This window comes from Mesorhizobium sp. M5C.F.Ca.ET.164.01.1.1 (assembly GCF_004792125.1).
Lineage (GTDB): Bacteria > Pseudomonadota > Alphaproteobacteria > Rhizobiales > Rhizobiaceae > Mesorhizobium > Mesorhizobium wenxiniae.
On the sequence record NZ_SRTG01000001.1, the window covers coordinates 3301395 to 3386847 of the forward strand.

General features: G+C 62.0%; 89 protein-coding genes, 1 other RNA gene and 5 pseudogenes (1 of these 95 running past the window's edge). 64 read left to right on the forward strand and 31 right to left on the reverse strand.

Annotation, left to right across the window (positions count from 1 at the left end):
• Together EN807_RS16260 and EN807_RS16265 are read left to right on the forward strand one after the other, a co-directional pair.
• Positions 1 to 183, forward strand: the final stretch of a protein-coding gene (locus EN807_RS16260; RefSeq protein ID WP_135935670.1) for a DapH/DapD/GlmU-related protein. 459 nt of this gene lie to the left of the window's left edge; only the last 183 of its 642 coding nucleotides appear in the window; the start codon falls outside the window, past its left edge; the stop codon is at positions 181 to 183.
• 83 nt (positions 184 to 266) lie between these two features.
• Complete coding sequence (locus EN807_RS16265; RefSeq protein ID WP_189522429.1) at positions 267 to 680, forward strand: low affinity iron permease family protein; 414 nt, start codon at positions 267 to 269, stop codon at positions 678 to 680.
• Between the two features lie 3 nt (positions 681 to 683).
• Here EN807_RS16265 and EN807_RS16270 read toward each other — a convergent pair whose 3' ends face one another.
• Positions 684 to 1550: an SDR family NAD(P)-dependent oxidoreductase gene (locus EN807_RS16270; RefSeq protein WP_135935671.1), complete on the reverse strand. Its 867-nt coding sequence runs from the start codon at positions 1548 to 1550 to the stop codon at positions 684 to 686.
• A 134-nt stretch (positions 1551 to 1684) separates the two neighbouring features.
• Here EN807_RS16270 and EN807_RS16275 point away from each other — a divergent pair, with 134 nt between their 5' ends.
• Positions 1685 to 1966: a hypothetical protein gene (locus EN807_RS16275; protein WP_095494736.1), complete on the forward strand. Its 282-nt coding sequence runs from the start codon at positions 1685 to 1687 to the stop codon at positions 1964 to 1966.
• A 6-nt stretch (positions 1967 to 1972) separates the two neighbouring features.
• On the opposite strand, the gene EN807_RS16280 is transcribed toward EN807_RS16275, so the two are convergent.
• From EN807_RS16280 to EN807_RS16290, 3 genes are read right to left on the reverse strand one after another with little or no spacing between them, the layout of a single operon-like run.
• A complete protein-coding gene (locus EN807_RS16280; RefSeq protein WP_127316637.1) occupies positions 1973 to 2548 on the reverse strand; it encodes a TMEM175 family protein in 576 nt (191 codons plus the stop codon).
• Between the two features lie 28 nt (positions 2549 to 2576).
• The gene (locus tag EN807_RS16285) at positions 2577 to 2876 is read right to left on the reverse strand and encodes a hypothetical protein (RefSeq protein ID WP_246684121.1); all 300 of its coding nucleotides are present in this window, start codon (positions 2874 to 2876) and stop codon (positions 2577 to 2579) included.
• Positions 2876 to 3901, reverse strand: coding sequence for a LacI family DNA-binding transcriptional regulator (locus EN807_RS16290; protein ID WP_135935672.1), 1026 nt, complete (start codon positions 3899 to 3901; stop codon positions 2876 to 2878). The genes EN807_RS16285 and EN807_RS16290 overlap by 1 nt, the downstream gene beginning before the upstream one ends.
• Before the next feature lie 188 nt (positions 3902 to 4089).
• Here EN807_RS16290 and EN807_RS16295 point away from each other — a divergent pair, with 188 nt between their 5' ends.
• The 5 genes from EN807_RS16295 to EN807_RS16315 all read left to right on the forward strand — a co-directional run bounded on the left by EN807_RS16295 (position 4090) and on the right by EN807_RS16315 (position 9077).
• Positions 4090 to 5118 (forward strand): Gfo/Idh/MocA family oxidoreductase, encoded by a 1029-nt coding sequence (locus EN807_RS16295; RefSeq protein WP_135935673.1) that lies wholly within the window; start codon positions 4090 to 4092, stop codon positions 5116 to 5118.
• On the forward strand, positions 5118 to 6026 hold the full coding sequence (locus EN807_RS16300; RefSeq protein ID WP_135935674.1) for a sugar phosphate isomerase/epimerase: 909 nt from the start codon (positions 5118 to 5120) through the stop codon (positions 6024 to 6026). The genes EN807_RS16295 and EN807_RS16300 overlap by 1 nt, the downstream gene beginning before the upstream one ends.
• A gap of 103 nt (positions 6027 to 6129) precedes the next feature.
• Positions 6130 to 7143: a substrate-binding domain-containing protein gene (locus EN807_RS16305; RefSeq protein WP_127316641.1), complete on the forward strand. Its 1014-nt coding sequence runs from the start codon at positions 6130 to 6132 to the stop codon at positions 7141 to 7143.
• An 87-nt stretch (positions 7144 to 7230) separates the two neighbouring features.
• Positions 7231 to 8028 carry an ATP-binding cassette domain-containing protein gene (locus EN807_RS16310; RefSeq protein WP_127316642.1) on the forward strand — a complete coding sequence of 266 codons (798 nt, stop codon included), beginning with the start codon at positions 7231 to 7233 and terminating at the stop codon, positions 8026 to 8028.
• A complete protein-coding gene (locus tag EN807_RS16315; protein WP_135935675.1) occupies positions 8025 to 9077 on the forward strand; it encodes an ABC transporter permease in 1053 nt (350 codons plus the stop codon). Before EN807_RS16310 ends, EN807_RS16315 begins: the two co-directional genes overlap by 4 nt.
• A 15-nt stretch (positions 9078 to 9092) precedes the next feature.
• Here EN807_RS16315 and EN807_RS16320 read toward each other — a convergent pair whose 3' ends face one another.
• A complete protein-coding gene (locus tag EN807_RS16320; protein WP_135935676.1) occupies positions 9093 to 11894 on the reverse strand; it encodes a UvrD-helicase domain-containing protein in 2802 nt (933 codons plus the stop codon).
• 336 nt (positions 11895 to 12230) lie between these two features.
• Between EN807_RS16320 and EN807_RS16325 the strand changes: the two genes are divergently transcribed.
• Positions 12231 to 13136 carry a dienelactone hydrolase family protein gene (locus EN807_RS16325; protein ID WP_135935677.1) on the forward strand — a complete coding sequence of 302 codons (906 nt, stop codon included), beginning with the start codon at positions 12231 to 12233 and terminating at the stop codon, positions 13134 to 13136.
• Here EN807_RS16325 and EN807_RS16330 read toward each other — a convergent pair whose 3' ends face one another.
• The gene (locus EN807_RS16330; protein ID WP_135935678.1) at positions 13137 to 14042 is read right to left on the reverse strand and encodes a DMT family transporter; all 906 of its coding nucleotides are present in this window, start codon (positions 14040 to 14042) and stop codon (positions 13137 to 13139) included. It lies immediately after the preceding gene.
• A 41-nt stretch (positions 14043 to 14083) separates the two neighbouring features.
• Between EN807_RS16330 and EN807_RS16335 the strand changes: the two genes are divergently transcribed.
• Complete coding sequence (locus EN807_RS16335; protein WP_246684122.1) at positions 14084 to 14611, forward strand: Lrp/AsnC family transcriptional regulator; 528 nt, start codon at positions 14084 to 14086, stop codon at positions 14609 to 14611.
• A gap of 287 nt (positions 14612 to 14898) precedes the next feature.
• Here EN807_RS16335 and EN807_RS16345 read toward each other — a convergent pair whose 3' ends face one another.
• Positions 14899 to 15096 carry a hypothetical protein gene (locus tag EN807_RS16345; RefSeq protein WP_135935679.1) on the reverse strand — a complete coding sequence of 66 codons (198 nt, stop codon included), beginning with the start codon at positions 15094 to 15096 and terminating at the stop codon, positions 14899 to 14901.
• Between the two features lie 117 nt (positions 15097 to 15213).
• Entirely contained in the window at positions 15214 to 15720 is a 507-nt protein-coding gene (locus EN807_RS16350; protein ID WP_135935680.1) for a thioesterase family protein, read from the reverse strand.
• A gap of 104 nt (positions 15721 to 15824) precedes the next feature.
• On the opposite strand from EN807_RS16350, the gene EN807_RS16355 reads away from it, so the two are divergent.
• Positions 15825 to 17237 (forward strand): FAD-linked oxidase C-terminal domain-containing protein, encoded by a 1413-nt coding sequence (locus tag EN807_RS16355; RefSeq protein WP_135935681.1) that lies wholly within the window; start codon positions 15825 to 15827, stop codon positions 17235 to 17237.
• 94 nt (positions 17238 to 17331) lie between these two features.
• Complete coding sequence (locus EN807_RS16360; protein ID WP_135935682.1) at positions 17332 to 21390, forward strand: AsmA-like C-terminal region-containing protein; 4059 nt, start codon at positions 17332 to 17334, stop codon at positions 21388 to 21390.
• Between the two features lie 6 nt (positions 21391 to 21396).
• Here the strand turns inward: EN807_RS16360 and EN807_RS16365 are convergent, their stop codons facing one another.
• The 4 genes from EN807_RS16365 to EN807_RS16380 all read right to left on the reverse strand — a co-directional run bounded on the left by EN807_RS16365 (position 21397) and on the right by EN807_RS16380 (position 23247).
• Entirely contained in the window at positions 21397 to 21624 is a 228-nt protein-coding gene (locus EN807_RS16365; RefSeq protein ID WP_135935683.1) for a ribbon-helix-helix domain-containing protein, read from the reverse strand.
• Between the two features lie 20 nt (positions 21625 to 21644).
• A complete protein-coding gene (locus EN807_RS16370) occupies positions 21645 to 21890 on the reverse strand; it encodes a DUF4169 family protein (RefSeq protein WP_065010281.1) in 246 nt (81 codons plus the stop codon).
• A gap of 18 nt (positions 21891 to 21908) precedes the next feature.
• Positions 21909 to 22439 (reverse strand): SspB family protein, encoded by a 531-nt coding sequence (locus tag EN807_RS16375; RefSeq protein WP_127316653.1) that lies wholly within the window; start codon positions 22437 to 22439, stop codon positions 21909 to 21911.
• Between the two features lie 118 nt (positions 22440 to 22557).
• Positions 22558 to 23247 (reverse strand): TetR/AcrR family transcriptional regulator, encoded by a 690-nt coding sequence (locus EN807_RS16380; RefSeq protein WP_065010280.1) that lies wholly within the window; start codon positions 23245 to 23247, stop codon positions 22558 to 22560.
• Between the two features lie 165 nt (positions 23248 to 23412).
• Here EN807_RS16380 and EN807_RS16385 point away from each other — a divergent pair, with 165 nt between their 5' ends.
• Positions 23413 to 24618 carry a multidrug effflux MFS transporter gene (locus EN807_RS16385; RefSeq protein ID WP_135935684.1) on the forward strand — a complete coding sequence of 402 codons (1206 nt, stop codon included), beginning with the start codon at positions 23413 to 23415 and terminating at the stop codon, positions 24616 to 24618.
• Positions 24619 to 24831: 213 nt separating this feature from the next.
• Here EN807_RS16385 and EN807_RS36590 read toward each other — a convergent pair whose 3' ends face one another.
• The gene (locus EN807_RS36590; protein ID WP_246684123.1) at positions 24832 to 24969 is read right to left on the reverse strand and encodes a hypothetical protein; all 138 of its coding nucleotides are present in this window, start codon (positions 24967 to 24969) and stop codon (positions 24832 to 24834) included.
• A 296-nt stretch (positions 24970 to 25265) separates the two neighbouring features.
• On the opposite strand from EN807_RS36590, the gene EN807_RS16395 reads away from it, so the two are divergent.
• From EN807_RS16395 to EN807_RS16460, 14 genes are all read left to right on the forward strand, one after another.
• Positions 25266 to 25445 (forward strand): hypothetical protein, encoded by a 180-nt coding sequence (locus EN807_RS16395; protein ID WP_135935685.1) that lies wholly within the window; start codon positions 25266 to 25268, stop codon positions 25443 to 25445.
• Positions 25445 to 26293 carry a helix-turn-helix domain-containing protein gene (locus tag EN807_RS16400; protein WP_246684159.1) on the forward strand — a complete coding sequence of 283 codons (849 nt, stop codon included), beginning with the start codon at positions 25445 to 25447 and terminating at the stop codon, positions 26291 to 26293. Before EN807_RS16395 ends, EN807_RS16400 begins: the two co-directional genes overlap by 1 nt.
• Positions 26274 to 26606 (forward strand): DUF6074 family protein, encoded by a 333-nt coding sequence (locus EN807_RS16405; protein ID WP_135935687.1) that lies wholly within the window; start codon positions 26274 to 26276, stop codon positions 26604 to 26606. The genes EN807_RS16400 and EN807_RS16405 overlap by 20 nt, the downstream gene beginning before the upstream one ends.
• A 176-nt stretch (positions 26607 to 26782) precedes the next feature.
• Complete coding sequence (locus EN807_RS35260) at positions 26783 to 27052, forward strand: hypothetical protein (RefSeq protein ID WP_145972438.1); 270 nt, start codon at positions 26783 to 26785, stop codon at positions 27050 to 27052.
• Positions 27049 to 27267, forward strand: coding sequence for a hypothetical protein (locus tag EN807_RS16415; protein ID WP_135935689.1), 219 nt, complete (start codon positions 27049 to 27051; stop codon positions 27265 to 27267). The genes EN807_RS35260 and EN807_RS16415 overlap by 4 nt, the downstream gene beginning before the upstream one ends.
• 169 nt (positions 27268 to 27436) lie before the next feature.
• Entirely contained in the window at positions 27437 to 27751 is a 315-nt protein-coding gene (locus tag EN807_RS16420) for a hypothetical protein (protein WP_135935690.1), read from the forward strand.
• A 58-nt stretch (positions 27752 to 27809) separates the two neighbouring features.
• A complete protein-coding gene (locus EN807_RS16425) occupies positions 27810 to 28475 on the forward strand; it encodes a hypothetical protein (protein WP_135935691.1) in 666 nt (221 codons plus the stop codon).
• Entirely contained in the window at positions 28475 to 29110 is a 636-nt protein-coding gene (locus EN807_RS16430; protein ID WP_135935692.1) for an HK97 family phage prohead protease, read from the forward strand. The genes EN807_RS16425 and EN807_RS16430 overlap by 1 nt, the downstream gene beginning before the upstream one ends.
• Positions 29111 to 29247: 137 nt before the next feature.
• Entirely contained in the window at positions 29248 to 29586 is a 339-nt protein-coding gene (locus EN807_RS16435) for a hypothetical protein (protein WP_135935693.1), read from the forward strand.
• Complete coding sequence (locus EN807_RS16440) at positions 29586 to 32528, forward strand: phage tail length tape measure family protein (protein WP_189522430.1); 2943 nt, start codon at positions 29586 to 29588, stop codon at positions 32526 to 32528. Before EN807_RS16435 ends, EN807_RS16440 begins: the two co-directional genes overlap by 1 nt.
• Before the next feature lie 4 nt (positions 32529 to 32532).
• Positions 32533 to 32796: a hypothetical protein gene (locus tag EN807_RS16445; protein ID WP_145972440.1), complete on the forward strand. Its 264-nt coding sequence runs from the start codon at positions 32533 to 32535 to the stop codon at positions 32794 to 32796.
• Positions 32797 to 32830: 34 nt separating this feature from the next.
• Positions 32831 to 33163: a hypothetical protein gene (locus EN807_RS16450; protein WP_135935696.1), complete on the forward strand. Its 333-nt coding sequence runs from the start codon at positions 32831 to 32833 to the stop codon at positions 33161 to 33163.
• Positions 33160 to 33762: a hypothetical protein gene (locus tag EN807_RS16455; protein ID WP_135935697.1), complete on the forward strand. Its 603-nt coding sequence runs from the start codon at positions 33160 to 33162 to the stop codon at positions 33760 to 33762. Before EN807_RS16450 ends, EN807_RS16455 begins: the two co-directional genes overlap by 4 nt.
• Positions 33759 to 34292, forward strand: coding sequence for a hypothetical protein (locus EN807_RS16460; RefSeq protein ID WP_135935698.1), 534 nt, complete (start codon positions 33759 to 33761; stop codon positions 34290 to 34292). The genes EN807_RS16455 and EN807_RS16460 overlap by 4 nt, the downstream gene beginning before the upstream one ends.
• 88 nt (positions 34293 to 34380) lie before the next feature.
• On the opposite strand, the gene EN807_RS16465 is transcribed toward EN807_RS16460, so the two are convergent.
• The 7 genes from EN807_RS16465 to EN807_RS16495 all read right to left on the reverse strand — a co-directional run bounded on the left by EN807_RS16465 (position 34381) and on the right by EN807_RS16495 (position 40043).
• Entirely contained in the window at positions 34381 to 34971 is a 591-nt protein-coding gene (locus EN807_RS16465) for a hypothetical protein (protein ID WP_135935699.1), read from the reverse strand.
• A 183-nt stretch (positions 34972 to 35154) separates the two neighbouring features.
• Entirely contained in the window at positions 35155 to 36432 is a 1278-nt protein-coding gene (locus EN807_RS16470) for a hypothetical protein (RefSeq protein WP_135935700.1), read from the reverse strand.
• 643 nt (positions 36433 to 37075) lie between these two features.
• Positions 37076 to 37900, reverse strand: a complete 825-nt coding sequence (locus EN807_RS16475) for a hypothetical protein (RefSeq protein WP_246684124.1) — start codon at positions 37898 to 37900, stop codon at positions 37076 to 37078.
• A gap of 18 nt (positions 37901 to 37918) precedes the next feature.
• Entirely contained in the window at positions 37919 to 38122 is a 204-nt protein-coding gene (locus tag EN807_RS16480) for a hypothetical protein (protein ID WP_135935702.1), read from the reverse strand.
• A gap of 81 nt (positions 38123 to 38203) precedes the next feature.
• Positions 38204 to 38413 carry a DUF1508 domain-containing protein gene (locus tag EN807_RS16485; protein WP_135935703.1) on the reverse strand — a complete coding sequence of 70 codons (210 nt, stop codon included), beginning with the start codon at positions 38411 to 38413 and terminating at the stop codon, positions 38204 to 38206.
• Positions 38413 to 38610 carry a hypothetical protein gene (locus EN807_RS16490; RefSeq protein WP_135935704.1) on the reverse strand — a complete coding sequence of 66 codons (198 nt, stop codon included), beginning with the start codon at positions 38608 to 38610 and terminating at the stop codon, positions 38413 to 38415. Before EN807_RS16490 ends, EN807_RS16485 begins: the two co-directional genes overlap by 1 nt.
• Before the next feature lie 605 nt (positions 38611 to 39215).
• Positions 39216 to 40043, reverse strand: a complete 828-nt coding sequence (locus EN807_RS16495) for a hypothetical protein (protein ID WP_135935705.1) — start codon at positions 40041 to 40043, stop codon at positions 39216 to 39218.
• 656 nt (positions 40044 to 40699) lie between these two features.
• Between EN807_RS16495 and EN807_RS16505 the strand changes: the two genes are divergently transcribed.
• The 4 genes from EN807_RS16505 to EN807_RS16520 all read left to right on the forward strand — a co-directional run bounded on the left by EN807_RS16505 (position 40700) and on the right by EN807_RS16520 (position 42685).
• A complete protein-coding gene (locus EN807_RS16505) occupies positions 40700 to 40984 on the forward strand; it encodes a hypothetical protein (protein WP_135935706.1) in 285 nt (94 codons plus the stop codon).
• 172 nt (positions 40985 to 41156) lie between these two features.
• The gene (locus tag EN807_RS16510) at positions 41157 to 41351 is read left to right on the forward strand and encodes a hypothetical protein (RefSeq protein WP_135935707.1); all 195 of its coding nucleotides are present in this window, start codon (positions 41157 to 41159) and stop codon (positions 41349 to 41351) included.
• Between the two features lie 10 nt (positions 41352 to 41361).
• The gene (locus tag EN807_RS16515) at positions 41362 to 41619 is read left to right on the forward strand and encodes a transcriptional regulator (protein WP_135935708.1); all 258 of its coding nucleotides are present in this window, start codon (positions 41362 to 41364) and stop codon (positions 41617 to 41619) included.
• Between the two features lie 28 nt (positions 41620 to 41647).
• Positions 41648 to 42685, forward strand: coding sequence for an integrase (locus tag EN807_RS16520; protein ID WP_246684125.1), 1038 nt, complete (start codon positions 41648 to 41650; stop codon positions 42683 to 42685).
• 33 nt (positions 42686 to 42718) lie between these two features.
• Here EN807_RS16520 and ssrA read toward each other — a convergent pair.
• Positions 42719 to 43075: a transfer-messenger RNA gene (gene ssrA, locus EN807_RS16525) on the reverse strand.
• A 169-nt stretch (positions 43076 to 43244) separates the two neighbouring features.
• Here ssrA and EN807_RS16530 point away from each other — a divergent pair.
• The 6 genes from EN807_RS16530 (at position 43245) to EN807_RS16555 (ending at position 47853) form a co-directional block, all read left to right on the forward strand.
• Complete coding sequence (locus EN807_RS16530; RefSeq protein WP_123151924.1) at positions 43245 to 43556, forward strand: DUF2853 family protein; 312 nt, start codon at positions 43245 to 43247, stop codon at positions 43554 to 43556.
• Positions 43557 to 43721: 165 nt separating this feature from the next.
• Positions 43722 to 44516, forward strand: coding sequence for a thymidylate synthase (locus EN807_RS16535; RefSeq protein WP_127316901.1), 795 nt, complete (start codon positions 43722 to 43724; stop codon positions 44514 to 44516).
• Positions 44517 to 44799: 283 nt separating this feature from the next.
• A complete protein-coding gene (gene modA, locus EN807_RS16540) occupies positions 44800 to 45594 on the forward strand; it encodes a molybdate ABC transporter substrate-binding protein (RefSeq protein WP_135935903.1) in 795 nt (264 codons plus the stop codon).
• Positions 45595 to 45608: 14 nt separating this feature from the next.
• A complete protein-coding gene (gene modB, locus EN807_RS16545) occupies positions 45609 to 46313 on the forward strand; it encodes a molybdate ABC transporter permease subunit (RefSeq protein ID WP_065010276.1) in 705 nt (234 codons plus the stop codon).
• The gene (gene modC / locus EN807_RS16550) at positions 46310 to 47422 is read left to right on the forward strand and encodes a molybdenum ABC transporter ATP-binding protein (protein ID WP_135935710.1); all 1113 of its coding nucleotides are present in this window, start codon (positions 46310 to 46312) and stop codon (positions 47420 to 47422) included. The genes modB and modC overlap by 4 nt, the downstream gene beginning before the upstream one ends.
• 89 nt (positions 47423 to 47511) lie before the next feature.
• Complete coding sequence (locus tag EN807_RS16555) at positions 47512 to 47853, forward strand: winged helix-turn-helix domain-containing protein (RefSeq protein WP_029351372.1); 342 nt, start codon at positions 47512 to 47514, stop codon at positions 47851 to 47853.
• 27 nt (positions 47854 to 47880) lie between these two features.
• Here the strand turns inward: EN807_RS16555 and cobF are convergent, their stop codons facing one another.
• Positions 47881 to 48654 carry a precorrin-6A synthase (deacetylating) gene (gene cobF, locus EN807_RS16560; protein WP_135935711.1) on the reverse strand — a complete coding sequence of 258 codons (774 nt, stop codon included), beginning with the start codon at positions 48652 to 48654 and terminating at the stop codon, positions 47881 to 47883.
• A 128-nt stretch (positions 48655 to 48782) separates the two neighbouring features.
• Here cobF and EN807_RS16565 point away from each other — a divergent pair, with 128 nt between their 5' ends.
• From EN807_RS16565 to EN807_RS16590, 6 genes are all read left to right on the forward strand, one after another.
• Positions 48783 to 49796, forward strand: coding sequence for a DUF4424 domain-containing protein (locus EN807_RS16565; protein ID WP_135935712.1), 1014 nt, complete (start codon positions 48783 to 48785; stop codon positions 49794 to 49796).
• Positions 49796 to 50314 (forward strand): dihydrofolate reductase, encoded by a 519-nt coding sequence (locus EN807_RS16570; protein ID WP_135935713.1) that lies wholly within the window; start codon positions 49796 to 49798, stop codon positions 50312 to 50314. Before EN807_RS16565 ends, EN807_RS16570 begins: the two co-directional genes overlap by 1 nt.
• A 142-nt stretch (positions 50315 to 50456) precedes the next feature.
• Positions 50457 to 51560 (forward strand): FtsH protease activity modulator HflK, encoded by a 1104-nt coding sequence (hflK, locus tag EN807_RS16575; RefSeq protein ID WP_135935714.1) that lies wholly within the window; start codon positions 50457 to 50459, stop codon positions 51558 to 51560.
• Complete coding sequence (locus EN807_RS16580; RefSeq protein ID WP_135935715.1) at positions 51560 to 52504, forward strand: protease modulator HflC; 945 nt, start codon at positions 51560 to 51562, stop codon at positions 52502 to 52504. The genes hflK and EN807_RS16580 overlap by 1 nt, the downstream gene beginning before the upstream one ends.
• 6 nt (positions 52505 to 52510) lie before the next feature.
• Positions 52511 to 52699, forward strand: coding sequence for a DUF2065 domain-containing protein (locus EN807_RS16585; protein WP_135935716.1), 189 nt, complete (start codon positions 52511 to 52513; stop codon positions 52697 to 52699).
• A gap of 142 nt (positions 52700 to 52841) precedes the next feature.
• On the forward strand, positions 52842 to 54356 hold the full coding sequence (locus tag EN807_RS16590; RefSeq protein ID WP_135935717.1) for a DegQ family serine endoprotease: 1515 nt from the start codon (positions 52842 to 52844) through the stop codon (positions 54354 to 54356).
• A 32-nt stretch (positions 54357 to 54388) separates the two neighbouring features.
• On the opposite strand, the gene EN807_RS16595 is transcribed toward EN807_RS16590, so the two are convergent.
• Both EN807_RS16595 and serB read right to left on the reverse strand, forming a co-directional pair.
• Positions 54389 to 54961 carry a GNAT family N-acetyltransferase gene (locus EN807_RS16595; RefSeq protein ID WP_135935718.1) on the reverse strand — a complete coding sequence of 191 codons (573 nt, stop codon included), beginning with the start codon at positions 54959 to 54961 and terminating at the stop codon, positions 54389 to 54391.
• On the reverse strand, positions 54958 to 55845 hold the full coding sequence (gene serB / locus EN807_RS16600; protein WP_135935719.1) for a phosphoserine phosphatase SerB: 888 nt from the start codon (positions 55843 to 55845) through the stop codon (positions 54958 to 54960). Before serB ends, EN807_RS16595 begins: the two co-directional genes overlap by 4 nt.
• On the opposite strand from serB, the gene miaA reads away from it, so the two are divergent.
• Positions 55835 to 56803, forward strand: a complete 969-nt coding sequence (gene miaA / locus EN807_RS16605) for a tRNA (adenosine(37)-N6)-dimethylallyltransferase MiaA (RefSeq protein ID WP_135935904.1) — start codon at positions 55835 to 55837, stop codon at positions 56801 to 56803. The two genes, serB and miaA, sit on opposite strands and share 11 nt — an antisense overlap.
• A 104-nt stretch (positions 56804 to 56907) precedes the next feature.
• Positions 56908 to 57699 (forward strand): GGDEF domain-containing protein, encoded by a 792-nt coding sequence (locus tag EN807_RS16610; protein WP_065010266.1) that lies wholly within the window; start codon positions 56908 to 56910, stop codon positions 57697 to 57699.
• A gap of 219 nt (positions 57700 to 57918) precedes the next feature.
• Here EN807_RS16610 and EN807_RS16615 read toward each other — a convergent pair whose 3' ends face one another.
• Positions 57919 to 59748, reverse strand: coding sequence for an ATP-binding protein (locus EN807_RS16615; RefSeq protein ID WP_135935720.1), 1830 nt, complete (start codon positions 59746 to 59748; stop codon positions 57919 to 57921).
• 153 nt (positions 59749 to 59901) lie between these two features.
• On the opposite strand from EN807_RS16615, the gene EN807_RS16620 reads away from it, so the two are divergent.
• Positions 59902 to 60468: an XRE family transcriptional regulator gene (locus EN807_RS16620; RefSeq protein WP_135935721.1), complete on the forward strand. Its 567-nt coding sequence runs from the start codon at positions 59902 to 59904 to the stop codon at positions 60466 to 60468.
• Between the two features lie 80 nt (positions 60469 to 60548).
• Positions 60549 to 61076: a GNAT family N-acetyltransferase gene (locus tag EN807_RS16625; protein WP_135935722.1), complete on the forward strand. Its 528-nt coding sequence runs from the start codon at positions 60549 to 60551 to the stop codon at positions 61074 to 61076.
• Positions 61077 to 61089: 13 nt separating this feature from the next.
• On the opposite strand, the pseudogene EN807_RS16630 reads toward EN807_RS16625, so the two are convergent.
• Positions 61090 to 62837: pseudogene (locus EN807_RS16630) on the reverse strand (NAD(P)/FAD-dependent oxidoreductase).
• A 452-nt stretch (positions 62838 to 63289) separates the two neighbouring features.
• On the opposite strand from EN807_RS16630, the gene EN807_RS16635 reads away from it, so the two are divergent.
• The 10 genes and pseudogenes from EN807_RS16635 (at position 63290) to EN807_RS16680 (ending at position 75173) form a co-directional block, all read left to right on the forward strand.
• The gene (locus EN807_RS16635) at positions 63290 to 64450 is read left to right on the forward strand and encodes a PcfJ domain-containing protein (RefSeq protein WP_135935723.1); all 1161 of its coding nucleotides are present in this window, start codon (positions 63290 to 63292) and stop codon (positions 64448 to 64450) included.
• Between the two features lie 299 nt (positions 64451 to 64749).
• Entirely contained in the window at positions 64750 to 66531 is a 1782-nt protein-coding gene (locus EN807_RS16640) for an acetolactate synthase 3 large subunit (protein WP_135935724.1), read from the forward strand.
• Between the two features lie 82 nt (positions 66532 to 66613).
• Positions 66614 to 67186, forward strand: a complete 573-nt coding sequence (gene ilvN, locus EN807_RS16645; RefSeq protein WP_029351349.1) for an acetolactate synthase small subunit — start codon at positions 66614 to 66616, stop codon at positions 67184 to 67186.
• A 151-nt stretch (positions 67187 to 67337) separates the two neighbouring features.
• Positions 67338 to 67934 carry a LysE family translocator gene (locus tag EN807_RS16650; RefSeq protein WP_135935725.1) on the forward strand — a complete coding sequence of 199 codons (597 nt, stop codon included), beginning with the start codon at positions 67338 to 67340 and terminating at the stop codon, positions 67932 to 67934.
• 168 nt (positions 67935 to 68102) lie between these two features.
• A pseudogene (locus tag EN807_RS16655) lies at positions 68103 to 69333 on the forward strand (efflux RND transporter periplasmic adaptor subunit).
• Positions 69330 to 72197 (forward strand): annotated as a pseudogene (locus EN807_RS16660) (efflux RND transporter permease subunit). The pseudogenes EN807_RS16655 and EN807_RS16660 overlap by 4 nt, the downstream one beginning before the upstream one ends.
• A gap of 70 nt (positions 72198 to 72267) precedes the next feature.
• Entirely contained in the window at positions 72268 to 72873 is a 606-nt protein-coding gene (nthA, locus tag EN807_RS16665) for a nitrile hydratase subunit alpha (RefSeq protein ID WP_135935726.1), read from the forward strand.
• Positions 72870 to 73528: pseudogene (gene nthB / locus EN807_RS16670) on the forward strand (nitrile hydratase subunit beta). The gene nthA and the pseudogene nthB overlap by 4 nt, the downstream one beginning before the upstream one ends.
• A complete protein-coding gene (locus tag EN807_RS16675) occupies positions 73515 to 73898 on the forward strand; it encodes a nitrile hydratase accessory protein (RefSeq protein ID WP_189522432.1) in 384 nt (127 codons plus the stop codon). Before nthB ends, EN807_RS16675 begins: the two are co-directional and overlap by 14 nt.
• Positions 73899 to 74045: 147 nt before the next feature.
• Positions 74046 to 75173, forward strand: coding sequence for an ATP-dependent RecD-like DNA helicase (locus tag EN807_RS16680; RefSeq protein ID WP_135935906.1), 1128 nt, complete (start codon positions 74046 to 74048; stop codon positions 75171 to 75173).
• 19 nt (positions 75174 to 75192) lie between these two features.
• Here the strand turns inward: EN807_RS16680 and EN807_RS16685 are convergent, their stop codons facing one another.
• Positions 75193 to 75615 carry an STAS/SEC14 domain-containing protein gene (locus EN807_RS16685; protein ID WP_127316877.1) on the reverse strand — a complete coding sequence of 141 codons (423 nt, stop codon included), beginning with the start codon at positions 75613 to 75615 and terminating at the stop codon, positions 75193 to 75195.
• 112 nt (positions 75616 to 75727) lie between these two features.
• On the opposite strand from EN807_RS16685, the gene EN807_RS16690 reads away from it, so the two are divergent.
• Entirely contained in the window at positions 75728 to 76468 is a 741-nt protein-coding gene (locus tag EN807_RS16690) for a pyridoxine 5'-phosphate synthase (RefSeq protein ID WP_135935727.1), read from the forward strand.
• A gap of 103 nt (positions 76469 to 76571) precedes the next feature.
• Entirely contained in the window at positions 76572 to 78485 is a 1914-nt protein-coding gene (locus EN807_RS16695) for a potassium transporter Kup (protein WP_127316875.1), read from the forward strand.
• Positions 78486 to 78637: 152 nt separating this feature from the next.
• Here EN807_RS16695 and EN807_RS16705 read toward each other — a convergent pair whose 3' ends face one another.
• Positions 78638 to 79528 carry an SDR family oxidoreductase gene (locus EN807_RS16705; RefSeq protein WP_135935729.1) on the reverse strand — a complete coding sequence of 297 codons (891 nt, stop codon included), beginning with the start codon at positions 79526 to 79528 and terminating at the stop codon, positions 78638 to 78640.
• Positions 79529 to 79664: 136 nt separating this feature from the next.
• Between EN807_RS16705 and EN807_RS16710 the strand changes: the two genes are divergently transcribed.
• Both EN807_RS16710 and EN807_RS16715 read left to right on the forward strand, forming a co-directional pair.
• Complete coding sequence (locus tag EN807_RS16710; protein WP_135935730.1) at positions 79665 to 80075, forward strand: helix-turn-helix domain-containing protein; 411 nt, start codon at positions 79665 to 79667, stop codon at positions 80073 to 80075.
• 95 nt (positions 80076 to 80170) lie between these two features.
• Entirely contained in the window at positions 80171 to 81409 is a 1239-nt protein-coding gene (locus EN807_RS16715) for an NAD(P)/FAD-dependent oxidoreductase (RefSeq protein WP_135935907.1), read from the forward strand.
• Here the strand turns inward: EN807_RS16715 and EN807_RS16720 are convergent.
• The gene (locus EN807_RS16720; RefSeq protein WP_135935731.1) at positions 81372 to 82133 is read right to left on the reverse strand and encodes a glutathione S-transferase family protein; all 762 of its coding nucleotides are present in this window, start codon (positions 82131 to 82133) and stop codon (positions 81372 to 81374) included. The genes EN807_RS16715 and EN807_RS16720 overlap by 38 nt on opposite strands.
• Before the next feature lie 100 nt (positions 82134 to 82233).
• On the opposite strand from EN807_RS16720, the gene EN807_RS16725 reads away from it, so the two are divergent.
• Positions 82234 to 82692 carry a MarR family winged helix-turn-helix transcriptional regulator gene (locus EN807_RS16725; protein ID WP_135935732.1) on the forward strand — a complete coding sequence of 153 codons (459 nt, stop codon included), beginning with the start codon at positions 82234 to 82236 and terminating at the stop codon, positions 82690 to 82692.
• A gap of 36 nt (positions 82693 to 82728) precedes the next feature.
• Here the strand turns inward: EN807_RS16725 and EN807_RS16730 are convergent, their stop codons facing one another.
• Positions 82729 to 83157, reverse strand: a complete 429-nt coding sequence (locus EN807_RS16730) for a DUF1772 domain-containing protein (RefSeq protein WP_135935733.1) — start codon at positions 83155 to 83157, stop codon at positions 82729 to 82731.
• Positions 83158 to 83335: 178 nt separating this feature from the next.
• On the opposite strand from EN807_RS16730, the gene EN807_RS16735 reads away from it, so the two are divergent.
• Complete coding sequence (locus tag EN807_RS16735; protein ID WP_189522433.1) at positions 83336 to 83989, forward strand: TetR/AcrR family transcriptional regulator; 654 nt, start codon at positions 83336 to 83338, stop codon at positions 83987 to 83989.
• A gap of 137 nt (positions 83990 to 84126) precedes the next feature.
• A complete protein-coding gene (gene ilvC / locus EN807_RS16740; protein ID WP_065012330.1) occupies positions 84127 to 85146 on the forward strand; it encodes a ketol-acid reductoisomerase in 1020 nt (339 codons plus the stop codon).
• Between the two features lie 184 nt (positions 85147 to 85330).
• Here the strand turns inward: ilvC and EN807_RS36600 are convergent.
• A pseudogene (locus tag EN807_RS36600) lies at positions 85331 to 85453 on the reverse strand (PilZ domain-containing protein); the annotation flags it as partial.

The window sequence follows — 85453 nt, forward strand, 5'->3', positions numbered from 1 at the left end:
GCGATTGTCGCCGGCGTTCCGGCCAGGCAATTGCGCCAACGCTTCGCGGCGGACGTCGCCGCGCGGATCGAAAGCCTCGCCTGGTGGGACTGGCCGCCCGAGAGACTGGCCAAGGCAGTCCCCGACATGCAGACGCTATCCATCGAGGCCTTCCTCGACGTCTGGGATAACGAAATACCCTGATCTTGCGGGCGCGTGCACGGTTATGTCCGTGAAATCCCTCCGTGCAAGGGAACCCGGAGCGGTTGCTGGTTGTTTCTCCTGCCATGATCGAGAAGCTTTTCACCAGGATCGCCAACTACGTTGCCCATCTCGCCGGTCTGCCGTCGACATTCGCCGTCTGTTTTCTGATCATCGTTGCCTGGGCGATAAGCGGGCCGTTGTTCGGCTTTTCGGATACGTGGCAACTCGTCATCAATACCGGCACGACGATCGTCACCTTCCTGATGGTGTTTCTCATCCAGAACACCCAGAACCGCGATGGCACGGCGATTCAGACGAAACTCGACGAGTTGATCCGGGTCGGCAAAGCTCAAAATACTTTTATCGGCATCGAGCACCTGACAGAATCCGAGGTCGAGGAGATCCGCAAAAAATGTGAACAGGCGGCGAAACGGCATGATACGGCGGTCAAGAAAGCCACTGCGCAAAAGCGCGGCTCGAAGACACATGCGGCGTGAGCGTCAGCTTTCCATAAACGCCGCGAAAGCCTCCTTGTAATCCGGATGCCAGCGCGACAGAGCAGGGCGGTTCTCGATGATGTCGCCGATCGCCCAGGCCATGCGCTTTTCGTCCATAGGCCGTGTCGCCTCGTTGTCGGGGCACAGGATGTAGAAGTCGCCACGCACCAGCGAGGCCAGCATGAAGTTGATCACCTGCTCGCCGGTCCAGGCGCCGGCGGGCTTTTCGGTCGCGCCCTCGGTCAGGCCGGTGAAAGTGAACCCCGGAATGAGCAGATGCGCCGAGACCTTTGCGCCGGGCTCGTTGCGCAGCGCATGTGCCAGGCCTTCAGTGAAGGTCTTCACGCCTGATTTGGAGACGTTGTAGGCAAGATTGCCGGGCGGCGTGGTGATGCCTTGCTTGGAGCCGGTGTTGACGATCAGGCCCGGCCTGCCGGTCGCCAGCATGCGCGGCACGAAGGCCTCGACGCCATGAACTATGCCCCAGAAATTGATGTCCAGCAGCCGCTTCCAGGCGTCGCGATTTTCCCAGGGCTTGCCCGGATTGTTGCCGACGCCGGCATTGTTCATCAACAGCGACACGCCGCCGAAGGCACCGAACGCCTTTTCGGCCAGCCGGTCGAGTTCGTCGGCCCTCGAGACGTCGGTGGCAACCGCGAGTACCGCGCTGTCGCCGACAATCGTTGCGACGGCGCGGGCAGCCTCATCGAGCCGCGCGCCGCCGATATCGGCCAGCACGATTTTCAGGCCCATCGCCGCCAGCCGCTTGGCCGCGGCAAGGCCGATGCCGCTGGCGCCGCCGGTGATGACGGCAACGTTGCGGGAGGCAAGGGCAGGCAAAGCGCTCTGGATTTCGGCGTCGGTGGTCATGGCTATAGCGTCCTCGTTCAAGTTGCGCCGAACTTAACGCGCCGAGGGGCTCGCGCAAGCCCGCTTTGGCGTCCTTGGGTTGACCACGTCGGCAGGCGCTGCGCATGCTGTCCGCGTAAGAAGGAGATTACCGATTGACCGACTGGATCGAGATCCTGAAAGAACAAACCGCCACCGGCGACCAGATGAGCCGCGAGGTGCCGCAAATGCTTGCCAATCCCGACATCAGCGAAGCGCAAGTGAAGACGCTGTTTTCGGCGCTCGAAAAGCAAGCGGAATTTGTCGAGAAGCTGCGCATGGCGCTGGAGAAATTCGGTCATGATTTCTCGGTGATCAAGGCGGCCGAGCGGCTTGAGGAGCGCTATGCCGACCTTGCGGCCTCGGTGGCCGAGAAGCTGAAAGCAATGCGGGAATAGGCAGACCTATTTTTCGACCAGCCTCTCGAACCGCCTGTCCGGTACGAACCAGATCATGGCAACCAGCACATAGAACGCGACGCTGATCCATTGATTGACGAAGGCGAGCGGAATGGCGGCGATGTAGAGGACCACCGAGATCTTTTCCTTGCGGTCGGTGCCCACCGCTCTGGCGAAGGTAGTGTCGTTGCCATGCAGCCGGTGCAGCATGACGACTAGAATGAAGTAGGCGGTCGCGCAAAGCGCCAGGACAACACCGTAAACGGCGACAGGCACCGGCGCGAAATGGTTTTCACCCATGAATGCGGTGGTGACTGGCATCAGCGACAGCCAGAACAGCAGATGCAAATTCGCCCACAGCACGCGGCCATCCACCCGCTGCACGGTGTGGAACATGTGGTGCAAATTGTTCCAGTAGATGCCGACATAAATGAAGGACAGCACGTAGCTGAAAAACGTGGGCCATAGAGGTGCCAGCACGGAAAAATCCGCGCCATGCGGCACCTTCAACTCGAGCACCATGATGGTGATGATGATGGCGATAACGCCATCGGTAAATGCCTCGACTCGTCCCTTGCCCATGGATTTCCTCCACTGCGCCTGGCTCATCCTAGGCGATCGAAGTGGCTGGAGGGAAGGCCTGGGCGCTGTCGTTCAGCCGTTCGGCGTTTCGGGCGAAAGATGCGCGCGCTGGTGCGGCACGCCAAGACCGGTACTCCGGCGGCTCGCCGGCAGCCGGCCTGTCCTCCATCATGTGCATAGTGCGCCAGCGGCCGAAGCGGTAATAGGTCGCTGCCAGCGCGAGCGACGTGATCGAGCCGACCGGAAAGCTCCACCACAGCGCCTCCTCGCCGATCAACAAGAAGAGGGGCCGATCAACAACGAGAGGGAAGGTGAGTGCGGCCATCATCAATCGCTGTCGCGTGCGATCAGCTCCAGCGGCCAGACCTCACGGATGATCCGCGTACCCTCTGGCCCGGCGAACGCCGGGATCGACGCCAGCAGCATTTCGGCCAGCCGTCGCCCCATCGGCTCCAGGGGAGGGCGGAAGGCGGTCAGCGCCGGTGAAAAATAGCGACACAGCGGCGTGTCGACGATGACGATCACCGCAATGTCGTGACCCGGCTTGATGCCCATCTCGGCCAGCGCCTTGCAGCCGCCGAGCGCCATCGCGTCATTGTTGAAGATGATGGCGGTCGGCGGGTTTTTGGAGCGCATCACCCCAGGCGTCACCTCGTAGCCGCCGGCCTCGTTGATGAAGCCTTCCGCGATCAGCCTGGGGTCAACCTCGATGCCGTGCCGCCGCAGGGCCTTGCGATAGCCGGCCAGGAATAGATGGCCGAAATTGAGGTTGAGAGACGGGCGGATCGCGGCGATGCGGCGGTGGCCGCGCGCCACCAGGCGGTCGACCGCCTCGGTCCCGGCCTTCTCGAAATCGAGGTCGAGCGACGGATAGGATTTGTCGCCGGACCGGCTGCGGCCGAGCGTTGCGAACGGGAAGCCGACCCTGGTCAGGTAATCGATGCGCTCGTCCTCGCGACGCGTCCACGCCAGCATCACCGCATCGGCTCGGCGCGTCTCGACCACCCGGCGCAGGCGCTCCTGCTGGTAGTCGCCCGGCGCGCCCATCACCACGATCAAGTCGAGCCCGCTTTCGGCGAGTTTCGCCTGCAGCCCGGTCAGGAACGGAATGAAGAACGGCTCGCCATATTGCTGGTCGCCCGGGTGCGGCTGCAGCATGAAGGCGATCGAGTGGGTGGCGCCGCGCCGCAGGCTGCGGCCGGACTGGTTCGGCGAATAGTTCAGCTTTGCCGCCGCATCGAGCACGCGCTGGCGCGTATCGGCATTGACGTCGACGCGGCCGTTGAGCGCGCGCGACACGGTGCCGATCGAAATGTTCAGGTGACGCGCAAGATCGTGGATGCTGGACGCCAAAGGACGGTTCTCCCCTTTCTTGGCTATCACCGGCCGCTCTTCAGGCCAAGGTGATTTTCGCGAGCGGCCAATTGACATTCTACGCCTTCGGGTGTGTTCTCGTAAACGTTTACGGAAAAACGTTAACGGTCATGCCGTGAATGCCGTGACGATCGGTCTGGAGGGGCCGAACGGAGGAGGAGCGCTGGATGATGAATGTCGTCCTGGTCGGTTGCGGAGCGATGAGCAAGCAATGGCTCGATGCGGCGAGCCAGATCGACGGGTTGGCTATTGTCGGCCTAGTCGACCTCGACGCCGACAGGGCGAAAGCGAGGGCGCGCGAATATGAGCTTGCCGGCGCCATTGTCGGAACCAATCTTGACGCTGTGCTCGACCAGACCAAGCCCGACGCAGTGTTCGACGTCGTGGTTCCGGCGGCCCGGCGCGAGGTTGCGCTCTCCGCGTTTGCCCATCATTGCCATCTTCTGACCGAAAAGCCGCTCGCCGACAGCCCGGACAACGCGCGCGCCATCGTTGCGGCCGCCCGCCGCGCCGGACGTGTTCATGCCGTCGTGCAGAACCGCCGCTATGTCGCCAATGTCAGGCGTATAAGGCGCTTTCTCGAATCCGGCGCCATCGGCGTGCCGACCAGCATCCACGCCGACTTCTTCGTCGCGCCGCATTTCGGCGGTTTTCGCGAGGAGATGGCCCACGTCTTGCTGCTCGACATGGCGATCCACACCTTCGACGCCGCCCGCTACATGGTCGGCGGCGAGCCGGCCAGCGTCTATTGCCAGGAATGGGAGCCGGCCAATTCCTGGTACCGGCAGGGATCGTCGGCCACCGCAATCTTCGAGTTCGGCGGCGGCAAGCTGTTCACCTATGCCGGCTCCTGGTGCGCCGGCGGGTTCCGCACCAGCTGGGAGAGCACATGGCGCATCGTCGCCGAGCGCGGCAGCCTGGTCTGGGACGGCGATGACGGGCTGAAGGCAGAAGTCGTGCGGCCGGTCCGTGAAGGCCTGTTCGATCGCACCGAGCCGCTCGCCGTGCCGCCGCTCGATCCCAATGACCGCGTCGGCGGCCATCTCGGCATCATCCAGGATTTCGTGCGCGCCGTCGAAACCGGCACCGAGCCGGAGACGCACGGCGCCGACAACATCAAAAGCCTGGCCATGGTCTTCGGCGCGATCGAGAGCGCTGAAACCGGCCGCCGGGTCGCGATCGCACAGGAAAGATGATGACGCCAAACCCGCTTCTTGACATCAGGATCGGCACCATGGTGCGGGCCAATCTCGACGACCCGGCCGCCTATATCAAGGCGATCCTGCCGTTGGGCTTCGAGAGCATCCAGCCCTTCTTCTGGCAGACGCTGGGCGGCAAGGATCTTCCACGGCTGGCCGGCCAGATCCGCGAGGCGATCGGCGACGCCGACGTCGTCGTCTCTTCGCTCGGCGTCTTCGGCAATCCGCTGGAAAGCGGCGATGTCGATCGCGGCGTTCTTCACGCATGGGAAACGGCCATCGACCATGCGCATCTGTTCGGTACCTCGATGGTCAGCGGCTTCACCGGCCGCATCCGCGGCAAGCCGCTGCCCGACAGCCTGCCGCGCTTCCGCGAGGTCTGGGGACCACTGGCCCGGCGCGCCGCTGACAAAGGCGTGCGCATCGCCTTCGAAAATTGCGCGATGGACGGCAATTGGGCCAGCGGCGACTGGAACATCGCCCACAATCCGGACGCCTGGGAGCTGATGTTCAACGAATTGCCCGACGAAAATCTCGGCTTGGAATGGGAGCCCTGCCACCAGCTCGTCTATCTGATCGATCCAATCCCGCAGATCCGCAAATGGGCGCCGCGCATCTTCCATGTCCACGGCAAGGACGCGACGGTGCGTTGGGACGTGATCCGCGAGCATGGCGTGTTCGGCCGGCTGCCATTCGTGCAGATGCGCACGCCGGGCTTCGGCGACAGCGACTGGACGAGAGTGATCGGCGAATTGCGGCTGGCCGGCTACAAGGGCGCCATCGACATCGAAGGCTGGCACGACCCGGTCTATCGCGGCGACCTCGAGATTACAGGGCAGGTGCGGGCGCTGGATTACCTCAAGCAATGCCGGGGAGGTGCCAGCTACCTGCCAAATCCGGCCTGAGGATCCAGCTGGCGGGAGGGCCGGCCAGCGAAGATTGCGGCGAAAAGCCGAAGCATTCGTCGAAACCCCTCGGCTTGCGAGGGAACAAAGGGAGGATAAGTGCATGAGCATCGCTAAGAGAACGACAGTTCTGCGCTCGACCGTCGTGGCGGCGGCCACGGCGCTCGCCGCTGCAATCTCCACCTTGCCCGCGCAGGCGCTCGACGCCCAATGGTGCAAGGATGTCCGTATCCGCTTCTTTGTCGGCGGCGCCGAGGGCGACGCCTTCGGCACCATCGTCTACAATGGCGCCAAGCAGGCGGCCGCCGATCTCGGACCCAAGGTCGACTACATCTTCTCCCAGTGGGACGTCGAGAAGATGGTGCAGCAATTGCGCGAAGCCGTCGCCGTGAAGCCCAACGGCATCGCCATGATGGGTCATCCGGGCGACGCCTCGATCATGCCGCTGGCCGAACAGGCGCACAAGGACGGCATCAAGACGATGTACCAGAACGTGCCGGTGCCGAAAGTGGTGGAAGCGTTCGGCGGCGGCTATGTCGGCGCCCAGCAGGAACAGCAGGGCCGTGCGCTCGGCGCCGAGGCGCTCAAGCTGGCCGGGCTCAAGGCCGGCGACAAGGCGATCATGATCGGCCCGTTCGAGAACGAGGCCCGCGGCGCGCGCGAGCGCGGTACGGTGGCCGCACTGAAGGAGGCCGGCGTCGAGGTCATCCAGCTGTCGTCGCCGCCGAGCGGTGAGTGGGCATCCGACCCCAATCTGGCGATACCGGTGATCACCGCCGCACTGCTCAACAACCCTGATGTCAAGGCGGTCGGCTATCCCGGTGGACAGATGCTCGGCAATGTCGCCACCTACATGCAGGCGGCGGGACGCAAGCCCGGCGACATCTTCAATTTCGGCTTCGACACCAGCCCGCAGATCGTCGAGGGCTTCAAGGGCGGCTGGGTGCAACTGACGGCCGACCAGCAGCCGTTCCTGCAGGGCTATCTGCCAATCCTCAGCCTCTGCCAGCAGGTGGTGCTGGGCCTGGCGCCGATGAATGTCGACACCGGGGCCGGCTTCGTCACGCCGCAGAATTACGAAATCGTCGCCGAACTCGCCAAGCAGGCGCTGCGCTGACCTCCCAAGCCGCCGCCGGCCGGGATCGAGTCCGGCCGGCGGGACCGCCGGCGAAAGGCCGGCAAGCGTCAATCAAGCGAGGATCCGATGGCCGAACGCATCATCGAACTGCGCGACATCAGCAAGTCCTACGGTCAGGTCTATGCGCTGGGCGGGGTCAATCTCAGCGTCGACCGCGGCGAGGTGGTCGGCCTGATCGGCGACAATGGCGCCGGCAAGTCGACGCTGATCAAGATCTTGTCCGGCGTGGTCAAGCCGACCAGCGGCGAAATCCTGGTCCGTGGCAAGCCGGTGACCGGATGGAGTGCCGCGCGCTCGCGCGACGCCGGCATCGAGACCGTGTTCCAGGACCGGGCGCTGGCCGTCCAGCAGACCATCGTGCGCAATATCTTCATGGGCCGCGAACTCACCGGCTTTATGGGCTGGCTGAAGGTCGGCAAGGAGATCGAGGAGGCAAGCCGGCTGATGCGCGAGATCGGCTTCACCTCGAAAGTGTTCACGCCGCAGTCGATCGTCGGCCAGCTCTCGGGCGGCGAACGCCAGGGCGTGGCGATCGCGCGGGCCATCTACAAGAAAGCGGAGCTGATCGTTCTCGACGAGCCGACGACGGCGCTGTCGCTGACCGAGACCGCCAAGGTTTTCCATTTCGTGCGCCAGGTGCGGGCAAGCGGACGCTCGATCCTGTTCATCGGCCACAACATCCACCACGTCTTCGACATCGCCGATCGCTTCGTGGTGCTCGACCGCGGCAAAGTCGCGCTTACCGCCGATCGCAGCGAGGTCAAGTCGGCCGAAGACCTGATCAACTTCATGGAAGACGTGGCGCATCCGGGCGGTTTGCCGGGACTGCACGACGCCGGCGACGCGGAGCAGAGAGCACGATGAGCAAGACAATGGAGCCCGATCTGCACGAGCCGTCCGCCGGCATGCCCCGCCCGGGCAATTCTCGGAAAGAGTGGAGACACCCGTCCGACAATTGGCTGCGCGGGTTCATCCTCGACAACCGCGCCGCGCTCGGCACGCTTGCCGTGTTCATCGTCATGATGGCGGTGTTCATGATCGCCAACCCGGCCGTCTTCACCACCTGGTATCTCTACAGTTCCGTGCTCACCACGCTGCCGGTGGCGCTGTTCGTGGTGGTGCCGCTGGTCTTCGTCGTCACCTGCGGCGAGATCGACCTGTCGTTTCCGGCGACGATGGGCTTTGCTTCTTGGGTGTTCGCGCTGGTCGTGCAGGCCGGCTACGATCCGTTCCTCGGCATTGCCGCCGCTATCGCCACGGGCACGCTGCTCGGCTTCCTCGTCGGATCGCTGGTGGTCTATGGCGGGCTGTCGTCGCTGATTGCCACGCTCGGCATGAATTTCCTGCTGCGCGGCCTGATCCAGATCATCAACGAGGGCAAATCGACGGCGCTGACCAGCCTCGCCGACAGCTGGGCCTACAAGATCTTCTCCAGCCAGATCTACGGCATCCCGGTGCAGATCTTCTGGGCCATCGCCTTCGTCGTGCTGTCGGCGCTGCTTTATAACCGCCATCGCTTCGGCGCGCAGGTGAGGGTGGTCGGCGACAATCCCGACAGCGCCCAGCAGATGGGCATCGACGTCAAGCGGGTGCGGGTGAAAGTGTTCGTCTTCGTCGGCATCGGCGCTGCGATCGCCGGCACGTTTTCGGTGATGATCAATTTCACCTGGTGGCCGACGGCCGGCGACGGCTATCTGCTGCCGGTACTGGCATCGGTGTTCGTCGGCGGCACGCCAACCTGGGGCGGCATCGGCACGGTGGTCGGCGGTGCGATCGGTGCGGTCACGGTGTCGTTCATCCAGACCGGTGTCGTCGCGGCCGGCCTGAGCGGCTTCTATGTGCAGTTCTTCAACGGGCTGATCATCATCCTGTCGCTGCTCGGCCACAAATGGAACCAGGCGCGATATCGGTGAGGGCAGGGCGGACGTTCACACCCCGGTGACAAACCCGTCCAGCACGCGTTTCTGGCCGGCCTTGTCGAAATCGATGGTCAGCTTGTTGCCGTCGATCGCCGCAATGTTGCCGTTGCCGAATTTCTGATGGAAGACGCGGTCGCCGACATTGAAGGCCGAGGGTGTGTCGGCGACGGATTTGGCGACCAGTTCGCCATCGATGGTGCGGCCTTTGATTGAGGTGCGGCCGGCGCCATAGCCGGAGTCGGTCTCTCCATAGCCGATGCGCTCGACCTGGTGGCCGGAGCGTGTGCCCCAATTGCGGTCCGTCGCCTCGGTGCGATTGGCTTGAACGCGCTGCCAGCCGGGCGTCGCATAGCTGTTGGAGAAGCTACCCGATTTTTCCTCGCCGACATTGTCGAAGCGCGAGGCGCCATAAGGATTCTGCCTTCCTGCTCCTTGGCCGCCCCGTCCGGAGGCGAACGAGCCGCCGCCGTAGGCATTGCCGTAACCGCCGTAGCTGTTGCCGCTCTCGGCGACTTCGACATGGGCTTCCGGCAGTTCGTCGAGGAAGCGCGACGGGATAGTCGATTGCCACAGGCCGTGGATGCGGCGGTTGGAGACGAACCACAAATGCAGGTTCCTCTTGGCGCGGGTCAGGCCGACATAGGCCAGCCGCCGTTCTTCTTCCAACCCCGAGCGGCCACCCTCGTCGAGCGCGCGCTGGTGCGGGAACAGGCCTTCCTCCCAGCCAGGGAGAAAAACGGTCTCGAATTCGAGGCCCTTGGCTGAATGCAGCGTCATGATGTTGACGGCATCGAGCTCGGCGTTCTGCTCGGCGTCCATGACGAGTGCGACATGTTCGAGGAAGGAGCGCAGCGATTCGTACTCCTCCATGGAGCGGATCAATTCTTTGAGGTTTTCCAGCCGGCCGGGGGCTTCCACCGAGCGGTCGTTCTTCCACATGTCGGTGTAGCCGCTCTCCTCCAGGATGGTCTCGGCAAGCTCGGTGTGCGGCGTGGTCTCCAGTGCCTTCTGCCAGCGCTCGAAATTGGCGGCGACCTCGCGCAACGCTGCGCGCGGCTTAGGCTTCAACTCGTCGCTCTCGGCGAGTTTTTCCGCAGCCTCCAGCATCGGGATGCGCAGCGCCCTGGCGGTGTCGTGGATCTGGCGTATGGTGGCTTCGCCCAACCCGCGCTTCGGCACGTTGACGATGCGCTCGAAGGCGAGGTCGTCGGCGCCCTGGGCGACGACGCGGAAAAAGGCCAGCGCATCGCGGATTTCGAGGCGCTCGTAGAAGCGCGGGCCGCCGATGACGCGGTAGTTGAGACCGAGCGTGACGAACCGGTCCTCGAACTCGCGCATCTGGAAGGACGCGCGGACAAGAATGGCCATGTCGTTGAGATTGTGCTTCTGCCGCTGGTAGGCTTCGATGGTTTCGCCAACGGCACGGGCCTCCTCCTCGGAATCCCAGGCGGCATGGACATGCACTTTCTCGTCGTCCTCTGCGACTTTTTCGGTGAACAGCGTCTTGCCGAAGCGGCCTTCATTGTGGGCGATGAGATGGGAGGCGGTGCCGAGGATGTGCGCGGTGGAGCGGTAGTTGCGCTCCAGCCGGATGATCGTGGCGCCGGGGAAATCCTTGTCGAAGCGCAGGATGTTGTCCACCTCGGCGCCGCGCCAGCCATAGATCGACTGGTCGTCGTCGCCGACGCAGCAGATGTTGACTTTGTTTTCGCTCACGGGCTGTTCCGCGCCTGCCGGCGCGAGCCCTCCGCGGGGGCCTCGCAACGGCTCGGACGCCCGGTCGGGCTTGCGGCCCGCGGCCGGCATATCCCAGTCATAAGCGGTGTTTAGCTTGGCCTCGCTACTTTCGTCCGAAGGATCATCCTTTGGCGCTGCAGGTTTGTAGCTGCCAGCCTCTGTTCTATCAGGAACTCCAGATCGGCCGGGGTTTGGGACAAGGCCGCCCGGAGAGCCACGTCTTGGTGGTTGCGACCCGCCCGGCCGCTGCGCCAGCAGCCGCAGCCACATGTATTGGGCGGTGTTGGTGTCCTGATACTCGTCGACGAGGATGTATTTGAAGCGCTTGTGGTACTCCTTCAGCACGTCCGGATTGTCGCGGAAGATGCGGATCGGATGGCACAGGAGATCGCCGAAGTCGCAGGCGTTCAGCGTCTTCAGCCGCTCCTGATAGGCCTTGTAGAGCTCGCGGCCCTTGCCGTTGGCGAAGGCGCGGGCGTCGCCCTCGGCAATGTCGGCGGGGCCAAGACCTTTGTTCTTCCAGCCGTCGATCATCTGGGCGAACTGCTTGGCCGGCCAGCGCTTGTCGTCCAGCCCCTCGGCCTGGATGAGCTGCTTGATCAGGCGCACGACGTCGTCGGTGTCGAGAATGGTGAAGTCGGATTTGAGCCCGGCAAGTTCGGCGTGTCTGCGAAGCAGCTTTACTCCGATCGAGTGGAAGGTGCCGAGCCACGGCATGCCCTCTATCTGATGGCCGACCAGCAGGCCAATCCGCTGTTTCATTTCGCGCGCCGCCTTGTTGGTAAAGGTGACGGCGAGGATCTGCCAAGGCTCGGCCCTCTTGGTCTCAAGGATGTGAGCGATGCGGGTGGTCAAGACGCGCGTCTTGCCGGTGCCGGCGCCGGCCAGCACCAGAACCGGGCCTTCGGTGGTTTCCACCGCCAGCCGCTGCTCGGGGTTGAGCCCGTTCAGATAGTCGGGCGCGTTGGTGTGGCCGCTGCGGGCAGCCATGGCGCGCGCGGCAATGCCGGACGGGGCCGTGGGCCGCGCGTTCGGTTCGTCAAAAAAAGGCATGTCTTCCGAAAAGCCGGACATTGCCCCCGAATGTAGTGATTCGGCAGCGAAAGGCCAGAAGTGTCTCCGTTTTGTTCTCGATCCAGGTGGGGGAGTTGCAAATCCCGATGGCACGCCAGCCATAGCGCCGGCCTGCTCGACAGGCACGGCGGGTCGGAGGATGCAGGACGCAGGTGCGCGGTTGCCCATGGGCGCGCCGCGGAGCGCACCGGTCGGAAAGAGTATCATCCTGGACCAGCCGCCGGTCTGGCGGACCTGCGCTTGCGTCAGCAGCGCCTCACTGATCCGTGACTGGACCGTGCGGGCTTCTACCCTATCTTGCGCGGCGGACATGTTCCCGAAGCCGAGGAGAGCGCCATGACAAAGCCGAGCCCTGCCGGCCCAGCCGTCACGAGACCCGCCATTACCCAGGCGATGATTGACGCCTATGACGAATACACGCATCTGACGCTCGACCGGCGGCGCTTCATGGAAAAGTTGACCAGGCTTGCCGGATCAGGTGCGGCGGCGGCCGCAATTGCGCCGCTGCTGGCGGCGAATTCGGCACGGGCGGCGATCGTTGCCGAGGATGATTCCCGCGTGACGGGCGAGGACATCAGCTATCCCGGCAGCGGCGGCGAGATGAAGGGCTATCTGGTCAAGCCGGCCGGCCAGTCCGGCAAGCTCGGGACTGTCATCGTCGTGCATGAGAACAGGGGGCTCAATCCGCATATACGCGACGTGGCGCGGCGCGTGGCGCTGCAAGGCTTCGTGGCGCTGGCCCCGGACTTCCTGTCGCCGCTCGGTGGTACGCCAGCCGACGAAGACAAGGCGCGTGACCAGTTCTCCAAGCTCGATCCGGCGCAGACCGTCGCCAATGCGGTCGCAACAGTCGCTTTCCTCAAAGAACACGCGGATGGCGACGGCAAGGTCGGCGCGGTCGGCTTCTGCTGGGGCGGCGGCACGGTGAACACGCTGGCGGCCAACACGCCGGATCTGGCTGCCGCTGTCGCCTATTACGGCATGCAGCCGAAGGCCGAGGATGTGCCGAAGATCAGGGCGGCGCTGCTGCTGCATTATGCCGGGCTCGACACCCGCATCAATGCCGGTATCGACGCCTTCAAGAAGGAACTCGATGCCGCCAAGGTCGAGTACACGGTCTATGTCTATGAAGGCGCCAATCATGCCTTCAGCAATGACACGTCCGCGGCCCGCTACGACAAGAACGCGGCGGACCTCGCCTGGGGCCGGACGATCGCCTTTCTGAGGGAGAAGCTTGCCTGATCAGGCATCTGCCGGTTTGTGAAAAGCGACCCCGGCCACCACCAGCGCAATGCCGATGCAATCGATAGGGCTGGGTATCTGGCGGAGCACAATGACGCCGATCAGCGTGGCGGTGACCGGCAGCAACGACAGCATCAGCGCGAAGCTCGAGCGCGGCAGCCGCGACATGGCAAGCTGGTCGCAGATATAGGGGATGACCGACGAGCAGATGCCGACGCCGATGGCGGCGATGAGCAGTGGCGGCGCCGAGAAAGCCGGCAGCGCATCGGTGAAGCCGATCGGCAGCACGATGAGGAAGGCGACCGCCATGGCGGCACCCAGGCCGGCGATGCCGTCGCCAGCGCCGGCGGCGGCGACGCGATGGCCAAGCACGATGTAGCCAACGAACAGCGCGCCGTTGAGGAAGGCCCAGAACAGGCCGATCGGGTCGCTTGACCATTTGACGTCGATCAGCAGCAAGGTGCCGATGACGGCGACGGCAAGGGCTGCGACATTGCGCGGGCTTCTGACGCCGACAAGCGCGACGCCGATGGTGCCGACGAATTCGATCGCCGCGACCAGCGAGATCGGCAAGCGTTGCAGCGCCAGGTAGAAGGAGCAATTCATTATGCCCAGGCAGGCACCAAAGGCGAGAAGCAGCAGTCTTGTCGGGCGGTCGGCGCGGGCGAAGACCGTCCATGGCCGGGTCAGCGGCGTAAAGACCAGGGCGGCCGTGACGATGCGCAGCCAGGCCATGCCGAGCACGCCGACATGCGGGAAAAGCAGCACGGCGAAAGCCGGCCCGAGATAGTGGAACACGGCGCTGACCCCGAACCAGACATGCGGCGGCAGCGAGGTTGCCAGGCTTATAAAGGCTCGGCCGGTGAGGGCAGGGCGTGCGACGGAGACTTGCGCTGGATCATCCATGTGATCATTATCGCAGGCGATCTTTCCAGTTTATATGGATAATGCTCGGCCAACGAGATCGCGGGTTATCCAAAACCAAGGAGTTTTTCCTGAAACGCCTTCGAAACGAAAATGCCGATCTGGATGCGGCCGATCTGAAAATCCTTCGCCTGCTGGAAAAGGATGCGCGCACCAGCACCGCCGAACTGGCGCGTTCCGTCGGCCTATCGGCGCCGAGCGTGGCCGAGCGCATCCGGCGGCTGCAGGAGAGCGGCGTCATCGAGGCCTATACGGTGCGGATCAACCCGGCCGCGCTCGGCATGAAGCTGTCGGCATGGCTGCGGATCAGGCCGGTGCCCGGGCAACTGGCTGTGGTCGCCGAGATCATCCGCGATCTGCCGGAAATCGCGCAATGCGACCGGGTGACCGGCGAGGACTGTTTCGTCGCGCTGGCGCATGTCGGCTCGGTGGCCGAGCTCGAACGGGTGATCGACCGGATCATTCCGTTTGCGATGACCAACACCGCGATCATCCAGTCGTCACCAGTGGTGGCGCGCTCACCGCTGGGGGCAGTGAAGCACCAGCCCTGATGTTCGAGGTGAAGTGGTCGCTCGTCAGCGCATCATCAGCTTAACTAGCAACGTCGCGCCGCCCCTCATCGCCCTGCCGGGCACTTCTCCCCGTATAGTGACGGGGAGAAGGACGCCTTTGCGGCGGATTTCGTTAATCTCCAGCGTTGCAGAGCAAGCGCCAAGGCTGCGGCAAGCTCCCTTCTCCCGTCCTATACGGGGAGAAGGTGGCGGCAGCCGGATGAGGGGCGGCGCAAACGCCCCAGAAAAATGCAACCGAACGACGAGCCTATTTCTTCCCGCACCGATCAGGCGTGGCCGCGTTTCAAGCGCGCTTGCTTCAGGATGGCGCGCCAGCGGATCATGGCGAAAGGGATCGGCTCGTTGTTGTTGGCGATGTGAAAGATCTCGTTGTTGAGGTTCTTCAGCGAGCGCCAGAAATCATAGTCGGTGATGCGTGGGTCGGCCGCCAGCCTTTCCGCCTCGACCTTGATGTCGGTTTTCATGCACGTTCCCCGAACCGCCGCCCCCCCGTATCAACCCGATGCGGAGGGTTTTCCAACGCCGCGCTGAGTCGTTCAACGCCTCAATTCGACTTTGTTCACGTTAAAACCTTGGTAAGGTTAACGGCCGTCGGACTGCGGTTCAAGCGTCTTGCGACGAATACCGATCGAACGGCCGGCGCGCTCAGGCATCGGCAGCGCCGCATGGGCGGCGCGCATGGTTTCTACCTTGGCCAGGACATCGGCCGGGAAGGGCGCCACTTTCGGCCCGGACATGTCGACATGGAGCGACAGCGACTCGGACGTGGCGGCGAGCCAGCCGTCCACATGGCGGATTTCCTGGTAGGCCCTGAGCCGCTTGTCGTCATGGTCGAGGAGCTGGAAGGAGACATTGACCTTGTGGTCGAGATGCAACTCCCTGATATAGCAGACATGGACTTCCGCCGTGTAGATGGTCAGCCGCCGCTGCTTCACGTAGTCCAGCCCCATCCCCATCATTTCGAACGCTTCGTCGGAGCAGCGGTCGAACAGCACGTTGTAGTAAGCCATGTTGAGATGGCCGTTGTAGTCGATCCAGCCCTTCTCGATGTCCATGACGCGAGAGACGAAAGGGGCTGGGATCGGCATAGAGAACTTCCTTTTCATAGTCGCTGGACAGGACGCAGTTGATGAGACTACGCATCCATAAATACATAACAAGGATGGACGCTGGTCCATTCGCGGAGGAATCGATGGCTCTGAGCGACCTCAATCCGGTCGAGCGCAACGAAGAAGGGATAGCCGCTGTGCTCGGCATCCTCAAGCAGCGGCTCGGCGAGAGATTCCAGACCGGCGAGGCGATCCGCGCCCAGCACGCGCATACCACCACTTACATTCCGACCCAGGCGCCGGATGGCGTGGCGTTTCCGGAGACGACGGCGGAGGTGCAGGAGATCGTGTCGGCCTGCGCCGCGCACCGCGTACCGGTGATCGCCTTCGGCGTCGGCTCATCGCTGGAAGGCCACACCAACGCGCCGGGCGGCGGCATCTCTGTCGATACGTCGCGGATGAACCGCATCCTCGCGGTCAACCCGCAGGATCTCGACTGCACGGTCGAGCCCGGCGTGACGCGCGAGGATCTCAACCGGCACTTGCGCGACACCGGCCTGTTCTTTCCGATCGATCCGGGCGCCAATGCATCGCTCGGCGGCATGGCGGCGACGCGGGCGTCGGGCACCAATGCGGTGCGCTACGGCACGATGCGCGAGAATGTGTTGTCGCTGACGGCAGTGATGGCCGACGGCGAGACGGTGACGACCGGCAAGCGTGCAAAAAAGAGCTCTGCCGGCTACGATCTGACGCGGCTGCTGATCGGCTCGGAAGGTACGCTTGGCATCATCACCCAGCTGACCCTGAAGCTGCAGGGCATTCCGCAGGCGATTTCCGGCGGCGTCTGCCCGTTTCCCAGCGTCGAGGCGGCCTGCAATGCGGTGATTGCGACAATCCAGATGGGCATTCCGGTGGCGCGCATCGAACTGGTCAATGCGCTGCAGATGCGGGCGATGAAGGGCTATTCGAAACTCGACTACCCGGAAAGCCCATGCCTGTTCGTCGAATTCCACGGCAGTGATGCCGGCGTTGCCGAGCAGGCCGAGACTTTCGGCATGATCGCCGAAGAATATGGCGGCGGACCATTCCTGTGGACCAGCGTCGCCGAGGAACGGACGAAGCTGTGGAAGGCCAGGCACGACGCCTATTGGTCGTCGCTGACGCTGCGGCCCGGCGCCAAGGGGCTGTCGACCGACGTCTGCGTGCCGATCTCGCGCTTTGCCGAATGCGTCACGCAAACCGAGGCCGATATCGCCGAGATGGGGTTGATCGCGCCGATCGTCGGCCATGCCGGCGACGGCAATTTCCATGTGCTGGTGCTGATGGACGTGGACGATCCGAAGGAAATCGCCGCAACGGAAGAGTTCGTCGCGCGGCTGAATATGCGGGCGATCGGCATGGACGGAACCTGCACCGGCGAGCACGGCATCGGACAAGGCAAGGTCGGCTTCCTGCGCCATGAACTCGGCCACAGCGTCGACATCATGCGCACGATCAAGCAGGCGCTCGATCCGCTGAATATTATGAACCCTGGGAAGATACTGCCCGCCGACTAGAGCTTTTTGCTCTTGGGGCGATCGATTTGCCTCTTTATCGACACGCGGATGCGGATAGAGTGCGGCTGATTTTTCAATCAACTGCTCGGAGCTCATGCTCGCACGCCTGTTCGTGATCTTCGGTGGCTTTTTCGTGCTGGTGCTGTGTGCGGCGCTGGTGGTGCCGTATTTTATCGACTGGACGGGCTACCGTGCCGATTTCGAGCGCGAGGCAAGCGCCATTCTGGGCCGCAAGGTAACCGTTCAGGGCGATGCGACGGCGAAATTGCTGCCGTTTCCGTCGGTGACCTTCTCGAACGTCACTGTTGCCGGCGGCCCCGGCGGCCAGCCGGCAATGACCGTCGAGACCTTTTCGATGGATGCGGAACTGGCGCCCTTCCTGAGCGGGGAAGTTCTGATCTTCGACATGCGGCTGGTGCGGCCGAAGGCGACGATCGACATTGCCGCCGACGGCACGGTCGACTGGGCGATACGCCCGTCGTCGCCCTTCGATCCCAGCCAGATCTCGATCGAGAAGCTGACGGTGACAGACGGAGAGATCGCGCTGCGCCATGCCGCCGGCGGGCGCAGCCATCTCCTTTCCGAGATCAATTCGACGATCTCTGCCAAATCGCTGGCCGGACCTTGGCGGATGGATGGTTCGCTGCGGCTCGACGGTCTGCGCAGCATGGTCGTCGCCTCCACCAGCAAGGCCGGTAGCGACGGGCAGATGCGGCTCAGGCTCAAGGCCGATCCGGACGCCTATCCGCTGGTCATCGAAGCCGACGGCAATGCCGGCATCGTCAACGGCGCCGCAATCTATTCGGGCCAGTTCAAGGTCGCAAGTTCCGACAAGAATGGTGCCGACAAGAATTCGGCGCAGCTTCAAGGCACCGACGGTGAGATGATGGAGGCCAGCGCAGGCAAGCCGGAGCCGGGGTTCAGGCTGAACGGCAAGTTTTCGCTCGACCACCAGAAACTTGGGGTCGACGAATTCCGCTTCGAGACCGGGCCGCTCGACAATCCATACACGGCCGAAGGCAAGGCTGCCGTCGAGCTTGGGCCGAACCCAAGCTTTTCGATCGAGGCCGATGGCGCTCAGGTACAGTTCGATGAAGCCGTCGGCGCCGCGGCCGGCGCCGGACTGACGCTGTCGGCGCGTGTCGCGGCGCTGGAGCAGACTCTGCTCGAGCTGCCCAAGCCGACCATACCGGGCACAGTCGAGGTGAAGCTGCCGGCGGTGGTGGCCGGCGACACGACGGTTCGCGACGTACGCCTTTCCGCTGAGCCGGCCGATGCTGGCTGGTCAGTGAAGTCGCTGGCCGCGACACTGCCCGGCCGTGCCAGGCTGGAAGCAAATGGCATGCTCAGCGTCGAGGATCATTTCGGCTTCACCGGTTCGCTGCTTCTGGCGGTGGCGCAGCCTTCCGGCTTTGCCGCCTGGCTTTCGAGGGATGTCGACGAAGCGATCCGCCGGCTGCCGGCCGCCGGCTTCAAGGCCAAGGTCGACCTGACCGGAAAGCGCCAGGCCTTCAGCGACCTCGAACTCGTTCTTGGCAAGGCGAAATTTTCCGGTCGCATCGATTCCAGCCAGCCCGACGACGCCAGGCCGTCGGTGCTGATGCGGCTCGAAGGTGGCGAACTCGATGTCGACGGCCTCGCCGCCTTCGCCTCGATCTTCATCAGCGACAAGGGGGCCAACCGTTTTTCCGACCGCGACCTCGATTTCCAGATCAAGGCCGGACCGGTCAGTGCCGGCGGGCTGACCGCCGATACGGTCGATACGGCGCTCAGGCTGCGCCACGGGCTGCTCGAAATCGACCGGCTCTCGGTTGGCGGGCTTGCCGGCGCCTCGATCAGCGCCACCGGCCGGATCAAGGATTTCCCGGTGAGCCCGACCGGCAAGCTCGATGCCTCCGTAGTCGCCGTCGACCTCAAGCCGTTGGTCGATGTCGCGGCGCAGCACTATCCTGATAATGCCGTGCTGAAGGGGTTGGCGGGGCGTGCGGCGGCCTATCCCGAGCTGTTCCAGGATGCGCGCGTCGATCTGGTGACGAGTGCCGCCGCCAACGGCGATGGCACGACAGGCCTGGCAGTCAGCGCGCAAGGCAGGGCCGGCGGTTCGGCGTTTTCGGCGTCGCTGTCCGGCAAAGGGATGGCCGACCGGCTTCTCGAGGCGCCGGTGTCGCTAACCTTCAACGCCAGGAACACCGACGCCACCGCACTTCTGGCGCTTTACGGCCTGCCGGCGCTGCCACTCGGCATGCTTGGCGAGGCGACTACCGATGTCTCGGCAAAAGGCACGCTTGGCGGCGGCATGGCGACGAGCTTCAACCTCATCGGCAACGACTTCAAGGCCGGTTTCGACGGGACGATCGCGGGCACGCCACAAGGCCCCACCGCCAAGGGCAAGGTCAGTCTGGAAGCCGCCGACATCGAGCCGTGGCTGATGACGACAGGCGTCGGCTTGCCGGGCATGGGGACAGGCATGTCGACGTGGCTTGCGGCCGACGCCGATTTCGGCAACGGCCTTCTGGTGCTATCCGGCCTCAGCGGCGCCATCAACGAGGCGGCAGTTTCCGGTGACGTCAATTTCGACGTCAAGGACGGGCTGCCGCATCTTGCCGGCGCGCTGGTGCTCGATGAGCTGGATCTCGACCCGATGGCGGTGGCACTGTTTGGCGACCAGGCCTTTCTGGGCGCGGGCAGGGCTTGGCCGACCGCCCCGTTCAGCCAGAAGTCCAGCCTGCCGTTCACCGCCGAGCTCGACTTGACCACGGCGTCGCTGGTCGCCGGCCCGCTGGCCACGGCCTATGACGCGGCGCTTTCGCTAAAGCTCGACCAGGAAGGCATCCGCGTTTCGGACCTCAAGGCAAAGTTCGCCGGCGGTGCGCTTTCCGGACTGTTCGAGTTGAAGAACACTGACGGCACCGGGCTTTTCTCCGGGCAGATGAAACTTGCCGGCGCCGATCTGGTCACGGTGCTGCCACAGGCCGGCATCAGCGGAAGCGGCGATTTCTCGGCGGCGCTCTCGACCAGCGGCAAATCGGTCGATGCGATGGTTGCGGCGCTGTCCGGTTCCGGCACGGCGGCGCTAAAGGGCTTGACCATTGCCGGCGTCAATCCCGAGGCCTTTGGCGCCTTCATCGCCAAGGCCGACGCGATCGGGCGCGATATCGATGCGGCAAAGACTGCCCGCTTCGCGCCGCAGATCGCCGCGGACGGCAGTTTTCCGGCTGGGGATATCGACATCGCCTTCACAATCGCCGGTGGCACGCTGAGGGCACCGCCGGTCAATCTTGAAAATCCGGCGGCGAAGCTGTCCGCCGACATCACGGCGGACCTGAACGCCAGCACGGTCGCCGCCAGCGGTTCGATCACTTATCGGCCCGGCGACGAAGCGCTGGTCGGCTCCGATCCGACTGTGAATTTCAGCGTCGACGGGCCGTTCGGCGCCGCGAAGCGGCAATTCGACAGTGAGCCGCTGGCGCAGTTCCTGACCCAGCGCGCGCTGGAAAAGGAACAGCAGCGGGTCGAGGCCATGCAGGCGGCACTGCTTGAAAAACAGCGGCTGCGGCGCGAGGTGCGTTACTACGCGGCCCTGCAAGCCGAGCGTGAGAGGGCAGCCGAAGAATTGCGCAAGCAGCAGGAGGCGGCGCGGCTGCAAGCCGAGGCAGATGCCAGGGCAAAGGCTGAAGCCGAGGCAAAGGCTCGAGCCGAAGCGGAGGCGAAGGCCAGGGCCGAGGCGCAGGCGCGGGCTGAAGCCGAGGCCAGAGCCAAGGCGGATGCACAGGCGAAGGCTGAAGCGGAGGCCAGAGCCAAGGCGGATGCACAGGCGAAGGCTGAAGCGGAGGTCAAAGCCAAGGCGGATGCTGAGGCCAAGGCCAAGGCGGATGCCGAAACGAGAGCCAGGGCGGCGCAACAAGCGGCGGACGAGGTGGCGAAGGCCGAAGAGCAGCGACGCCGGAAGGCGGAAGAGGCGATGCGGATCGCTGCGGAACTAAAGGCAAAGCTCGACGCAGAGCGCAGGGCCGCCGCTGAGCAGGCGCAGAAAATCGAGCGCGCGCCTCAGCCGCCGGCCAATGACAACCCGCCGCCAGCAGAATCCGCGCCAAAACCCCAGCTCGAACCTTCGTCGATCGACAACCTGCTGAAGTCGCTGGGCGGCGGATAGCTCCACCTAGACTGGTTTCATCTTTCGCTTCGCCCAATCCAAGACGTAGAGCCTGAGCGCCGAGGACAGGTTGGCATCGCGTGGCCGGGCCTCGTCGATTTCGGAGACGAGGGCGGCGAGCGTCAGTTTGCGCGCGGCCGCGATGGCGACGAGGTCGTCGAAAAACGGCTTTTCGAGCGAATAGCTGGTGCGATGGCCGCGAATGGTCACCGAGCGTTTCTCGACCGGGCTCACCGGACGTGACTCATTTCACTTCAAGCATCGGATTTATCCGAAAACCGCGGCGCACTTTTCGGTCCGATACCCGGGGAATCCGGATCGCCCGAGGCTTCGCGGCGATGGCCGGCGACAAACTTTTCTGCCTTGTCGGCGATCAGACGGTCACGCTCCCGGTCGGCCTTGGAACGGCCGTGCAGCGTCCGGTTCTGTTCGGCCAGGCGCCCCTTCTCGGCTCGTGCCTTCTGCTTGCGGGCCTGGCGGAGATTGACGATGTCGGCCATGTCGCGCGGCCCGTCGGATCACTTCTTGCGGAAGGCGTCGAGCGACACCACTTCGGCGCCTTTTGCGGCGTCGGCCGCGGCAGGCTTCTTTTCAGCCTCTGCGGTCTTCTTCTTCTCAGGCTTTTTCTCGGCAACGACGGCCAGCGGTTCGGAAGCGGGCTGGCCGCCCAGTTCCTCTTCTGCCGAGGTCTCCGTCTTCACGTCGAACTCGAGCTCGAAATTGACGGACGGGTCGTAAAAGCCGCGCACGGCCGAGAACGGGATTTCCAGCTTTTCCGGCACGTCGGAGAAAGACAGCCCGACTTCGAAGCCGGTGTCGGTCACCTTCAGGTCCCAATACTGGAACTGGATGACGATGGTCATCTGTTCGGGATAGCGCTCGCGCAAGCGGGAAGATACGCGCACGCCCGGGGCGCCGGTCAGGAAAGTGATGAAGAAATGATGGTTGCCGGGAAGGCCGGTGCGCGCGACCTCGGCCAGGACCTTGCGCATGACGCCGCGCAATGCCTCCTGGGCCAGAATGTCGTAGCGGATGTGGTCGTCGGCCATGTGGCTGTCGGGTTCCGTTGAATCGTCCGCATAGCTGTAATCAAGCTTGAGCGCGGCGTAAACCGGATATAGACGCCGGCAGCGCAGATGCGAGAGGGCATGCCTCAGAATTGATCGCTCAGGCGCCAGCGAGCGCGCTGTGCTTTTGCGCGTCGGCCGCCGGCTGCCGCTTGCCGAAGGCGCGCAGGAAGGTGCGCACGCCATGTGTCGCCGATTGCAGCACCTCGTCATCGGTCGGCGTGCCGCCAAGCATGAAGGTGGTCTGCAATTCGGCATTGGCCAGGGCGAGGAACTGGCGCGCCGCGACATCGGGGTCCTCGATGTCGAGGAACCCGGCATGGGCGAGGCGGGCGAAACGGGCGGCGATCGCCGGCCATGTCCTGCCCGGCCCCTGTTCGCGCCATTCGGCAAAGAGCTCGGGATAGCGCTCGCCCTCGGTCTGGATCAGCTTGCGCAGGAATTTTCCGTCGCGGTTGCAGATACAGTTGCGGTTCATGCGCACAGCAAAAGCGATCAGATCGGCCTCGAGATCCTTCGGCTGGTCCGGAAAGGTGGAAATGGTGGCGAAGATGCCGGCATTGCAGCGCTCGGTGAGGTCGCGGACGATGGCGACGAAGAGTTTCTCCTTGTCGCCATGGTGGTTGTAGATCGTCTGGCGCGAAACGCCGGCCTCGGCGGCAATCATGTCGATATTGGCGCCGGCGAAGCTTTCGCGGCAGAACACCTCGCCGGCGGCGTCCATGATGGAGGCGCGCTTGGCCTCATGGCCGCGTGGCGGGATGCTGTCAGGAGAAACGTCGTGCTTCATGAAAAACTATATAGAGGTGATTGACGGATTAGACAAGAGTGTCTAAATTTATGGACTTAGCTAAAAGGAATTTCCCTCCGCAGGAAGTCGGAATTTCACGGCATGGAACGTCCTAGGATTATGCGCCGGTCGGCGGCCAATCAGATTTGAAAGAAGCCTGCTATCATGAGTCCCCGATTCCTCCGCATCGCGTTCGTGCTCGGCCTGTTGACCGCCATTGGTCCGTTTGCCATCGACATGTATCTTCCGGCGCTGCCTTCGATCGGCGCGGATCTGCAGGCCAGCACCGCTGCCGTGCAGATGAGTTTGCTGATCTTCTTCCTGTCCATGGGGTTTGGCCAGATCGTCGTCGGACCGATCTCCGACATGGTCGGACGCAAGCTGCCGCTCTATGGCGGCCTCGCACTGTTCATGGTCGGCGGCATCGGCTCGGCGCTCGCTCCCTCGATCGAATGGCTGATTGCCTTCCGTTTCCTGCAAGGGCTCGGCGCCAGCGCAGGCATGGCGGTGCCGCGCGCCATCGTGCGTGACCTGCACACCGGCACCGACGCTGCCAAGCTGATGTCGCTCTTGATGCTGGTGTTTTCGGTGTCGCCGATCCTGGCGCCGCTGACCGGTAGCGTCATCATCGAGAATTTCGGTTGGCGTGCCGTGTTCTGGACGGTAACGGGTGGGGCGGTGCTTGCCACCATCCTGCTGGCGACCTCGCTCAAGGAGACGCGGCCGGTCGAGGCGCGTGCAGGCAGTTCGTTCGGCACCGCGCTCACGGCCTATCGCTTCCTGATGGGCGACCGCAACTTCCTTGGCCTGGCGTCAATCGGCGGCTTCGGGATCGCGAGCTTCTTCGTCTATCTGTCGAGCTCGTCCTTCATCCTGATCGACCATTACGGGCTGTCGCCGTCGGTCTACAGCGTGTTCTTCTCGATCAACGCGGTCGCCTTCATCGGCATGTCGCAGTTGACGGGGGTGCTGTCCGAACGGTTCGGGCTAAGGCCCGTGGTGCGGGTCGCGGTGGTTGGCTATGCGACGACGATGGTGGTGCTGTTCGCGGTGATGGCGTCCGGCGTCGACCGGCTCGACGTGATGGCGGTGCTGCTGTTCGTCGGCTACGGATTCCTCGGCCTGGTGATCCCGACGACTTCGGTGCTGGCAATGGAGGAGCATGGCGCAATCGCCGGCACGGCCTCGGCGCTGATGGGCACGCTGCACTTCGCGATCGGTGCGGTCGCCATGGGCATCGCCGGCGTGTTCTTCGACGGCACGCCGCTGCCGATGGTGGCCGGCATCACGCTTTGCGCGGTGATCTCGTTCGTGATGGCCAAGGTGACGCTCGGCCGTGGGCGGGAGGTTATCGAAGCGCCTGCGGAGTAGATGCTTTCCAGCGAGAGCATGAAAAGGCCGGGTCAGTCCCGGCCTTTTTCACGTCTGGGCTCAAGCTGCAAGCCTGCCTTGGCGAAGATAAATCGCAGTCGCGCCTCGACCGGCGTCAAGGGCAACAGGACCAGTTCATAGCCCAATTCCGTGTAGATGCTGGCCAGCGCGCGATCGGTGCGTTCGGCCTCGTCGAGGGTCTGCTTTCACTCGCTATCCTGCCCGAAAAATCGCCGGCCATGGCGGTGCGGTGAAGACAAGACTGGCGTAGCGGAAGCGTTCGGCGGCATTCCTGACGTGGTCGGGCACCGGCAGGCCAGTGAGGCGTAGATAACCAAGAGTGTCCGGCACGCCGCGATCGAAGAAGACGGGCCGTTCTGTTCGAGGGCGGCTCGATAGGAGCGCAGCTCCCAGGACAGCAAGACAGCGTCGCGATGGGGCATAGCGCAAGAAGCGCGGCCAGCAAGCCTGCTGCCGTCATCGTGTCGAAGGGGGAGAAGTGGCATCGAAGGGGAGAAGTGGAGGTTTCCACTGAAAGCGCAAATTGTGTCGGCGATTCAAGGGGATGCGTTTTCCAGTGAAAACCCGGAAAGCCATGAACAGGCACGGAACAAAACAGCAAGCTGTAAAACCTCTTGGGGCGTCAAATGACCGCTCCACTTCTTCCATCTGACCACGCTAGCGCCGTCGCCTGGCTGCGTGAAAACTGGACGACCGCTGAACGGCCGCTGATCCCGGCGATCCGCCGGCGCTTTGACGTCGGCCCGATCGAGGCTGTCCAAATCCTGCGCGAGGCGAGCCCGCATCGCAAGGAGCGCTCGCCGTGATGATCTCCCAACGAAAACGCCGGGCCTCGATGTCAGTCGAGAATGCGGCGGATCAGGAAGTGAATGCGCAGAATGCTTCTCCGGTGAAAACTGAGAAAGCAAGTAAGGCCCGGCTAGACTGGATCGATGCCATCGCACTCGACAAGCGGGTGTCCGCTCACGCGTTTCGCCTCGCGCATGTGTTGCAGTCCCGCTTCTACAACGAGAAAACCGGCTACGCCTGGCCGGCCCAGAAGACCCTCGCCAAGCTACTTGACACGAATGAGCGGCAGGCCCGCTACTGGATCTCCGAGCTCGCGAAAGCCGGGCTCCTCGACGTGAAACGTGGTGGCAATGGTCAGTCAAACCGGTATCGGCTGACCGGCAGTCCGACTGCCGGTCAGGGTACAGAGCAGACCGGCAGTGAGAATCAATCAGACCGGCAGTCCGACTACAGCCAGACCGGCAGTCCGACTGCCGCCGACTCTCGCTTAGACCTCGCTGATGAACCCGGGGGCGGCGCCAAGCCGTCCCCCGGCAGTGCTCTACGTTCAAGGGTAAGTAAGCGCTCTACGATGAAAGTTGGCGCCGAGGGGGACGCTCGACCTCCGGTCGCGTCCCCTCACAATCCAGGCAAGACGACAGCGCAGAAACGGCCATGCTGGAAAGGACAAGAAGTAGATATCGAAAAGCTCGGAGCATGCGTCATCGTAGGCATATACCCCGACGAACGGCGCGTCTGCGTGAAGGTGCAGCGGACCGGGCACCTGGTGAGAATCGGTGTTCGTCCAGACGTTCAATTCGTCGCAAGCCCGGATGATTTCGACGAGGTAGCGCAGGAGGATCGCGATGAAGAAACGCCATTCTGACCACTCGCAGCTCGACTTCTTCGCAGCCCTCGATCGTCCGGTCTATGGCGAAATAGTCATCTTTCCGACCAACAGGATGGTCGGCTTGATGCGAGCTATCGCGGATGAATTGCTGCGGATCCCAGAGTGGTCCGATCGCAATATGCGCTATCGCCAGATGGCCAAAGAGCTCAAGTCCCGTCTCGAAGCGTTTGGTCTGCCTCCAGAAGATATCCGGCAGCAGATGGCTGCCCTCCGCGTGGGTGTTGGTTGCCAGGCGCGGAAGCAAATCATCCTCTCGATCCTCCACGACCAACAGGACGGTGCCGCATGAAATCGTATGTCCCAATTTCGAACGGTCGGTTCGCCATCACCCTGCACGATCATTGGCTGCAGGTCATTCGCGCGGATAAGCCCGACATTCGGGAGAGACTGTGCTCAGCCCTTCGAGGCTCAGGTAACGGCGACCTACTGAGACGCGAGTTGGTCATTGCCCGCGTCGACCGTGTCATGCCCAACACCTACGCAGGAGCCTACCTTAAACCCCAAGGAGAAGTGACCTTCAAGTCCGCGTCGCGACTGGACATCGTGGCGTCAGGTCAATCCGCTTCGGCAGTCGAGGCCCTACGGCAGAGATTGATCGCTATCGGCGACGCCGCCGCTAAGAGAATATCCGATATCGAGGGCGATGCGCTTGCCGCAGCGCAGCCGGCGATCGACAGGGTCGAAGCAGCCGCGATGGACAAGCTGATGCGGTCGCTCGCACAGGTGGCGGTATGATCGAGCTGCTCGCAGCCATCTTCCGCCGATGGCGCATGGTCGTCGATATCCGTTTCGTCGAGCGCGACGAAATCGACCCCGAGCAGCTACTGCCGTTACCGGGTCGCCGCCTGCTCGGCAGCATTGCCGACCAGCCAGCCGCCTGGGATACGATCGACATCGACCGGCTCGAGGCTGAGATCGAGCGCGCGGCCCGGGAGATCGACGTCGATTGAAGCCGGGGGGATTCGATCTCTACAGCTGCATGGGGCGTCAACCGCGCCGGGCTCACGTTCACAAAATTTTTTCACCACCAGGAGATTTTCAGGAAAATCGCGAAATGACCGAAAAAATTAGCTCAGAAAACGCGGGTTTGCCCGCCTGACCATGCGCCGGCGCAGCCTGTTGCCTCCCAAAATCGTGCCGACCATCCTGGAGATGATTGCCACCCTCGACGACGCTGCAGAACGAACCGGCGATCGCTGTTACGTACGGGCCCGTAACGCCTTGGCAGCTTCGGCGCCAGGCCGCCCGAAGCTGGACGACCGACTATCGATCCAGGAGGCGAAATGGCTTCTCGAAACCGGCCAGGTCAGCAATCTAAACCAGGCACTTTTGATGGTCGCGAAGACCGAGAACAGCCACAGAAGCACCCGTTCCATCGCTGAACGCCTTCGCCGGAAAATCAAGGCTGAGACAAAGAATTCGTCCACGAAATAGTTTTAGTGGACGATCCCGCCCTTCATGCTCCGGCGAATCATAGCGCGGAACATGAAATATGAACATTTTTACCAAAGCGGCCAGGCCGGAAGTCGCAGCGGAAAAGTCTTCCAGCGCTCACGCGGATCATTATCCTCGCCTTGAAGACTATTCGCCCCAATACGCCGAGCTGGTTAGCAAGCGCGCCATGTTATTGGCGGAGGGCCTGGAGCTGTTCCGACGTTCGATGGCAGTGGCAGAAGAGCTCCGCGGCACGCGGGAGAAAAGCTGGCAGCCTAATGTTACCGAAAAGGCCATCCGCGTAGCGGACCTGCTTGGCGAGCCGAGACCTGAGCCACCGCGCGACGTGGCGGCAATGACTACTTTGGAGGATATCGAGTCCCGGCAGCGTGATATCGATGAAGCAGTCGCTGAGCTCGATCGTCGAATCGCCGACGAACGAATGAAGGCTTCTGCCGCGATAAGAGAAAAAATAGCTCCGCAGTATCGCGGCCTGGTCACGGACATTTGCGATCGTCTGATCGAGCTGCATCATGCCGTGGCAAGATATGAGCAATTCACAGACAACCTGAACGCGCGCGGGATCGCGTGGTCGGGTCTTTTGGCGATGCCTTGCAGGTTCGCTGGGGCGCAGGATCGCTCCAGTGAGGTTGCGCGCTACCTTCGGGAGGCCGCCGACTACAAATTCATCAAATCCTCGAAGATCCCGGGGGCCATCCGGTGATGACATACGAGAAGGCATCAGCCCGCGGCCAGATGGAATACGGCGGTGGTGGCTATATCGAGCCGCCGGCCGCGCGGCCGACGCCAAGCGTGAAAACGGGGAGTGTGTCCGAAGGCGATGAGATTTTCGGAATCGGCTGCCGCTACGGCGTTATCCACCGGAGCATCAAAGGCCGAACTGAGTGTTTCGTCCAAGGGTGCTTTGCGAGGACACTGGCTAGTCAGCAGGCTGTCAGATTGTTGCTCGATCACGATGAAAGCAAGCTGATCGCTACCAGCGCCGACGACCTTGTTATCGAGAGCGATGATCGCGAACTACGGATTCGGTGTCCCGTCCGGGACACCTCGGCCGGTAGGATGATCAAATCTGCTGTCAAACACGACGGACGCGTCGAAATGTCAGTGGGGTATCACATCGTTGAGAGCTTCGAACGCGATGTCGAAGGCAAAACGATTACGTTCATCACCGACGCTATGCTGTTGGAAATTTCCGCCGTCATCGTCGGAGCCGTTCCTGGTACATCCGCCTCAATCCGCTCCTCTTCCGATGACCCGCTCATCAAATCGCTCAATCTGCTGGGAGACGCGATGGCCGAAAAAAATCGTGCTCTTCGGCTGCTCCTGGACTCGCTATGAGATCCGATCGTCCTCACCTCGCATCGATCGGTTGGCCCGGCCGAATCCCCTCCTGTTCAGCCGGGCCCGTTTCATCAGATGCGCGCACGCTTCCGCGCACCACCGCGTGCGCCAAACTGGCGCGCGCTCACAAGCAAATGGCGCCGGAGGATATCGCCGAGCATGCGCTCGCCCTGGCGACGGTGGTCGAGAGCATGGACGAAACCATCCGCCAGCAAAATGCCATTATCTCCTCAACAGCAGTGTCGTTCTCCAACGCCGTTCACGCCTTCAGACAGGCGCAAGACGCAATCCGCACCGTCAACACCTTGAATGAACGCCGCCGCTTTAAGGACGCGCGAGAGTTGGTCACGCACGCGGCCGGGCTCGATCTTGTAGAGGTGCCGCTGGTCATGCCGCCGAAGTTCATCTCGGCCGAGGAAGCCTGGCCAGAGGTATTCTCCCCGACACCCATTCTGTCGAATGGAGGTCAATGATGACCGTATCGCTCAGCTCGCTGCGTGTCGCGCCGGAAGCCGACGGCAACAAGTTCGTGCCGGAAATGGCCCGAATGCGAGATGCCGCCAGCCAGATGGGCAAAGCGGTATCCGGCGCCGGCCTCGCTGTGGCGGAAACAAACACAAAGATCAGTCAGACCGGCGATCCGATCGCGCGGCTCAGTCGCCAATATATCGATGGCTACGGCGCCACCGTGCGCCTCGAGAACGGGATCCGAACGCTCAATAGAAGCCTGGAGGCCGGCAGGATCACTGCTGAGCAGGCATCGACGATCTACTCGGGCATGGTGACGAAACTTGGCATGGTGGCCGGTGGAACCGATATCGCCCGGCAGGGCTATGGTCGCATGAGTGGGATCATCGACGAGGTGAACGCCCGGCTCAGGTCTCAGTCGCTTGCCGCCGATCAGGCTGCAAACTCCATGAAGCATCTCGATGCGGTCAATGACAATCTGAGCGCCGGTGCCGTCAGATTCAGGCGGCAGAATCTGATGTTCCAGGCACAGGATATTGGCGTCTCGCTGGCCGGCGGCATGAACCCGCTTATGGTGCTGGCCCAGCAAGGCAGTCAAATTTCAGGCACGTATGCCGGCGCCGGCGGGGTCAATGCGCTGTTAAAGGATGCCGGTGGTCTAGCCGCTGGCTTGGCCACCAAACTTTGGCCGGTGGCCTTGGCGGCCGCTGCTGGCGGAGCGGCGATCCGTGACATGCAGCTCGACCTGGAAAAGGCGACGGGCAAGAGCATCACTTTCGGGGAGACATTCTCCGGTGTCGCCCAGGTCATTGGAGACGATCTCAGGTCCGGGTTGAAACCTTTGATCGATGGGGTCTCGCCCTGGTTCGATTCTGCATGGGACAAGGTATCCGCCGGCACCCTGCTGGCCGGTGACACCATCATCAACAGTTTCCATGCCGCCTACGAGGACATCAAATATCTGTGGCAGCAGTTCCCGAACATGATGGGTTCGCTGGTCACGCAAGGCCTCAACACCATGATCGGCGGCATTCAGACGATGCTGCAGGCCGGTGCCGGCTATATCGACGCCTTCATCGACAAGGTGAACGCGGCGCTCGCAAAGGCCGATGCTCTGATGCCAGGCAGCGGCTATCGTCTCGGCAAGGTCGGGACGATCGACTTCGGGCCGCCACTGCCAGATGTCTACGGCGACAAGCTGCAGGACGCGACTGCCGAGCGCAACCGCCGGGTCGGCGAGATCATGCGCAGCAGCCCGCTCGAGGACTATTACCGCAGCGTTCGGGATCGCGTCAGCGACAACGTGGGCGGTGTCGATCTCCCGAGCGGCGGATCTGGCAGTCCTATTCCGGTCCCGCAGTTCCGTGGCGTCGATGATATCCCGGGCGACCAGGAGTTCTTGCAGGACTTCGCGAAGTCGTCGGCAAGCCGGATACGCCAGCTCGAGCAGGAGCGAACGGCGCTCGGGCTTTCCGGTGCCGCGTTGGCGGCCTATCGGTTCCAGCAAGAGGCGGTCAATGCCGCCCTTGCCAAGAACATCGAACTGAACCCGGACCAGCTGACGGCCATCAAAAAGCAGGCGGATGCCTATGGCGCCACGGTCGCGGCCAACCAGAACTATTCTGACGCCAAGGACCTGGCGACAGGATTCCTGGGTGACTTCAAGAGCGAGCTCATCAACAGCGGCGGCGATGTAGGAAAGGCGCTTGGCACCTCGATCCTCAATGCGCTGACGGCGTCGATGGATAAGCAATGGGAAGTCATCTTCGACAAGCTCGGGGCGGCTTTCGCGAGCTGGATTTCCGGCAGCCGCGCTGGCGGGGCGTCGACGTTCGGCGCGGCTGCGCTCGCTTCCGCAGGTAGCGTTGCTTTCGGAGCGAACGACAACTCGGTGATGCGGACCCCGCTGCCGGGCGGCGGGTATGGAGGCGATCTAGCGTCGAATATTAGGTCGCTCGCCGGGAATATCGGTGCCGAGCCTCGCGATCTTGCGGCGTTGATGTCGTTCGAAAGCGGCTTCCGACCGCAGGTCATGGGGGGTGCTGGAGGAAAGTATCGCGGCCTGATCCAGATGGGACCGTGGGAGCAGGCGCACTATGGCTTGAACGACAATACGTCGCTCGGCGATCAGTTCGGCATGATCGAGCAGTTCTTCAAGGATCGCGGTTTCAAACCGGGAATGAGCGGTCTCGATCTTTATTCAACCGTGAACGCCGGTAGCCCCGGCCGCTATGGCGCATCCGATGCGGCCAATGGCGGCACGTGGGGTACGGTCGCCGACAAGTGGAACTTTCAGATGGGTTCGCACTTCGAAAAGGCCGATCAGCTGCTGGGCGTCGACAAGTTCAACGCAGCCCTCGGCAAGGCAACGAACAGTCTCGGGGGCTTCGACAGCACCGTCACCAATTCGATCAAGGCGATCACCAGCAGTATCGGTGGTACCGGTTCTCCTTTCGGCTCGGCTGGGATGTGGTCGGCGCTTGCCAGCCCCGGCTTCAACCCGGCTCCGGGCGGGTTTGCGGAGATGCTTGGCCTTGGCGGTGCGCCGACGGCATCATCAGGCGGCGGAGGCGGCTTCCTCTCCATGCTGTTTGGCTTCCTGCCGAAGCTATTCGGCTTCGCCAATGGCACGGAGAACGCTCCCGCTGGCTGGGCATGGGTCGGCGAGCGCGGCCCGGAACTGCGCAAGCTGCGATCGGGCGACGTCATCCGCAGCAATGCGACGTCGATGCAGATGGTCAACGAGAATGGCCGCAGCAGCAGCTCTCGCCAATCCGGCCCTCAGAAGCTCGAGTTTAACGTCAACATCGACGGGGCAAATGGGGATGCGCATGTCCGCATGTTGGCAAAGCAGGCCTTCAATGAAAGCATCGCCGAGTATCACCAAGCGCAGGTGAGTGGCGGCTTTGGCGAAATGCAGCGCCGCTACGCATCACAGAAAGGGTAAGCCGGTGGCAAGAGAAACAGAAGGCCAGGTGACCACAGTCGTTTTTGCTGAATGCTTAAGTCGGATCGTCGGCATCATTTCGGCCGCGCTCGATGACAAGGGCATTATCTATCGTCCCCAATTCGCTGAGCGCTTGATGGAGGCTGCTGAGGGGACGTCGGATGATATCTCGCGCGGGCTTCTTGTCGGTCTTGCCGAAGGTATAGCTCCTCCCAGCCGGCCCAAGCTCACGGTGGTGAAGGAGGATGATCCGAATGGGCAGCGATAAGTGGATTTCCCGCTACAAAGAAAAGGATAGCCAGATGACTACCGGCAGACCGCCCTTCCGCTTGCAGACACCGCTCGAGGAAGCCCTCTCGGAGGCCATGCATCCGAAGGCACCGCCGGCGAGCTCTGGCTTGCTCGACGCGCCATGGATGGAGGAGATGCGCCGGCAGTGCGACGTCGATCCAGAGTATCGCAAGAAGATCGAGGCGTTGCGTGACCAGCACCAGGCCGATCCGATCTTCACGCCGATCTTCACGGCTATCCTGGGCGTCGGCCAGTTCACGCTATTCGGCACGCCGTTCGCGTATGCTGCTGTGGCTTCGGCGATCGCTACCACCGCCTTCATCGCCGGTGTCCAAATCAGATGACAGCCATCAATGTCCTGAAGCTCGCCGATTCCGTCCATGTCCTGTCAGATGGGCGCGCCGGAGATGGCTTTGCGCACAGCTTGGTGCCGAAGGCGATGCCGATTCCGCACCTCAACGCTGTCGTGGCAACACGCGGCCCAGCGCGCCTGCTAGGGCTGATGACGTTGATGCTCTGCACCAAGTCGATCGCCTTCGACGATCTTCGGGGCGAGCTCGGACAGTTGAAGTGGATATGCGAGCAACAGTCAGAGCCCTGGCAGATCGAGACGCTGGCCGCCGGCTTCGATGTCGTCGTCGCTGGCATCGGATCGAAAGGGCCGGCAGCTTACTTGATTTCGAACCATGGGCTGCACGGGCTCAAACCGTGGCACGTTTTCGATATCCCTTACTGCCTCGCAACGCCGGTCGTCGATCAAGGACTACTTGAAGCGGTGTGCTGGGCAGATGATCCGCTGGCCGAATTTCCGCGTCTGGTCGATGCGCAGCGTGCCGAGCCATCGGTCGGCGGGTTCGCGCAGCTCACCTCGATCACTGCGGAGGGAATATCAACCAAGCTCGTCCGCGACTATCGCGATGCCGTGCAGGTCGTCCTTCGTTGAGTGGCAAGCATCCCTGCGACGTCCACCTGGTTGCCGGCCAATGCGGCATCCGGATCCTGAAGCCGGAGCTGCACGGCGCCAACGCCGGGCGAGGGAAGGTCTGTTTCTGCCCGAAGACGCTGAAGCGCATCGGGCAAGCCTATGGCGCCGATCACTTGCGCCTGGTGTTGCGCTTGATCGTCGAGAGCAAGGGAAACGCGGCCGAGCTGCAGATGGACACCATCACGGCCGTTTCGGCCGTCGTGCTCTCGGGCCTGGTCGGGATCCACGCCGGCCTGTTCGACGACATCGACCTCGGCCAGGTGAGAACCTGGGCCCAGTTCGTGAAACCGGGCTGCACAACGGCCGAGGCGATGGCGACGGCGTTGCTGTGGCTGTTGGCGAGCCCGGAGAGGGTCGTGCCGAAGTTGTCGGCCGAGGAAGCCGCGGCGGAGCAGAAGCGCGCCGAGATCGCGCGGAAGGGCCGCGAGAACGCCCGAAGACGCCGAATGGCCCGATATGTCGGCGACGATCGCGGAAAGGCGGCGTAAGGGCCTACGCCTCGGCCGCCGCGGAGATCGCGGTCCCCAGAAAGCGTTTCGAAAAGCAGAACCGGAAACGTCAGAAGGCCTAGGTGGGTTAGCGACGGCGCCTCTTCGACTTCGCGTCCCTGCGTTCCATCTGTCTCCGCACCTGCCTGGACGCCGGTTCTTTCGAAGCCGGTTCGACTCGCGGAGTCGGAATGGGCGCCGAGCCCGGCAGCATCGGTTGCTCTTCATCCTCGAGGATCTCGACTGCTTGATCGACTAGCCTGTTGACATCAACTTTGGCATCCAGGCTGAACTGACAGTTCTGCAGAGCGGTGAAGATTATCCAAAGGACGATCATGAGACCGCCCTTCGCGGCAACGTTCTTGATCGCCTTGCCGAGACCCGGCTTGATCTCTTCTGCTTGAGTGATCAGCTCTTGTTCGGTGATCTCCTCTTCCTGGGCCTTTCGCAACATTGATGCGAAGCGTTTCAGGATTGCTGGCGTGATATCGGGACCGCTCAGCATTCTGAGAATGTCGCCGGAGGCGTCGAAGACGCCCTCGATGGTTCTGGCCTCGCCGTGACACCGCGGGCACGTTTCCGTCGGGTGCCCAGAAATTTTTAAGCGTTTAGGGGATATCTGGATCGCAGACCGGAAGATATTCCCGCAGTGTGGGCAGTACGCCGGAATGTCGGCCATAGATTTCCTCCCTCAATGAAACGGAATCCTCGAAAACCGGGACGACCTGCCAGTGCCGTCAAGCAATTTCGACGGTCACTGGGACAGCCTCACGCGCATATTTTTTCTGTCGCCTATTAAAGGAACGCATGCTCCGAGCAGCATCGCGCAAGAGTGGCGCAGCGCAAAGTTTGGCCCGGCCTCTTAGCCTGCGTCGTCCTTCTGCAGCTTTTTGAGATCGCGGCCTGAGTATGCGATTTCAGCGCCAGGAAGCTTCAGATTAAGGCCAGAGGCGCGGCCAAGTATAGCCGAGGCCAGATAGTCGGCCGGGTGCATGTCGGCGGCTTCATCCTTTTCGCTGCGCGAGAATAAATTTCGTGAAATGTTCTCAAGCAGTTGGTCCGGCATTGGCTTATCCTGGACCTCCTTCCACTCGAGTGCCGTCTCCACGACCCAGCTTGCGCGGTCTATGTCGAGCTCAAATTGCTTAAGGTGAAACTCGGCGTCTGCGTAGCGTTCAAACCAGCGGTTCATCCACCTCAGGTACCATGTGAGCAGCCCAAGCAAGGCGACTGTCAGAAGGGCAGGTTTGATAGCCATCGCGATCATTGCGGTTGTGTTCCCAGCCGCTATTACAGGCGCGAGGTCGGCAGAATAGTAGAATATCAGGAGGATAACGAGAGCCGAGGCCAAGACGACACCGATGTGAATCGGTTTTCGACTTCCCTTCGTCTCCGGGGTTAGTTCAAATTTCTTGGCCCGATCGGCGAGCCTGGCCTTCAGGCCCTTGTGAAGATCCCGCCGTGCGAACGTGTTTGAGCGATCATCGAGGTCCTTCTTGAAGGTATCTAGGTCCGCCTGACGCTGCTCCAGCACCTGGCGTGCTTCCTCGATCTTCCGCTCCTCATCCGCTCGCTTCGAATCGAACTCGACCGCGAGTTTCTGACGGCGAGCGTCGAACTCTTCTTCGAGGCGGAGGCGAACAGCAGCGGCTTGTTCGCCTACGTTTGCGATTGTCGCTTGCATCTGCTCGATCATCTTCTGATGTGACTTCATCAAAAGCGTGAACGATTTTGAGTTGTGAAACAGCCCCGCGCTTTGGTCAGCCCTTGCCAGAAAAGTTTCGCTGATCAGCTGGTTGAGGGCTGCGACCTTGTCCGAAGCCAAGGCTTCGTTCGCGTTCCCGTTGCTTGTGATACTTAGAACGTCGAATGTGAAGTCAGCGTCCTGAGAAAAACTCCGGCTGATGCTGAGATTGAAGTGGGATGCTCCGAAAGAAGCGTTGTGGATGGTGTAGTTCTCGGATCGGGCGAGCGCGGCAGCATCTGTTGTTTCGTTCGAGACCTGAAACTGTTCCCCGCGTGCGGCGCCCGTCACGGTAACGGAAAAATTGGGCGTGCCTGCGATCTTCGCTCCGGAATGCAGAAATTCGAACAGATCACGGTCGCGAAGGCGCGGGACCTGCAACTTATATTCGGCCATCTTCCCCCCTTGGCCGATGACAGGCCAGATCATTCCCCATCAGGCGCGAGTCGGCCGAATCCGGTCAAGCGGTTTCTGAGTGACGTTGTGGACAAACTCGCCGCACAGTGCGGACAAGAAACCTCGGGAAGAAACTTCAGACACACATCAGCCCGGGGTGCCTAACTCCCCGCCAGGGGCCGCTCGTCATCATCATGGTCGGGGCGTCGGCATTTTTCGGTGCTGTGGGACTCGTCCTTTGGCCTTTTCGCCGCCGTGCTCGTCCTGGTCTACTTCTTCGGAATGACGGTCCAGGGGTTCCTGAAATCCGCAAGGGGTGGGGGGCATCAAATGTCTGGGGCCTTCCGGGGGCGGAACCGCCTGGGGCTCAGTCGCAGATTTTTTTCTCAGCCCACCGCTGAAACGCAAATTCCTCGCCTATCAAAGGAAGAGGTGAGGGCTCTCGTTGAAATCGACGGGAGCCAGGGCGCGCCAACGCCCGAGCCGCGAGCGCGAACTCGCATGACCAAGGAAGGAGGCGATCGCTTAGGCGATCGCCTTCAGGCCCTTTTCTGTCGCCTATTAAAGAACGCGTGCGGGGGCGAGAGATGCGACGGCGGATCAAGGCGGCTGGCGACCTTTCTTCGGTGGCGTAGGGCCTCCTTTAGGCCGGTTTGTCAGCGAACTCCTGGAATTCAATTTTGGCCGTGATTTCATTCATCGCGTAGTGCACGAATTGCTTTCCGAGTTCGGTCAACTCGTAAGGCTCTACTTCGTCGAATGCCGATTTGGCCGTTCGCGGCGCATGACTTGGCTTGGATCGTTTTGCGACCGGTTTTCTGATGAAGTTGCCAGCGTAGTCTGTTTGCCGCTCCTGGCGGATCACGCCTCCGGTACTCAGATCTCTGACGAGCATCTTGTAAAGGTCAGCTTCGGCCGAATCCTCTCGTACATCCGCCTTATCCAGATTGTCCCATATCCCGCCGCGTGAGACGCCCGGGTTGCGGTAGATTTCACCGATTACCTCGAAATGGAAATCGCTATAGAGGTTGATCCAGTCGATGAAAAGGCGGATCACGTCATCCGACGTTGTCTTTGCCGCGGCCGCATTGGCAAGGATGTTGCGGATACGCTGGCGCTTGTATTCCGTGTCGATCGACGACCAGTTGCGGAAAGCCTTTTTCATCAGCGACTGGTACTCGGGCGACTCAATCCGCTCTTTGATCTTCTCATCTTGCATATCGATGCGGGCAATGATCTCCGCGATGGTCTTGCCCTTCTCACGCAGTTCGTCTTCAAGCATCTGAAGCCACTGTCGCAGGACGTTAGTGACTTCTTCCTGCTCCTTTTCAGACCAATAGCCGGCGCCGGCCGATATCAGGCCGCCAACAAATGGGATTGCGCCGGCGAGCGCGTTGATGGCCGCGCGAGCGGCCATCTTTTTGCCGTCCGGCTCAAGCTCATCTTTATCAATTTTGTCGCTTTCCATCCCCATCCCACCTACGATCTAGACGACCTTAAACCCGCTTCCAGACGGCCCCTCATATTTTTTCAGCGCCGAGTAGGCGAAGGTGTCCCGCTGTGCTTTCCCGCTTGGATCGGTCCACTCACATAGTGCGTCGCCCAGTTGACCATCCCCGATGTAGATCATCTTGATTTTTCCAGTCTTGTGCTGGACCTCGTCACCTTCTTTGAATTCATGCTCAGCCATAGCCTTCTCCTTTAGATTTGCTGCTCAAGGGGTATGTCGCCGGCGGCCAATATCGGGACCGCCGGCGACGTCAAGAATCCTTCAGACCGCGTTGACCAGGTGCAGGGGATACCAGACCTGTTGGTGGCCAGATGTGGAGACCAAGGCAATGCCATGAAGGCAATCAGCTTTGCGAATGTATGCCTCGCTAGACACTGCGATCGCCTTGCCATTCACGGCATGGTAGGTCCAACGCCATTGCCCGGCGGCATCTTTCTCGACCCAGTACGAAGGGAAGGTGCGATCAGCCATCAGGTCGCTCCCTTCATAACCCCGGCAGAATCACGACTGCCGACGTGTTTCCGTTCCTTCAGCACCTCGTTGACGCGTCCAGGGTTCACCCCAAAGCGCGCGGCGATCTGATGTTGGAACCAGCCTGACGCCCGAAGTCTCCAGACCTCGATGGCATCGGTGAAGGTGAGCGATTTTCGCATTTTCGGTTTAGTCATTGGTTCATCCTGTTCACATTGGGTGATCTCAGGCTTGACCGATGGCGTTGACCCGGACATTGTTGTCCGGCTTTCAGGAGCCTCGTCCCGCGCCTTCGATCGATTGAGCGGGATGCGATTTTGGGGTGCCGTCGCGTGGGGAGGCTAATCCGTGCGGCGGCCCTTCAAATCACTTATCAACCCCACTACTGTTACCATGAGGTTGTCCCGTGCAAGACTCCACGCGGCAGCCGTTCACGGCTATTTGTTCTCGTTTCGATCTACTTTCGACACAACACCCAATGATTTCATCGGCTTAGGCTGCCTGTGAATTACGGGGATGAGCGCTGATTTTCGGGGATAGCCGTTATTTGCTCCGCAAAAACAGGCGGTTAAGGCACCAAATCGACCGAATCGGGCCCGCAACTTTTTGATTCGTTTGCGTGCCCGCCTTTCGTCGACGCGGAGCGCGAAAGCCGGCTCCTTGAGCGTTACGCCTTCCCAAGGCCGGCCTTGCGCAAACGCACGCCGGCGCCGCCGCCATTCTCTGGGATGAACTCGACGCCGGCGGAATTGAGGCGGCCGGCGATAGCCAGGCCGTGGTGTAAAGATCGAGGGGGCGGGGACTAAGGCTGACTGCCGTTCACGTCACCGGCCGCCGCCGCGATAGCTTTCCTCAGGTCCTCGGCGGCTTTCCTCTTCTCCCTGACCTGGAGATCCTCCTCTAGGATTGCGATAATCGCCGCGCGAACGACAGGAAAATGCTTCCTGCAGGTCTCCTCGTCCAATTCATGAACGCCTTTGCTCAGGATGCCGTAGGCCGCCTTGTTCTCGACCAAGGCTGACGGCAGCACCGACTTAAGCGCGTCGATCTTTTCATCCATCCGCATCGTCGCAAATTTATCAATGGGGGCGGCGAGCTCCTCATGATGGCGAATTATCAGGCGTTCGAATATTCGCCTGAGATAGACAAAGGATCCGGCTCCAACGCCATGGCTAAACAGCCCGCCCGCTCGATGAAGATCAGAGAAATAGGATGGCTCTAGCACGGGCCTAAAGCGTTGGATATCAGACGAAGCGATGTCTTCCAACGACGGGAACTGCCCGACCTTAGTGATTGACTGGCTGGTCCACTTGAAGAAATAGCTATAAACGTGCGTCTGTTCTCTCTGGCACTTCAAAAGCGCCGTAAACGAACCGCTCAATATTCCATTGCTAGTTGCGTACAGATAACTATTATGGTGGTTGCCCTGCCTAAAGGTTTTAAAGGTGCTTCCCTTCCGGCACCAAATGCAATAACAGTCGAATTGAAAATTGTCGTCTCTAAAGGTATCAATGTATTCTTCCTGTTTGTCCTTTTCGAAGGCTATGCTGCCATATAAACTTCCAACAGTGCAAATTTTGATTGCCGCTTCGACACTTGGATCGGTCAACTTCACAGTCAAAAATTCCACTCCCATTCCAGCAGATCAGCGGGTTGCCGCCCAAAAAAAAGCGTCGGCCTTCGTCGGCCTTCCTGCATCCCCAAATTGCAAAACTGAGCATCGCCGATAATGGCAACCCAGGCAAGCAAGCCGGCTCCTCGGAGCGAGTGCCGAGATCAGCCCTTCCGCAACCTCACGCCGGCGCCGCCATCGACGAGCTCGCCGTCTCCAAGAAAGACGACGCCGGCGTCTTCAAGGGCCGTGCGGATTGCAGCTAGATTATTCTGAACGGGTACTGAGCGCCCGGCCTCAAAATTCCGCACGGTCGACAAACCGACTCTCGCCTCAGAAGCCAAACCCTCTTGCGAAATGGCCACGAGTCCGCGGGCTGCTCTGCATTGTGCGGGGGTCACTTGTTTACTCCTATAGCTGATTTGGTTAGGTATAACGAAAATCGTTTGACATATCCAGCGGTAACGATTAACGTCATCAATAACGTTTTTCGTTGCCTGAAAGGAAATGACAATGCCGCGTACAAGCGTTCCGGCAGCTGGAAAAGCTGTGCCCGCACGAACCCCGGTCCGAAACCGCACCGTTGAAGGTATCAACGTTCGTTGGCGTGCCTGCCTCCGCTGGACCGAGTTCATTTTCCTCTTTCCCAACGCTCGTTTCGAGGAAGCCCGCACATGACGATCTCAAGACGCACCCTCATCGCTGCAATAGCGGCGCTGCCGGCCAGCGCGGGCCCAGGACACGCGAGCGCCGCCCCGGAGGCGCCGGACACCGCGCCACCACGCTCGGCGCTTCCTGACGGGCTCTCCGCGGCCGAGATTTCGCGACATCACCTCGAGGCCTTCAAGGCGGCAGCACAGGCAGCTGATCCGACCATTACAGGTTGGTCGCGCGTCGTCCCTGAGTACGACAGCGATTATGCCTTCATGATCATCGCTCAGCGTTCCCGCCGCCGATAGGCACGGGGCCCCTGTAATAAATCGTGATTGTAGCGGCTAAGTGAATCACTGGTGAGAACAAATTTCGATCTGCAACACCATCGCCTCATCGCACTACTGACACCGTCGCCTTGCATTGTTCCAAAGGTTGTTATTCAACGTTTGCATATCTTTGATTCACAAGGGTGTGTACATGCGTCTTGAACCCTACCGAAAGGTCACTACCGACAGGCGAAAGACATTCGCCCGGCTGATCGTTGAAATGCCAATTTCCGACCTCGAAGAATTCGATCAGTGGGCCGGCAGCAAGGGCTATGCGTCGCGCGCAGACGCCGTACGGCAAGTCCTCGCCAAATCCATGAGCGAGGAGGCCGCCTCGTCGGCGTGAGATCCACAAGATGAAGCGCGCTTCCGCGTTTGGCGATCGCCCACCTTCCTATGTCTCCAAGGCCACGCTGGCTGCTGAGCTCGACATCAGCGAATCCACGGTCGACGATTATGTGCGCCGCGGGATCCTTCCCAGGCCGATCCATCTCGGCGGTTCCGTGAGGTGGCGCTGGGCACAGGTTCAAGCATCGCTTGAACCTCTCAATGGTGCCGGGCAACCTAACGACCCCTTCATGGCGGGTTTGAAGAATGTCTCGCCGGCCGCGTAAGGCAGCATCGGTCTCACTGCCGAGGGGCGTGCATCGCGTCATCTCCCGCGGGCGTGAATATTTCTACTATCAGTCCGGCCGCGGCACTGACCACGTCGGCGAGCGCATCAAGCTACCGAGCGATCCGCACTCCCCAGAGTTCTGGGTTGCAGTTCGCCAGGCCCAAGGGCTCGTCGGTCCTGTCGCGACTGGCAGCATCGGCGCGTTAATCGATGCCTATGAGGCGGCATGGCCCGGCCTTCCGAGGAAGCTCGCGGACAGTACAAGGGAAAAGTACAGGCAGTCGCTCAAGGCAGTGCGCGAAGCATGGGGGGAGCTCCAGGCGGACAGTCTTCGCCCTTCGCACGTGCAGGCGCTTGTAGAGACCATCGGCGCCGGCAAGCCCGGATCAGCGAACAATGTTTTGGACGCGCTGCGCGCCATGTGCAGATGGGCCTGTGGCCCGCGCGAACTGTTGAGCCGAGATCCTACACAAGGCGTCGCTCACTTCGAAGGCGGGGAAGGGCACAAGCCTTGGACGCCGGAACAGCTCGAGTGGGCCGACAGGAACCTAACCGGCATGTTGCGCCGTGCGTATGTGCTCGGTCGCTATACCGGGCAGCGTATCAGCGATCTCGTCCGGCTCGGATGGACCGATGTCGACGAAGGCGGTTTCAGCCTACGCCAGAAGAAGACCGGCGCTCGGCCGTGGTGCCCAATCTTTCCGGAGCTGGAAACGGAAATGGCGGCGTGGGAGAAGCGGCCCGGTCCATTCCTTTTGCAGGAAAGCGGGAAGCCATTCACGACGAACGGCCTGTGGAAACAGCTTGACGCCGTGAGGGAAGACCACTCGGAGCTTGCCGGCGCCGTCTGGCACGGGCTGCGCGCCAACGCAGTCATACGGCTGCGGCAGGCGGGCTACACCTCCATGCAGATCAGCGACGCAGTAGGGATGAGCGTTCCGATGGTTGAACGGTATTCGCGCTACGCCGATCGAAAAGCAGGCGGACAGGCGATATTGCTGAGCCTTAAAGAACGGAAACAGGACAAAGCTGTAAAATGCTGGAAAACTGGAAAGCAGAAATGATGGAAAATCAAGTGCTTATCCGGCCGGAAAAGAAGTGGAGGTTTCTGTTGCCAGGTACCTCCGAACCCCGCCTAGAAGTGCGAACCACTAGGGCTTGAATTGAAGCTATCGCACCGCTTACGCGGCGAGACGTGCTTCCGCATAGTTGTCGTTGGCAACTATAAGTTTAGCCCGATAACGGTGGTACAATGCCGGGCAAAAGTACGATCTTTACACCTTCGTCGATCCTATTTCGCCCCCAGCAAAAGCCGCTCTTCGCAGAGCGGTTTTTGGTGGAGGCGCCGGGTACCGCCCCCGGGTCCGAACGGCTTATTTCATCGCCTGTTTATCGCCATAGTCGGTCGAGCCGACGAAACAGATATAGGGACCGATCGTGGAAAATGAAAGGCCTCAATTGATGCTTTGTCGAGGTGTCAAACAGCATCGCGAAGGCTTGACTTGTCAACGGTCTCAACCGAAGCTTGCGGCGGTGAGGAGTTACCGCCTTAGCGCACATTTTGCGGCAGCACGCCACGACCCTCATCGACCGGATCCCGTGGCGCCGACGAGGGGAATTTTGATGGCCGATTATCTCGCAGACGTGAAGAAGTACGACGCCGCGGCAGATGCCGACGCGGTCGCCAAGATCGTGAAGCATCTGGGCATTGCGCTCAGGAATCGGGATTCCTCGCTGGTGTCCTGCACAGACCCCAAGGAGCTCGATCGCGTCAAAACCAACTGGGTTGCCAAAAAGCTCGGCATCGCCGACGGCAGCAAGGCGGACGCGGCCATCGAAAAGACCTGCAAGGCGATGGAGGCCGACAACACCAAGAGCCGCGTGACCTTCTATTACCTGGTCGCCAAGGATCTGGGTAAGCTCGCCAGCCTCTGAACAATCATCCTGCATCGGCGGATGCTGGCGCGATTTCCGCGCCAGCCCAGAGCATGGCCGCGAGTGTCTTGTCTGAAGATCCTGCGCTTTGATATGTTCGGCCGGCAGCCAGTCGGTTATGATGGCCGGTAACCCGAATCGAGCCCCCGAATCGAGCCGAAGCCGATGCGCCAGTACCTCGACCTCTTGAAGCACGTGCTGGAAAACGGCGCCGATCGCGGCGACCGCACCGGCACCGGAACGCGCTCGGTGTTCGGTTATCAGATGCGCTTCGACCTTGCGCGCGGCTTTCCGGTCACCACCACCAAGAAGCTTCACCTGAAGTCGATCGTGCATGAACTTCTGTGGTTTCTGGCCGGCGACACCAACATCAAGTACCTCAACGACCACGGCGTCTCGATCTGGGACGAATGGGCCGACGAGAATGGCAACCTCGGCCCGGTCTATGGCAAGCAATGGCGCTCCTGGCCGGACGGCCATGGTGGCACCATCGATCAGATTGCCAATCTCCTGAAGGAGATACGCAAGAATCCTAATTCCCGAAGGCTGATCGTTTCGGCGTGGAACCCGGCCGAAGTGGAAGCCATGGCGCTGCCACCCTGTCATTGCCTGTTCCAGTTCTATGTCTCTGAGGGCAGGCTTTCCTGCCAGCTTTACCAGCGTTCCGCCGATATCTTTCTCGGCGTGCCGTTCAACATCGCTTCCTATGCGATGCTCACCTTAATGGTGGCGCAGGTGACGGGGCTGAAACCCGGCGATTTCGTCCATACGCTGGGCGATGCGCATCTTTATGCGAACCATTTCGAGCAAGCGCGCGAACAGTTGCGGCGCACGCCCAAGGCGCTGCCGACGCTGTGGATCAATCCGGAGGTGAAGGACCTCTTTGCTTTCCGCTTCGAGGATTTCCGGCTGGAAAATTACCTCGCCGATGCGACGATCAAGGCGCCCATCGCGGTGTGAGCCGCAAACGTCGGGCTTCTACTTTACCCTGTCTCGAATTGCTCGGAGGCGGTGCTGGGTCGTCCGCCGCGAGTACCGTATCCGATGCCAGCCTGCAACGTTGCGCTATATGCACCGCTATTTATCGTGAGCGGTGGCGGCAACACGCAATGCCATTGGTGGGGCCTTTGTCTGGGCCATTGTTCGGGCTGAGTCTGGCAAAAGCCCTTCCCTTGTTATATTCACATGGATATATCGATGCAGGCTCCGCCAATCGGATTTTCAAGCCCAGGAGAGTTTCATGCTGGTGCGCAAGGGTTTCGGATTGAAGGCGGCCGCCATTGGCGGTCTGACAGCGATGTTGATCGCCGCGATACCGGTTGCCCACGCCGATGACAGACTGATCGTCTTCGCCGCGGCAAGCATGAAGAACGCGCTGGATGCCGTGAACACCGCCTGCGAGCCCGATGTCGGCGAGGCGGCGGTCATTTCCTATGCGGCAAGCTCCGCATTGGCCAAGCAGATCGAGGGCGGCGCGCCAGCCGATGTCTTCATCTCAGCCGACCTCGACTGGATGAAATATCTGTCCGACAAAAAGCTGACCAAGCCGGATACCGAAGTGAAGTTGCTCGGCAACCAGATCGTGCTGGTGGCGCCGAAGGATTCGTCGGTCGAAACCAGGATCGAAAAGGGTTTTGATCTTGCCGGGCTGATCGGCGACGGCAGGCTTGCCATGGGCGATTTCAAAGCGGTGCCGGCCGGCAAATATGGCAAGGCCGCACTTGAATCGCTCGGCGTCTGGTCCTCGATCGAAGGCAAGGTGGCACAGGCCGAGAATGTGCGCGCAGCGCTCAAGCTGGTCTCATCAGGCGAAGCAGCACTCGGCATCGTCTATGCCACCGACGCGCACGCCGAGCCCGGCGTCAAGGTGATTGGCACCTTCCCGGAGGATTCGCATCCGCCGATCGTCTACCCGGTTGCCCAGATGGCGGATTCGACCGACAAGGATGCGCCGGCATTTTTGGAATGCCTGCAATCCGCCAAGACAGGCGAGATCTTCAAGGCGCAAGGTTTTACGGTCCTTACGCCGAGCAACTGAGGCACGCCAAAAAGATGAACTGGCTGCTGGACCTCACTCCCGACGAATGGAATGCGGTCCGGCTGTCGATCAAGGTGGCGACAGTGGCGATGATCGCCAGCCTGCCGCCCGGCATATTGATCGCACTTGTGCTCGCCCGTGGACAATTCTGGGGCAAGACGCTGCTCAACGGGCTGGTGCATCTGCCGTTGATCCTGCCGCCGGTGGTTGTCGGCTATCTGCTGCTGCTCTCCTTCGGCAGGCGCGGCCCGGCCGGGGCGTTTCTGGCCGAGCATTTCGGCATCGTTTTTTCTTTTCGCTGGACTGGTGCCGCACTGGCCTGCGCCGTCATGGGCTTTCCCCTGATGGTGAGGGCGATCCGGCTGTCGATCGAGGCGGTCGACCGCAGAATCGAGGCGGCGGCCGGAACGCTTGGCGCCAATCCGCTGTGGGTGTTCGGGACGATCACGCTGCCGCTGATCCTGCCCGGCCTGATTACCGGCGCGATCTTGTCTTTCGCCAAGGCGATGGGCGAATTCGGCGCAACGATCACCTTCGTTTCCAATATCCCAAACGAGACGCAGACACTGCCGTCGGCGATCTACACGTTCACGCAGGTGCCGGGCGGCGATGCCGGCGCGCTCAGGCTGACCCTGATCTCGATCGTCATCTCGATGGCAGCACTTGTCGCGTCGGAGGTTCTGGCGCGGCGCGTCGGCAAGCGGATGGATATCGAATGACGGTCGTGATCGATATCACCCATCGGCTTGGCGATTTGGGGCTCGACGTCCGCTTCGGGAGCGCCGGGCGGCTGACCGCGCTGTTCGGGCCCTCGGGCTCCGGTAAGACGACGCTGATCAACATGATTGCCGGATTGATTCGGCCCGAGAAGGGGCGGATCGAGGCCGACGGCCGCGTGCTGGTCGATACGGATGCGGGCCTGTTCGTGCCGAAGCACAAGCGCCGCATCGGCATGGTGTTCCAGGATGCGCGGCTGTTTCCGCATATGAGCGTGGCCAGCAATCTGCGTTACGGCCGCTGGTTCGCGCCGGCGGCGGAACGCTATGCGGACATGTATGCCGTTGTCGACCTGCTCGGCATCGGTCCTTTGCTCGACCGGCGGCCGGCGAAGCTTTCCGGCGGCGAGAAACAGCGCGTGGCAATCGGCCGGGCGCTGCTCGCTAGTCCAAGGTTGTTGCTGATGGACGAGCCGCTGGCTTCGCTCGACGACGCCCGCAAGGCAGAAATCCTGCCTTACATCGAGCGGCTGCGCGACGAGACGAAAATCCCGATCGTCTATGTCAGCCATTCGATCTCGGAAGTGGCGCGGCTGGCAAGCGACGTCGTTGTGCTGGCGCAAGGCAAAGTCGCCGCTTGCGGCCCGACCGGTGCGATCATGCAGCGGCTCGACCTGTTGCCGGCAGAAGAGCGCGGCGAGGGCGGCGCGGTGCTGGATACTGCGGTGCTGCGCCACGACGAAGTCTTTGGCATGACCGTGCTTGGCTCGGCGGCGGGCGACATCCGCGTGCCGCTTCTGGCAGTGCCGGTCGGTGCGCCGGTGCGCATCCGCATCCGTGCCCGCGATGTGATGATCGCCATCGAACAGCCGACGGGTCTCAGCGCGCTCAACATCCTGCCGGGCACGATCGTGGCGATAGAGCCTGGCGAGGGGCCGACGGTCGAGATCGGCATAGACTGCAATGGCGCAACCGTCCTTGCCCGGATCACCGAGCAATCGCGACAGACGCTGAAACTTCGGCTCGGTCGAAAAGCCTACGCGGTGGTCAAGACGGTAAGCTTCGACCGGGCGAATACGAGCGTCGGCCTGCCTGTCGAGGCGGATGGATGACCGACGGATGATTGTCGCTATATCATTTTGAAATAGCGATATCGCAGGAGAGCTTCTAGGATGGATGTGGCGCGACTGCGGAGGAGCAAATGCCGTCGCTGAGCTTGCGGATAAACCTTGATCCAGAAGGGCGCATCGGGCCGGGCAAGATCGAGCTTCTCGAGCAGATCGCCGCCTTCGGATCGATCTCGGCGGCGGCGCGCGGCATGGAAATGTCCTACAAACACGCTTGGGATCTCGTCGAGGACATGAACCGGGTGTTCGGCAAACCGCTGGTCGCGGCGCAGACCGGAGGGAAAAAGGGCGGCGGCGCCCAGTTGACTCCGGTGGGGCTTGCGGTGGTCAGCCGCTTTCGCGCCATCGAACGGGCTGCGGCTTCCGCGGCGGCGGCGCATATGGAAGCATTACAGGCGGAGATCGATGCCGGGTGAGGTCGGTGGAACCTGTACCGGCCGAGCCTATTCCTCCGGCTCGCCGGGCTTGCGCAGCAGATAAGTGTCCATGATCCAGCCTTTTTTCCGGCGGGCCTCGTCGCGGGTCTTCACGATCTCGTCGCCGACGTCGCCAAGGCGGCCGGAAATGAGGATCTCGTCGGGCGTGCCGAGATAGGCGCCCCAGTGGATGACGAGGTCCTTGTCGTCCAGCGTGTTGAAGGCGCATTTGCCGTCCAGCATGATGACGGTGCTGCCGGCATTGTCGGGCATACCTTCCTCGGTAAGCCGGCGGCCGGTGGTGATCTGAATCGCATCGCCGACGCGGTTCAGCGCCATCTTGTGGCTGGCGGCGAGCGCCTGGACAGCAGTGATGCCGGGGATCACCTCGAGCTCGAACCCGACATTGCCTCTCATGCGCACACGCTCCAGTATGCGCAGCGCGCTGTCGTAGAGCGAGGGATCGCCCCAGATCAGGAAGGCGCCGCAGCCATCTTGCGAAAGCTCGTCGCGGATCAGGCTTTCATAGATCGCGGTGATCGCCTCGTGCCAGTCATCGACGGTCGAGCGATAGGAGGGTGCTGGCTCGGCCCGCACCGGCACGTCGAATTCGACGCGACGTGAGTTTGGATTGGTGACGAATCGGTCGCAGATCTGGCGGCGCAGTTCTGCGAGGTCGCTCTTCTTCTCGCCCTTGTCGGGAATGAACAGTACGTCGGCGCGGTTCAAGCCGCCGATGGCCTGCACGGTCATGTGGTCGGGATTGCCGGCGCCGATGCCGATGACGAGAAGCTTGCGCATGGGCGAACTCCTGCCCGATCGGAACGTCGGTGTCCAGAGAGCCATGGCATGTGCGCAAGCGCGGAAGGGCTTTGAAACTCCACATTGAACGGCTAGAGTCATACCGGCATCTCGCCAAGGGAGCTTCCATGTTCCGTTATGTTCTGACCGCAGCGCTGGCGCTCTCGGCCACGCCCGCATTCGCCAATGATTCGATTGCCGAATTGGGAACGGGCGGCCTGATCCTGTCGCGTAGCGACGCGGTCGCCATGGAGAGTGAGGACCTCTACATCTCGCCGGAAAAGGTGACGGTCGATTATGTCTTCCGCAACAACACCGATAAGGATGTCGACGCGATCGTCGCTTTTCCAATGCCCGACATTGAAGGCGATCCCAACGAGATGCCGGCGATCCCCGACGGCCAGAGCGACAATTTCCTCGGCTTCGAGGTGACGATCGACGGTGTTCCCGCTGAACCGCAGCTCGAGCAGAAGGCATTTGCGCTCGGCATCGACATCAGCGCCGATCTTAAGGCGCAAAACGTGCCACTCTACCCGTTCGGCGATGCGGCCAGGGCGGCATTGGCAAAGCTGCCGCAGGCGGTTGCCGACGACTGGGTCGACCGCGGCCTCATCATCGAAGACACTGCAGACGACGGTTCAGGCATGAAGACCGTCTATGTGCCGTTCTGGCAATTGCGCTCGACCTACTGGTGGCGCTCGACCTTCCCAGCCAACAAGGCGGTCCACGTTGCCCACCGCTACAAGCCGAGCGTCGGCGGCACGTCCTCGGTCAGCTTCTTCTATGACGGCCAATTCCAGGGCCAATACGGCGCCTACAAGACCCGCTACTGCATGGACGGCACGTTCGAGAACGCGATCCGCAAGGCAGCGAAGGGCAATCCCGACGGCACTCCGAAATACTTCGAGAACCGCATCGCCTATATCCTGACCACGGGCGGTAACTGGGCGACGGGCGCCATCGGCAAGTTCAAGCTGACCGTCGACAAGGGCGATCCAAAGAACCTGGTCTCGTTCTGTGGCGAAAACGTCAGGAAAGTCGGACCGACCCGTTTCGAGATGACGGCAGAAAATTTCTACCCTGAGCACGATATCGACATATTGCTGCTGGCGCCTTCGGGCGATGGCGGGAGCGGCGGCTGATGGACGTCGCGATCTATGTCGCCATCGCTGAAAACGGCGTGATCGGGCGCGATGGTGGTTTGCCGTGGCGGCTTTCCAGCGATCTCAAGCGGTTCAAGATCGACACGATGGGCAAACCTATCATCATGGGTCGCAAGACCTATGAAGGCATCGGCCGGCCTCTGCCGGGCAGGCTCAACATCGTGGTGACCCGCGACAAGGCCTGGCGCGCCAAGGGCGTCGAAATCGTGCATTCTCTCGACGAGGCGATCAGTCTGGCGGAGGTGCGCGGGCGCTGCATGGCCGGCGCAGACGAAATCTGCGTCATCGGCGGCGGCGAGATCTACGCCCAGGCGCTGCCGCTGGCCGATCGCTTGCATGTCACCCATATCCTTGCCGCGGTCGACGGCGACGCGCATTTCCCGCCGATCGACCCGGATTTGTGGCGCATTGTTCGCTCGCAGGACGTGCCGGCCGGTGAAAAGGACAGTCATGCGACACGCTATTCGGTTTACGAGCGACGCCGCGACGTGCATTGAGAGACGATATAGGGTCGCGACGGTCCAAAACGGAGGGTGACAACGACCGATCGCGTTGAAAGCGTGCCGTCGCATCCCTATAGAAGAACGACACGGGATTTTGCGTCGTCAGGCCGGCGCGTGAGGGAGCGAAAGGACATTCATGCCCTGGAATGACAAAAGCGGCGGAGGCGGCGGCCCATGGGGCGGCGGCAACAATCCAGGACCCTGGGGGCAGGGGCCAAAGGGGCCGAGTGGTCCGCAGGGCTCGCCTCCCGATCTCGAAGATATCATCCGGCGCGGCCAGGATAGGTTGCGGCGTGCTTTGCCGGGTGGCGGCGGCGCCAGCCCAGCCGTATTCGGGCTGATCGCGGCAGCGCTTGTGGTGCTGTGGGCATTCAAGGCGGTCTATACCGTGCAGCCCGACGAGGTTGCGGTCGAACTCAGATTCGGCGTGCCAAAGGCGGAGTTCTCGCAGCCAGGCCTGCATTTCCATTGGTGGCCCATCGAGACGGTCGAGACGGCCAACATCGCCGAACAACTCGTCAACATTGGCGGCGGCACGGCCACCGGCAACGGTTCAGGCCTGATGCTTTCTGGCGATCAGAACATCGTCAACGTCCAGTTCTCTGTGGCCTATCAGGTCTCCGATCCGAGGGCCTATCTGTTCGACGTGTCCGATCCCGACGGCATGCTGCGGCAGGTCGCCGAAAGCGCCATGCGCGAAGCGGTCGGCCGGCGGCCGGCGCAGGACATCTTCCGCGACGATCGCGAGGGCATTGCGGCGTCCGTGCGCGAAATCATCCAGACGACGCTTGACGGCTATAGGGCCGGCCTGAACGTCAACGCGATCTCGATCGAGGATGCTGCGCCGCCGCGCGAAGTGGCCGACGCCTTCGACGAGGTGCAGCGCGCCGAACAGGACGAGGACAAGTTCGTCGAGCAGGCCAACCAGTATTCCAACCAGAAGCTCGGCCAGGCACGCGGCGAGGCCGCACAGATCCGCGAGGAGGCGGCCGGCTACAAGAACCGGGTCGTGCAGGAGGCCGAAGGCGAGGCGCAGCGCTTCATCTCGGTCTATGACGAATACGCCAAGGCACCGGATGTGACACGCCAGCGGCTTTATCTGGAAACGATGGAGAGGGTTCTGAAGGATTCCAGCAAGGTCATTATCGAGCAAGGCAACGGACAAGGGGTCGTTCCCTATCTGCCGCTGCCGGCATTGCAGCAGAAGGCGCCGGCGCCGGTCCTCGGAGGAACCCAGTGATGGCCAACCGTCTTCCCATCATCGCCGTCATCGCCGCGGTTATCCTGTTCCTGCTCTATTCGTCGGTCTTCGTGGTCAATGCGCGACAGCAGGCGCTGGTGCTCAGGTTCGGCGAAATCGTAGACGTCAAGAGCCAGCCGGGCATCTATTTCAAGGCGCCGTTCGCCTTCTTCGATGCCGACAGCGTGCAGTTGATCGAAAACAGGGTGCTGCGCTTCGACCTCGACAACATCCGCGTTCAGGTTTCAGGCGGCAAGTTCTATGAGGTCGACGCCTTCATCGCCTATCGGATCTCGGATCCGCGCGTGTTCCGCTCCGCGGTGTCCGGCCAGATCGAACTGGCCGAGGCACGGTTGAGGACGCGTCTCGACGCCGCCTTGCGCCGTGTTTACGGTTTGCGCGACTTCGAGGCGGCGCTCTCGGAAGAGCGAGCCGTGATGATGCGTGAAGTGCGCGATCAGTTGAGGCCGGACGCCACGTCGCTCGGCCTTCAGATCGAGGATGTCCGTATTCGCCGAACCGATTTGACGGCGGAAGTCTCGCAACAGACATACGACCGTATGAAGGCTGAGCGTTTGGCCGAAGCCGAGCGGCTGAGGGCGCGCGGCAACGAGGCGGCGCAGCGCATCAGGGCGCGCGCCGACCGCGAAGTGGTGGAGATCGTCGCCGAGGCACGGAGAGAGTCTGAAATCCTGCGCGGTGAAGGCGAAGCTCAACGCAGCGCCACCTTCGCGAATGCCTACCAGCGCGATCCAGCCTTCTTCGACTTTTACCGGTCGATGAATGCCTACGGCACGGCGCTCGACAATACCGGGACGACGATGGTGCTGTCGCCGAGTTCGGACTTCTTCCGTTTCTTCCGCAATCCCGCCGGCGCGGACACGCCGGCGGCGCCGCCCGCAGCACCTGCTGCACCGGCAGCGCAGCCAGGCACCGGCCAGTAACAGCCGGTGCAGGATTTTCTGGCGGCAATAGGCTTGGTTCTCGTCGTAGAGGGCCTAGTCTATGGCGGCTTTCCCGGCCTCGCCAAGAAACTTGCCGGCGAGGTTCTGTCGATGCCGGAGAATGCGCTGCGGATCGCCGGGCTGGTTGCCATCGCCGTTGGCGTCGGCCTCGTCTGGCTGGTGCGAGGTGGATGACGGTTTATGATTTCGGGATTACGGAGGATTTATCCTCGGCCGATAGCCATAGCCGCAAACGTGCCGTATTTCTTGCCAACATGGTTCGACGCAGCGTTTTCGGCGAGCGCATTTCTTTTCAGAGACACCGGGAGACTTCTCGATGAGATTCAACAGGTTTTTGCGCGCGGCGAGGCGGACGTTGACCGTGGGTACTGCAGCACTTCTTATCGGCGCCGTTACGATCCCGTCGCTGGTGACGCCTGCGGCCGCCGCCGACGGCCCGGCTTCGGTCGCCGATCTCGCGCAGGGCCTGCTCGGCGCCGTGGTCAACATATCGACCTCGCAGAGGGTGAAGGGCACGGAAGGCCCGGGCGCGGTGCCGATGCCGCAGCTCCCGGAGGGCTCGCCCTTCCAGGATTTCTTCGACGATTTCTTCAAGAACCGTCCCGGCGAACAGGGCAACCCCTCGCAAAAGGTGCAGTCGCTGGGCTCCGGCTTCGTGGTCGACGCCGAGCAGGGTATCGTGGTGACGAATAACCACGTGATCGCCGATGCCGACGACATCGAGGTGAATTTTTCCGACGGCGTGACGTTGAAGGCGACGCTGGTCGGCACCGACACCAAGACCGACGTGGCGGTGCTGAAGGTCGATCCGAAAGGGCACAAACTGACGGCGGTGAAATTCGGCGATTCCAGCAAGATGCGTGTCGGTGACTGGGTGATGGCGATCGGCAATCCGTTCGGCCTCGGCGGCACCGTGACGGTTGGCATCGTCTCGGCCCGCAACCGCGACATCAATTCCGGTCCCTATGACGACTTCATCCAGACCGATGCTGCGATCAACCGAGGCAACTCCGGCGGACCGCTGTTCAACAGCGACGGCGAGGTGATCGGCATCAACACGGCGATCATCTCGCCGTCCGGCGGCTCGATCGGCATCGGCTTTTCCATTCCCTCGCAGCTTGCGTTGGGCGTCGTCGACCAACTCCGCCAGTTCGGCGAGACGCGGCGCGGCTGGCTCGGCGTGCGCATCCAGCCGGTGACGGACGACATTGCCGAAAGCCTCGGCATGGCCACCGCTAAGGGCGCGCTGGTCGCCGGCGTCATCAAGGGCGGGCCTGTCGACAACGGCACCATCCTGGCGGGCGACGTCATCATCAAGTTCGACGGCAGGGACGTCAATGAAATGCGCGACTTGCCGCGCGTCGTCGCGGAGAGCACGGTCGGCAAGGCTGTCGATGTGGTCATCGTGCGCAAGGGCGTCGAGCAGACCGTGAAGGTGACGCTCGGCCGGCTCGAAGATGGCGAAAAGCTTGCCAGCGGCGAGAACGGCACCGCCGATAAGGATAATGGCGACGAGGCGCCCGCCGTTTCGACGGCTTCCGTGCTCGGCATGACCGTTGGCGAGCTCAACGATGAGACGCGGACGAAATTCGGCATCGCCGCCGAAGTCTCCGGCGTCGTGATCACCGAAGTCACCAAGGATTCGGCCGCTGCCGAACGCGGCATCCAGGCCGGCGAAGTGATCACCGAGATCGCTCAGGAATCGGTCGCCACGCCCAAGGATGTCATGGACCGGATTGCCGCGTTGAAGGAGCAGGGACGCAAGAACGCGCTGCTGATGCTGGCGTCGAAGACCGGCGAATTGCGGTTTGTGACGATCCGTATGGATTGAGTCCGGTAAAGGCTACAGAGGAAAAAAGGCGGCTAGCAACCCGCCTTTTTTCTTGCTTGCCAATCCTTGGCTGTCAGTCTGTAGAACACATGCCGCTTGAGCATGGCATGGCTGTCCGGAATGCCGGGGTGGTCGAAATCGCTGGCCGGGTCGGCGATCATGCCCAGGCGCTTCATGACGGCTGTGGAACGGCTGTTATCCCTAACGGCGAAGGACACGATTTCGTCGAGGCCAAGCGTTTCGAAGCCATAGGCGAGCCACGCTTCGGCTGCCTCGGTGACATAGCCATGGCCCCAGAATTCGGGCGCCAGCCGCCAGCCCATCTCGACTGTGCCGGCAGGCAGGAAGGGCAAATGATCGGTGTCGAGGAGGCCGACGAAGCCGATGCATTGGCGCGTTTCAACTATCTCGGCGGCAGCGAAACCGTAGCCATCCTCGGCGATCCAGGCGCGGAACTCGTCCATTTTGGCGTCCGCGGCAGCGCGGTCGCGGCGAAATGGAAAGAATTCCATGACGCGTTCGTCGGAATTGATGCGGTAGAAGAGCTCACGGTCGCGATCCTCCCAGTTGCGCAGGATCAGGCGCTCGGTGCGGATCGGCGTCACCCCACAAATTCCTCCAGCCGGTAGCCCTGCAGATAGAGCAGCGCGGTCAGGTCGCCGTGGTCAATGCGGAATTTTGCCTCCGCCGCCACGACCTGCTTGGCATGAAGTGCCACACCGGTGCCGGCTAGGCGGATCATGTCGAGGTCGTTGGCGCCATCGCCGACAGCAATGGCGTCGGCGGTCGTCAGCCCGAGTCGCGCCGAAATCTCGAGCAGCGCATCGGCCTTGGCGGCACGCCCCAGGATTGGCTCGGCCACCAGCCCGGTGAAGTGGCCGTCCTGCTCGATCAGGCGGTTGGCGCGGTTCTCCTGAAAGCCGAGCATGGCGGCGATGCGTGAGGTGAAGACGTTGAAGCCACCCGAGACGAGTGCAGTCCATGCGCCATTGGCCCGCATGGTCTGGACAAGTGCGCGGCCGCCGGAGGCCAGCGTCAAGCGGTTGGCGATGACGCGGTCGACCACGGCAGCGTCGAGGCCTTTCAGCAGCGCCACCCGCTCGCGCAAGGCCGGCTCGAAAGCGATCTCGCCATTCATCGATCGCGCCGTGATGGCGGCGACGTAATCCTTGACGCCGATCTCGTCGGCAAGCTCGTCGATGCACTCCTGGTCGATAACGGTCGAATCCATATCGGCGATGAGGATTTTCTTCCGCCTACCCTCGGCCTGCTGGACGATCACGTCGACCGGTTCGGGTGCGAGCACGGCGCGCAGGCTGGCGGTCGTTTCAACGGCTTCGGCCGCCTCGGGCAAAGCAAATTCACAGGCGATGCCTTCGGCCAGCCAGCGAACAGTGCTTGCGCCGGCCGCCCTTGACACCATATTCGCAAGCGCCGGCGACAATCCGCGGCCGGCGGGATGGGACACAAGCGTGGCGATCAGCGGCATCGAAAATTCCGGCGGGCAGGCGGGCGGGGGCCGCGTTAAGAACGCGATCCTGATAGCCGGGCCGACCGCCAGCGGCAAGTCCGCCCTTGTGCTAGACATCGCTGAGCATAACGGCGGCGTCATCGTCAACACCGATTCCATGCAAGTCTATTCGGTGCTCGACGTGCTGACTGCGCGGCCGACTGCTGCCGAACTCGTTCGCGTCCCGCATTTCCTCTACGGACATGTCCATCCCTCCACCGCATATTCCACCGGCGCCTGGCTGCGCGATGTGATGAAGCTCATCGACAACGGTGCGTTCTTGGAACGGCCGGTGATTTTCGTCGGTGGCACCGGCCTTTATTTCCGGGCGCTTGCGGAAGGCATTTCGGAAATGCCCGACATTCCACAGTCGATCCGTGATCGCTGGCGCTACGAACTCCAGGAGCAGGGCGCAGCCAAGCTGCACCGCATCCTGCTACGCGAGGATTCCGCAACCGGCATGATGCTGAAGCCGACCGACGGCCAGCGCATCGTCCGGGCGCTGGAGGTGCTCGACGCATCGGGCCGTTCCATCCTGGAATGGCAGGCGGCGCGCGGCCGTCCACTGATCGACAGGGCCAGCACGCGTTTCTTTGTGATCGAACCGGACCGAGCGGAACTGGTGGAGCGGATCGAGGCGCGGTTCGACCGCATGCTGGAGAAGGGCGCTCTCGACGAGGTCAGGCGGCTGACCGACCTTGGCCTCGATCCCGACTTGCCGGCGATGAAAGCGATCGGCGTTCGCGAACTCCAGGCCGCAATGGCCGGCGAGTTGAGTTTTCCCGAAGCGATCGAGCGCGCGAAGATCGCGACGCGACAATATGCCAAGCGCCAGACGACCTGGTTCAGGCATCAGTTGGGTCCGGAATGGATGAGATTGCGCCCTGGTGATCGTGTGGAATCCACGATCTCGGATCCCCTTTCCAGTGCAACCTGAAAAGTTGATTTTGAGGGGATACTTCCCGTCGAAGTTGTCCTAATTAACCCTCCGTAAGCCCGTCCATGCCATAACGTCTTTGGGAATTTTGCAACGGGGAGCAGATGCGTTTTCACAAGGCGGAATCAGCCTTTTTCGTGTTTATCTTCGTGATCCTGGCCGCCGGCCTGGTGACGCTTCACGCCTATGGGCTTCTGCAGGCCTTCGCCGAAGACGTTCATACACCCGCAAGGGTCGACAAGATCATCTATCTCAACAAGCTGTTGTTTGGGACCGGCGTTCTTTTGGCGACTGCCCTGTTCTTCGGCATTTTCTTTATCTACCCGCTGATCCGCAAGCAGGCGACAGAAGAAGGCAAGCTGCGCGCCATGACGGTTTCGCTCAGCGCCCGTTCGGAAACGCTGGAGCATGCAGCGCTGACCGACAGCCTGACCGGTATGCAGAACCGGCGCTATTTCGACGATGCACTGAAGGAATATCTCGAGGAATTCCGTCGCATCGAGAAGCCGGTCGGGCTGATGATCCTTGATCTCGACCATTTCAAGCAGGTCAACGACACCCACGGCCATGATGTTGGCGACGAGGTGTTGCGGGCGGTCGCCAATTGTCTCAAGGACATGACACGCTATCACGATGTGGTGGCGCGCCTCGGTGGCGAGGAGTTCGCAGTGGTCACGCCCAACATGGACGCCGAACTTCTGTCCAAATTCGCCGAGCGCATCCGCAAGGCGATTGCCAACATGTCTATACTGTCCGGCAATGTCCGCCTGAAGATCACCACGAGCGTCGGCCTTGCCGTCTGGGACCGTAAGGAAACCGCCGAAGAGTTCTATCGCCGCGCCGACCGCCAGCTGTATGAGGCCAAGAGGCAAGGCCGAAACCGCGTCTGCGCCTAAGATCCCGTCACTAGATTCGTGAGGCTGGCCGCCTGATGCCGTTTTCTGCGCTTCCGGTGCTCGTGGACTGAATGTCCACTCCGCTCCGGTTCTCGAAAACGGCACCATCCGGCTCAGCCTGACGAATTTCCTGACGGGATCTACCCAAGCAGTGAAAGCTTGCCCGGTATCTCAAGCGCGCAGGGCGCTGGATCTATGGAGACTTTAACGGTCGCCGGCTCAATCGTTCTGCGGGCGCAGGCCGAAGGTTGCGGGTTTCAGGCCATAACGCATGTCGAAATCGTCGTCGGGCTGGGCGCGCGGGACAGCCGGCTTGCGGTAGTCGCGATCGCCGGCCTGTCGGCCGGAATCCACGACTTCGGCGAAGGCCATCGCCTGCTGTGGTTTTGGCACGTTGCGCAGCCTTTCGACGATCGCCACGAGGTCGACATCATTGCCCATTTCGGACGGCAAGGCTTCCTCGCGCTTGGCCGTGCCTGGAATCAGGTCATCGGACATTTTCTCGAACTTCAGCCGCATGGTCGTCGCCACGCCCTCGCCGAAGGCGATGGCTTCGCGCTGGCCCATCGAAGACAGGAATGCCAGCGTCGAGGCTGAGGAATCGGCGATCGCCGAGCGGATGATCGCCTGGTCCTGCTCGTTGGCGAGCCGCATGGCGAAAAAGGTCGAGCACTGCGACAGGATGGTGGGATCGAGCTCGCCCGGGCGCTGGGTGACGATACCAAGATAACAGCCATATTTGCGGCCTTCCTTGGCGATGCGCGACAGTGCGTGTCGGGTCGGCGCAAAACCAAGGCGCGGATCGGCCGGCATATAGCGGTGTGCTTCCTCGCACAGCAAAAGCAGCCGCAGCCGGCCTTCGCTCCACAGTGCAAGGTCGAAGGCCAGGCGCGCCAGCACCGAACAGACGGAATTGACCACTTCCGACGGCATGCCGGCCATCTCGAAGCAGGTCACCGGGCGCCCGTGATGCGGCACGCGGAAAATATTGCCGATCGTCTCGTGGATGGTATCTTCGATCAGCCGCGAATTGAACATGAAGCGGTAGCGCGGATCCGAGGCTGCCGATTCGATGCGCGTCTTCAGCGATTTGAGGGTGGGGCGGTCGTTCTTGCTTTCCAGCAGTCCCATGCGCTCGTCGATCTGCTTGATAAGATCGGCAACGCGATAGGGCACCGGGGTGTCCGCGGTCAGTGCATCAGTGCCACGCCTGAGATAGGTGCCGGAATTCGGGTTGCGATACAGGTTCTTGGCTGCGGGAATGAGATCGCGCAAAGCATCGACCTCTTCCGGCACGGTCTCGCGCCCGCGAAACAGCACTTCGGCAAATTCCTCGAGCTTGAACATCCAGAAGGGCAGGTCCAGCGTCGTCGAATCGACCCTGACGCAGTGCTCGGGCAAGGAGGCGGCAAACTCGTTGTGCGGATCGAGGATGAGAACGCGCAGGTCGGGTCGAGCGGCGATCGATTTGCGCAAAAGCAGCGAGACGGCGGTGGATTTGCCGACGCCTGTGGTGCCGACAATGGCGAAATGGCGCGCCAGCGTGTCGTCAATGGCGATGTTGGCGTCGATCGCCTCATCCTGTGACAGCGTTCCGATGGTAATCGAAGGACGTCCGGCGAGATCATAGACCGCCTGCAAGTCGCGGCTGCGGATGCGGTGGGCGATGGCGCCGATATGCGGATAGGTGGTGATACCGCGGTCGAAAATCGGTTTGGTGCCGGGCTCGGCGCCGTCGCGCACCTCGCCGATGAGCTCGATACTGACCTCGATTGGGTTCTGGCCCGCGTTGCTCCAGGCGCGATCCGACTTGCCGATCTCGTAGACCAGGCCGACGGTTCGCGTCGCGCCAAGGTTGATGGAGATCATCTTGCCGACGCTCCAATGGCCGGTAACCGTGCCTTCGACATCGGCGGCATAGGCGCTGATGGTGGCGCGCGCGCCGTCGCACTGGACGACATTGCCCAGAATGCGCTTGTCGTTCTGCTCCGCCTTGCGGCGCTCCTGCAATGCCGGCTCTCCGACGGAGGCTTCGCGGTCGACGAACATGGACAGGCTGTTTCCCATTTCCCCAGGCGATCGACCTTACATCGACGGGGTTAAGGCGGGGTGAGGTCGGATGGTGTAAGAGCAATTAAGCCATTCGTGAAAATTGAATTCGATCGGCCTTGCTCTACGTCAAAATTTCGATATACCAGATTTATGACTAATATAGCGAACGACATCTCGGCGACCATCGGCAGGCGAATACGCTCCGAAAGAACCTTGAGGGACTGGTCGCTGGCGGAGCTCGCGGACCGGTCCGACGTGTCGAAAGCCATGCTCAGCACGATAGAGCGCGGCAAGACGAGCCCGACCGCAGCACTTCTTGTACGGGTCGCCGCGGCCTTCGGCATGACGCTTTCCACCCTCATCGCGCGGGCCGAGCTGCAAGGCGGCGGGCTGCTTCGCGAAAGCGATCAACCGCTTTGGCGGGATCCCGCAACAGGCTATGTCAGGCGGCATCTTTCGCCGATCTCGGATATGCCGCTCGAGCTGATCCGGGTTCAATTGCCGGCGGGAGCCAAGGTGAGCTTTCCGGCAGCGTCCTATGCCTTCATCAGACAACAGATATGGCTGATGTCCGGACGGCTGGAATTCACCGAGGGCGACATCGTCCACAGTCTCGAACCGGGTGACTGCCTGGCGCTTGGCGCGCCGTCGGATTGCAGCTTCCACGCTCCGGGACCGGACGCCGCCGAGTATCTGGTCGCGCTGGCCAGAGGCTGATGACAGGGCCGCATCTTATGGCCCGACCGACGCTCGCGCATTCACAGCGATTTTCATCTCGCTCCAGGGATCTTGCACGCATGAGTTCCATCGAAATCAAAGCGCTGACACAAACTGCGGAAACGCATGCAATGCTGGTCGATATGCTGATCGAGACGGTAGCGGCCGGTGGATCGGTCAGTTTCATGCATCCGCTGGCGCCGGAGGCCGCAGGCGCCTTCTGGAGGAAGTCGCTTATTGCGACTGCAAGAGGCGAAAGAGCTGTGCTCGGTGCCTGGGACGGCGAGGCTCTGGTCGGCACCGTTACCTTGCTGCTCGACTTTCCCCCCAACCAGCCGCACCGGGCCGAGATCGCCAAGCTGATGACCCGCGTCGACCATCGCGGCAAAGGCGTGGCTACTCGCCTGATGTCGGCGGCCGAAAGCCTCGCAGTCGAAAAAGGCCGCACGCTGCTGGTCCTGGATACGGCGACAGAGGAGGGCGCTTCCGGTCTCTATGAGAGGTTGGGCTTCACGCTTGCCGGTGAGATACCGGACTTTGCATTGAAGCCGCATGGCGGACTGACCGGTACGCTTATCTACTGGAAGCGCATCGGCCAGTCCCGGTGACAGCCCCGAATTTCTATCCCGTGTGGTGGACCTCCTGCAGCCCGTAGACAGGCGTTGCGATGCCCTCGAGCCGTGCTTTCAACTGCAGCGACAGGAACTGCGAATAGTGGCGTGACTGGTGCAGATTGCCGCCGTGGAACCAGAGCGCTTCCTGTTGTGTCGGCTTCCACATGTTGCGCTGTTCGCCCTCCCAGGGGCCCGGGTCCTTGGTGGTGTTCGAGCCGAGACCCCAGCACTTCCCGACTTTGTCGGCGACTTCTTTCGAGATCAGCTCCGCCGCCCAGCCGTTCATCGAACCGTAGCCGGTGGCGTAGACGACGACATCGGCCGACAGCTCGGTGCCGTCGCTGAGCAGGACCGAATGTTCCTTGATCTCGGTCACGTCGACGCCGCTCTTCAGCTTGATGGCGCCGTCGATGATCAGCTGGGAGGCGCCGATGTCGATGTAGTAGCCGGAACCGCGCCTGAGATATTTCATGAACAGGCCCGAACCGTCGTCGCCCCAGTCGAGCATGAAGCCGGCCCTTTCCAGGCCCTCATAGAAGGCGGCATCGCGCTTCTTCATCTTTTCGTAGAGCGGGATCTGGAACTCGTGCAGGATCTTGTAGGGCAGGGAGGCGAAGATGAGATCGGCCCTGGCCGTGGTCATGCCGTTTTGCACGGCCTGCTCCGAATAGAGCGCGCCGAGCCCGACATCCATCAGCGTGTCGGATTTGACGATATGCGTGGTCGAGCGTTGCACCATGGTGACGTCGACGCCGGCTTCCCAGAGTGCGGCGCAGATGTCGTGCGCGGAATTGTTCGAACCGATGACGACGACCTTCTTGCCAACGTAGCTGTCCGGAACTTCGGGATGTTGGGCCGGCCCGACATGCCGGTGGCCAGCACCAGCTGCTTCGGCTTCAGCGTTATGTCCTTGCCTCCGCGATGGACGACGACCGTCCACTCCTTTTTCTCGTCGTCATAGGCGGCGCTCTTGGCCTCGGTGGAGGACCAGTAGTTCAGCTCCATGACCTTGGTGTACATTTCCAGCCAGTCGCCGATCTTGTCCTTGGGCGAGAAGACCGGCCAGTTCCTGGGGAAGTCGATATAGGGCAGATGATCGTACCAGACCGGGTCGTGCAGGCAGAGCGACTTGTAGCGCTTGCGCCATGAATCGCCGGCACGCTCGTTCTTCTCGACGATGATGGTCGGCACGCCGAGTTGCCTCAACCGGGCGCCGAGCGCGATGCCGCCCTGGCCGCCGCCGATGATCAGCGTGTAGGGCTGACTGACAAAGCCGAGTTCGGCGGCTTCCTTCTCGCGCTCTTCCTTCCAGGTCGGACGATTTTTTCCGTGGCCATGCTTGGCGCCCAACGGCCGGGCGAAGCCGGCGGGTTCCTCATGACCCTTCAGCTCGACCATAGTGGTGAGGAGCGTCCAGATCTTGCCGTTCTTCAGCCTGATATGGCCGAAGCCGCGCGCAACCTCCGTTTCAAAACTGATCCAACCTTCGAGCAGCCCGTCGCTCTCGGTGGCGTCTTCGCCCTTGGCGATCGCCCAGTTCGAAGGTCTTGTCTTCGCCAGCTGGCTCGTCAGCATGTCGTGCACCTGGTCGCGACCTTCCATGGTCTTGATGTTCCAGGTGAAGGTCACCAGGTCGCGCCAGTAGCAGTCTTCCTGGAAGCACCCGACCGCCTTGTCGATGTCGCCGGCGGCAAGCGCTGCGCCGAATTGGTCGAGCAGGTCGGACAGTTTTTTGGCTGGGGCCTTGTCGAGCATCAAATTTCCTCCCGTGAAGTCCTGGTCGTCACCGTGGCTTTGCCGGACCCTCCCAGCCCGGTTGACCGGAGTATCGCGGCAAACTGTGCGCCGCGTCACGTCGTCAAATAGTTTGGCGCGGTTTCAATGGCTTACCGCAAAAATTCTGGTCCGCGCGGCGGCGAACAATTTGCCCCACATTTTTGCGCGCACCAGCGCGTCGAGAGTTCCCCGCCGACAATCGTTGCTGGCTGAAACCAAAGTTGCACCTTTGCAACACACCATCAGACCATTGTAAACGTTGAAAGAATGGCTCTTGCGTCAAGTTTGCTGCGGGCTTAGAGAACCGCCCATTCCTAACCCGTCCTCCTGAAAGGAGACCCTGTCAATGATCCGGCAACCCAGATCGACACGTTTCGTGCCGACGCTGGAATTGCGTGCGGCTGACAGGGTACCAATCAGGAAGAACGGCCATGGCGAAGTCCATGATCCAGCGCAGGCAGGAAGCCGAGCGCGAACGCATTGAAGCATATGCCGTAACGCTGCGGCGGGTTTCTCCCGTCGCGCGTCCCGCTCCGGATTTCGAGCGGGCGCTTCACGACGCACGCCGGGGCTTTGCCGGTATGGCGATCCGCGACGGTGCGCTGTGGCGTCCAAAGCTGAAGACGCGCGACCGTGCGCGCCTGCGGCTGGCTGCCGCGCGCCATCTTTATGCGCGTTACCCGGTTTCGGCTGCGCTCGAGGGCATCTGGCTGGATGCTTCGGGGCTGGATGCCAGCGAGGTTGCGCTCCGCAAGGCCTGGTATATCGCGGTTGCGCGTGGCGACTCGCTCTACAAGGCGGGCGCCAATGCGTGGCTGTCCCGCAAGGAGGTGCATTGTTTCCTAAACTTATCCGGCGATTTCACGTTCGACGAGGCGTTTCAGGTGGCGATCGCCCGGTCCTATACGGATGATCCGGGGTTAGCGGCCCGACTTGCGCGGACGAAAGTTGCGCGCACACCGCGCGGGGAGTTGGTCTTCTGGCGCGAGGTGACGCGGTTCTTCTGCGGGCATCCCGCGTCGAAGGAGGAGATCGATGATCTGTGCGACTATATTGGCGCGATGCACCAGCGCGACGCAGCATACACCCTGAAGGGTCGTACGCTCGCCTCGCTGCGTCGGCAAATGTTGGAGTGGCATCGCGACATTGCCGCGATCGAACGCATCGAGGCAATGCGCCGCCGCGCTGCCGGGCGGGCTCCGCGTACTGCCGGAATGCAGTCGCAAGGCCGCGCCTGGGACGGCTCGCGCCTCGAGGACTGGGAATGGCAGCCATCCTCCAAGGAGGCGAAGGCGCATGGCGAGCGTTTCTTCGTTCGCCAACTCAAGACGGCCGAGGATCTGGTTGCCGAGAGCCGAGCGATGCATCACTGCGTCTCGATGTACGCGGCCAAATGCATTGCCGGCAACGCCTCGATCTGGGTGCTGCGGCGCACAGCGCTCGGCAAAGTCGAGCGGTTGCTGACGATCGAGCTCGACCAGCAAAACCGTGCAGTGCAAGTGCGCGGTTTCGGCAATCGTCTCGCCTCGCCGGAGGAGCGCAAGATCGTCGAGCGCTGGGCCAAGGCGAGGGGCGTGGTGCTGAATGCCTGAAAACGGAAGACCCCGCGCGGCGCAAATGCCGCGCGGATTGCACAAAGGGGCGAATGTGCCGCCGCCTCGCATCGTGTCACATTCACCGTTGACAGCGGCGCAAAACCAATTCTATTGTCCGCCACCATGAAAACGGCACTCATTCTCGTAGTAGGAAAGCGCGTGGGCAAGGCGGTGTAACCGCCGGGCGAAAACCTCCCATGCGCAGACACAGGCTCCCTTGGGGGCCTTTTTTATTGCCCGAAACACGACTAAACGACCAGCAATCGCCCGATGGCGGACAGTACGGGACCAGACCGATGAGCAGTGGACAGAACGAGCGGCGCGAAATGACGGGCGCCGAAATGGTGGTGCAGGCGCTGAAGGACAATGGCGTCAAGCATGTTTTCGGCTATCCGGGCGGCGCGGTTCTCCCGATCTATGATGAAATCTTCCAACAGGACGAGGTCGAGCACATCCTCGTCCGTCACGAGCAGGGCGCGGGCCACGCGGCGGAGGGCTATGCGCGCTCGACCGGCAAGGCCGGCGTCATGCTGGTGACCTCGGGGCCGGGCGCCACCAACGCGGTCACGCCGCTGCAGGACGCGCTGATGGATTCGATCCCGCTGGTCTGCCTGACCGGTCAGGTACCGACCTCGCTGATCGGCTCGGACGCGTTCCAGGAGTGCGACACGATCGGCATCACGCGCCCCTGCACCAAACACAATTGGCTGGTGAAGGACGTCAACGAGCTCGCGGCAATCATCCACGAGGCCTTCCACGTCGCAACGACAGGACGTCCCGGTCCGGTCGTCGTCGATATTCCGAAGGACGTGCAGTTCGCCAAGGGCATCTACGTGCCGCCACAGACGGCGCCGCGCACGAGCTATCAGCCTAAGGTCCAGGGCGACCTGGAAAAGATCAAGGCGGCGGTCGAACTGATGGCCAACGCGAAAAGGCCGATCCTCTATACGGGCGGCGGTGTCATCAATTCCGGCCCGGAAGCCAGCCATTTGCTGCGCGAACTGGTCGATCTGACCGGCTTCCCGATCACCTCGACGCTGATGGGCCTTGGCGCCTATCCGGCGTCGGGCAAGAACTGGGTGGGCATGCTCGGCATGCACGGCACCTATGAAGCCAATATGGCGATGCATGATTGCGACGTCATGGTCTGCATCGGCGCGCGCTTCGACGACCGTATCACCGGTCGGCTCACCGCGTTCTCGCCGAACTCGAAGAAGATCCATATCGACATCGATCCATCGTCGATCAACAAGAACGTCCACACCGATGTGCCCATCATCGGCGATGTCGGCCGGGTGCTGGAGGATCTGGTGCGGCTGTGGCGGGCGACCGCCAAAGCCGACAAGAAGGCGCTCCACCCGTGGTGGGAGCAGATCGCGAAATGGCGGGCGCGGGATTCGCTTGCCTACAAGATGAACCACGACGTGATCATGCCGCAGTATGCCGTCCAGCGGCTCTACGCGCTGACCAAGGACATGGACACCTACATCACCACCGAGGTCGGCCAGCACCAGATGTGGGCGGCGCAGCACTACCATTTCGAGAAGCCGAACCGCTGGATGACCTCCGGTGGGCTCGGCACGATGGGCTACGGCCTGCCGGCGGCGCTCGGCGTCCAGATCGCGCACCCGGATGCGCTGGTCATCGACATTGCCGGCGACGCCTCGGTGCAGATGACGATGCAGGAGATGAGTGCCGCGGTGCAGCACGAAGCGCCCATCAAGATCTTCATCCTCAACAACCAGTATATGGGCATGGTGCGGCAGTGGCAGCAGCTTCTGCACGGCAACCGGCTGTCGCATTCCTACACCGAAGCGATGCCGGATTTCGTCAAGCTTGCCGAAGCCTATGGCGGCCACGGCATCCGCTGCGAGAAGCCGGACGAGCTGGACGACGCCATCAAGGAGATGATTTCGGTGAAGAAGCCGGTGATCTTCGACTGCCGGGTGGCGACACTTGCCAACTGCTTCCCGATGATCCCGTCGGGCAAGGCGCACAACGAGATGCTTCTGCCTGATGAGGCGACCGACGAGGCGGTGGCCAACGCCATCGACGCCAAGGGCAGGGAACTGGTGTAACACTCAGCCGGGGCAGGGCTGTCGGAAGAAGCCGTACGTAAACAGAGAATTGGCTCAAAAGTTTGAAATCGAGATTCATGTCATGAACGCACAGCTTCAACCGACCGGCTCCGCCTACTTCATCGCCAAGGAAACGGAAAAGCCGGAGACTCACACGCTTTCCGTGCTGGTCGACAACGAGCCGGGCGTGCTGGCCCGGGTCATCGGCTTGTTTTCCGGACGCGGCTACAACATCGAGAGCCTGACGGTCTCCGAAACCGAACATGAAAAGCATCTGTCGCGCATCACCATCGTAACGCGAGGTACGCCGCATGTGCTGGAGCAGATCAAGCATCAGCTCGAGCGCATCGTGCCGGTGCACCGTGTCGTCGATCTCACCGTGCGCTCGCATGAACTCGGCCAGGACCGGCCGCTGGAGCGGGAGCTCGCGCTGGTGAAAGTGGCCGGCACCGGCGAAGGTCGCGTCGAGGCGCTGAGGCTGGCCGATGCCTTCCGCGCCAGCGTCATCGACGCCAATACCGAGCATTTCATCTTCGAGATCACCGGCAAGGGCTCCAAGATCGACCAGTTCATCGCCATCATGAAACCGCTCGGCCTGGTCGAGATCTGCCGGACCGGTGTGGCGGCGATGAATCGCGGCCCGCAAGGGATGTAAACCGTCCGGCGCTATGTCTCCAACGCGCTGGCGCCGCCTACACCTGTCTGTTGCTTTTGGTGCTGATCCTCTGGCCCGGCTGCCGTCGCGGGGTGGCCTTTGTGCGCCTGAACCAAAAAGACAATATTGCTGACCTGCTTGGGAAGAAGCCATGACCCTCGATGCATTTCTTGCCCTGCTGGTCTATGCCTTCGTGACTTGGATCACGCCGGGCCCGAACAACTTCATGCTTTTGGCTTCCGGCGTGAATTTCGGTTTTGCCAAAACCATTCCGCACATGCTGGGCATCAGCATCGGCTTCCTCGTGCTGTTGCTTGCCGTCGGCTTCGGTCTCGGCGCCGTGCTGACTGCGTTTCCGGCGCTGCACACCGGATTGAAGATCGCGGGCGGCGTCTACCTGCTCTATCTCGCCTGGAAGATCGCCATGTCGCGTTCGCTCAGCGGCAAGGGCGAGGCCAATGCGCGACCGATGCGTTTCATCGATGCGGCAGCGTTCCAGTGGGTCAATCCCAAGGCTTGGGTGATGGCTATCACTGCCATGGCCGTCTATGCCATTCCGCAGCATCCGTTTCTGTCGGTGGCGTTGATCTCGATAGCCTTCACCGTCGTCAACCTGCCGAGTGTTTCGGTGTGGGCAGGTTTCGGCATGGCGCTGCGCGGTTTTCTGTCGGATCCGGTACGGCTGAAATGGTTCAACATCGCCATGGGCGTTCTGCTGGCGGCGACGCTGTGGCCGATGCTTCGGTAGCTGCCGTTTTATTGTGCACTGCACATTAAATCTTCGTAATGCCGAGTTTTGGCCCTTTTTCGCCTTTGGCGTCTTCTATCTAACCTGGTGAACCCGCGGCACTAGGCTGCGAGTTACGTCAAGATATGACCACCGAACCACGGCGTGTCGGATAGAAGGCTTTTGACAATGCGTGGGAAGATCGTGCTTGCGGTGCTTGCGGCCGCCTGCCTTGTCGCAGCCGGGCTCTACCTTTCGCCCGCGGCAACGGACAAGGTCCGGCAGATGCTGTCAGCGGGGCAGGCGGCTCCTGACAAACCGGCGGCCGCCGCAAATGCCGCACGTTCGACCTCGGTGGTTGCCGCCACCGCTTCGACGGCCGACTTCCCGATCCGGCGCTACGCCATCGGCTTCGTATCCTCCCCCGCCGTGGTCAGCGTGAACGCACGGATCTCGAGCCAGATCACATCGATCGCCGTCAAGGACGGGCAGATGGTGAGGGCTGGCGACCTTCTGTTCTCGCTGGACGACCGCTCACTGAAGGCGCAACAGGCCCGTGACCAGGCGACGCTCGCCAAGAACGAGGCGCTGCTTGCCAGTGCCACGGCCGATCTTGAGCGCGCCAAGAACCTTGTCGCCAGGCAGGCTGGCACGCAGCAAACCTATGATCAGGCAATCGCCGCGCAGAAGTCCGCTGCGGCCACAGTCGATGCCGACAAGGCGTCGCTCGATGCCGACGCTGTCCAACTCGGCTTTGCCACGATCACGGCGCCGATTTCCGGCAGGCTGGCCGCGGTCAACGTCGCGATCGGCGATCTCGTCACCACCAGCAACGGCAACAGCACGTCGACCCCGCTGGTGACCATCACCCAGGTGGACCCGTTGCAGGTGAACTTCAATCTTCCGGAAAGCGATCTTGCCTTGCTGCACAAGGCGCTGGCGGAGCCAAGGGAAGGCGCAGTCACGCTGACCAGGGACGGCGATCCGACGCCGATCGGCAAGGGGACCCTCGATTTCGTCGATTCCAGCGTCGACACAGCCTCCGGCACGATCGCAACGCGTGCCCAATGCCGATCTTTCGCTGTGGCCGGGCCAATATGTGAATGTCGTTCTCGATGCCGGCATCATGCGGCAAATGACCTCCGTTCCCACGGTTGCGGTCCAGCCCAGCCAGAAGGGACCGTTCGTCTATGTGATCAAGCTTGACGAGACGGTGGAGATGCGGCCCGTGCAGGTCGCGCTGACCGAAGGCGACAGCAGCGCTATCGGCGAGGGGCTGAAAAGCGGCGAACGTGTCGTCGTCGAGGGCCAGGCAAAGCTGAAGAACGGTTCGCCGATCCGCGAAGCCGAGGTCGGAACCGGCGATCAGGCGTCTCCAAGGGTTGCGGAGGCTGGCAAGGCGGCCGGGACGCGCCCATGATGTCCGAATTCTGCATCCGCAGGCCCGTCGCCACCCTGCTCATGTCCTTTGCCCTCGTGCTGGGCGGGCTGTTCGCTTACAAGTTCCTGCCAGTGGCCGCTCTGCCGAGCGCCGAGTTTCCGGTTGTCAACGTCTCGGCCTCGCTGCCCGGCGCCTCGCCGGAAACCATGGCGACCTCGGTGGCAACGCCGCTGATCAAGCAGTTCGCCACCATCGCCGGCATCGATTCGATCTCGACCACGAATTCGCTTGGCTCCACCTCGATCGCCATCCAGTTCGTGCTCAATCGCGACATCGACGCCGCGGCGGCCGACGTGCAGGCGGCGATCGCGCGAACGCAGCGCCAATTGCCGCCCGAGATGACCAGCCCGCCGAGCTACCGCAAGGTCAATCCGGCCGATGCGCCGATCCTCCTGATGTCGCTGGTCAGCGACACGGTTCCGCTGACCGATCTCGATGCCTTTGCCGAGAGTGTGATCTCGCCGTCGCTGTCGACGATCGAAGGCGTGGCGCAGGTCTCGATCTTCGGGCGGCAGAAATACGCTGTGCGCGTCCAGATCGATCCGACGGCGCTCGCCGCACGCGGCATCTCGATCGACCAGCTGCAGACGGCGATCGCCTCGGCCAACAGCAACACGCCGCTCGGCGTGCTGCAGAACGACAAGCAGCAGCTGACGATCACCGCCAATACGCAGCTGAACAACGCGGCGGGATTTTCCAACATCATTATAGCCACCAGGAACGGCCGTCCGGTGCGGCTCGGCGAGGTGACCCGCGTCATCGATTCGGTCGAGACCACGACGACGGCAAGCTGGTACGACGGCACCCGCGCGATCATCATGGCGGTGCAGCGCCAGCCTGATGCCAACACCGTCGACGTCGTTGACCGCGTCAAGGCGATGCTGCCGTCCTTCCAGGATCAAATGCCGGCGGCGGCCAGTCTCCAGTTGCTCAACGACCGCTCGACTTCGATCCGCGAGGCGGTCGACGACGTGCAGTTCACGCTGCTGCTCACCATCGCACTGGTGGTGATGGTGATCTTCCTGTTCCTGCGCCGGGTAACCGCGACAATCATCCCGGCGGTGGCGGTGCCGATCTCGCTGATCGCCACGCTCGGCGCCATGTTCCTGTTCGGCTTTTCTATCGACAACATATCGCTGATGGGTCTGACAATGGCGGTCGGCCTTGTCGTCGACGATGCGATCGTCATGCTGGAGAACATCTTCCGCCACATGGAGGAGGATGGGCTCTCGGCCCCCGACGCGGCGCTCAAAGGTGCGCGGGAAATCGGCTTCACCATCATTTCGATCTCGATCTCGCTGGTGGCGGTGTTCATCCCCGTGCTTTTGATGGGCGAAGTGATCGGCCGCATTTTCAACGAGTTCGCGGTGGTGGTGACAGTCGCCATCCTGGCGTCGATGTTCGTGTCGCTGACACTGACGCCGATGCTGTGCTCGCGGCTTTTATCGGTGTCGAAGGCCGAGCGCGAAGCAGCGCAGGGCGGAGATCACAGGCACAATTTCTTCATGCGAGGCTATGGCTGGCTGCTGACCTTCTGCCTGCGGCACAGTTTCCTGGTTTTTCTCGTCTTTATCGGAACGGCCGCACTGTCGGTCTGGCTGATCCAGACCTCGCCGAAGGGCTTCTTCCCGCAGGAGGATATCGGCCAGATTTCGGTGACGACCACCGCGCGCCAGGACATTTCGTTCGACGCCATGGTGAAGCTGCAGGGGCAAGTGGCTGATGTCTTCACCCATTCACCCTATGTCTCGCATGTAGGGTGGTCGGTAGGCGGCGGAGACAACGCGCTCAACCAGGGCCGGCTCTATGTGCAATTGAAGGACAAGGACCAGCGCCCCAATATCGACAAGGTGCTATCGGATCTGCGGCGGCAGCTGGCCAATGTTCCCGGCATCGAAACTTTCATGCAGCCGGTGCAGAATCTGCGGCTCGGCGCGCGCGCTTCGGCCAGCGCCTATCAGCTCGTCGTGCAGGGCCTCGACATCGGCGCGGCGGACAGCTGGGCGCTGAAGCTCACCGACGCGATGGTCGCGGATCACGCAGCCTTCACAGACGTCACCAATGATTTGCAGAATAACGCCTTGCAGGCGTCTTTGGTGGTCGACCGCGACAAAGCGGCGACGCTTGGCATCGACACCGATACGCTGCGCTCCAGCCTCTATGGCGGTTTCGGCACCGAGCAAGTGTCGACCATCTTCGGTTCGGCCGACAGCTATGAGGTGATCATGGAGCTCGACCCGAGGATCGAGTGGTCGCCAGAAAGGATGCTGGCGATCAAGGTGAGGACGGCCAGCGGCAGCCTGGTGCCGCTCGGCGCTTTCGCCAGTGTCGATCGGACCGCCGGCGCGTTGACCATCAATCAGCTCGGCCAGCTTCCGGCGGTGACCATCTCCTACAATCTGCCGCAGGGCGTCGCGCTCGGTGACAGCGTGACCCACATCAATGCGCTGAAGGAAAAGATCGGCATGCCGGCGACGATCTAGGGGATGTCGCCGCTCGATTCCATCAACAAGGCCTGCCTGATGCGCTTTCGTCCGATCATGATGACGACGCTGGCGGCGCTGATGGGCACGATCCCGATCGCGCTCGGGACCGGCGCCAGCGCGGAACTGCGCCAGCCGCTCGGCGTTGCGGCGGTCGGCGGCCTGGTCGCTTCGCAAGCGCTGACGCTGTTCGTCACGCCGGTCATCTATGTCTACATGGAGCATTTTTCCGGCTGGCTTCTCGGGCTGTGGCCGCAGCGTCGGGACGAGCAGCTACCGGTCGAAACCGTCGACCAGCCGTCGCTGTTCGAGGGCGGAGAAGAGTTGCAGGGCGAGCCGCAAAAGGCGGCTGCAGAGTAAAGCCGATGGGTTTCACTGGCTCAAGCCGTGGCACTTGCCGCCGGCGGCTCGCGATCGTAATTTGACGCCCATGTCCCATGATCACGACCGCGACAACGAGCTTGATCCTTTTGCCGCCCGGGTGCGCGCGCTGGAGACGATCCTTACCCAGAAAGGGCTGATCGATCCGGCCGCCATCGACGTGATCGTCGACACCTACGAGACAAAAATCGGCCCGCGCAACGGCGCCAAGGTGGTGGCGAAGGCCTGGGTCGATCCTGACTTTGCTGCCTTGCTGAAACGCGACGCGACGGTGGCGATTGGCTCGCTCGGCTACACCGGACGGCAAGGTGAGCATATGCAGGCCGTCTTCAACACGGTTGACACGCACAACCTCGTCGTCTGCACGCTGTGCTCGTGCTACCCGTGGTCGGTGCTCGGCCTGCCGCCGGTCTGGTATAAGGCGCCGCCCTATCGTTCGCGTGCAGTGATCGATCCGCGCGGCGTGCTCGAAGAATTCGGGCTGACCTTGCCGGCAACGACCAAAATCCGGGTGTGGGACTCTACTGCCGAGCTCCGCTATCTGGTCGTGCCGACGCGGCCGAAGGGCACCGAGGACTGGAGCGAGGAGCGGCTGGCGGATCTGGTGACGCGAGACGCGATGATCGGCACCGGACTGGCCGGGGCGCCGAAATGAACGGGCCGCAGGATCTCGGCGGACAGATGGGGTTCGGGTCGGTCGCGCCTGAGAAGGACGAGCCCTATTTCCATGCCGCCTGGGAAAGGCGTGCACTGGGCGTGACGCTGTGTGCCGGCGCGATGGGGGCGTGGAACATCGACGAGAGCCGGCATGCGCGGGAGTCGCTGCATCCAGCCAACTACTATGCCTCCAGCTACTACGAGATCTGGATCAAGGCGCTGGAAACCTTGCTCAAGCGGCATGGCTTCGTCAGCGATCGCGATTTGGTCGCGGCAAGGCGGTCGATCCAGCGGCGGCGCCCAAAAGGGTGCTGAAGGCGGAAAACGTGCTGGCGGTGCTGGCCAAGGGCGGCCCATGCGACCGGCCGATCGCGACCCCGGCTCGGTTCAAGGCGGGCGACCTCGTGCGGACAAAGAATTTTCATCCGACCGGCCATACGCGGCTGCCGCGCTACGCACGCGGCAAGCAAGGCGCCGTCGAGGCGGTGCGCGATGGTTTTGTCTTTCCCGACACCAACGCGCATGGGCAAGGCGAAAACCCGCAATGGGTCTATACGGTGGTTTTTGAGGGCGCGGAAATCTGGGGCGAGGGCGCCGACCCGACGCTGACCGTGTCGATCGACGCCTGGGAGAGCTATCTTGAACCGGCGTGAGGCGAAGTCAGTCACCGCGCTGCCGGCCGGCGTCGATGCGCCGGTTTTCGCCGAGCCATGGCAAGCGGAAGCCTTCGCCATGACGGTCGCGCTGCACGACAAGGGCCTGTTCTCTTGGAGCGAATGGGCGGACGCCTTGTCCGCCGAGGTCAAGAAGCCGGGTGCCGCGAGCGATGGCCATGATTATTACGAGCACTGGCTGGCAGCACTGGAAAAGTTGCTGTCGGCCAAAGGCGTCGCCGGCAAGAGCGATGTCGATACGCTTGCCGCTGCCTGGGGACGCGCCGCGCACGCAACGCCCCATGGCAAGCCGATCCTGCTGGAGAACGATCCCAGCCGGACCGAAGGTCGTGGCGGCCCGACCGGTTAGGTCGTGGCGGCTCGACTTTGTTCCCTTTACGTTCCGACATCTGCCTGATAACTTGTGTCGTTGTCGGCGGTAGGCCCGCCACTGATGATCTTAGTGCCGGTAGTTGTCGGCCTTGTCTTTCCCTCGCGAATCCGGTCTCTCGCGCTGATGGAATTCTCTCCTCAACAGGACGATGCGCTGAAAGCGGTCGCCACCTGGCTCAAGACCGGAAAGCCGCAGCTCTTCCGGCTGTTCGGCTTTGCCGGTACCGGCAAGACGACGCTGGCGCGCTATTTTGCCGAGCATGTCGACGGCCAGGTGCAGTTCGCTGCCTTCACCGGTAAGGCGGCGCAGGTGCTGCGTTCCAAGGGCGCGGTCAATGCGCGCACCATCCATTCGCTGATCTACCGGCCAAAGGGCGAGGAATCGGTGGCGGACGAGGTGACCGGCAAGACTTCGATGTCGCCGACCTTTTCGCTCAACCGGCAGAGCCCGATCTCGCGGGCCAAGCTCGTCGTCATCGACGAATGTTCGATGGTCGACGAACAACTCGGCCGCGACCTGATGAGTTTCGGCACGCCGATCCTCGTTCTCGGCGATCCCGGCCAGTTGCCGCCGATCTCGGGCGGCGGCTTCTTCACCGACCATGAGCCCGATATTCTGCTCACCGAGATCCACCGGCAGGCGCGCGACAACCCGATCATCCGGCTGGCGCTCGACGTGCGCGAGGGACGCGAATTCATGCGCGGCGACTATGGCACGGCGCAGGTGATCGGCAAGGAAGATGTCACCCAGGAACTGGTGCTGAAGGCGGACCAGGTGCTGGTCGGCACCAACAGGACGCGGCGTCGGTATAATCAGCGGCTGCGCGAACTGAAGGGGTTCAATGCCGACTACCCGCAGGCCGGCGACAAGCTCGTCTGCCTGCGCAACGACCCGGCCAAGGGATTGCTGAACGGCTCGCTGTGGAAGGTGATGACCTCGTCGCGCGAGACGGTGAAACCCGGCATCAATTTGCTGGTCTCACCGGAGGAGGACGATCCAGACCGCGGCGTAGCCAAGATCAAGCTGCTCAAAGCGGCGTTCGAGGACCCGGACGCCGATATTCCCTGGCAGCAGAAAAAGCGCTTCGACGATTTCGACTATGGCTACGCGCTGACTGTGCACAAGGCGCAAGGCTCGCAGTGGAACGAGATCGTGCTTTTCGACGAAAGCTGGGCGTTCAAGGAAACCCGCCAGCGCTGGCTCTACACCGCGATCACGCGCGCGGCCGAACGGTTGACCATCGTCAGATAGGATCGATCCCGCGTCACCATCATGACCCTGCTGGCATCACCGGCGCACTAATCGGCTTGGCACCCAGCCATTCCCAGGCGGCCGCTTCGTCCTCGGCCTCGAAATGCCGGAATTCGATTGGCACGGTGGCGGGCAAGATGCCTTGTGCGGCCGGTATCCAGTTTGGCTCGCCGATTGCCGCACAGCGGCCGATATGCGCCACGGCATCGGCCGTGCCCTGTTCGATAGTGCTGTCCGACACATCGGCCCAGTCGACGCCGTCATGATCGACCAGACGCACCAGCACGTCGATTTTCGGGTGCAGCGCGTAAGCCGCCTCCAGCAAACCGAACAGATTCTCCGCGTCGGCGGCCGTGATATGGCCGACGACGTCGATCGCGAACAGGTCGTCGCGGTCGGTGTCGATGCGGCGAACCGCCGGCACTTCTTCAAGATAATTCACGGGCCTTCCTCTTGCTGGATATTATATGTCCCTCTGGAACACCGGAAACCCCCTGTCTGTTCCCGCCAAAGGCGGTATAGATGGCCGCAAATACGTCCGGACCCGAGAAGCCATGCCTGCAAAACTCTCCGTCAATCTCAATGCCATCGCCATGCTGCGCAACCGGCGCGATCTGCCGTGGCCAAGCGTCACCGGGCTCGGACGCATCGCACTTGCCGCGGGCGCGCATGGGCTGACAGTGCATCCGCGGCCCGACGAGCGGCACACCAGGCATTCCGACCTGCCGGAGATCAGGGCGCTGATCGACGACGAATTCCCTCAGGCGGAGTTCAACATCGAGGGCTATCCGAGCGAGGATTTCCTGGCGCTTGTGGAAAAGCACCAGCCGGAGCAGGTGACGCTGGTGCCCGACGACCCTGCCCAAGCCACCTCCGACCATGGCTGGAACTTCGCCGCCGAGGCGGCGTTCCTGACACCGATCGTCAAGCGCCTGAAAAAGGGGGGCTTTCGCGTGTCGTTGTTTTCCGACCCGGATCCGGCAGGCATGAAGGCCGCGCGCGACACCGGCGCCGACCGGATCGAGCTCTACACGGGTCCGTATGGCAGTTGCCATTCCGATTCTGCAAAAGCGGAGAAAGAGCTGGAAAGGTTGGGAAAAGCCGCTGACGCCGCGCTTGCCGCCGGACTTCAGGTCAATGCCGGCCACGATCTGGTGGTGAGCAACCTGCCGGCATTGGCAAAGCGCATCCCGGTATTGGCCGAAGTGTCGATTGGACATGGGTTGACAGCCGATGCGTTGGAGTATGGCATGGCCGGCACGATCAAAAGATTTCTGAAGGCCTGCGGGTGGTAGAGACGGAAGCCTCGCATGGCGAACATGGCAGCCATCACGTCGGGGCACTTGATATTGCATCGCAGCAAGCGTAGAGCACCGCCCGCTTATCGGAGTGTCGCCTATGGCCCTTACCAACAGTGGTAGTGAGGCAGAACCCGTCGAACAATCGAGCCATCCTGAGGTCGAAAAGCACAGCACAAAGGTCTTGATGCTGGGCGCGCTGGGCGTTGTCTACGGCGACATCGGCACCAGTCCGATCTATGCACTTCGCGAAGCACTGCATGCGTCGTCCGGCACCGATCCGCGCAGCGCCGTTCTGGGCGTTCTGTCGCTGATTGTCTGGGCCCTGACGATTATCGTGACAATAAAATATGTCGCCTTCGTGCTTCGGGCGGATAACAAGGGTGAAGGCGGTACGCTGTCGCTTATGGCGCTGGCCCGGAAAGCTTATCCGGCTGGTTCCAGCATCATTCTTGGCATTGGTCTCTGCGGAGCCGCACTGTTTTTCGGCGACGCGATCATAACGCCGGCCATATCGGTGCTTTCAGCGGTGGAAGGCCTGAGCGTCGTGACCCCGGCGTTCGATCCGTACGTGGTTCCCATTACATTGGTGATTCTTGCCGTCCTGTTTGCTGTGCAGCGCTTCGGGACCGGTAGAGTGGCCTCCGTTTTCGGGCCGGTGACGGGGCTTTGGTTTCTGGCGATCGGCATTGCCGGATTGCTGCACATCCTTGACGATCCGTCGGTGCTTTTGGCAATCAACCCCTATTATGCGGTCGTCTACCTCGCCGAAGCCAAAACGGGCGCATTTCTTACGGTCGGCGCGGTCTTTCTGGCGGTCACCGGTGCTGAAGCGCTTTACGTCGATCTCGGCCACTTCGGTCGCCGTCCAATCGTGCTAGCCTGGGTCTGGATCGTCTTCCCCTGCTTGCTACTCAGCTATTTTGGGCAAGGCGCGTTCGTTCTTGCTCACGGGGGGCTGCCCGACAATCCGTTTTTCCAGATGCTGCCAGATTGGGCACTGATACCGATGGTCGGGCTCGCCACAGCAGCGACTGTCATCGCCAGTCAAGCCGTGATCTCCGGGGCGTTTTCGCTGACCAGGCAGGCGGTGCAGCTCAATCTTCTGCCCAGAATCGAAGTTCAGCATACTTCCGAGATGCAACTCGGCCAAATTTATATGCCACGCGTGAATCTCATTCTCGCGCTCGGCGTAATGCTGCTGGTCGTCGGCTTTGGCAGTTCGAGTTCTCTGGCTTCCGCCTATGGAATTTCGGTGACAGGCGAAATGCTGATGACGACTATTTTGCTCTTCGTGGTGATGCGGTGGCAATGGAAATGGCAGACCGCACTCGCTGCGGCGCTTGCGCTGCTCTTTGGCACGATAGACACGGGCTTCTTCCTGGCAAATATTGTGAAATTCGTGGAAGGCGGATGGGTTTCAATCGCTGTTGCCGGCATCATGGGGCTGGTCATGGGAACCTGGATACGCGGGAGTCGCTATCTATTCGACAAGACGCGCAGGAACGAGATTCCGCTCGATTTCCTTGCCGGCAATTTGTTGAAGAAGAAACCGCAGCTGGTGTCCGGTACGGCCGTGTTCCTGACCAGCGATCCCGTCAGCGCTCCGACGGCGCTGATGCACAGCCTGAAGCACTACAAGGTGCTGCACGAACAGAATGTCATCCTCTCGGTTGTGACGGCGCAGCAGCCCGTGGTGCCCGACAGCGAGCGGGTCAAGATGGAAACGATCAACGAGCTGTTCATGCGGGTGACGCTGACCTTCGGCTACATGGAACAGCCCAACATCCCGCGTGCGCTGGCGATCTGCCGCAAGCAGGGCTGGAAGTTCGACATCATGACGACCTCCTTCTTCCTGTCGCGGCGCTCGCTCAAGGCGTCACCCAATTCCGGCATGCCGGTGTGGCAGGACAAGCTGTTCATCGGGCTGGCGCGCACGGCAGCGGATGCGACGGAGTATTTTCAGATCCCGACCGGACGTGTGGTCGAGATCGGCACGCAGGTGGCGATCTAGGGCATGCCGATATTCAGGTGGCCTGCGAACGGCGGGTTCCTGCGCTTCCGGTACTCACGTGCCCAAAAGTACGCTCCGTTCCGGTTCTCGGAATCCACCATTCTCGGCTCGGCCTGACCTGAATCTCGACATGCCCCTGACCACGGCGGACTTCAGCCGGCTAGCACTGCCTTGTTCGATTCAAGAAATTGCTTCAGCGATTGCGGCTTTTTGCCCGAAAGTGTCTCGATCGCGTCGGTCACCATGGCGATGCGGCCGGAGCGCGTGTTGGTGTCGAAGGAAACGACAACGGGAGCAAAATCCGAGGGAACGCCGGCGGCCGTCAGACCCTCGGTCAAGGCTTCATCCGAAAGCTGAACGACCTCGATGGGCTTGCCGGTGACGTCGGTCACCAGGGCCGCGATAGCGGCGACCGTGTGGGCCTGCGGACCCGTCAACGTGTATGTGGTGCTTTCGGTATCGCCCGAGGCAAGACCCGCGGCGATCGCCACGGCCATGTCGTCGCGAGCGCCATGGGCGATGCGGCCGTCGGCCGCCGATGTGTACCACTGCCCCGAAGCAATGGCATGCGGCAGCGACATGAACAGGTTCTCCTGATACCAGCCGTTGCGGAAAATCGTGTAGGGGATGCCGCTCGCCTTGATCGCCTGCTCGGTCCCGTAGTGATCGCCCGCAAACAGCACCGGCGATCCCGGCTCAGGATTGGGCATCGAGGTGTAGAGCAGATGCGAAACGCCGGCCTCCCTGGCGGCTGCGACTGCATTCTCGTGCTGCTTGAGGCGCTTGCCCCTAAGGTCGATCTCGCCGGTCGAGATGATCAGGACCCTGCCGGCGCCCTTGAATGCCTCGACGAGCGACGCCGTGTCATCGAAATCGGCTTGCCTGATGGCAACGCCGCGCGTCGCCAGGTCGGCGAGGTTTTCCGGATTACGGGTGGCGGCGATGATCCGTGCGGGCGGAACCTTGAGCGTGTCCAGCAGATGACGGATGACGCCGCGGCCGAGCTGGCCGGAGGCGCCGGTGACGAGAAGGGTTTCGGTCATGGGAAGTCCTGTCGTTGCGCCGGAGCGGCGGGTGCTTATACAAGTCTCAAAAAGAGACCAGCACTAAAATAGGAATTGACCGACCCTCGTAAAGAAGGCAGTTTTGCGGGAGGTAGGCAGGCGCAGGGAACCAGCGATGGACAGCAAAATCGTCGGTCTGAGATCGAAGCTCGAGATTTACAAAGCGGGCAGCGGCGGGGGGAACATTGCGGACTGTCCGGTTCGCGATGTGATCCAAGGCATCAGCAACAAATGGAGTTCGCTGCTGATGATGGCGCTGGCAGAAAAGCCGTACCGGTTCGGCGAATTGCGGCGGCTGGTACCCGACATTTCACAGCGCATGCTCACCCAGACGCTGCACGATTTGCAGCGCGACGGTTACGTCCATCGCGAGGTGTTCCCGACCAAGCCGCCGAGCGTCGAATACAGTCTGACCGATCTCGGACGCTCGATGTTCGGACCCCTGCACCAGCTGCTCCAGTGGGCCGACCTCAATCATGGCGCTGTGCGCGACGCGCGGAACGCATTCGACGCTACCGAGACTTAACCATCGATGCCGGAGTGGCAACGCCAAGTGCGACGGCTTGATTTGGCGATACCGCTGAAGGATTGTCCGGCTTGGGCGAGAAGATCCGGCGGGCAATGGGCATTTCTCTGGACATCGCGATTGCCGGCGCCGGCCCGGCCGGACTGGCTGCGGCACTCTATCTGAAGCGTGCCGGGCACCGGGTCACCATCTTCGAGCGCTTCGACGAGCCAAAGCCAGTCGGGTCCGGATTGATCCTGCAGCCGACCGGGCTGACGGTGCTTGCCGATCTCGGCCTGCTCGACGACATCCTGGTGCTGGGCAGCCGCATCGACCGCCTGCATGGCGCCGATGCGAAAACCGGCCGCACCGTGCTAGACGTCCGCTATGATGCGCAGCGCGGCGGCCGTTTCGGGCTGGCGGTGCACCGGGCGGCCTTGTTCGGCGTGCTTTTTCGCGCCGTCCGGCGCGAGGCGATCGCCATCGAAACCGGCGTCGAGCTCGAGACGCCGGAAACCGGCGAGCGGACAACGCTGATCTGCGGCAACGGGCGAAGGATAGGGCCGTTCGATCTGGTCGTCGATGCCAGCGGTTCGCGCTCCAAATTGCGGCAGCGTGTGCAGAATCCGGGTAAACCGCGGCCGCTCGCCTACGGCGCGCTCTGGGCGTCGCTAGGCTGGCACGGCGACGGTTTCGACGAACACGCCCTGCTGCAGCGGTACGACAGAGCGAGCGTGATGATCGGCGTGCTGCCGATCGGCAGGCCGGAACCCGGAGCCGAGAAGATGGCGGCATTCTTCTGGAGCTTGAAGCCGGCGGACGCAGAGCAGGTCAGGGCGACAGGCGTCGACGCGTGGAAGGCGAGGGTGGTTCGGCTGTGGTCGGAGTGCGAGGCGTTCACGAGCCAGATCGACAGTTTCGACCAGCTCTCGCTGGCGCGTTACGGCCATCACACGCTCAATATGCCGGCCGGAAGGCGATGGGCGGTCATCGGCGATGCGGCGCATTCGACCAGCCCGCAGCTCGGGCAAGGGGCGAACATGGCGCTGCTCGACGCGGCAGCGCTCAATTACGCGCTCATAGGAACGGATCGTGTCGATACTGCGCTCGAGGCCTACGTCCGGGCGCGGCGGTGGCATGTCCGGGTGTTTCAGGCGCTGTCGCTGATGCTGACGCCGTTCTACCAGTCGGATTCGACCGTGATGCCGTTTGTCCGCGACAGGCTGGTGGCGTCAGTGGCGAAAATCCCGCCAGTGCCAAACATCCTTGCCTCGATGGTGGCTGGAACCGTTGTCGATCCTTTCAGGCGGATCGGTATCATGGAAGCGCGGTGGCCGCCTCGTTGCGGCGGATGAGTTTCGAAAGATGCGAACCCTTCGCTTGCAGGAATGCATGAAGGCGCTGTGGATAATCCGGGGCGACAGCGTTCTTCACCGACTTGCGTTCGCGCAATTCCCTCCGCCAGGCCTCGACTAGCGACTTTCCGTTCAGGATGCCGAAATCGTCGATCCGATCGAACGCGTCGAAATAGCGGAAGATTGGTCCATAGACAGCATCGACCAGTGAAAAGCGCTGGCCGACGAACCATGGTCCAGTTCGGCCAGCCGCCAGTTCTATTTCGAGACGATCGAACATTGTCGACAGACCTTGGCTTTCGGCAAGGAAGGCGGGCTCGGTCGGTGCGGAATAGAGTCGGCCGATTGCGTTGAGGATGGCCGAGCCGAACTCGATCCAGGCGCGATGCCGGGCGCGGGCCAGCGGGTCGGCAGGGTGGAGTGGGTTGGCCAGCGTTTCCTCAAGAAATTCGAGGATGACCGCCGATTCGAAGATCACGGTTTCCTCGCCATTCTGCTGCACGCGCAGCAGCGGTACCTTGCCGAGCGGCGAGATCGCCTTGAACCAGGCCGGCTTGTTGGCGAGATCGATGGTGAGGCGTTGGAACGGCACGTCCTTTTCGGCGAGCGAGATGGCCGCGCGCTGCACATAGGGACAAAGGTGATGGCTGACGAGAACGAGCTTGTCGGTCACCAGGCTGCCCGTCTCCGGGATGTCGGCGATCTTGCAGATTTCATGTCTCATGGCAGTGTCTTCCGATATCGATGCAACTGCATCTATATAGATGCATCCGCATTAACCGTCAAGCTTGATGCAATTGCATCTATCGCCTATGCTGCAAATCATGACGGAGAAAACCAGTCCTTCGCCCGCTGCCATCAAAGCCTGGGCCCGCCTGATGCGCGTTTCGCGCCAGCTGATGGAAAGAGCTGAAGACGCGCTGAAGGACAGCAGCTTACCGCCGCTTGCCTGGTACGACGTGCTGCACGAGCTTGCCGAAGCGGGCGAGGGCGGCTTGCGGCCATACCACCTGATCGAGCGCACATTGTTTGCGCAATACAACATCTCCCGGCTGCTGGCGCGGCTCCAAGCGGACGGGCTGGTCGAGAAGCTCAGGGTTGACGATGACGGGCGAGGACAGACTATCCGCATTACGGGGAAGGGGCGCGAGATGCGCCGCCGCATGTGGGCCGTCTATGGACGATCGATCGCGGAGCTGGTCGGCGCCCGGCTTTCCAATGATGACCTCGACAAATTGGCGGGTCTCCTTGGACGGCTGCGTCATCCAGCCATCCTGGAGTGATGTGGCCATTGGCACTGAAGATCGGTTGCAGCGACGTCAGACACTGCCCCAGAGGAATGCCAGTGCCGCCAGCACGCCAAGCATGACGCGAACCAGATGCAGATTGCCCCATTTGACGATCAACGCCCGGGCTTGCGGGTTGGCGGCGGCCGCGTCCATCGCCTCCAGCAGTCGATTTGTCGGCATCATTGCGATCAGCGTCCATGGCCAGGGCAGGATGATCAACACCGCCCCGACCAGATAGGCGAGATTGCCGGTCTGCCACCAGGCAATGAGACCAAGAACACAGGCGACGATGGCGATCGACGCCTGCATGGCGGCGCCGCGCTTGTAGGAGGGCTGCCATTCCTGCAGCAGGGCCTTGTCATGGAGACGAAGCCGCGCCGGCTGCTCGGCGACGCTGATATAGATTGCGGCGCCCGCGAAAACGGCGGCAATGGTCAATGCAAGAAGGCCGACGAGCATCTTCCCTCCGCGGCACGCCGTTCCAGTTAAGGCCGCTTCAATAAAGGCCATCCCGGTTTGGAATGCACCAAAAAACCGAAATAGAGCTTGCGCCGGTTCCGACAATACGGCATAGACATGCCGAACCGTAACGTACGGTACTGGCCTGGCTGCCACCATCATCGAGCAGGAAGACAGTTTGTTGCAGGCAAGCGTCGACATCGACACCGGCGAAGCGCTGACGGCGCGGCAGAAAGCCGTGCTTGACGCCGCACTTCGCCTGCTGGTCGAGGAGGGCGATCATTTGACCATGACCGCGGTGGCGCGGCGGGCGAGCTGTTCCAAGGAAACGCTCTACAAATGGTTCGGCGATCGCGATGGGCTTTTGACGGCAACGGTGCAATGGCAGGCTTCCAAGGTGCGCGTAGTGCCGGTCGACCGCAAGGGGCTTGACCTTGCCTCGCTGACGGCGAGCCTCGAGCGCTTCGCTTCGGGCTGGCTCAAGGTGATTTCGAGCGACACTTCGATCGCGCTCAACCGCATTGCGGTCAGTCACGCCGGATCCGGCAAGGACGATCTCGGCGGCATCGTGCTGGAGAACGGCCGCTTCGCGCTGGCCAGGCGCCTGAAGCCGGTGCTGGAGGCCGGTCGGCAGGCCGGGTTTCTCGAGTTCTCGGATGCCGAAGCGGCATTCCGTACCTTTTTCGGGCTGGTCGCCCGTGACGTGCAGATCCGCCTGCTGCTCGGCGACCGGCTGGAATTGACTGATGCGGCGATCGGCGGCGATGCCGTCCGGGCGACGCAGCAGTTTCTCGCTCTTTACGGAGCAAAAACCGGGCCGCAAGGCCCATAGAGCCGGATGATTTCAGGTCAAATCGACCTGAAATCTGAATCCGGCTTTACATCGAGAGATTGAGCATGATGTCGTCCGAAAACCGCTTCACACCTTTCGGCATCATGCTCTGAATTCACAACGGGAAGGAAAGAAAAATGCGTGTCTATTACGATCGCGATGCCGATCTCAACCTGATCAAGGGCAAGAAGGTCGCCATCATCGGCTATGGCAGCCAGGGCAGGGCGCATGCGCTCAATCTCAAGGATTCCGGCGTTAAGGATATCGCAATCGGCCTGAAGGCCGGCTCGGCGACCGCCCAGAAGGTCGAGGCAGACGGGCTCAAGGTGATGAGCGTGGCGGAGGCCGCCAAATGGGCCGACCTGATGATGATGGCGACGCCCGACGAGCTGCAGGCCGACATCTATAAATCCGAGATCGCGCCGAACATCCGCGACGGCGCGGCGATCGCCTTCGCCCACGGCCTCAACGTGCACTTCGGCCTGATCGAGCCGAAGGCCTCGGTCGACGTCGTCATGATCGCGCCGAAGGGGCCCGGCCACACGGTGCGCGGCGAATACCAGAAGGGCGGCGGCGTGCCGTGCCTGGTCGCCGTCAACCAGGACGCTTCGGGCAATGCGCTCGACCTCGCCCTGTCCTATGCCTGCGGCGTCGGCGGCGGTCGTTCGGGCATCATCGAGACCAATTTCCGCGAGGAGTGCGAGACCGACCTGTTCGGCGAGCAGGTGGTGCTGTGCGGCGGTCTGGTCGAGCTGATCCGGGCCGGTTTCGAGACGCTGGTGGAAGCCGGCTACGCGCCGGAAATGGCCTATTTCGAGTGCCTGCACGAGGTCAAGCTGATCGTCGACCTGATCTATGAGGGCGGCATCGCCAACATGAACTACTCGATCTCGAACACTGCCGAATGGGGTGAATATGTTTCGGGCCCGCGCATCATCACCGCCGAGACCAAGGCCGAGATGAAGCGCGTGCTGAAGGATATCCAGACCGGCAAGTTCACCTCGGAATGGATGCAGGAGTATCGCGCCGGCATGTCGCGCTTCAAGGGCATCCGCCGCAACAATGACAGCCATCAGATCGAGGAAGTCGGCGCCAAGCTGCGGGCCATGATGCCGTGGATTTCCAAGAACAAGCTGGTCGACAAGGCCAAGAACTGATCCGCTTTCATCTTTGCGTAAGAGCCGGCGGAGCGATCCGCCGGCCCACGGTGCGCGGCCTTTGGGTCCTGTGGGCCTCCGCCTCTGTCTTACTTGCCGGGGCTGCACTGCTCGTCGGGGTATTCCAGGAGATTTTTCTCTCTCCTAACTTCGTCGACTGCTTAAAGGGCCCCGTGCAGAGGATTTAGCCGTAGTGCCAGTGGGGCTTTGGCTCGGTGCCGGTGAACATGATGCCGATGCGGTCTTCGCGGCGCCAGCGGACCACTGCCTTGTAGGCGATGCCGTCGGTCGGCACATAGAGCAGGAA

Excerpts from the sequence above, each read along its gene's own strand:
- EN807_RS16300 (WP_135935674.1), top strand. The coding sequence starts at position 5,118 with ATGACGCCAAACCCGCTTCTTGACATCAGGATCGGCACCATGGTGCGG.
- EN807_RS16395 (WP_135935685.1), top strand. The coding sequence starts at position 25,266 with ATGACCGCTCCACTTCTTCCATCTGACCACGCTAGCGCCGTCGCCTGG.
- EN807_RS16505 (WP_135935706.1), top strand. The coding sequence starts at position 40,700 with ATGACGATCTCAAGACGCACCCTCATCGCTGCAATAGCGGCGCTGCCG.
- EN807_RS16400 (WP_246684159.1), top strand. The coding sequence starts at position 25,445 with ATGATCTCCCAACGAAAACGCCGGGCCTCGATGTCAGTCGAGAATGCG.
- EN807_RS16530 (WP_123151924.1), top strand. The coding sequence starts at position 43,245 with ATGGCCGATTATCTCGCAGACGTGAAGAAGTACGACGCCGCGGCAGAT.
- EN807_RS16510 (WP_135935707.1), top strand. The coding sequence starts at position 41,157 with ATGCGTCTTGAACCCTACCGAAAGGTCACTACCGACAGGCGAAAGACA.
- EN807_RS16440 (WP_189522430.1), top strand. The coding sequence starts at position 29,586 with ATGACCGTATCGCTCAGCTCGCTGCGTGTCGCGCCGGAAGCCGACGGC.
- EN807_RS16295 (WP_135935673.1), top strand. The coding sequence starts at position 4,090 with ATGATGAATGTCGTCCTGGTCGGTTGCGGAGCGATGAGCAAGCAATGG.
- EN807_RS16385 (WP_135935684.1), top strand. The coding sequence starts at position 23,413 with ATGAGTCCCCGATTCCTCCGCATCGCGTTCGTGCTCGGCCTGTTGACC.
- EN807_RS16360 (WP_135935682.1), top strand. The coding sequence starts at position 17,332 with ATGCTCGCACGCCTGTTCGTGATCTTCGGTGGCTTTTTCGTGCTGGTG.
- EN807_RS16355 (WP_135935681.1), top strand. The coding sequence starts at position 15,825 with ATGGCTCTGAGCGACCTCAATCCGGTCGAGCGCAACGAAGAAGGGATA.
- EN807_RS16610 (WP_065010266.1), top strand. The coding sequence starts at position 56,908 with ATGCGTTTTCACAAGGCGGAATCAGCCTTTTTCGTGTTTATCTTCGTG.
- modC (WP_135935710.1), top strand. The coding sequence starts at position 46,310 with ATGACGGTCGTGATCGATATCACCCATCGGCTTGGCGATTTGGGGCTC.
- EN807_RS16315 (WP_135935675.1), top strand. The coding sequence starts at position 8,025 with ATGAGCAAGACAATGGAGCCCGATCTGCACGAGCCGTCCGCCGGCATG.
- EN807_RS16305 (WP_127316641.1), top strand. The coding sequence starts at position 6,130 with ATGAGCATCGCTAAGAGAACGACAGTTCTGCGCTCGACCGTCGTGGCG.
- cobF (WP_135935711.1), bottom strand. The coding sequence starts at position 48,654 with ATGCGCAAGCTTCTCGTCATCGGCATCGGCGCCGGCAATCCCGACCAC.
- EN807_RS16555 (WP_029351372.1), top strand. The coding sequence starts at position 47,512 with ATGCCGTCGCTGAGCTTGCGGATAAACCTTGATCCAGAAGGGCGCATC.
- EN807_RS16650 (WP_135935725.1), top strand. The coding sequence starts at position 67,338 with ATGACCCTCGATGCATTTCTTGCCCTGCTGGTCTATGCCTTCGTGACT.
- EN807_RS16690 (WP_135935727.1), top strand. The coding sequence starts at position 75,728 with ATGCCTGCAAAACTCTCCGTCAATCTCAATGCCATCGCCATGCTGCGC.
- EN807_RS16370 (WP_065010281.1), bottom strand. The coding sequence starts at position 21,890 with ATGGCCGACATCGTCAATCTCCGCCAGGCCCGCAAGCAGAAGGCACGA.
- EN807_RS16455 (WP_135935697.1), top strand. The coding sequence starts at position 33,160 with ATGACAGCCATCAATGTCCTGAAGCTCGCCGATTCCGTCCATGTCCTG.
- EN807_RS16490 (WP_135935704.1), bottom strand. The coding sequence starts at position 38,610 with ATGACTAAACCGAAAATGCGAAAATCGCTCACCTTCACCGATGCCATC.
- EN807_RS16590 (WP_135935717.1), top strand. The coding sequence starts at position 52,842 with ATGAGATTCAACAGGTTTTTGCGCGCGGCGAGGCGGACGTTGACCGTG.
- EN807_RS16695 (WP_127316875.1), top strand. The coding sequence starts at position 76,572 with ATGGCCCTTACCAACAGTGGTAGTGAGGCAGAACCCGTCGAACAATCG.
- ilvC (WP_065012330.1), top strand. The coding sequence starts at position 84,127 with ATGCGTGTCTATTACGATCGCGATGCCGATCTCAACCTGATCAAGGGC.
- EN807_RS16335 (WP_246684122.1), top strand. The coding sequence starts at position 14,084 with ATGCTCGGCCAACGAGATCGCGGGTTATCCAAAACCAAGGAGTTTTTC.
- EN807_RS16565 (WP_135935712.1), top strand. The coding sequence starts at position 48,783 with ATGTTCCGTTATGTTCTGACCGCAGCGCTGGCGCTCTCGGCCACGCCC.
- EN807_RS16535 (WP_127316901.1), top strand. The coding sequence starts at position 43,722 with ATGCGCCAGTACCTCGACCTCTTGAAGCACGTGCTGGAAAACGGCGCC.
- EN807_RS16350 (WP_135935680.1), bottom strand. The coding sequence starts at position 15,720 with ATGCCGATCCCAGCCCCTTTCGTCTCTCGCGTCATGGACATCGAGAAG.
- EN807_RS16485 (WP_135935703.1), bottom strand. The coding sequence starts at position 38,413 with ATGGCTGATCGCACCTTCCCTTCGTACTGGGTCGAGAAAGATGCCGCC.
- EN807_RS16330 (WP_135935678.1), bottom strand. The coding sequence starts at position 14,042 with ATGGATGATCCAGCGCAAGTCTCCGTCGCACGCCCTGCCCTCACCGGC.
- EN807_RS16515 (WP_135935708.1), top strand. The coding sequence starts at position 41,362 with ATGAAGCGCGCTTCCGCGTTTGGCGATCGCCCACCTTCCTATGTCTCC.
- EN807_RS16730 (WP_135935733.1), bottom strand. The coding sequence starts at position 83,157 with ATGCTCGTCGGCCTTCTTGCATTGACCATTGCCGCCGTTTTCGCGGGC.
- EN807_RS16270 (WP_135935671.1), bottom strand. The coding sequence starts at position 1,550 with ATGACCACCGACGCCGAAATCCAGAGCGCTTTGCCTGCCCTTGCCTCC.
- modB (WP_065010276.1), top strand. The coding sequence starts at position 45,609 with ATGAACTGGCTGCTGGACCTCACTCCCGACGAATGGAATGCGGTCCGG.
- EN807_RS16345 (WP_135935679.1), bottom strand. The coding sequence starts at position 15,096 with ATGAAAACCGACATCAAGGTCGAGGCGGAAAGGCTGGCGGCCGACCCA.
- EN807_RS16725 (WP_135935732.1), top strand. The coding sequence starts at position 82,234 with ATGACGGAGAAAACCAGTCCTTCGCCCGCTGCCATCAAAGCCTGGGCC.
- EN807_RS16430 (WP_135935692.1), top strand. The coding sequence starts at position 28,475 with ATGACATACGAGAAGGCATCAGCCCGCGGCCAGATGGAATACGGCGGT.
- EN807_RS16635 (WP_135935723.1), top strand. The coding sequence starts at position 63,290 with ATGGCGAAGTCCATGATCCAGCGCAGGCAGGAAGCCGAGCGCGAACGC.
- nthA (WP_135935726.1), top strand. The coding sequence starts at position 72,268 with ATGTCCCATGATCACGACCGCGACAACGAGCTTGATCCTTTTGCCGCC.
- EN807_RS16715 (WP_135935907.1), top strand. The coding sequence starts at position 80,171 with ATGGGCATTTCTCTGGACATCGCGATTGCCGGCGCCGGCCCGGCCGGA.
- EN807_RS16320 (WP_135935676.1), bottom strand. The coding sequence starts at position 11,894 with ATGTCCGGCTTTTCGGAAGACATGCCTTTTTTTGACGAACCGAACGCG.
- EN807_RS16615 (WP_135935720.1), bottom strand. The coding sequence starts at position 59,748 with ATGTTCGTCGACCGCGAAGCCTCCGTCGGAGAGCCGGCATTGCAGGAG.
- EN807_RS16680 (WP_135935906.1), top strand. The coding sequence starts at position 74,046 with ATGGAATTCTCTCCTCAACAGGACGATGCGCTGAAAGCGGTCGCCACC.
- EN807_RS16475 (WP_246684124.1), bottom strand. The coding sequence starts at position 37,900 with ATGGAAAGCGACAAAATTGATAAAGATGAGCTTGAGCCGGACGGCAAA.
- EN807_RS16415 (WP_135935689.1), top strand. The coding sequence starts at position 27,049 with ATGATCGAGCTGCTCGCAGCCATCTTCCGCCGATGGCGCATGGTCGTC.
- EN807_RS16325 (WP_135935677.1), top strand. The coding sequence starts at position 12,231 with ATGACAAAGCCGAGCCCTGCCGGCCCAGCCGTCACGAGACCCGCCATT.
- EN807_RS16580 (WP_135935715.1), top strand. The coding sequence starts at position 51,560 with ATGGCCAACCGTCTTCCCATCATCGCCGTCATCGCCGCGGTTATCCTG.
- EN807_RS16570 (WP_135935713.1), top strand. The coding sequence starts at position 49,796 with ATGGACGTCGCGATCTATGTCGCCATCGCTGAAAACGGCGTGATCGGG.
- EN807_RS16310 (WP_127316642.1), top strand. The coding sequence starts at position 7,231 with ATGGCCGAACGCATCATCGAACTGCGCGACATCAGCAAGTCCTACGGT.
- EN807_RS16380 (WP_065010280.1), bottom strand. The coding sequence starts at position 23,247 with ATGAAGCACGACGTTTCTCCTGACAGCATCCCGCCACGCGGCCATGAG.
- serB (WP_135935719.1), bottom strand. The coding sequence starts at position 55,845 with ATGCCGCTGATCGCCACGCTTGTGTCCCATCCCGCCGGCCGCGGATTG.
- ilvN (WP_029351349.1), top strand. The coding sequence starts at position 66,614 with ATGAACGCACAGCTTCAACCGACCGGCTCCGCCTACTTCATCGCCAAG.
- hflK (WP_135935714.1), top strand. The coding sequence starts at position 50,457 with ATGCCCTGGAATGACAAAAGCGGCGGAGGCGGCGGCCCATGGGGCGGC.
- EN807_RS16285 (WP_246684121.1), bottom strand. The coding sequence starts at position 2,876 with ATGATGGCCGCACTCACCTTCCCTCTCGTTGTTGATCGGCCCCTCTTC.
- EN807_RS16620 (WP_135935721.1), top strand. The coding sequence starts at position 59,902 with ATGACTAATATAGCGAACGACATCTCGGCGACCATCGGCAGGCGAATA.
- EN807_RS35260 (WP_145972438.1), top strand. The coding sequence starts at position 26,783 with ATGCCCAACACCTACGCAGGAGCCTACCTTAAACCCCAAGGAGAAGTG.
- EN807_RS16710 (WP_135935730.1), top strand. The coding sequence starts at position 79,665 with ATGGACAGCAAAATCGTCGGTCTGAGATCGAAGCTCGAGATTTACAAA.
- EN807_RS16280 (WP_127316637.1), bottom strand. The coding sequence starts at position 2,548 with ATGGGCAAGGGACGAGTCGAGGCATTTACCGATGGCGTTATCGCCATC.
- EN807_RS16405 (WP_135935687.1), top strand. The coding sequence starts at position 26,274 with ATGAAGAAACGCCATTCTGACCACTCGCAGCTCGACTTCTTCGCAGCC.
- EN807_RS16425 (WP_135935691.1), top strand. The coding sequence starts at position 27,810 with ATGAACATTTTTACCAAAGCGGCCAGGCCGGAAGTCGCAGCGGAAAAG.
- EN807_RS16640 (WP_135935724.1), top strand. The coding sequence starts at position 64,750 with ATGAGCAGTGGACAGAACGAGCGGCGCGAAATGACGGGCGCCGAAATG.
- EN807_RS16435 (WP_135935693.1), top strand. The coding sequence starts at position 29,248 with ATGGCGCCGGAGGATATCGCCGAGCATGCGCTCGCCCTGGCGACGGTG.
- EN807_RS16375 (WP_127316653.1), bottom strand. The coding sequence starts at position 22,439 with ATGGCCGACGACCACATCCGCTACGACATTCTGGCCCAGGAGGCATTG.
- EN807_RS16450 (WP_135935696.1), top strand. The coding sequence starts at position 32,831 with ATGACTACCGGCAGACCGCCCTTCCGCTTGCAGACACCGCTCGAGGAA.
- EN807_RS16265 (WP_189522429.1), top strand. The coding sequence starts at position 267 with ATGATCGAGAAGCTTTTCACCAGGATCGCCAACTACGTTGCCCATCTC.
- EN807_RS16465 (WP_135935699.1), bottom strand. The coding sequence starts at position 34,971 with ATGGCCGACATTCCGGCGTACTGCCCACACTGCGGGAATATCTTCCGG.
- EN807_RS16625 (WP_135935722.1), top strand. The coding sequence starts at position 60,549 with ATGAGTTCCATCGAAATCAAAGCGCTGACACAAACTGCGGAAACGCAT.
- EN807_RS16705 (WP_135935729.1), bottom strand. The coding sequence starts at position 79,528 with ATGACCGAAACCCTTCTCGTCACCGGCGCCTCCGGCCAGCTCGGCCGC.
- EN807_RS16720 (WP_135935731.1), bottom strand. The coding sequence starts at position 82,133 with ATGAGACATGAAATCTGCAAGATCGCCGACATCCCGGAGACGGGCAGC.
- EN807_RS16470 (WP_135935700.1), bottom strand. The coding sequence starts at position 36,432 with ATGGCCGAATATAAGTTGCAGGTCCCGCGCCTTCGCGACCGTGATCTG.
- EN807_RS16480 (WP_135935702.1), bottom strand. The coding sequence starts at position 38,122 with ATGGCTGAGCATGAATTCAAAGAAGGTGACGAGGTCCAGCACAAGACT.